Raw genomic sequence first — 110,972 nt, forward strand, 5'->3', positions numbered from 1 at the left:
TTGCTGAGATCAATGCGAGCTACGCGCGTCTCTGAGTGAAACACAGGGCGCTAACCCGCGGAAACGCGGGCGAAATTCGTCGGAGACGCCGAAACAGGGAAATCGAGATGGGTGGGTGGCGGACGGGAAGGGATTCGAACCCTCGAGACGGTTCCCCGCCTACACACTTTCCAGGCGTGCGCCTTCGACCACTCGGCCACCCGTCCGCCGGCGGGTTTATCCGTAAAGCGGGGCGGGATGCAAGGGGCTTTCCAGCGGGCAACTCTTGCCTCTGTCCGGCAGCATGCCTAACGTGGTCGCAGCCCACCACAAGCCTGAGTGGATCGCAAAGGACAGATGTCGATGAAGGATGCGCCACGGCTCGAAACTCCTCCCGCGCCGGCATCCCGCAGACGCGAACCGAGGCAGCTTACCAACGCGCTTCTGGGGATTATCGCCTTCGCGCTGGTATTGTTCCTTCTAGTCCAGGCCCGCTTCATCCTGATCTCACTCGCCATTGCGATCATCTTGTTTTCGCTGACTTCCGAGGCAATCAACGCGATCGCGCGACTACATATCGGGCCGGTTCGTATTCCGAACTGGCTGGCCTCGCTCGTCGCACTTTTGCTGATCGCGTCAGGACTGCTGACAGCGTCAGCCGTGCTGCTTGCACAGGCAAACGAGGTCGTCACCATGGTGCTGGCCTACGCTGGCCCCGCGCAGCGCGCCATAGCCGCGATGTTTGGCTGGATGGGCGAGGATGTCGAGGCCGCGGTGCTCGACTCCATCCAGCAGATCGAGGTTGCGGGCTACCTGAGCACACTGGCCAGCCAGGCCTCGAGCCTGCTTTCGGCGGCGGTTCTGATCACGCTTTTCGTGGGCTTCCTGTTCGCCGAGCGGATCTGGTTTCAGGCCAAACTGGAAAGCCTTCTGGGCGATCCAGCGCGGGCTCATAACGTTGCCGATATGGTCGGGCGCATCATGCGGCGCGTGAACCACTACCTGCTCGTCAAGGCGATGGTCTCGATCGTGACCAGCGTCATCGTGTACGGGGTATTCAAGGTCGGCGGCTTCGAGCTTGCATTGCCCGTCGCGGTGCTGACCTTCGCGCTCAATTTCATCCCCTCGATCGGCTCGATCATCGCTACCGGGATCGCGGGCCTCGCGGTTTACGTGCTGACGCAGGACGCCGCCGAGGCCTTGAGCGTCTTCGCCATCTGCGGACTGGTGCAATTCTTCATCGGCAATGTCATCGACCCGATGCTGATGGGCCGCGCGCTACGGCTTTCCTCCTTCGGCATCATCATCTCGCTCGCTTTCTGGGGCGCGATCTGGGGCCTGCCCGGCATGTTTCTGGCCGTGCCGATCATGGTGGCGCTGATGATCATCTGCACCCAATCGCCGACGCTGCGCCCGCTTGCGGTCATGCTCTCACGCGAGGGGCTTCCCGAAACCGAAGACTAAGCGGATCAGCGGCCTGCACCGTCGCCGCCGCCCCCATCACCACCATCGTCGGCACCGTCATTGTCGGACAGCGCGGCGGTGTCTTGAATGCCTTCCAGCGGCTCTGGCGCAGCCGGCGAAACAGGTTCCAAGGGTGCCTTGGGTTTCGCAGCATTCGCCGCCTCGGCGTCGGCGCGGCCAAGCAGCGCCTCAGGGTTACGCAGCCAGATGTCGCGCTGCGCGAAGGGAATCTCGATCCCTTCGGCGGCGAAACGCTCGGCGATCTGGTGGTTGATTTCCGAGAGCACGCGGATCTTGAAGTTGACGTCGGACAGGATCGTGCGGATCTCGAAGTTCAGGCTGTCGGCCCCAAAGCCGCTGAAAATCACGAAGGGCTCGGGCGACATCATCACCAGGGGCTGCGCCTGCGCAATTTCGAGCAAGATCTCGGAGACGCGACGGGTATCGGCCCCATAGGCCACGCCCACCGGCACGATCAAGCGCCCGGTCTTGTTGCCGCGGGTCCAGTTTGTCACCTGCCCCGAGACGAGATCGGCGTTCGGGACGATCACGTCGGTGCGGTCGAAGGTTTCGATGATCGTCGAACGCACCGAGATGGCTTTGACGACGCCCTGCTGACCGCCGACCTCGATCCAGTCCCCTTCGGAGACCGGGCGCTCGATCAGCAGGATGATGCCGGAAACGAAGTTCGACACGATGTTTTGCAGGCCAAAACCGATACCAACCGAGAGCGCACCGGCGACAATCGCAAGCGAGCTGAGGTCGATCCCCGCCGTGGCGACGGCGGCCATCCCGGCAAGGAATATCCCGACATAGCCAAGCCCCGAGACGATGGCATTCTGACCGCCCTTGTCGATGCTGGTCTTGGGCAGGATGCTGGTGCGCAAGGCGCGCTGCAGTATCCGGGTTGCTGCATAGCCGATCGAAAAGATGATCGCGAAGGTGATGAAGACCGAGGGTGATATCCGCACCCCGCCCAGATTGATCCCGTTGCGGAAAGTTACCCAGAGCTCAACCAGATCCTCGACCCGTGCACCCCAGAAAAGCGCCAGGATCGGCATCGAGAGCAGCACGAGCATGAAGCCCATCAAAACCGGCACAAGGCTGTCGCGCCCTTCATTGCCGCTATCGGTCAGCAGCACGTATAGCTCGGCCAGGAACTTCTGAAGCACCAGGATCAAGCCAATCAGCAACAGGGTCTCGACCATCGGCCAGACAATCGCGTTGGCGGCGTTCACATAGCCGATGCCCCCAAGAAGCGGGCCAACCACGCCGACCGCTAGCAGCAGGCTCCCCACAGCGCCCATGACCGAGGTCCGAAAGCTGCTTTCAGGGCTTCCCGCCGCCTCGTTCTTCACGTGAACGCGCAACAGCTGCCCTAGGCGGAACAGCAGCGCGCCGCCGAGGAGCAGAAGCGGAAACGCGAGGACAGCAAGGCCCGCATCGATATGTGCCGCAAGCAGGTTGACGGAATCGGAATCCCCCTGCGCCGTACGCATCGCGTTCTCGGCCTTGGCAACGACCCAATCGCCCAAGGGTGCCCAGATCGCCAGTACAAGCCCAAGGCTCAGCACGATCCGACGCACCTCGGGGCGCCGCTCGGGCGCAAAATGCAACGGTGCCTCGTACTTGGCACGCGAGGGGAATACGCGCCTGGCCAACCACGCGGCAAACAGCCCCATCAGCACGATGGAACCGATCACGCCCAGCAACTCGTCCCAAAGCCTGCCGGCGAGGCCGGTTTGCGATGCGGCTACAAGAAGCAGGCTGAAGCCGACCATGGGCACGAGAATATGCCCAACAGACGCCATTTCTTCGATGACATAGCGGGCCCGGATCGATGCCTTGCCCAACAGCCAGGCCGACAGATCATTCATCCAGCGCCTGCCCCGTGCCAGCAGCACCGAAGCAACCAGCACCAGCAGCGCGATCAAAGGCGCGCTTTCCGAGAACGTCCCGAACGATCCCTTCGCGGCGAACGTTTCTGCTGCCTCATCATATAGCTGCGCGCTGAGGGCAGCGACGATTTTCAGCCCGAAACCCCAGTTCACCGGGTTCAGTGGCGATGGCGAGAGCCGCAACAGCTTGTCTGTCGCGCGGGCGCGCAATTCATCATCGATTTCGCGGATGATACCATCCGCATGGGTCGCAGCTTCAACGGCGGCAAGGCCCGGCGCCTGCAACTTGGTCAAAGTATCGTGCAGTTCCGCCCGACGTTCGGCAATCGCAGTGTCTTCGGTTTCCCCATCCGCTGGCACCGGGCCAAGCGCGGCGATCTGTTCGCGCACCGTCTTGATTTCTGACGCATTCGCCCCCTGCGCGGCCAGGAACTGCTTGCGCCAATCGACCATGGCGACCCGCAACGCGGTCAGCCGCTGATCGTTCGCCGTGCCCTCGGCGACGATGTGCTGCGCCTCCTCGGCGGCTTTATCCCAGGTCTTGTAATCGGGCAGCTTCACATCCTGCGCAGCCAGCGGCAGCGCGACGAACATTGCCACAAGCCATATACGCAGAAAGCGAAGGATCATCCCTCAAAGACCTCCGGAACCTCTCGCCCCGCACCGTCGAGCCAGCTCGGAACCGGCAGGTTCTTGGCCTTGAGGAAATCGGGGTTGAACAGCTTGGACTGGTAGCGCGTACCGTAGTCGCACAGGACGGTCACGATGGTGTGCCCCGGTCCCATTTCGCGCGCCATGCGGATCGCGCCTGCAATGTTGATCCCCGACGAGCCGCCAAGGCAGAGTCCCTCGTCCGAGAGCAGGTCGAACACGATCGGCAGCGCCTCGGCATCGGGGACGTTGAAACTCATGTCCGGGGTGAAGCCTTCGAGGTTCGCGGTAACGCGGCCCTGCCCGATCCCTTCGGTAATCGAGGAGCCCTCGGATTTCAGCTCACCCTTGGTGTAGAAGTTGTGCAGCGCCGCGCCATCGGGATCGGCCAGCGCGATCTTCACGCCCTTGGGTTGCAGCGCCATGCCGACGCCCGCGAAGGTGCCGCCCGAGCCGACCGAGCAGACAAAGCCGTCTACGTTGCCGCCGGTCTGGTCCCAGATCTCGGGGCCGGTGGTTTCGACATGCGCCTGCCGGTTGGCCACGTTGTCGAACTGGTTGGCCCAGATCACGCCGTTCGGATCGGTCTTGGCCAGTTCCTCGGCCAGACGTCCCGAGTAGCGCACATAGTTGTTCGGATTCGCATAGGGCGCGGCCGGAACCTGCACCAGTTCTGCGCCTGCCAGACGCAGCATGTCTTTCTTTTCCTGGCTCTGCGTTTCGGGGATGACGATCACCGTGCGGAAACCCATCGATGCGCCCACGAGCGCAAGGCCGATGCCCGTGTTGCCCGCTGTGCCCTCGACAATCGTGCCGCCGGGCTTGAGCTGCCCGCGCGCGATCGCATCGCGGATGATGAACAGCGCGGCGCGGTCCTTGACCGACTGACCGGGGTTCATGAACTCGGCCTTGCCCAGAATCTCGCAGCCCGTCAGTTCCGAGGCTTTCTTGAGCCGGATCAGAGGCGTGTTGCCAACGGCCCCGGCCAGATCCTTGCAAATCCGCATGATGTCTCCCCTCGTGCTCTGACGTCTGTCGCCCAGACTTAGGCCGCATCCGCGCCCGCCTCAAGCCCCCAAGCAGGAAGTCACTTGGGGTCGGGGCAGCTTAGCCCTTGATCCCGGCCTCTGCGCGCAGGGCCGGACGCTGCCGCGCCAGCCATAGCGCCAGCACAAGTAGCGGGCCGTTATCGGCCTCGCCGGTCTCGACCAGATGCATCAATTCGTCGAACGAGATCAGGTGCGGGCGGATGTCTTCGCCCTCGGCCTCGACCCCGCCGGGGCGCCCTGCCCCGTCAGGCAGATCGGCAAGTCCGAGATAGCAGTAGAGATACTCGCTCTTGGCGCCCGGCGAAGGGTAAAAGCTTGGCGCCGCAATCAGGCGGCGTAGCGTGATCCCGGCCTCCTCCCCTGCCTCGCGCAGGGCGGCCTGTTCCGGGGTTTCGGTCGGATCGACCCGACCTGCGATGGGTTCGATCAGCCAGGGATTCGTGTCACCCCGCGCCATAGGCCCCACGCGGAACTGCTCGATCAGCAGCACGCGGTCGCGCAGCGGGTCGTAGGGCAAAACCACCGAGGCATCGCCCGAAACAAAGGCCGCGCGATCGAGTGTCCGGCTCATGCCGCCCGCGAAAAGGCTGTGCTGAAGGTCGTACTCTTCGACCGCGAAAAACCGCGCATAGGCGGGGGTAAGCTTGTAGATCGCCAGATCACTCGCGCCCACAGAGCGTCGCAGTTGGGCGGGTTTAACCCCGCGCGCCCGCAGGCGAGACGCTGCGCGCACAAGCATCATCGGATAGCGCGCCAAGGCACGTTCGGGGGTAATGTGGCCCATTCCCGCCATGAAGTCCTGCGCGGCCTCGGTGGCGATGTCCCCCCAGGTCGCTGTCCATGCCTCCTGATCCCACGCCGCGCCGGCCGACCAGTGCCCATCAGACAGATAAACCTGCGCCTCGCATTCCGTTCCCGTTGCATTGCGCACCGCGCGAATGACGGGGGCAAAACCGGCCTCGTAATAATTGAGGCGCTCGGCTTCGGAGGCACTGACGCTTACCAAAACACCGCGTGCGCTGCCTTCGCCTTCAACAAGGATTGGAAAGCCAAGATCATGCGCGCCGTCGCTTGCCATGTGGACGCGAAACCCCGCAAGGGTGGCGGGCTGCATCCGGGGCTCTCGCCCCATCACCGCACGCAAAAGCGGCACGTGGCATAACGTGCCGTAGAAAAAATACTGGATTTCCAAGTCGCTGCCCGAGGGTATTACCCCGCCCCTGTCGCCTCTGGGGCGCGGGCCAGCGATCAGGGCCAGCGACGCGCCGCGTATTCCGACAACATAGCGCTGACCATCCCGCCGATAAAGAGCAGCAAGATCACGTCAAGGCGCACAAGCGAGATCCCGATCGAGATTCCCTCGGCGATGACCCCGACGATGGCGTCGACCGGGCCGTCGTAACGCATCCGCAGCGCCTTGGTCATCATCTGCTGCGTCCCGAGGAAGAAGAGCACATAGAGCCCGAGGTAGAATGCCGCGCGTCCGCCCAGCCCGAAGACCTGAGGCCAGCCCTTGCCGCTCTGCATTCCCAGCACCCGCCAGCCGATGATGACACCGCCCGAAATCGCGAAAGGCAGCAGGCCAACGGTCCGCACCCCCGCCGGAAGCCAATTGAGGACCAAGGACACGAACAGGAACGCCAAGGCGCTCATCCCCAGCACCCCGACCAGCTTTGCTGCGGTCGGTAACTGCATCGTACTGTTACGCACTACTACTCGTTGCATCTAAGCGAATCCGAATTTGTCCCAAGATAAAGACAATCTGGGTTATCGCAGCGGAATGTGGCACAAATTTGGAGTTTATCCGCGCAATCCCTGATAGGCGGCTAGGGCTCGGGCGCGCCCCGCGTCCAGCGACACCAGCCGTTCGGGATAGACCGCATCGGGGGTCACCCGCCAACTCCGTGGAACGGCAGAGAAAAAATCGCGCGCGGGGTCGGGCGGGTTGCGCTGTCCCTCGGCCAGAAAGCGGTTCCGGTAGGAGCCTTCCGGGTCGAATTTTTCTGCCTGCCCCGCCGGATTGAAGATGCGAAAGTAGGGTGCAGCGTCGGGTCCCGAGCCCGCGACCCATTGCCAGCCCATCGCATTCGACGCCGGATCCCAGTCAATCAGGCACTCCTGAAACCAGCGCAAACCAACGCGCCAGTCGGTCAGCAGGTGCTTGGTCAGATATGAGGCCGCGATCATCCGCGCGCGATTATGCATAGTGCCGGTGGTGAACATCTCGCGCATGGCGGCATCGACGAAGGGCTCCCCGGTCATGCCCCGGCGCCAAGCCTCTGCATCCGCGTTGTCGCCGCGCCAGGGAAACGCATCCCATTCGGCGCGCCAGTTCGCGCGCGCCATCTCGGGGAAGTGGTAATAGAGATGCCAGGCGAATTCACGCCAGACCAATTCCTTGAGGAAGGTCTCGGCGCCGGGCGCGCCCTCGTACAGGCGCCGCCAGGCGGCATGCCAGATTGTGCGGGGGCTGATCTCGCCCAGCGTCAGGTTTTCGGACAGCCCCGAGGTGCCGGGCTTCGCCGGGAAATCGCGATCCTGCGCATAGCCGTCAAGGCGCTCGTCAAGGAACCGCGCCAGCCGCGCCAAAGCGCGCGCCTCACCGACCCGCGCGTACTTGCCGACGATCTGCGCACCCCGGTTCATGGCAGCCCCCAGATGCCAATCGGCCAACCGCTCGCTATGCGGCCACCGCGCCGGAGCCTCCAGCCGCTCGACCGCTGGCAGGACGGGCGCCAAGGCCCGCCCCTGCACCGCGCGCCAGAACGGAGAATACACCCGGTAAGGCCCGCCACCCTTAGTCTCAACCTCCCATGGCTCAAACAGCAGATGGCCGGGAAAGCTGCGCGCCAGATGCCCCTGCGCGCGCAGGGCGGACTTAACTGCGCTGTCGCGCAAGCGCGCCTCGGGGTCATAGAGGCGGGACCAGTGCACGCCCTCAGCGCCGGTTTCAGCAATCACGCTGCGCAGCACCTCAAGCGCCGGACCGCGCCGCAGGATCAGCCGTGACCCGAGGCCTTCCAGCGCGCGTGCGAAGGCCGCAAGCCCCTCCCCCAGGCGCCATTTCGGGGCCGCGCCAAGCGCTTCGGTTTGCGGATCAAGGATAAACAGCGGCACGATCGGGCGGCCCGCCGCAACGGCGGCCTGAAGTGCCGGATGGTCGTGCAGACGCAGATCGCGCCGGAACCAGATGATGAGCGGTGCCTTGTCCATGACGCCTCCTGCCCCCGCAACATATCGCGCGCCCACGCCTTTTCCAGCCGCCCTATCGGATGACTGCGTCTTGCAGGCGGCCGGAGCCACCCCTATATTGCCCTTGTTCGGGCTTGCCCGGGCTATGGACATAAACGCGCATGAAATAAGCGGATCGGACCCGGGGGCGGTACCCGGCGGCTCCACCAAACTTCCCTCGTTGGGGGCGAATGGGGCCGAAATAGGATCGACGAACGTCTAAAGATGTTTGCTTTGTCTCGGTGAGCTACCACCGTTATCGGTGCAAATTGTACAGTTGCCAACGACAACCGTGCTCCGGTCGCTCTTGCTGCGTAAGCAGTTCGGGTTACCGAAACTTAAGTCCTTACGCTTAGCCGCCTAAGGCGGGGCCCGCAGGAGCCTGGCAACAGAATCCTGCACCTTCCCCCCTCAAAGCCAGCGCCGATTAACGCGTCCTCAACCTTCCTGCCGCAGGATCGGTCGAAACAGAGCTGGAGGGTTTCGATGGACAAACTCGCATTCTTGCAAAACTGGTTCCAGCGCGTCTGGATCGACGGCGACCTCGACGCGATCGGCGAGTTCTTCACGCCCAACTCGCAGGCGGCCGGCGTCATGCAGGGCCTCGACCTGCGCCCGGAGGATTTCGAAGAGCTGATCCCAGCCCTGATGCGGATGATGTCCTCGCCTACGGTCACGATTCTACGCCACCTGGAGACCGAAGACTGGCTCTGGGCGCTCCTGGTAGTGCGCGCGAAGACGGCCGATACACTCGCGCCCATCGAGTTCACAGCGCAGGTCGCGATGCGTTTTGACGATGGCCGCATCGCCGAGGCATTCAACCATTTCGACCTGCTGAGCTTCTTCGAGCAGCTTGGCGTGCTGCCGCCCGAGGCGATGGCGCTTTTCCTCTCCGGTGAGTCGCTGGCCTGACATTGCGGGCCTTCCGATTTGAATAGTTCGGCCCCCCTTCCCTTGCGCGGCGAATCTCCTATGCTGAGCCAAACACCAAGGAAGGCCCGGATGACGCGCAGCATTGATTATGGCAACCTCATGCATCGCGCGATGCGCGGTCTGATCCAGGATGTCCTGACGGATATCGCCGAAAACGGGCTGCCCGGCGCGCATCACTTCTTCATCACCTTCAATACGCGTCACCCCGACGCCGAATTGGCCGACTGGCTGCATGATCGTTATCCTGAAGAGATGACCATCGTCATCCAGCACTGGTTCGACAATCTCGAGGTGGACGACGAAGGCTTTGGCATCACGCTGAATTTCGGCAATGCGCCAGAGCCGCTCTATGTCCCCTATGACGCGATCACCACCTTTGTGGACCCCTCCGTCGAGTTCGGTCTGCGCTTTGAGACGCAGGAATATGACGACGAGGATGAGGAAGACGAAGAGCCCGAGCCCCCGCAGGAGCGTGGCGATGCCGAGGTTGTAAGCCTCGACAAGTGGCGCAAATAGCGTAGTAATCCGCCCGAAGGTGACCCTGCGTCACTCAGCTAACGTGCGGTGCGAGTATGAACAATATTGCGCTTTTCCTCGGGCAGGCAATCCGCCGTCCGTCGCAGATCTCCGCAGTCGTTCCATCGTCCCGGCGTCTGGCGCGGGCGATGGTGCGATCACTGGGCGCTGACACCGGCCTCGTTGCCGAACTCGGCCCCGGAACCGGCAACATCACCCGCGAGATTCTGGCCCGCGGTGTTGCCCCTGCCGACCTGACGCTATTCGAACTGAACCCGGTCTTCTGCCATCGCCTCGCCGCGCAATTCCCCGGTGTCCGGATCGAGAATCGTCCGGCTCAGGACATGGCCGCCATCGGGGTCGAGAACCTCGGCGCCATCGTTTCCAGCCTGCCGCTGCTGTCGATGCCCGCCGCGCTGCAACACGCCATCCTGCGCGCCTGTCTGGCCGCGCTGGCCCCGCATGGCCGGATCATCCAGTTCACCTATGGCCCGCGCCCGCCGCTCGACCCGCAGGTCCAGCACGATCTGGGCCTAGCCGTTCATCGCGGCCCGCAGGTCTTGCTGAACATGCCGCCCGCGCGGGTCTATTCCTACACGCGCCACCAAGTTGGTATACCGCCGCATACTGATTGCAAAACAGCGTCAGGCACCTTATGACGCAGGGTGAAATTCATCGCAGCATTGGAACGGAGGCCCAGCCATGACCGCGACCCGCACCGAGACCGACAGCTTCGGCCCGCTCGAAGTCCCCGCCGACAAGTACTGGGGCGCCCAGACCCAACGCTCGATCATGAACTTCCCGATCGGCTGGGAACGTCAGCCGGTTCCGATCATCCGTGCGCTTGGCGTGATCAAGAAGGCCTGCGCGCTGGTTAACAAGGCCCAGGGCGACATGACCGCCGAGATCGCCGATGCGATCGCCGCCGCCGCGACCGAGGTGATCGAGGGCAAGTTCGACGACAACTTCCCGCTGGTGGTCTGGCAGACCGGCTCGGGCACCCAATCGAACATGAACGCCAACGAGGTGATCTCGAACCGCGCCATCGAAATGCTCGGCGGTGTCATGGCGTCGAAGAAGCCGGTGCACCCGAACGATCACTGCAACATGGGCCAGTCGTCGAACGACACTTTCCCGACCGCGATGCACGTCGCCATCGGCATGCAGGCGCGTGACGTGCTGCTGCCGGGCCTTGAAAAGCTGCACGCGGCCCTTGCCGCGAAGGCCGAGGAATTCAAGGACATCATCAAGATCGGCCGCACCCACACGCAGGACGCCACGCCGCTGACGCTCGGCCAAGAGTTCTCGGGCTACGCCAAGCAGGTCGAGCGCGGGATCGAGCGCGTGAAGATGTGCCTGCCCCATATCTACGAACTGGCGCAGGGCGGCACCGCCGTCGGCACCGGCCTCAACACCCGCGTTGGTTGGGATACCCGCGTCGCCGCCCAGATCGCCGAGATCACCGGCCTGCCCTTCGTCACCGCGCCGAACAAGTTCGAAGCGCTCGCCGCCCATGACGCGATGGTGATGTTCTCGGGCGCGCTCAAGACTGTGGCCGCCTCGCTCTTCAAGATCGCCAACGACCTGCGCCTTCTGGGTTCCGGCCCGCGCTCGGGTCTGGGCGAGCTGATCCTGCCGGAGAACGAGCCGGGCTCGTCGATCATGCCGGGCAAGGTCAACCCGACCCAGGCCGAGGCGCTGACCATGGTCTGCGCCCATGTCATGGGCAACGATGCCGCGGTCGGTTTCGCCGGCTCGCAGGGCCATTTCGAGTTGAACGTCTACAACCCGATGATGAGCTACAACGTGCTCCAGTCGATGCAGCTGCTGGGCGACTCGGCCTCGGCCTTCACCGACAACATGGTCGTGGGTACCCAGGCGAACACCGCCCGCATCGACAAGCTGATGAAAGAGTCGCTGATGCTGGTGACCGCGCTGGCGCCGACCATCGGCTACGATGCCGCGACCAAGGTCGCCAAGACCGCGCACAAGAACGGCACCACGCTGAAGGAAGAGGCCATCGCGCTTGGCTATGTGGACGCGGAAACCTTTGACCGCATCGTGCGCCCCGAGGACATGATCGGCCCGAAAGGCTGATTACGCCTGACCTGTTTCGAAAGGGCGGCCCCCGGGCCGCCCTTTTTCGTTGCGCGCCATCACTCGACGACCCGCAGTACCTCCCAGTAGTTCGAGCCAGAGACGACGTGCTCGCTCATCTTGCGGCCCCAGTCGGCGTGCATCTTGATCGAGTTGAGCTTGGCGAAGATGCCGTCCAACTCGGTCAGATCCTTCACGTGGATCTCGCTTTCAATCTCGGATTCGAAGGCGCCAACGGACCCCGTCAGAATCCGTTCCTGCGACACGTCGAGCCCGGTTTGTGGCCCGACTTGCTCCTGCCACTCTTTCAGCAGGTCGATCACGGTCTGTTTGTAACCAAATTTCGCTTTGACATGCCAACGCGCTACCATCATGAGAAGTCCCTCCCTTGATTGACTTGACCTCATGCCCGGCTGGCGTTCTTGTCGGTGTGAGAAATCCGCCCCGCGGTTATCCTACACCCGACACGCCTTTCCTGCGAGTCTGCGACCCAACCCAACCCGAGGCCACGCCCGTGACCGGCAAAATCGTCAATCTCAACACCGCCCGCAAACAGGCCGATCGCGCCAAGAAACGCGCACAGGCCGATGCCAATTCAGCGAAATTCGGACGCACCAAGGCACAGCGCAAGCTCGAAGAGAGCGAGGCCGACATGGCGCGCAACAAGCTTGAGCAGCACAGGCGCGACGAGGAATGAGCCGGCCGCGCAAACGCTCGCTGACGCTTGAGGGGCACCGCACCTCGGTCTCACTTGAGGATGAATTCTGGGCAGCCTTCCGCGAGATCGCCGAGGCCGAGGGCAAGGGGCTGAACGAACTGGCCGCCGAGATCGACACCGCGCGCGGGGTGGATACCGGGCTGGCGACGGCGATCCGCCTTTACGTTCTGCGCGTGCTGCGGGCTAGGCTTCCTCGGGCATAGCCGAGCGCACGGCGGCTTCGCAATGCGCGGCCAGCAGCTTGCGTGACGGGAAATCCGCCACATCGACGGGTTCGTGAAACACGACCTCGACCTCGCCCTGCCGGGGCGCCGCGAGGATCTTGAGCAGGTGCGGGCCGAAATCCATCTTGCCCCACCAGCCGTAAAACCGCGGGTCTTCGCCTTCCGGTGCGCGGTAGATCACGGTGACGGGCTGGATCTGCATGACCTTCTCGAGCCCGTGGCTGTAGAAGGCCGCAAACAGCGTGGGCTTGAAGGGCAGCACGCGACGCGCGTCGGTGGAGGTGCCCTCGGGGAAGAACAGCAGGTGGTGTCCCGCGCGAATGCGGTCCTCGAACAACTGCTGTTGCGCCTTGGCCTCGCGCGGATCGCGGCGGATGAAGACGGTGCCGGTTGCACGCGCGAGCCAGCCGATGCCGGGCCAGTTCGCCACCTCGGACTTCGCGACAAAATAGACCCTCTGACAGGCGTTGAGTGCGAAAATATCGAGCCAGGAGCCATGGTTGGCCACGACGGCCCCGATATGCTCCATCGGAGTGCCGCGCACACGGTAGCGGATACCCATGATCGGGAAGGCGCTGCGGCAGACGGTGGTCGTGATCGAAGGCGTCCAGGGCCGCGCCTCACGAAACAGCGGGCGCTCGATCAGCCGCACGAAAAGCAGCAGCATCAAGCCGCCGTAGGTCACCACCCCCAGAACGCTGCCGCGCAGCAGCGCGCGTAACCATCCGACCGGGCCAGTGCCCCGGGCCTCGGGCTCGGTCGCGTCATCCCAGGTGCTCACGTGCGGCCCTCGTGGCGACGGGTGTAGAAATCCAGATGCTTTTCGCTCATGGCCTTGGTGTCCATCAGCAAGAGGACGTCAGTCGTGTTGAATGGCGCGTCGATAAAGGCACCCTCGCCCACGAAGCCGCCAAGGCGCAGATAGGCACGGATCAGCGTCGGCATCGCAGCCATCGCGGCTTTGCGGTCCAGTTGATCCTCGGGCACGAGGTCCATCGGTTGGAAATGCTCCGCCCGCGCGCGCGGACGCAGCGCCTCGGGGGCAAGGTGATGGTAGTGCAGCCAGGCCAGCGGCATACGCAGGGGCTCCGGGTCGATACCGTGGAACGAGGCCACGCCGAACAGGATCTCGATCTCATTGGCCAGAACATAGTCGGCCAGCGCATTCCACAGCAGCAGCATCGAGGCCCCGCCGCGATAGTTCGGGTGCACGCAGGAGCGGCCAAGCTCCAGCAGCTTGCGGCCCGAGGCACGCAGCTTGCTCAGGTCATATTCGGCATCGCAATAGAACCGCCCGAACTGCTCGGCCCGATCCGACGGCAGCAGCCGATAGACGCCGACCACATGTTCGAGCGCGGCGGCATCGCGGCTCGGGTCCACGAGGATCAGGTGATCATAGACCTCGTCGAACTCATCCCGTTCCAGCCGGTTTTCATGGTCAACCAGCGGCCCGTCGCCGCCCAGTTCCTCGACGAACACCGAGTAGCGCAGCCTTTGCGCGGCCATCAGGTCTGACGGCTCCGTCGCAAGGCGGATCTGATAATGTGCGGATTCCGCGGCCATGCGTCCCTGCCCCAAAGCGTCTGCGAAGTTTTACGGCAGAGCCGCGCCGAAATGCAACGCCGCAGAGCGAACCAAACGCAGCGTCGCAGAAGACACACGCATCGGCTGTTTCCCGGCCCCTTCGGCGTTAACCCTTTGTCAACCCTGATCGGGCAAAACGAGCATCAACTGCACCCGACGCCCGTCGATAACCTGTTTGCCGGCATGTTCGAAATTGACCGTGATCCTGTCGCCGATGCGCGACTGTACCTGCCCGACGCCCCAGTCGGAAGCCAGCGGATTACGTACCAACATGCCCGGCTCGAGAAATTCGTTCATCCTGACCTCACTTTCGGAAAGAGCCATGCCGCTTGAGACATCCGCCCCCATGGCAGACCCGCAGACCGATCTTGTGGCTCTGGTCGGATCGCGACTCTGCCATGACCTTATCAGCCCTTTGGGGGCGATCGGCAACGGGGTGGAGCTGCTCGCCATGTCCGGCGCCCCGGCAAGCCCGGAAATGGAGCTGATCGCCGAAAGCGTACGCGCCGCGAACACGCGAATCCGGTTTTTTCGCATCGCCTTCGGCCAGGCCCTGCCCGAACAGCGCGTCAGCCAGCGTGAGATTCTGGCGATCCTCGACGACATGGCGCGCTCAGGCAGGATGCGCGTGCGATGGGAGATCGCCGGCGATTTGCCCCGGCAGGAGGTCAAGCTGGCCTTCCTGGCGATCCTGTGCCTCGAAACTGCCCTGCCGCGCGGCGGGGATGTCGTCATCACCCTGTCCGTGGACGGCTGGCGCGTTACGGCTCAGGGCCCCCAGATCCGAACCGAGCCGGGACTGTGGGCACAGCTTGCGGCAGATCCGGGCACCCTGCCCCCCGCCCAGGTGCAGTTCGCGCTCTTGCCGCGCGAGGCAAGACTGGCCGGGCGCACCCTGAGACATGAAATCGGCGACAGCCGCGCCGTGCTGTCGTTCTAGAAATGAAAAGCCCCGCCGAGGCGGGGCTTTGGATCACTTGCGGCAGGTGCCGTTCCCGGTGACGAGGTATTTGAACGAGGTCAGCTGCTCAGCCCCCACCGGCCCGCGCGCATGCAGCTTGCCGGTCGCGATGCCGATCTCGGCGCCCATGCCAAACTCGCCCCCATCAGCAAACTGGGTCGAGGCGTTGCGCATCAGGATCGCGGAATCGAGCCGCTGGAAGAAGCGCGCGGCGGCGGCATCATCCTCGGTCAGGATCGACTCGGTATGCTGCGAGCCGAAGCGGCGGATATGCGCGATCGCCCCATCCACCCCGTCGACGATCTTCGCCGCGCAGATCATGTCGAGGAACTCGTGCCCGAAATCGTCCGGGGCAGCCGCCACGGTACCGACGACGTTCAGCAGATCGCCCTCGGTGCGCACCTCGACCCCGGCCTTGACCAGATCCTCAACCAGAACCGCGCCGTGCTTGTCGTAGAAGGCGCGGTCGATCAGCAGGCATTCCATCGCGCCGCAGATCCCGGTGCGGCGGGTCTTGGCGTTCAGCACGACCGCGCGGGCCTTCTCAAGATCCGCAGCGCCATCGGCATAGACGTGGCAGATCCCTTCGAGATGCGCAAAGACCGGCACGCGCGCCTCGGCCTGCACGAGGCCTACGAGCCCCTTGCCCCCGCGCGGCACAATCACATCGATATGGGCCACGGCCTTGAGCATCTCGGCCACAGCCGCGCGGTCGCGCGTCGGCACCAGTTGGATTGCCGCCTCGGGCAGCCCGGCAGCCCGCAGCCCCTCGACCATGCAGGCATGGATCGCGCGCGAGGAATGGAAGCTTTCCGAGCCGCCACGCAGGATCACGGCATTGCCCGCCTTGAGGCAAAGCGCCCCGGCATCCGCCGTCACGTTCGGGCGCGATTCATAGATCACGCCGATGACGCCAAGCGGCGTGCGCACGCGCTGGATATGCAGCCCCGTCGGGCGATCCCATTCCGACAGGATCTGCCCCACCGGGTCGGCCTGCGCAGCAACGGCCCGCAGCCCATCGACGATCGACTTGATCCGGCCTTCGTCAAGCGCGAGGCGATCCATCATCGCCGGGCTGAGGCCCTTGTTCGCGCCAAAGGCCATGTCCTCGCCATTGGCGGCCATGATCTCGACCCGACGCGCCCAGACGGCATCGGCGGCGGCCATCAGCGCCGCCTCCTTCGCAGCCGATGGTGCGAAAGCCAGCTCGGCCGAGGCGGCGCGCGCGGCACCACCCAGTTGGTCGATCAGGGCTTTGGCATCAATCTGGTCCGTCATGGAGGGCTCCTCTATCTTCGCCCTCCGTATAGGCCCTTGGGCCCCTTGGCGGCAAGCGTTCAGCTTGTTCGGGTCTGGCGGATCACCTTGGCGGCCAACACAAGCCAGGGCGCGCCGTGCAGCAACAGGTCAAACCAGTCGAGCGGACGCGCCAGCGTGCCAGCGGCAAGCATCTTGAGCTTTTCCCAGACGTGCGGCTCGGGCGTAAAAGGCGCAAGGCCCAGCAGGAGCGCGAAAATCAATGCATGACCCAGCGAAATTCTATCAAGAAACGCTGCGAACATGGCCACCTTCATTCTGGGGAAGAAGTGGCGCGGTTGACGGGGCTCGAACCCGCGACCCCCGGCGTGACAGGCCGGTACTCTAACCAACTGAGCTACAACCGCGCATTTCACGGCCGGGGCGATCAGGAGATGGCGCGGTTGACGGGGCTCGAACCCGCGACCCCCGGCGTGACAGGCCGGTACTCTAACCAACTGAGCTACAACCGCAGCACCATCTCCCGGATCGCCATCCGGGCGTGGGGGGTGTATTACGCAGCCCCGCGCGCGCCGTCAAGCGGCACTGTGAGAAAAGTTTCGCAAAACCCGAACGCACCGCGACCATGGTCCGCGAGGGGTTGCGGCAAGCAGAACAAAACGACGCGTTTTCCGTATCTTGCGCCTATCGCGGGGGCGCCGGAATGAATTCGGCATCGTCGCCAGGCGGTAACTGGAACCGTCCGTGCGTCCAATCGCCCGCGCGCCAGGCCTCCTTGGCGGCCTCGATCCGGTCTTTCGACGAGGCCACGAAGTTCCACCAGATGTACCGTGGGCCTTCAAGCGTCGCACCACCAAGCAACAGGATTCGCGCGCCCGCCTCCCCTGCGCGCAGCGCGACCTGATCGCCGGGCCGAAAGATCAGCAGCCGCCCGGGCTCGAATCGTTGGCCCGCAACCTCGACCACGCCCGAAAGCACATAGACCGCGCGATCCTCGTGATTATCGGGCAAGGGCAGCGCGGCACGCGGCTCCAGCGCCGCATCCGCCATGAACATCTCCGAGGGCAGATCGAGCGGCGTGCGCGCGCCCCATGCATCGCCCAACACAAGACGCACCTTCTTCCCCTCAGCCTCCAGCAGCGGCTGTTCCGCGCTTGGAACATGGTCGAAGCTGGGCAGTCCATCTTCAAGCGCCTGCGGCAGCGCAACCCAGATCTGCACCCCCGAAAGTGTCTGGCCGCTCTCGCGCACCGGACCATCTGTCCGCTCTGAATGGGTAATGCCGTGGCCCGCGCTCATCCAGTTGACGGCGCCTGGAGTGATCCACTGATCCGAGCCAAGACTGTCGCGGTGATGCAACCGCCCGGCGAAAAGGTAGGTCACCGTCGCGAGACCGATGTGCGGATGCGGGCGCACGTCGATCCCCTGCCCGCTCAGGAACTCAACCGGCCCGAACTGGTCGAAGAAGATGAATGGACCGACCATCTGACGCTTGGCCGAGGGTAACGCGCGCCGCACCTCGAACCCGCCAAGATCGCGCGCGCGGGGAACGATAACAGTTTCGATCGCATCCACCGAGTCGCCGATCGGTATCCTGGGGTCGAGTAACGGGTTCCAGCTCATCTGCGCCTCCTGCTCCCAAATAGGATAGCGCGGAATGCCCACGCGCCAAATTCGCGACCACGAACAGCAACGGCGCGTGGATGCAGGGAAAGGGATAAGGTGGTGGGTGATGAGAGACTCGAACTCCCGACATCCTCGGTGTAAACGAGGCGCTCTACCAACTGAGCTAATCACCCGGCGCGGCACTTCTAGCCCGCACCGCCACGCCTGCGCAAGCCCCCTGACGAGGTTATCCAGCGCATTCTGAAAGGCCCCAGGAAGCTGCTCGGTGCGCATCCACAGATCGGCGAGCACGTGCTTGAGCCGCCGGCCCTTATCCTCATTGGCCTTCGTCGGACTTACCGCTGACGCGCCCATCATTCCGTCTTTGCGGCACCGCTTTGGCACGGCCAAATAGCCGGCCGCCTGATCGGACGCGCCCATGGTTCGGGCTTTGGCGAAGCCGTCTTTTCAGGTGTCCCGCGGAGCGCTTCGGAAAACGCGCCCAAAGTCTCCTTGGGTTGGCAGAGCGTTTCGTGCATAAATTCAGAAAGTAACCTGCGGTGGAATTTGCATGAACAATGTCTCGCGTAGCATCACGCATAGGCGAACGGAGCACGCTGTTTCCGTCGACGAGGTTGTTGACTATCGCAGCTTTGCTGAACCGCTTCTGCCGGTTGCGGAAGCTTCTGTTACCCAACTCCAGCCAGGGGCCAGCCCCTCGAACCTTGCGATCTTTTCATCCGACAAGGTGTCCGTTCTGGGCTTGACGCATCACGCGGCCTCGGTGGGCGTCGTGATCATCAATCCGGATTGTTATAGCTTCATGTGGTGGGATGGCCCCGAAGAATGCCGGATCAATGGCGAACTGGCGGAGCAGCAGGTTCTCTATGCTCAGGGGCATCAGGACGGCTTCCATGCGGCGGGCGGCATTCGCCGGACAACCGGGATCTCGGTGCGCCGAGATCATCTTGCCTCGACGCTCGCGGCGCTGAAAGGGGTTCACACTGAGGACATCCACCTCGACCGTTCCGCCCTCCGGCTAACGGCAGAGGGCGCGCGCAGATTCCGAAACGATATGGATGCGCTGATGAAATCCGCCATCCTGTCCGAGCAGGCGCTTGGGCCCGATGCGCCGAACGCGAGCATGAGCGACGCGTTCCTGAGCGTGCTGATCGACGCTTACATGAATGCAACGCCCGAAAAAGACCTCTACGCACGCAGCAGGGCACCCGAGCAGATCGTTCGAAAAGCCGAGGAACGCTATTACGAAGCGGAGGGGCGCCCGATCTCCCTTGCTGATCTTTGCGTCGCCGCAGGTGTCAGCCAGTCTGCGCTCTATCGTGCGTTTCATTCGGTATGCGACCTTGCGCCACTTGCCTACTTCCATAAACGGCGGCTGACCGATGCGCGGCGGCTGCTGCTCAAGGCCCCCCTAGATCGGGGGGCGGTCAAGAACGCAGCGCTTTCGGTTGGGCTGACTGAAATGGGGCGGTTTTCCCGCGATTACCGTCAGTTGTTCGTGGAGACGCCCTCGGCCACGTTAAGCAGGGACTGGCACTGAACTACGGGAAAGCTGCACCGAGCTGCAACGGCGAGCATGGATTCCTTCATGGCGGAATTCTGGAAAAATCTGCATACTGACTTTTGCAGACCCCATGGAGGGGAGTGATAGCATCGATACCACTAGGGCACGCAAGTGCTTGAACCAAACGGAGGATCGTATAGCGCAGTCCGGAACAGGGAACCGATGAAGGAGCACACCATGCGACCATGTTGCAGGGTGCAATTGTTGTCCGAAGTTGTGTACCTTTCTTGATCTGCAAATAGCCGCCCGTTCAGCAACACTTCCAAAGCCCGGATCGAACGCTTCCGATTTGACCAATTGGCGAAGGTCGCCTCCTACGGAAAATCGGTCTGGGAATGTGAAGCGACGGGGGTTTACGATGCAAACGAAGAGCCACAACCAGCGAGTAGAGAAATAGATGCAAAATCGTTTTATGAGCACGGCCATCTGCACGGTCACAGCAATTGCCACTATTTGCGCGCCCCAGGCTCAAGCACAGTCCGCAGAGAACGAGCCTAACGCCGTCCTGATCCGTGGCGCCAAGATTTTCACCGGATGCTCTCCGGACCTCATCGAGGGTCAGGACGTGTTCATCGCGGGCAACCTGATCTCGCGCATCGGCGCCGACATTGAGGCACCTGACTTCGCGACGGTCATCGAGGCGGACGGTCGCGTCCTTATGCCCGGCCTGATCGATGCACACTGGCATGGCGTTTTCGCCGAAGCGACGATCCTGAAGCTGTTCACCACCACCGAAGGCTACTGGAACCTGCTCGCCGCCCGGGCCAGCAGCAACGCGCTTCACCGGGGCTTCACCACGCTGCGCGACACCGCAGGCCCGATGTTCGATGTGGCCCGCGCCTTCGACGAAGGGCTTATCGATGGGCCTCGGATTTTCCCGTCGGGGCCGGCATTGTCGCAGACCTCCGGGCACCAGGATTTCCGCCTGACGCGCGAAGTGCCGCAGACGTCCAACAATCTGGACACGCTTGAAACCGGAGACATGTTCTACATCGCCGATGGTGTGGATGAGGTGCTCAAGCGCACGCGTGAGAACCTCATGCAGGGTGCGACCCAGATCAAGCTGATGGCTGGCGGCGGCGTCACCTCGTCCTATGACCCGCTCCATACGGTCCAGTACACGCAGGAAGAGCTCAAGGCCGCGGTTACGGCAGCCGCACATTGGGGCACCTATGTGCTGACCCACGCGATCACCGACGAGGCGGTGAACCACTCGCTGGACGCTGGCGTCAAGAGCATCGAGCACGGCCATACGTCCACGCGCGAAACGCTTCAGCGCATCAAGGATGAAGGGGCATGGCTCAGCATGCAGCCCTTCCTGAACGATGACAGCGCACCTGCCCTGAACGCGTTCCAGCAGGAAAAGTACGATTCCGTCGCCAACGGGACCGAGTTTGTCTACACCACGGGCAGGGAACTGGGCGTCAAATTCGCTTTTGGTACCGACATCCTGTTCGACCCGGAACTCGCCAAGAAGCAAGGCGCGATTCTGGCGAAGCTCGGAAAGTGGTTCACGCCCTATGAGGCGCTGAAAATGGCGACGTGCGACAACGCGGAACTGCTGAAGCTGTCGGGCCCGCTGACGCCCTATCCGCTTGGCCCGCTCGGCGTCGTGGAAGAGGGTGCCTATGCTGACCTTCTGCTGGTCGACGGCAATCCGCTGGAGAACCTGGACCTCGTTAGCGATCCGGTCGCAAACTTCGACCTGATCATGAAGGACGGCGTGATCTACAAGAACGAGATGTGATCGAAAACGGGTGTTCCGGCGCTAGCCGGGCACGCAAGATCCAATCCGGAAACACGAAAGAGGCGGACACATCGAGTTCGCCTCTTTCCATGATTTTTCTCCGCCGCGGGTGACAAAACCAAAGCGGGGCATATGGCCCCTCCCCGCCCGATCCGGTATTTGCCAGATCACTCCATTTTGCCGACATTAAACAAGACCACTCAGGGTGAACCATGCTCCTTAAGCGCATTGTCCGATCTCCGCTTGTGCATTTTTTTGTTCTCGGCGGCCTCGTGTTCGCGCTGTTTGCGGTAATGAACCCGGGCTCCGAAGCATCGGGGCCGCAGCCGGAAAAGATTGTCCTGAGCCCCGAGACCGCCAGCCTGCTCGTTAGCAGAATGGCCGATTCATTGGAGCGCCCCCCCACCTCGGACGATATCAGGTCAGCGATGGAAGCCTGGGCGATCGAGGAGGCACTGGTGCGCGAGGCGCGTGCGCTTGGGTTGGACCATGGCGACGAGGTCATCCGGAACCGGTTGCAGCAAAAGGTGCTTTATCTCGCCGAAGCCCCTGCTGCGGCTCAGGAACCTGACGAGGCCTCGCTTCAAGCCTTCTACGATGCGAACGCGGCGCGTTTCGAAGCCCCTGGGATTGTGAGCTTTCAGCATGTTCTCTTGTCCAGCAAGCTCGCGCGTGAAGAGATCGACGAAGCGCTCGCTCAATTGCGGAATGGCGCTGCGCCGGAATCCTTGGGGGCGGCGCAACTCATCCCACCGATTTTCGAGGAAATTCCGCTCTCTGCCGTGGACCGGGTGTTCGGGGCCGGATTCGCACAGCAGGTCGCGACCCTCCCCCAAGGGCAGTGGACCGGCCCGGTCTCTAGCGGCTTTGGCCCTCATCTGGTTTATCTTTACCAATATGCTCCGGGCGAACTGCCCGAGCTTGAGGCAGTGCGCGACAAGGTCGTGGCCGAATGGCGCGCAGAGCAGGTGCGCGCCGCCCGTGAGGCCTTCGTTGAAACGCTCCTCTCTCGTTACGAGATCGAGATGCCGGATGCGGACACGGTGACCCTGCAATGAGCTTCATCCGCCACGCCCTCCTGCTGCTGATCGTGATCCTTTGCCCGCTCCGGGCGGCCGCGCATGAACTGGACCCAGGCTATCTGGAACTCGCCGCGCTTGGCGAGGATCGCTGGCGCGTGACCTGGCGGACGCCAGACGTAGCCGGGACCCCGATGCCGATCTCCGTCAGCTTGCCGCTGGCCTGCGCACCGCGTGAGGGGCCCGCGCCGAAGTTTGATGGCAAAGGCTGGAGCACGACCTGGGTCGTTGCCTGCGAAGGCGGGCTTGCGGGCGAAACGATCCGGATCGACGGGCTGGAGCGCACCTCAACCGATACGCTGGTGCGCTACGAGATCGAACCGGGCACTGTTGAGGTGCGCCGACTGACCGCCACCGAACCGGCCTTCACCGTTGATGTTGTGCCCGGCGGACTGGGGATATTCACGAGTTACCTGGAGTTTGGCGTCGTCCATATCCTTGAAGGGATCGATCACCTCGTGTTCGTGTTTGCCCTGCTCCTGCTGACGGGCGGGACGCGCAAGCTGTTCTGGGCGGTGACGGCCTTCACGCTTGCCCATAGTATCACCCTTGCCGGATCGACATTCGGCTGGATTGCCCTTCCCTCCGCGCCGGTCGAAGTGGTGATCGCTCTGTCGATCGTATTTCTTGCCTACGAGATTTCCCTACCGTCGCAGCGCCGCGACGCCCTAACGGAGCGGTTTCCCGGCTTTGTCGCCTTTGGGTTCGGCCTGATCCACGGCCTTGGGTTCGCCGGGGCGCTTCGCGAGATCGGCATTCCGCAAGGAGATGTCCCGCTCGCCTTGCTGGCGTTCAATCTCGGCGTCGAAACCGGACAGCTGATCTTCATCGCGACCTTGCTCGTGGCCTGGTTCATGATCCGCCGCATATTCCCTGGCATCCTCGCGCATCTGGGACGCATGACGGCCATCGCGAGCTACGCGATCGGGACGACCTCGGCCTATTGGGTGGTTGATCGACTGTCGGGTTTCTGACCGGCTGCCAGCTTCGAGCGCCTCATTGTCCGCCTCAGATCGGGTCGGACCTCAATCAATGGCGCGGGACGCCGTCCGTGGCGGGTCGCTTCGCGGCTGATCGGGGGCGAGACAGGGCGAGAAGATCTTCCAGGAGATCAATCTCGTCGTCTTGCACGTTCGACCCGGCAACATGCTCTGAAGCGGCGCCCGGTGAAACGTCTGGTCGTCAAGAAAGACGAGGTTTGGTGCGCTGGCCGTTTCATCGATCGACGAAACGGCCAGTTCGATCCTGCAGGTCCGAGACCCGCCTTAGAAGTTGAGCACCTTGTAGCCGACCTGAACCGACCAATCGGCGGGTGCGTCACCCCCGAAAAGAATGCCGGGCTTCACGAAGATCTGGCTGTCACCACCAAAGGCCTTGCCGGTCAGCATACCCGCCGTGACTTGCAGGCTCCCGAAGGTTCTCTCGTTCTCCCAGTCGTGAATGATGGCCGGATCGAAGGTCAGATAGTACTTCGGATTTGCCAGTTTGGGGACGTAGTAGAAATCGACGGTCGTCGTGTTGACGTTGTCGCCGTTGTCATTGCCGCCCTCAAGGCCGAACGTCTGCACCCAGGCCGGAGCGAAGATCGAGCCATCGCTGAGGAACCAGGCGTAGAAGAGAGAGGTTTCCATGACGAACTGGCCGTAGCCACTGCTGTCGCTTTCAGCGGTATCAAGGAACAACTCGACGGTGTAGGCGGCGCCACTCGTGGCACTCAGGTGGAAAACGTCGATGAACGTGACGCTGAGATCGCCGAACTTCAGATCACCGTCCGACAGCAACGAGTTGCGGGAAAACGGCACGGTAAACCTGAACGCCTTGTCGCCGTCGCCGATCGGCTTCAGGTAGAACGCTTCGAGAAGACCGGTGTTCACATCGGAGTTAATCTCGCTGTACTGATACTGAATGCCTGCCTGTGTCGTCAGCAACGTCGGATTGGTGCCATTGTTGACTTCGGCGAGCTCGCGCTGGACGTCGCTGATACCCGCCCCATCTTGCGCGATAGCCGGCGCTGCGGCGATGGACGTCGCCAGAGCAAGCAGAGACGTACATAGACTCTTTCGAAACATTACTTAGTCCTCCAATGGTTCTCTTTATGATCGTTCCATCCGACGGGATGAGATCGAAGTTCGCTGCGGGATCGGCGACCAAACTGACAGTCTTCAGTGGGTCGCCATCGACGAGGATCAGGCCGGTATAGGTGCCTGTTGTCGGCTGACCCAAAAGACCTTGCTGATCGGTATGCCGGGGCCCCGCAAGTTCCAGAAGATCGACATTGTACGATGTCGCCAGCTTCAGCATGTTGCGGGGCTTGAATCAGTTTACCAGCTTTCTCGGAAGCGTGCCCGGCCCCTCGACGGAGGTGGGTTCTGCCCCGAAGGCGATCCTGACACCGGGTAGCTTGGCCAGATGCTGCGGATGCCGTCAACGCAACAAGGGATGTGATGAGACGCCTTGGAAGCAATTCTCAAACTCCGCCGAAATAGCGTGGCGCCCGCGTCCACCCAGAGCGCGAATGCTTTCGCAGCTTCTCAGGCAGTCCGCGCTGACTGCATGCCATTCTCGGGATGGCGTGGGCCAGCAAAGACATTCCCAAGCAGAACACGAATAAAGTCAGCATTTTCATATCTCTCTGACATTTGCGCCGTTCCCGGAGAGTCCGGCAATGTCTCCCAGCAGGGCTATCAAACGCGTACGCTATGATCCTCACAGCCTAAAGGCGTTTTTCGTGAGCATTCCAGATTTTGCTATGCAGATATTCTCAAAGATTAGCCGACCGGTGCATATTCCCATCAATGAGACGCCAAGTGACTGGCGGGCGGCTCCGTGCCGCGAATGGAGGCGTTTCGTTCAAGATCAAGCGGCCGTGTTCCAAATCGTCTGACGACGAACAGAATACGTTTCGCTGGCCCGAGAGGGCACGAATCTGGCTCGATCCACGTTCATCTGGCGGCGCCGTATCGCCCCCCTTGCGAATGATCGCAGGAGACGTGCGAGGCAATTGAAAAGGCTCGGCCTTTCGAGGCCCGTCGATAGCCAGCGCATTGCGCCCGATTTGGCGCCGGCGCGCCGACAACACCCACGATACCCATAAGACCATTAGCCGCGGCAACTGCCTTGCTCCATCGTGGTAGTGACTGGCAATCTTCTCCGAACGACAAGGGGCCTACGCTCGGCTCGGTGAAGCCTCTGCGCGACAAAAATCGAGGATATGCGGTGCACACCCATTCGCACTCCCCACCCTATGCGTCATCACCCGAGGAGCAGGCTCGCCTGCTCGGGACCGACGCTGGCACGGGTCTGGCCCCCGAAGACGCCGCGGAGCGACTGAGCACGCATGGGCCGAACGCCCTGCGCCGCCAGAAGCCAAAGAGCGTGGCCCTGATCCTTCGTCATCAGTTCGCAAGCGTGATCGTCTGGCTCTTGGCCGGAGCCGCCGCAATCTCGTTCCTGTGGCGCGACGTGGCCGAGGGCGTCGCGATCATCATCGTCTTGCTGATCAACGGCATCATCGGCTTTGTCACCGAACTGCGCGCCGCGCGCTCGATGGAAAAGCTGATCCAGTTGAGCCGACTGCACGCGCGGGTCCGTCGCGGGGGCAGAGAGCGCATGATCGACGCCTACGATCTTGTCCCCGGAGATATCGTGGTCCTGGAGCCAGGCGATGTTGTCCCGGCGGACCTGCGCCTTGCCGCGGTCTCGAGCCTTGAGGCGGACGAATCCGTTCTGACGGGTGAATCGCACGCGGTTGCGAAATCCATCGAGGCGGTCGGGTCAGATGCGGTGCTCGGGGATCGCTTCTGCATGGCCTATCAGGGCACGGCGATCACGAAGGGCACCGGCGAAGGGATCGTGATCGCGACGGGCATGGATACCGAGATCGGTCAGATCAGCGAGATGGTCCAGAGCGCCTCGGGCGAGGTCGCGCCGCTCGAACGGCGGCTGGACATGCTCGGGCGCAAGCTGGTCTGGCTGACGGTCTCGCTGGCCCTCCTGACCATTGGCGCGGGCATATTGCGCGGTTTCGATATCGCGACAATGATCCAAATCGGCGTCGCGCTGGCGGTGGCTGCGGTGCCCGAGGGGCTGCCCGTGGTCGCCACCCTCTCGCTTGCGCGCGGCTTGTGGCGCATGAGCGCGCGCAACGCGCTGATCCGGCAGCTTTCCTCGGTCGAGACCCTGGGCGCCACGACCGTCATCCTGACCGACAAGACCGGAACGCTGACCGAAAACCGCATGACGGTGGTAGGCTATCTTCTGGACGGTCTCGACGTGACGCTCGGCACGCAGGACGACACCGGCGCGTTCGAGATCGCCGACGAAAGGCTTGCCTGGGCGCTACGGGTCGGCGCGCTTTGCAATACCGCCGAGGCTGGCGACGGACCGAGTGACGAGCGCGCTGGCGACCCGATGGAACTGGCGCTGATCGCCGCCGCCCGCGATGCGGGTATCGACCGCGCCGACCTGCGGCGACGCTACCCGGAGCTGACCGAACATGCCTTCGATCCGGCGCGCAAGATGATGGCGATGGTTCTGGAAGACGGTCGGCACCATTTGGTTGCGGTAAAGGGTGCTGCGGAAGAGGTCATGGCGCTTTGCACGCGCGTTTTTACCGCCGAGGGGGCGGAGGTCGCGCTTGAGGATGCTGCAAGGCAGGACTGGCAGCGGCGCATTACAGGGGCGGCGCATCAGGGCCTGCGCCTGCTGGCGCTCGCCATGAAGCGCGTACCAGGTGCCGGGGTCGACCCTTACGGCGATCTGACGCTGATCGGCCTCGTATGCCTGCGCGACCCTATTCGCGCGGATGTGTCCGACGCCGTGCGGGCAAGCCGAACCGCAGGCGTGCGGGTCGTCATGGTGACCGGCGACCATGCCGACACCGCCCGCGCGATCGCAAGCGCTGCGGGGCTTGGCGATGGTGCGCTTGAGGTGATCGACGGGAGCGCGTTGCGCGGGATAGATCTGGACACGATGAGCGATGAGATGCGCGCCCGCATCCTGCGCGCCGATGTCTTTGCCCGCCTCGATCCGGCAACCAAGCTGACACTGGTTTCTGTCTATCAACGGGCAGGCCACGTCGTCGCGATGACCGGCGATGGTGTGAACGATGCCCCCGCGCTCAAGAAGGCCGATATCGGCATCGCTATGGGCCTTCGCGGAACCGAGGTGGCCAAGGAAGCCGCGCATATGATCCTGCGCGACGACGCGTTCTCAACCGTTATCGCAGCCATGCGACAGGGCCGCGTGATCTTCCAGAACATCCGCCAGTTCGTCATCTACCTGATGTCGTGCAACGTCAGCGAGGTGCTTGTGGTCGGGCTGGCCGTGGGCGGCGGGCTGCCGGTGCCCTTGCTGCCTTTGCAGATCCTTTATCTCAACCTGGTGACGGACATCTTTCCAGCCTTCGCGCTCGGACTTGGCGCAGGCAACGAACAGGTCATGTCGCAACCACCGCGTGACCCGAAGGAGCCGATCATCGCCCGCCCCCACTGGTGGCAGATTGCCGTTCTGGGCGGCTCCATCACGCTGGCGACGCTGCTTGCCTTTGGCCTTGCGCTCTTTGCTCTCGAGCTCGCGCCGGCACCCTCGGTCACGGTAGCTTTCGTTACCCTTGCGCTGGCTCAGATCTGGAACGTCTTCAATGTGCGCGACCCCAGCACCAACGCGTTGAACAATGCGGTGACACGCAACCCCTATGTCTGGGGCGCGATCGCCCTTTGCCTTGGCCTTGTCGCATTGGCGCTCTGGCAGCCGCTTCTCGCGGAGATCCTCCAGCTTGATCCGCCGGGCAAGGCGGGCTTGGGCCTCGCGGTCGCGATGAGCCTGGTTCCGCTTGTGATCGGTCAGATCTGGATCCGCTGGATGCCCGGGGCACGCCATCGGACGGGACGCGGGGGGCAATGACCCGGGGCGGCGCCACCGAGGAGCCGCCAGCCCGCGGGCCAGACGTCATGACCAGATCCAGGGCACGAGGATCAGCAGCAAGACGACGCATAGCAGCGTCAGCGGTATTCCCGCCCGGATGTAATCGCGAAAACGATAGCGCCCCGCGTCGTAGACCAGCAGGCAGGCCGGTTCGAGCGGTGAGATGAACGAAAGCGACGCGGACAAGGTGACGAGAATGGCAAGCATTCTCGGGTCGAGGTCAAGCCCCTCGGCCGCCGCAACAGCGACAGGGATCACGGTGAGCGCGGCCGCCGCATTCGACATCGGCTGCGTGAGCAGGATGGTAATGAGACTGAATCCCGCCATGGCTGCGGTCGGACCCAGAGGGGCGCCGACCGCCACGATGTAGTCCGCGAGAAAATCTGCGGCGCCGCTTCGTTCCATGGCCGCTCCAAAGCTCGACATGCCGGCAATCAGCACCAGCAGGCGCCACTCGATGAACCGATAGGCCTGACTCATGCTGATGACGCCGGCAAGCACGACAACCAGCACCGCCGAAAGGAAGGCAATCGAGAGCGGGACCAGCCCCAATGCGCCAAGCGTGACCGCCGCGACCATGGCGACCAGCGTCGTGATCCCGTCGCGTCGGGTCAGGGCAACCTTGTCCACCTCGCTCAGGGCGCGCAGATCAGGGTCGCCGTGCAGCGCGGCCAGATCGTCCTCGCTCGCCTGCAACAAGAACAGATCCCCCGCCCGCAGGCGAAGGTTCTCGATCCGCACCGGCACCGTTCTATCGCGCTGATAAACTGCCAGGACAATGCTGCGGTACCGATCAAAGAAACCGATCTGTTTCAGCGTCCGCCCCACCAACCCTGATTGCGGGGTTACCACAGCCTCGAACGTGACCGGCGCCACCGCCTCGCCATGACGGTCCGAGAAGTGGATATCGGGCTCAAGTGCGAAATCCTTCGATTTCCAGAGCTTCAGGAACCCGTCTTTCGACGCGCGCACGATCAGTTCGTCCCCTTCCCGCAGCTTTCTGGAGGGATGAGGTCCGAGGCGCTCGGAGCCTCGCACGATCGCCAGCAGATCTGCGTCGAGCGCCTCAAGATCGACATCATGCAGGGGCTTGCCGATCGCCGCAGACCCTTCGGGCAGACAAAGCGTGGTAAAGAAGTGCCGCGTGTCCTGCGCGGATCGCGTCTCGACCGCGCGATGCTCGGGGAACAGGTAGCTCCCGGGTCCCACGACCCAAAGCAGACCGGCAAGTGCGATCACCCCGCCAACGCCGGCGAACTCAAAGATCGAGAACGGCTCCAGCCCGAGGCGGGCGATCAGGCCACTGCTGGCAAGGTTCGCGGAGGTCCCGATCAGCGTGCACGCCCCGCCCAGCATCGAAGCATAGGCCAGCGGCATCAGAACACGGCTCGGGCTCACCTTTGCCTGACGCGCGGTCTCGACGGCCGCCGGCATCAGGATCGCCGTGGTGTTGGTATTGCTCAGAAAGGCGGAGCTACCCGCACAGACGCCAAGGATCGTCAGGATCGAGAGGCGCTGGTTCTGCCCGGCGACACGATGTGCGAGTTGCCCCAACCCATCCATCACCCCTGCCTTCACCACCGCGCCCGCCAGAACCATGATCGCGGCCAAGACGATGATGACCTCGTCGCCAAACCCTCCGAACGCCTCGGCGGGCGTCAAGATCCCGGTGCCCACCAATGCGACGATCAACAGCAGCGCGACAATATCGACCGAGAGCCACTCGGTCACGAACAAGACCATCGCCACTGCCAGCAGCCCAAGAACGATTGCAATCTCTGGGGTCATGATCCGATCCTCAGCCCTGCACCGCTCTGATGCAGTGTTGCGCGACGTCGTTCAGGGTGGCGGGCTGGTGACGCCCCGATTTGGTCAGCATGATCGGGTCCTTGTTGCCGTGCACGCCCCGTGTGGCCGTTCCTCGTTGTCCTATCTATGCCAAGCCTCCAGCTTTTCGGCTACATCCGCAAGCATCATGAACCCGTGCGGGTTCAGGCGTTCCACCCAAAGCCGAGCATTGAACGCCTTCACGATCCCATGCGGACACTTCGCGAAAGGCGGTGTCCGCCGCCCGCATTCGTTGACCGCGGGCGAGCACCGCCCTCAGCCCATCTCCACCAATCGTTTCAGCAGGTCTGAACGTTTCAGCATGCCGACGAACTGCTCACCGTCGAGCACAGGAAACAGGTGGAACGAATGGGTGAGGAACGCCTCGGCTGCGTCGGTGATATCGGTTGAGACCGGGAGGGTCATGAGGTTGGTGGTCATGAAATCCGCCACCGTGCCCGTCCACTCCTGATAGTAGCTCGCGTTCAGTGTTGGACGAAAGCAGTCCTTCTGGCTCAAGAGGCCCTTCAACGCGCCGCTGTCGTCGATCACCGCAGCCGCTGCGGCATTCTCTTGCACCAGTATCGCGACCGCGCGCCGGATCGGCATATCGGGCTGCAGGACGGGCATGTCCCAAACCACGAGCATGTGCAGGGTTTCGTGCAGGCTCATGTCCGATCCTCCTCTGCGCGGCGATGCGGGCAGCCTTCGCAGGCGACATCCTTGAGACATGCCATCCCGCCGCACGATCCCTTGATCGGCCCGCGCCCGAAGGCCATCCCGAGCGCGAGCCCCCCAACGGCCAGAAGAACGATGCCAAGCGCCAACAGTAGTGCCACGGTCATTCCCTCACATCATTTGGCGGTCGAAGCCGCCGATCGTTTCGACCCGGAGCCCCTCGCCCGTCTCGATCAGGAAAAGCGCTGCGATACCGTTCCGGCGGGCGATTTCCGGTCCGTTCACGCCCGCCGCAACCAGCGCGGTTGCCCATCCGTCCGCAGCCATGGCCGAAGGATCGAGCACCGAAACCGAGGCAGTGGCGCCTTCGGCGGGGCGCGCGGTCCGTGGGTCGATGATATGGCCGTAGCGATTCCCCGCCAAACCGTAGCTTTGCGCGCGCAAGCCCGAAGTCGCCACCGAAAGCCCCGACGGCAGGCGCAGCCCCGCGAAAGCGCCCTCTGAGCTCGGGCGTGGGTCCTCTATCGCAACGCGCCAGTCGCGCCCTTCCGGGTGGGCGCCCGCGCTTTTCAGTTCACCGCCGAGGTCGATCAGGAAATCCGGATGCCCCGACTCCAGAAGATGCGCCGCCATCAGGTCCAGCGCGTAGCCCTTGGCAATACCGCACAGATCCATGGTAAGTCCCGGATCGCGCTTGACCAGAACATCCTCCTCGGCGCTCAGCCCTTCCCAATTCCCGGTGCCCGAGCCCGAGATCCGACCGAAACCCCACCGCGCCACGAGCGGCCCGACCGTCGGATCGAAAGCGCCCGCACTGCTTCGCGCGATATCGAGAGCAGCCCGGGTCACACGCCCCACCCCGGGCGAAACCGCAGCTTCGCCGTGACCGGTATTGAAGCGCGAAATCTCGCTATCCGAGCGCCAGGGCGACATCTGGCGATCAACCTGGACAAGCAGTTGCTCAAGCCCTGCGCGAAGACCATCCCCAAAGGAGCCGCTCGGCAGGGTGACGCGCCAGTGACTGGCAAAAGCACGGCCCTCCAGCGTTTCGACGGGTCTCGCGCCGGTCAGAAGCGCCGGGCCCTGAGCCCGGGCAGTGCCGGTGCAAAGCGCAGCCCCGGCAAGTGCGATCAACTGGCGTCGGGTCGGGCGGATCAGCATGGCTTAACCTCCAAAATCGTCGTTGTGGATCGACTGCGGCTCGACGCCCAGTTTGGCGAGCGTATTCAGAACTGCCGAAATCATCACCGGCGGGCCACAAAGGTAGTATTCGCACTCTTCGGGCGCAGCATGGCGCGACAGGGCCGCCCGGACGGTATCGTGGATAAAGCCGGTCGCCCCCGTCCAGCGATCGCCGGGTGCGGGATCCGAGAGCGCCGGCGTCCATTCGAAACTCGGATGGCTCGCGGCTATGGTCTCGAACTCGTCCACGTAAAACAGATCCGCAGCAGAGCGCGCACCGTAGAAATACCGCATGGGCCGGTTGTGACCCAAGGCGATCTGCTCATGGATCATCGCCCGCAGCGGAGCCATCCCGACGCCACCTCCGATGAAGATCATCTCGCGATCAGAGGGTTCGACATGGAAATCGCCGAAGGGGCCAGAAGCCTCTACCAGATCGCCGGGCTTTCGTGAGAACAGCCAGGAGGAAACGATCCCTGGCGGTATGTCGTGCTCTTGCCCTGCGGGCGGAACGGCAAGCCGGATGTTGAAAACCGCATGACCGGCATCCTCGGGCCGGTTGGCGATGGAATAGGCGCGCGCCACCTTCTCGTTCGAAACCGAGCGCATCTGGGGCCAATCCGCGCGCCGCCAGATCTCGCGAAAGTCAGCCTCCAGGCTGATCTCGCTGAAGTCCAGATCGTAGGGCGGTGCAGTGAGTTGCAGAAACCCACCGGCTCGGAACGCAAAGGGCTGCCCTGCGGGCAATTTCAGGACCAGTTCGCGGATCAGCGGCGCCAACTGACGGTTTGAGACCACCGTGCACATGAAACCACTCGCCCCGAGAAACTCGTCCGGCACGCTCACCGAACACGGGCCGCGCAGCGCCGTCTGACAGGCCAGCCGCACATGCGCCTTGCGCTCCGCCGCCGAGAGGATGCCCTTCTCGGTGGTTTGCGGGGAGCCGGCGCCCTCGCCCTCGACAACTACTCGACAAAGCCCGCAGGTGCCCGATCCTCCGCACGCCGCCGGAATGCCGATCCCCGCGCCGTGCAAGACCCCCAAAAGGCGATCGCCCCTTGCCGCCACGATCCGCTCGGTTCCGTTCACCGTGACCGTCATCGCCTCGGCGGGGATCAACCGACGCCGGGTGGCCTGCAAAGCGAAAGCCAGCATCACGACCAGCACGACGACGATAAACGTTCCCAGAACGATCTCGGTCATGACGCCACCATCTGGGCGAAAGCCGCGAAGCCAAGCGACATCATACCCGCCAGAATGAAGGTGATGCCCAACCCGCGCAGGCCCTGCGGCAGATCGGCATAGCTCAACCGAGCGCGGATCGCGCTCAGCATGACGACCGCGACGGCGAAGCCAAAGCCTGCGCCGACCCCAAAAACGGCGGATTCAGCGAGATCATAATTGCGCTCGACCATGAACAGGCTCCCGCCGAGGATCGCGCATTGCACGGTCAGCAGCGGAAGGAACACGCCGAAAGAGGCGTAGATCACCGGAAAGAACCGGTCGAGCACCATTTCCAGCATCTGAACGGTCGCCGCGATCACCCCGATGAACGCGATCAGCCTCAGATAGGACAGGTCGGTCTGCGGCAGGCCCGCCCAGGCCCAGGCGCCAGGCGCAAGAACCGCCGTGTAGATCAGGTGATTGAGTGGCACCGTCACCCCCATCACCGCGACCATGGCGATGCCCAACCCCAAGGCCGAGCCAGTCTTGCGCGAAAGCGCGATGAAGGTGCACAGCCCAAGGAAGAGGGTCAGCGGCATGTTCTCGACAAAGGCCGCGCGCAGAAAAAGGGCCCACAGCTCGCTCATTGGGACGCCTCCGGGTCATCTGGCGACAGATACTCCCGCGCCTCGGCCTGATCAGGAAATACGCTTCGGATCGCCCAGACCAGCCCACCGAGAAGAAAGAAGGCGGACGGGGCCAGAAGCATCAGGTTCAGCGGCGTAAACCAACCGCCCTGATCGACAGTCGGCAACACCTGCCATCCGAGCAGCGAGCCCGCCCCGAACAGCTCTCGGATGGACCCGATCACTGTCAGCGCGAGCGAATAGCCCAACCCGTTGCCCAAGGCATCGACCATGGATCGCAGCGGCGGGTTGTGGCGCGAAAAGGATTCAGTCCGCCCCAGCACGAGGCAATTGGTGGTAATGAGGCTGACGAAGACCGAAAGCCTCTGGCTGATCTCGAACAGATAGGCTTGCAAGATCTGATCAATCACGATCACCAGCGACGCCACGATGACGATTTGAACGATGAGGCGGATCGAGTCGGGGATATGCCGCCGTATCACGCTGATCAGCCCCGCCGACATCACCAGAACGACCGTCAACGCCCCGGACATCGTCAGAGCGGTCTCCATCGAGGTCGTCACGGCCAGCGCCGAGCAGATACCGAGGATCTGAAGGGTCACCGGGTTCTGACGCAGAAGCGGTGAGAACAAGACGCTGCGCAGGCTCGCGGGTGCTGACATGGCTCAGAACTCTCCGCGCTGAATGGCGTCAATCAGGCGGCCATAACCGTCTGGCCCAAGCCAGAAACGCATGATGTGCGTAATCGCATTCGAGGTGCGCGTGGCGCCGGTGATCCCGTCGACCTCATGGGCGCTGCCCGCACTCCCTTTCGCGACTGCAAAGCGCACCGCGCCGCTGGCATCCGAGACCTGCTTGCCGGGGAACTGGCCAAGCCAAGCGGGTTCTTCGATGCGGCCGCCAAGGCCGGGGGTCTCGGATTGTTCTGTGATCGCGAGACCGGCGACCGTGTTCATATCGGCCCGCAATGCGACGATAGCGTTGATCGGAGCGTTGTAGCCCGCCCCGCTGACCGGCAGCAGTACGAGAGACAGATCACCCGAGGCGTCGCGCAGGAAATAGACCTGCGCATAATTCGGACGCCGCCCAAGCCCGGCAAGATCCTGCGCCGCACTCAGTTCGGTCCAGTGTGCCGGATCGTCGAGCGCCGCTGCAAGCGTCGCCGGCGTCACATCCGCAGCCGCGCCGCGATTCAGATCGACTACCACGGTCGAGAGCACCCCGCCGTCCTGCAAAAGCAGATCGGACATGCCCGGGACGCCCGAAATCAGCGCCTCAAGCCGCGCCGCCTGCTCGGCCGCCCGGTTTGCTGCCTGGATCGGGCGCAGGATCACTGTGGCACCGGTGACCATGAGCGTGCAGACGAGCGCAACCAGAAAGGCCATCGCCAGCGTCTTGGCCCGGCTCTCGTTGGGCAGGGCCAGAAGTCGGCGCCACGCTGTGATCGGGTTCAGATCAACCATGTCGTTTTCTCCTGCGCGCAGCCCATAGCGCGATTGCGGTCTCATCGAGAAGCGGGGCAGCAAGCGAGGCCAGAAGTGCCGCAGCGACGGCGATCTGCGTTGGCGCCGCCCCATGCCAGCCAGTGGCGAACAGAACGATCAGCCCCGCATAAAGCGCACCGTTCAGCCACCCGCCGACCCGGGTAGAGGCGCTCGCGACAGGGTCGGACACCAGCAGCGCCAGCACAATCGCGGCCGCGGGCAAGGCGGCAGCCACCGGCGCACCCGCAATGTACGCCAGCGCCATGACCGACAGCGCGCCCAGGATCAGGCGCGGGGACATGACCCCGAAGATCACCCCCATCGCCAAAGCCGGCAGTGCGGCCCAGGAGACGGGCAGCACGAAATCGGGCCAGTGCGCGGCGGGAAAACCAAACCCCAAGAACGCCAGGGTCACGGTTGCGGGGTTCAAGACGTTGCGCCCCCACCCTCCGAAAACCAGCTCGGCCATGACCGAACCAAAACTGATCCCGAGGACAAGCTGAAACAGGCTCAGATCATGCGGCGCAAGCATTGCGACCGCGATGCCCGTCAACGCCCCCGCGAAGGAGGGCTGCTGCGCACGGGCAAGCATGAAGATGATATGCCACCCCCCCGAGACGAACAGCGTAAAGACCAGTCGCCAGAACGCCCCCGCGCCGCCAAACCAGAGCCAGGCCAGCGTCATCGGCATCATTGCCATCAAGAGCATGAGCGCCACCAACTCGCGGTCCCAAAGACCCCGCCTCATGCTGTGCCCTCCTCTTGCGCGATACGGTCGAGCAGCGAACGAAGCTGGTTGGCGAGCCGAGGCCGCGCACCGGTCACATAATCGGCCAGCGCCAGATCCTCTTCGACGAGCGACAGGCCGCCAAGCTGCATGAAGGCCTCGGCATCGCCTGCGGCCAGCGCGCGCACCAGCGCGGCGGCAGGAAGAGCGGCACCGCCCATTGACGCTTCGAGCGCTGCTGTTGGAATGATTGGCGCGTTATGGGCTGCGCGCGCCAGCGCCGCGCCGAACCAGTGCCGCCTCTGGGGCGTCGCCCCGCGCTTCAGCACCGTCACCAGACGATCCCGCGGACCGAGCCAATGCGCCGGACGCCCGTCAAGAACAGAACCGCTCAGCACATCATGGGGCCCGGCTTGAAGATGGGGCTGCGTCAGGCCGCGCAGATCCGCCCCCGGCTGGCATCGCACAAGTCTGGCCCCGCGCAACGCGTCTCCCGTCAAGGCAACCAACCGCGTGGGGTGGAGATAGCCACTTGCCAGCAAGTGCCCCAGATCGGCCACGTCTTCGGCAGCAACGTCCCACACCGGCGCCCCGATCCGCGCCGGGAAATGGCGATGAAGCTGAAAGCCCGCCATCCCCTGGGGGTGGCGCGTACCCGCTTGCAGCCGCGTGACATTGGCAGGGATCGCGCCTTGATGGCGAAATGTATGCGCTTCGCAGAAATAGATCGGTGCGTCGGCAAGGCGTCGAAGTGCTCCAAGCCCTCGCTCCAGATCCTCTTCGCGGCCCGCGACGGCCAGATCTGGCCTCACCGCGCCCGGTCTGCTGTCTGCGGCCATGACGAAAATTGCGGCCGGGCTTTCGTTGGGGCCCGGAGCGCGACCGAAGGGTCGACTGCGAAAGGCCCGCCACAGGCCGCTCTCGTGCAAGAGCACACGCAGGGCGTCCGCCTCCCCCCCAAGCGCATCGGCCGTGCCGAACCGATACCTGTCTCCATCCGGGTCGTGAAACAGAACGAGCTGCGTGAGCCGACGTCCTGGCGCCAGATCAATCCGGGCAACTCGTCCAGCCATCGGGGCTACGATCGCGGCGCCGGGCGCTTGCCGCAACCGCATAAGCGGCTGCCCCTGAGCGACCCGCGCATTCTCCTCCACGAGTAGAGTGACACGCAGATCATCGCCATGCTCCGGCATCAGCGCAGCTTCGTCGGTGAGACAAACGGACGGATCGGCCTGTGCCTCGGACAGACCGAGTTGCGGCAAGATCAGCCCTGCAGAAAAGCGAGATCCGAACATCTCCACTCCGTCTTCAACGTCGCGCGCCAAGTCCGCTCGGGTCCGATCATTGCAGGAATCGTCCAGCCGGGATAGCATGGAAACGCGATTGCAGGCCCCCACATCGACAGAAGGTAACCTGGCATGGCTCTGGAACTTAAAGATTTTTTTAAGATATTCCTTTTTTCTGCGTTCGTCTCGGCCCTGCCTGCCCCTTCCTGGGCACAAGATGCAAACACCATCTCTTCGTCAGAGATCAACGCGATCGCGGAGGAACTCGAGCTCTTCGTGATGCCCAAATCCGGGCCGTTCCAACCCGATCAGATCAAGATCGAAAATCAGGTGGCGATTGGAAACTGGGCCCGGTCCGGTCATTCGGACGCATCGGCGGAAGCTTTCGCCCATTGGAACGACACCGGGAAAATCCCACCCGCATGTTCGGTCTGCCATTCGGGAACCGGCTTTCGCGCCTTCCACGGTCTGGATGGCGCGTCGCCGGGCGTGCCTGCGGATCCGGTTGCGACGGGAAGTGTCGTCGATTGCGCGACTTGCCACAATCCTGGCCTGGCACAGGTCCGCGAGATCCGCTTCCCGAGCGGGATCATGCACCCTGTCGCATCTACCGCAGAAACCTCCTGCATGACCTGCCATCAGGGGCGCGCGTCGGGCGCGCGGATCAGCGACGCAGTCGCCTCGCGCGAGGCGGATCAGCCCAGCGCAGACCTGAGCTTCATCAACCCGCATTATGCCGTCGCCGCCGCGACATGGCTCGGCGGTTATGCGGGCGGCGGCTATCACTACCCCGACCGCAGCTACTCGGGTCGCTTCTTTCACGCCCGCCCCGTCGCGACCTGCGTCTCCTGCCACGAACCGCATAACCTCAAGGTCGCTGAACAGACTTGCCTGACGTGCCATGAGGACGGGACGCCGGAGAACATCCGGCTCTCGCGCCAAAGCTTCGACGGTAGCGGCGATCTGACGAAGGGTATCAAGGCGGACATCCAGGCGAATGCCGCACGCTTGCACACCCTGATCATCGACTATGCCGCCGCTGTGGCCGGAACGCCCATGGTCTATGATGGCCACAAGCACCCCTATTTCTTTGCGGACGCAAATGGCGATGGGCGCGCGGACGAGATGGATGGCAAGAGCATTGCCTACAATGCATGGACCCCGCGCCTGCTCCAGGCGGCCTACAACTGGAAGTTCGTCACCTCTGACGCAGGCGCCTTCGCGCACAATCCGCATTACGCGCTTGAGCTGCTCTACGATTCCACCGAAGACCTCGCCAAAGCGCTCGGTCATGATTTCGCCTCGTGGAACCTCGCGAGGTGAGGCGCACTCAGTTCGCATGGTCTCAGCACCCGCTTGGGGCCACCCCGGTCTGAATGCTGTGAAGTTGTCCCCTACTCCGCTCTGGGACCGGGGCGCGACGTTGACGCCGGACGCACGATGCTGCTGTCCGGCTTAACCACGACAGGTTAGGCGCAGTTCTGTCTGGCCGTCTCTAGATCGCTGCTATTCGGGGGCCGCTGCGGCAGCTAACCGGCTCCAACCGTTCCGATCAATTGAATGCCCTGTCGTGGCGCGAGCGCAGGTTTCGCAGCGCGAACGCGATCAGAAACAGCCCGGTCAGGATCAGCACGATCGTCGGCGCTGGCGCCGCGTCAAGCCAGAAGGACGCATATGTCCCGGAGACTCCCGCGAATACGGCCACCGCCACAGAGACCAGCAGCATGGTGGAAAAACGCCGGGTCAGCAGGAAGGCAACGGCACCCGGAGCGATCAGGTAGGCAACTGACAAGATGATGCCCACCGACGAGAGCATCGACACGATCGTCGCGGAAAGGATCGCCAGCAAGCCGTAATGCATCAAGCCGACGGGCAGTCCGATCATCCGGGCCTGAACCGGGTCAAAGCTATGGGCTAGAAAATCACGCCACTTGATCCCCAGGATCAGGGCAACCCCGCCAGAGATCAGCCCGGCGGTCCAAAGCTCACCCGCGTCCACTCCGAGCATGTTGCCGAACAGTATGTGGTCAAGGTGGATCGAAGCCTCGATCTGCGTGTAGAGAACGATACCCGCGCCGAACATTCCCGAAAAGACGATCCCCATGACGGTATCTTGCTTGATCCGCGAATGATCCGTGATGAAGCCCGTGAAAAGCGCACAAAGAAGCCCCGCAAGAAACGCGCCAATTATCAAGGGTATCCCCGCGATATAGGCCAGCACGACACCGGGCAGAACTGCGTGGCTCGTGGCATCGCCCATCAGCGACCAGCCCTTCAGGACGAGGAAGGCACTCAGCATCGCCGCCGCGGGTGCGATCAGCACCACGATCAGCAGCGCGTTTTGCATGAAGGGAAACTGGAATGGCAGGAGCAGGTCACTCATTGCGCTATGCCCCTCACGGCGGCTTTCGCCCGCGCCCGCGCAGCCAGCAACCCGTGTTTGGGCGCAAAGACCAGCACGGCTGCAAAGAGCGCGGTCTGCAAGCAGACGATCACGCCGCCCGTTGCCCCGTCGAGAAAATAGCTGACATAGGCCCCGAGAGCCGAGGTGATTGATCCGATCGCCACCGACAGCATCAACAACCGCGGGAAGCGGTCAGTCAGCAGGTAGGCGGTGGCTCCGGGGGTAACGACCAGCGCGATCACCAAGAACGCGCCAACGGTCTGCATCGCCGCAACCGTGGATGCCGAGAGCAATGTGAAGAACACCAACCTCAGCGCAGTGACGTTCAGGCCGATCGAGCGGGCATGGGCCTCGTCGAAGAACACCGCCAGAAGATCGCGCCATTTTGCAAGCAGCACGACCAATGACACGCCGCCGATGATCGCTAGCTGCAACGTGTCGCCGGGCGTGATCGCAAGGATATTCCCCATGATGATCGTCTGGATCGACACCGCCATCGGGTTCAGTGACACCATGAAGAGCCCGAGGCCGAAAAACGCGCTGAAGATCAGACCGATCACCACATCCTCTTTCAGGCCGGACCTTTGGCGCAGGAAGAGCATCGACAACGCTGCAAGCCCCCCGGACAGGAAGGCGCCGAGCGCAAAGGGCAGTCCCAGCATGTAGGCCCCGGCCACGCCGGGCACCACGGAATGCGACAGCGCATCACCGATCAATGACCAGCCCTTTAGCATCAGATACGCCGACAGAAAGGCGCAGACCGCCCCAACCAGCGCCGAGACCCAGATCGCGTTAGTCATGTAAGCGTACTGGAATGGCTCCAGCCAAGTCATGAACTGCGCTCCTTCACGGTTCGGGCGCGATCGTCGTAGATCACCAACGGTCGCTCATCGTCAGTGAAGATGTCGAGCTTACGCGGGTCCTCATCCGCGTGCAGCCGCTGCCCCTCCAGCAGGAAGTGCCGCAGCACGCCCCCGAAGGCTTCCTTCAGGTTCTCAGGGGTGAAGACATCCACCGTGCGCCCGTGCGCCAGCACCGTTCCGCGCACCAAGACAACGTGGTCGCAGAACTCGGGGACGGATCCGAGGTTGTGCGTGGCGACCAGCATGACCCGCCCCTCTTCGCGCAGGTCACGCAGCAGGGCGATGATCTGCTCTTCGGTCTTCACGTCTACACCGGTGAACGGCTCATCCAGCAGGATGACCTGCGCATCCTGCGCAAGCGCCCGCGCGAGGAAGACGCGCTTTTTCTGCCCTCCCGACAACTCACCGATCTGACGGCGGCGCAACTCGCTTATGTTAACCCGTGCGAGTGCCGAGGCGACCGCCTCATGATCGACAGGGCGCGGGCGGCGCAGAAAGCCCAAATGACCGTACCGCCCCATCATCACCACGTCCTCGACCAGCACAGGGAAGGTCCAGTCGACCTCCTCGGCCTGCGGGACATAGGCGACGGCCTGACGCTTCATCATCGCGCGAACCGGCTCGCCAAGGATTTCGATCGTGCCCGCCGAGACCGGGACAAACCCCATGAGGGCCTTGAAGAGCGTCGACTTGCCCGCGCCATTCACCCCAACCAACGCCGCGATCGTTCCGCGCGGAATGGCGAAGCTGGCGTCGCGCAGCGCGATATGGCCATTGCGGTAGATAACCGTCACGCCATCGGCGCGGATGCCGTCGCCCGTCATTCCTTCAATCCTCTTACGATCGTTTCGGATGTGACCCGCAAAAGGTCCAGATAGGTCGGCACCGGACCATCGGGTTCAGAAATGCTGTCGACGTAGAGCACGCCGCCATATTCCGCCCCGGTCTCTCGCGCCACTTGCCGCGCCGGTTTGTCCGAAACCGTGCTTTCCGAGAACACCACGGGGATCTCGTGCGCGCGCACCGTGTCGATCACCGCCCTCACCTGCTGCGGCGTCCCCTGCGCATCGGCATTGATCGGCCAGAGGTACGCTTCCTGCAGGCCGAAATCGCGGGCCAGGTAGGAGAACGCCCCTTCGGATGTCACAAGCCAACGACGGTTGGGCGGCAGCGCCCGCGCGGCCTCGCGCAGCGGTCCGATGACCTCCGCGATCTGCAACTTGTAAGACTCGGCATTCGCCGCATAGGTCTCGGCATTGGCCGGGTCCGTCTCGCTGAGTGCATCACGGATATTGTCGATATAGACCTCGGCGGAATCGAGGGCCATCCAGGCATGCGGATTGGGCTTGTCCGCATAATCCCCACCAGAGATCGCTATCGGCACCACACCATCGGAGACTGTCGCGGCGGGAACGTCGCGCAGGTTAGAGAAGAACTGCTCGAACCAGCGTTCAAGGTTCAGCCCGTTCCACAAGATCAGGTCTGCGTCCTGCGCCTTGAGCAGGTCGCGCGGAGTGGGTGAATAGTCGTGAATCTCGGCGCCGGGCCTGGTAATCGAGACGACCTCGGCCGCATCGCCAGCCACATTCTGCGCCATATCCGCAATGACCGTGAAGGTCGTGACCACCTTGAGTTTGTCCTGCGCGCTCGCAGGTCCGGCAAGTGCCGTCAGTGACAGGCTCGCAATCAATCCAAGTACCGCACCTTTGCCGATCATTGCCGTCTCCTACTCCGGTTCGCCCCAAATGCATTTAGGAATGATTTGCAACTGTCAAGAGGAATGCAAATCATTTGCATCTGGCACTTGCATGCCTCCCACAAAATGCGCGAAAAAAAACCATGAACGAGATCGCCCGCCGAACCGAGAAACTCACCAACGCTCTGCGGAAAGCGGGGGTACGCATTACGCGCCAGAGGGCCGCGCTGCTGTCCGTTCTGGCGCAGGCTGAAGACCATCCCGAAGCGGTCGAGCTACAGCGCCGCGCAGAAGAGGTCGTGCCCGGCATCTCCCTTTCGACTGTCTACAGGACACTGACCGAACTGGAATCGCAGGGCGTCATACTGCGCCACCAGTTCGCAGGTGCGCCAGCACGGTTCGAGCACAGCGAGACAACCCACCACGATCATATGATCGACGTGGACACCGGCGAGGTGGTGGAATTTTCCAACGACAGAATTGAACGCCTTCAGGCCGAGATCGCAGAAGCGATGGGTTACGAGATCGTGCACCATCGGCTTGAACTCTATGTGCGCAGGAAAGGCGCGGCACTTACCGCAGAGTGACGCGCCGCGTTGCGAATTAAGGCCAATCTTCTGTGCATCGCCCCGAGTTTCTCAGGCGCCCTCTTTGCCAGTGCCGAGGCTAAGGGGCGATGATTGGCTTGGGGGACTGCGGTGTCTTCAAACGCGATGCGGTGGAGCAGGTGTCCGAACGGGGTCATGTGATCGAAGGCCGGTAACCACCATCCTGCAACACACCCAAGCCCGCATATCCGCGCGCGTGCGGGAGGCGCGGATGAAAGCATCCACGATCTGCGTCAGAGATATACGTCCAAAGCGGTCGCTTCGGGGATACCTGTTCAGATACTCGCGCTGCCTCCGGGTTGACGCCAGACCCAGGCCTCCATGCTTTGCGCGCACCCGACCGGTGATCGCGCAAGGCAGGCACCAACGGGCCGTCAAGTAACAACCAGCTATCTGGAAACGCCTTGAAGTGTCAGCGCTTTTACCGAGCCCCTCACCGGCACCGCCAAGGCTCTATTCGCCCGTAAGGTCCTTGAGCAACCCGACCGTTTCGCCAAGGTCGCCGCGCGACACCACATTGGCGAGGCCAACACGGTTTTCCCGGCCCACACCATCACCCGATGGATCGCTGGCATGCTTCCCTTGATCGAAGCCGTCAGCGATACTCTCGCGGGTGAGATCTCCTAGTGATGTGCCGTCATCAAGGCCACGCGGGTCTTGAGCGTAGACAGCGGTGGTCATCGCCGCAACGATGCCGCCAATAAGCAAGATACGCATTCCAAATCCTCCCCCATACCAAACTTAATGCCGCACAGGTCACCATAGATCTCGGGCAAAATCAGCGTTCCATGCTCCACCTACAATGGCCCGCTTCGGATGCCTGCCAGCCAGGCTCTCAAACAGAAGCGCCAACGGTCCGAGCCTCCCCTTGGGTTGACCCCGGGGGCGACGCAGCCAAGGGTGCGGCGACGGATGAGCCACGCTCTGTGGTCGATCCCCCGACCCCGAACGCGCGCGTTTCTCGGCGATGCGCAACCGCTTTGGGGTCGAGGCCACGCGCTATGAGACCATTCCGCGCCAACCAAACCACGTCGGCCGCGACCTGCGTCGGGTAGCGTCCGGAATGTCAGCCGAGCGAGCGACGCCACCGTTCAAACTCGCTGACCGAAGGTCTGCTGGATGGCTCGGCGGCAGAGATGTCGGCCAACGAGCCATTCGATCCTGAACCGCGCTTTCCAAACAGCGCTGTCAGCCTGTCAGCCTTCGCCGCGCGAGTACGCTGTGGACTGCGATAGCAACAGCGTAACAGCTGATGATAATCGCCATCACCAATGCGGTGCCACCCATCGCCAGCGCGGCCAAAAGCACTGGTGTTCCAGCAATGTTGCCCAGATTCCCCATCTGCGCCATCACACCGTTCGCCATAGCCTGATCGCCCGGCGTGACGTTGAGTTGCGGGATGGCGGCGAAGCTTGCCCCCTGCACCAGCCCTAGGGATCCGATGAGGGCGATACAAAGGGCCGGCGAGACCGGCAAGGCGATCAACAGCATCGCGACCAGCCCTCCGACAGCGAAGCCGATCTGAACGACGGTGACGGCGGGAAGGAAGCGCAGAAGGCCGACACCGAGCGTCATACTGATGGCAATTGAAGCCAACGGCATCGCACCAGCCACGAAAGCACGATCTGCCGCAGCAACACTTTGGGGTAGTACGGTCAGCAACGCGACAAATGTGAAGGTGTAGAACAGCCATCCGAAAGCAGGCGCGCTTATGCGAGGCGAAGCGTAGGCCGTCCAGTGCCTGTCAAGAATGTCACGCGCGCCTTTGGTCGCTCCGCCTGTGCCGCGCGCCTCCGAGGTCGCGCCATTATCACGCGGCAACAGCCAGAGCAGCAAAAGCCCGACCAGCGCTGTGATCACCCCGTGCGCGACAAACAAGCTACCCAGACCGTAGACCTGCACTAGTGGCAGCCCAATCCACGCGACCAGAGCAAAGGCGACGCCAAAGAAAGTACCCCATAGAGTCATGGCCCCGCCCCTCCAGGCAGGTGGCGCAAGCGTGCCGATCAATGTAGGGGCAGCGACCACAAGGCCGAGATGCGAGGCCCCCTCAAGCACGCGGGTCACGAGCAGAAGCGGCAATGGCGGCAGGGTGGCCTGGAACATTGACAGGAGCGCGCCCAGAGCCAGAGATGCGAGTAGCACTCTTCTTGCGCCGATCCGCGCCACCAGCAGACCCACGATCATTCCGAGGGCAATGCCAAGCAGGCTTATGGAAGACAAGGCGAGCCCAAGCAAAGAGTTGGAAGACGGGTAGGCTTGGCGAAGCTCGACAAAAGGCACCGCGATCTTCGCAAACTGCGCGGCCGCACAAAGCCCTGCTGCCCATAGCGCGACAATTAGAACCGCTGTTCGTGGGTTCAGGGCCACGGGCGTACTGGCATCCGGAGATGAACGAGCGGAGTGCGTTGATCGGCGCAAAGCGGGAATCTCTTAAGAAACGGAAAGAGGATATGTCCAGCACCCTAGCGTACGCATGCGCGCGCGGCCATCGCTACAAATGACGGCCGTTCGCCCCTTGCGCGGCCTAGGGCCGCGCGCAACCCGAAGCGGGCCACCCAAGCTCGACGTTTCACTAAGAGGTGCTGTCAGGCGAATGCAAACCCGTCTCGGTGCTCCAGCCTTGGCTATGTGTCAGGCGGCAAGAAGGCCGCGCCACTCAATAAGAGCTGCAGTACGGTTAGCCCTGAACAGGGATGGACTTGAGAGACCGCGGTCCTGGTTGGCGTGGTTGGAGGCGGAGGCGCGAACCGCTGCTAATTCCTGTAGCCTCCGACCCGCCGAAAACGGAGCATCGCCGTGAACAACCCCGATAGAATCTTCCCCAGACACCGCCGCTCCCCAAAAGGCGGCGTTCCTTTTCGGAAGTCATAGGTATGACCGAAAGCAGCGTGCAGGCGGCATCTGAAGCCGTCAGAGCGACATCAAGTAGGGGAACAATAGAGAGGGCAGAACCCAAACCCATCAAGCTATTCACTTAGCATCTATAACTTAGACGGGACCTATGGCGGGCCGAAGCGACGAAACTGAGAAGGACACCTACGCCCTAGCCCTACACACTGATTGATTTGTGCATTCCGTAACCTGTCGATGTCATGACAGTTTGAAGGCACGGGGGATCTAAAGGTTTTCCGGGGCATTTCGTTGGCGCGCGACGTGGGCAAACTTCTGGGCCGTCGAGAATGTGAACAAGACCAGTATCTTCCGAGCGAAGATGTATGCTGGAGCGTGATCAGAACTACTGCGGCAACGCGCACCAGTTGATGATTTCGGAGACAAGATCATCCAGTTCTTTTGGCTCCGGAGCACGGCGCAGGGCGCATCCGACATAGCAGTCATAGATGATATTGGCTCGCGTTGCGGCCACCACGGGGCTGTACCCCATGTCACCGAGCAGCGCCGTGACGTAAGCTACGCGCCGCCGGTCGATCCCCTCCACAGCAGCGCGTGGCAGGGGGTCGTTTTCCGCCCAGATGCGCATCCTCCGTTCGATACGCTCCACCCTGCCGAACGACAGATACAGCAGTTTCTCTAGGGCCGTCCTGGGGTCGCCCGGCATTTCCACCGCAAGAATGACTCGGTCCGTCGCCTGTTCCTTCCAGCGGTCGATCACCGCGGCATGGAAATCGGTCACATTGGAAAAATGGTGATAAAAACTGCCCCGCGTCACCCCCTGCGCCTTTGACAGAAGATCGGCTTTAAGTGCCTCGTGACCATGCGACGACAGCGCCTTAAGCCCAATTTCCACCCATTTCTCCGCCGTCAGACCAGATGATCGCCCCATACGCGCCCCCCGAACATACACTACTGTCTTTACCTTGCGCTGGAAATACCTTACAAAACATTCACTACTGTATGTTTGGATTTGCACATGCCTTTCGATCTTGCCGCCCTGTTCATTTGTACCGGCTTGACGCCTGTCGTGCTATTTCACCTCTACTGGGCGTCCGGCGGGCGCAAGGGGGCGGATCTGGTAATTCCGACACGCCCGAAAGACGGCACTAAACTGTTTGAGCCAAAACCTTTGGCGACCCTTTCCGTCGCCGCATTTCTGGTCGCGATGGGGCTACTGGCGGCGAGCAAATGGTTTGGCCAGCCGCTGGTGGTGTCCGCACAGGTCCTCTCGTGGTTACAGATGGGAGCCGGAGTGATCTTTAGCGCCCGCGCACTGGGCGACTTTCACCACATCGGCTTTTCGAAGCGGGTGCGCGGCACCCCGTTCGCCTGGTGGGACGATCGCCTATTCTCTCCATTCGTGCTGATGATCGGCATCGCCTTTTTCATTTTGGCATGGGAATAGCGCCTCATGGTCGTCCCCTTTGCTCTCTGGCGCAAAACCGATCTCGACTGTGCCGCAGCTCTGGCCGGTTTCCCCTTCCACTACGGCGATACACTTTCGATCCGATTGTCTTCGGAGGACACACGCACTCTTGCCGAGTTGATGGCAGCCCGGGGTACGGGCGATCTTGAGATGCATCTTGCGCGATTGCGTGATTTCGTCGTCAGGCCCTTCGGGTTGAAGCCGATCGGTTCGGTGGCCATGGCCCCTTTCGACCAGAGGCAGATGGTTTCCGGTCATGCTGTCTTCGGCGTGGATGACAAACATGTCGACTTTCGCCTGATCTACAGTCTCGAAGACGGCCCTGCGGGCCGGACCCTCCACGCAACATCACTGGTACAGATTCGGCATCCTCTGGGAGCTGTGTATCTCGCAACCATCCTACCGGGGCACTTCTTGATTGTCCGGCGGCAACTGCGCCGCATCGCGCGGGCTTTCCTGCATGAACCTCTCTCACAATAAGGGCGACAAAGAATGACTGACATCACATCCCGCATTTTGGCCTTGGCGCCGGGGCTGCAACTTGTTTCGCTGGCCACGGTCACGGATCAGGGGGAGGCCTGGGTCCGGTTCGTCGCAGGCCGGATGTTTCCCGATCTTTCGATATGGTTCAGCACCCACCTGAGTTCGCGCAAGATTGGCCAGATCAGGGCCAATCCCTCCGTACATGCCACGTTGGGCGCATCCGACTTTAGCGCGACTGAATGGTTGCAAGTACAGGGGAATGCACTCATTTCTACTGATCAGCAGGACCGCGACAAATTCTGGTTCGATGGGTTGCGTGCTTATATCTCAGGTGTGAACGACCCCGACTATGCCGTGGTCAAGATCATTCCCCGGCGCATTGAAATCGGCTCCATGACACAGGCTCCAGTCGTCTGGTCGGCCGAATAAGGCTCGGACATGAGCGCGGATGGCCGCTATCGAACACCAGCGCCGTACTCCAAAATCTATTAGACCTTGCTCACGACTTGGATAAATCAGTTCCGAAGAGTTGGACCACTATGCGTCCCTTTTGGGAAGCCAAGGCCAATCGAAATCTTAGTCGTGCGTGATTGGCGGAGGAGGTGGGATTCGAACCCACGGAGGGCTTTCACCCTCGTCGGTTTTCAAGACCGGTGCATTAAACCACTCTGCCACTCCTCCGACGCCCTTCGCGTAACGCCCTTCACGCGATTCTGAAAGACCCGGGCTTACCGTTTTCCGCTTGCGGTCGGTTGGGCCGCTTTTCATGCCCGCGCGGACGGGGTAAAGTCCGCTCCAGTTCAGGGACGCGCATGATGCGCGGCGCGAGGCGGCCACGAGAGCCGGGGCAGGGCTCTGACGGGCCGGAGATGAGACGCGGCAACAGCCGCGCAGGAAGGGGCATGATGCGCAAGGGATCGTTGTCGCGATACGTTCTGATGCTGGGAACGGCTGTGGCGTTGGCGGGGTGCCAGATGGGCACGGGCGCCGACCCCGAGGAGGCGCCCGCCGATGGCACGCCCCCCGAAGCCGCCGCCGTCCGAACGGTCGAGCGTGACGTCGAAGCGCCCAAGGTTTTCTCGGTCGAGGATCAGGGGCTGTGGGACGGACGCCCCTCGCTTGGGGGCGTTTGGGTTGCCCATGCCTCGGTGAAAGATCCCGAGCGCGTCGTGGTGCGCAACCTTTCCAACGGCAAATCGGTGAACTCCGCGTTGTTCCGGCGCGAGCGTGAGAATCCCGGCCCCAAGATCCAGGTCTCGTCTGATGCGGCGGCGGCACTCGGAATGCTGGCCGGGGCGCCTGCAAAGCTTTCCGTTGTGGCCCTGCGTCGCGAGGAGGTACCGGTTGAGCCTGCACCAACGGCCACCGCCACGCCCTCGGCCAAACCGGCGGCCGATGTGAAACCCGTGCCCAAGCCCGCCGCCGCGATCACCGCCACGGCCGCCGGGGCCATCGCGAAGGCCGAGGCAGACCCGAAAGCCAAGCCTGCCGAACCCGCGAAGGCGGCGACCCCGCCGAAACCGGCAGCACCCGCCAAGGCGACAACCGCAAAACCCGAGGCCGCAGCGACCGCTCAAGCCAAACCCGCGACCCCCGCTCCCGCCGCACCCGCAGGCAAGCTGCTGGTTCAGATCGGCACCTACAGCAGCGAAGCCAATGCGCAGCGCGCGGCAGGAGATCTGCTCAAGAAGGGCGTGAAAGACGTCGTCATCCGCAAGGAAGTCGGCGCGATCAAGACCGTATGGCGGGTCGTCGTCGGCCCGGTCGCCACGTCGGCCGAACGCGACAAGCTGCTGGCCCAGCTCAAGGGCTTCGGTTTCACCGACGCCTACGCCGTCTCGAAATAAGGAATACCAGCCCGATGCAACTGACCCGTCTTTTCACCGTCATCTGCCTTGCACTTCTGGCAGCCCTGCCCGCCCGCGCCTTCGAGACCCGCGCAACGGCCGCATGGGTCTATGACGTGACGACCAACACGGTGCTGCTTGAGAAGAACGCAGATATCCCGCTGCCACCGGCGTCGATGTCCAAGCTGATGACCGTGAACATGCTGTTCGAGGCCCTGCGCGACGGACGCGTGGCACTGGATACGAGCTTTGCCGTCTCGACCCGCGCCAAGCAGATGGGCGGCTCGACCATGTTCCTCAATGAGATGGACCGCCCGACGGTGGCCGAACTTCTGAAGGGCATCGTCATCAACTCGGGCAACGACGCTTGCGTGGTGGTGGCCGAGGGGTTGGCTGGTTCGGAAGACGCTTTCGCGCGCCAGATGGGCGAGCGTGCGCGCCAGTTGGGCATGAACAACTCGATGTTCGCCAATGCCTCGGGCTGGCCGCATCCGGGGCAGCGCATGTCGATGCGCGATCTGGGCGTTCTGTCCGTGCGGCTGATCTCGGAGTTTCCCGACTATTACCCACTGTTCTCGGAAACCTCCTATAACTACAAGGACCGCTCGCCTGCCAATGCCAACAACCGCAACCCGCTGCTCAAGATCGCGGCGGCGGACTGGCACGCGGACGGTCTCAAGACCGGGCACACCGAGGAGTCGGGCTATGGCCTTGCCGGCTCGGCCGTGATGGGTGATCGCCGCATCGTCTTCGTGATCACCGGCCTGACCTCGGAAACCGAGCGCGCCCAGGAGGCAGAGGCGATCGCCAACTGGGCGTTCCGCCAGTTCGTACTGAAAACACTGGCCAACAAGGGCAGCCGTCTGGCCGAAGCGCCCGTCTGGCTTGGCGCCGCCGACAAGGTCGGGCTGACCCCGGCCGAGGACCTGTCGCTGCTGATCCCCGCCGCCGCGCAGGACGCCATCAAGGCCGAGGCGGTCTTTACCGGCCCCGTCGCCGCGCCGATCGCGACGGGCGACCAGCTGGGCGAGCTGGTGCTGACGATCCCCGGCCTGAACGAGCCCAAGCGCGTGGCACTGGTCGCGGCCGAGGACGTGGCCGCGGGCGGATTCATGGTGCGCGTCAAGGCTGCGTTTGCGCGCCTCACCGCCAAGGCCATGCAGGCTGCGAACAGCTGAGGGCAGATGTTCATCACCTTCGAGGGCATCGACGGATCGGGAAAATCCACGCAGGCGCGCCTGCTGGCCGAAGCCCTGCGCGCCGATGGCTTCGATGTGGTGCTGACGCGTGAGCCGGGCGGATCGCCCGGCGCCGAGGAAATCCGCCGCCTCGTTCTGGAAGGCGACCCCGACCGCTGGTCCCCTGAGACCGAGATCCTTCTGTTCACCGCCGCCCGCCGCGACCATCTGGAGCGCACCATCGCCCCCGCACTGGCCGCCGGGCGCATCGTGATCTGCGACCGTTTCGCAGATTCGACCCGCATGTATCAGGGCCTCTCGCGCGGCGATCTGCGCGGGCTGGTGGATCAGCTGCACAGCCTGATGATCGGGCGCGAGCCCGACCTGACCTTCCTTGTGGATATCGACCCTGCCGTGGGCCTTGCGCGTGCCAAGGGCCGTCAGGGCACCGAGGAGCGGTTCGAAGACATGGGCCTTGCCATGCAGGAACGGATGCGCGCAGGCTTCCTGGCGCTGGCGCACGAGTTTGCCGAACGCTTCCGGCTGGTCAACGGCGCCCGCCCGACCGAGGAGGTCGCAGCCGAGATCCTCTCGCTCACCCGGGCGGCGCTGGCATGAGCAGCAAGACCGCCGACATCCCCGATCCGACGCAGGTCGAAGGTGCGATCCACCCGCGCGACACGCTGCACCTGATGGGACAAACGCGCGCCGAGGCCGATTTCCTCGACGCCTTCACCTCGGGGCGGATGCACCACGGCTGGATGCTGACCGGCCCGCGCGGCGTCGGTAAGGCGACGCTGGCGTGGCGCATCGCGCGCTTCCTGCTGACGCAGCCCACCGATGATGGCGGCGGCCTTTTCGGCGCACCCCCACCGCCCACCAACCTCGAAACCGACCCCGAGCACCCTGTCTGTCGCCGCATCCACGCGAGCTCGGAACCCGGTGTATTCCTGCTCAAACGCGGGCTGAACGCAACCGAAACGGCCCTGTCGCAGGACATCCGCGTCGATGAGGTGCGCAAGCTCAAAAGCTTCCTGCACCTGTCGGCAGCCGAGGGCGGGCGGCGCGTTGTCATCGTGGACAGCGCCGACGAGATGAACACGCAGGCCGCCAACGCGCTGCTCAAGCTGCTCGAAGAACCGCCGCCGCGCGTGACCTTCCTTCTGATCTCGCACCAGCCCGCGGGGCTTCTGCCGACGATCCGCTCGCGCTGCCGCGAGTTGAGGCTGGCTACGCTTGCACCTGAAGATATGGCCGCCGCCCTCGCCGCAGCAGGTGAGGCGGTCGAGGCCGACACCGCCGCCCTTGCCGCGCTTTCGGGCGGATCGGTGGGCGAGGCGATCCGGCTTTTGAACCTCGACGGCCTTGCGACCTACGAAAAGCTCGTGGCGCTGTTCGGCACCCTGCCCCGGCTTGACCGGGTGCGCGCGCTCGCGCTGGCCGACAGTATCACCGGCAAGCAGAACGAGCCGCGCTATGACCTGATGCTGGGGCTGATCGAGCTGTTCCTGGCCCGTCTTGCCCGCGCGGGCGTGGCCGGACCTCCACCCCTGGAGGGCGCGGCAGGCGAGGCGCAGGTGATCGCCCGCCTCAGCCCCGATGGCTACGCGGCGATGAAATGGGCGGCATTGCACCAGACCCTTGGCGCCCGCGCGCGCCATGGCAAGGGGGTCAACCTTGACCCTGCGGCGCTGGTCATGGATATGGTTCTTGAAATCACGGCGGCCTCCGCCTGAGCCGCCCAAAAAGGACCTGCCCGTGGCCGAGACCGAAACCCATCCGCCCGAAATCGTCGACAGCCACTGCCACCTCGATTTCCCTGATTTCGCCGAGGAACTGCCCGAGGTCATCGCCCGCGCCCGCGCGGCAGGTGTAACGCGCATGGTCACAATCTGTACGCGCCTGCGCAATGAACCCTCGGTTCGTGCCATCGCCGAGGCGCATGATGGCATCTATTACGCCGCAGGCACCCATCCGATGAGCGCGGCGGAAGAGCCCCTGGCCTCCGTCCAGGACCTCGTGGCTCTCGCCCGCCACCCCAAATTCGTGGGCATCGGCGAGACGGGCCTCGATTACCACTACACCGCCGACAGCGCCGAGGTGCAGAAGACCTCGCTACGCATCCATATCGAGGCTGCGCAGGAAACCGGCCTGCCGCTGATCATCCACGCCCGTGCCGCCGACGCTGATATGGAGGCGATTCTGGCCGAGGGGCTGAAATCGCGCCCCTATAGCTGCGTGATGCATTGCTACTCCTCGGGGCCGCGGCTGGCGCAGGCCTCGCTTGAGATGGGCTTTTACCTGTCGATGTCGGGCATCGCGACCTTCCCGAAATCGACCGAGGTGCGTGAGATCTTCGCCGCCGCCCCCCTCGACCGCATCCTCGTCGAGACTGACGCCCCCTACCTTGCCCCCCCGCCCCATCGCGGCCGCCGCAACGAGCCCGCCTATACCGCTCTGACGGCGAAAATCGGTGCGGATCTCTACGGCGTCAGCTATGCAGAATTCGCCGCCGCCACGTCGGCCAATTTCGACCGCCTGTTCTGGAAGGCCAAACGATGACCCGGATGCGTTTCACGATCCTCGGCTGCGGCTCGTCCGGCGGGGTGCCCCGCATCGGCGGGCACTGGGGCGAGTGCAACCCGGACAACCCGAGAAACCGCCGCACCCGCTGCTCGATGCTGGTCGAGCGCGTCTCGCCCCATGGCACGACCCGCGTGCTGATCGACACCTCGCCCGATCTGCGCGAGCAACTGCTGCGCGCAGGCGTGGGTGAGCTGGACGCCGTCGTCTACACCCACAGCCACGCAGACCATGTCCACGGGCTGGACGATCTGCGCCAGATCACCTTCAACATGCGCCGCCGCCTGCCGGTCTGGGCCGATAGCGACACGCAAGAGGCCCTTCTGAACCGCTTCGGCTACGCCTTCGTGCAGCCGCCGGATTCGAACTACCCGCCGATCTGCGACCTGCGCGCGATCCACGGCACCTTCGAGATCACCGGCGCCGGCGGCCCGATCGAGCTGCACCCCTTCCACGTCGAGCACGGCAATATCGACGCGCTCGGCTTCCGCATCGGCGACGTGGCCTACCTGCCTGACGTCAGCACCATCCCCGAGGAAGCCTGGTCGCATCTGAACGGCCTTGAGTGCTGGATCCTCGACGCGCTGCGCCGCACGCCGCATCCGACCCATGCGCATCTTGCCCGCGCGCTGGAATGGATCGAGCGTGTCAAACCGGCATCGGCGGTGCTGACCAACATGCATATCGACCTCGACTATGACGATGTCGCAGCTGAGACACCCGAACACATCCGCCCCGCCTTTGATGGGCTGGTGTTGGAGTTCGCCGCGCAATGAGCGCGCTGATCGACGTCATCCTGCCCGTCTTTCTCGTGCTCGGCTTCGGCTACGTCGTCTCGTGGCGCGGCCTCTTTTCCGACGCAGCGGTCGACGGGCTGATGCGCTTTGCGCAGAACTTTGCAGTGCCGGTGCTGCTCGCGCGCTCCATCGCCATGCTCGACCTGAGCACGAGCTATGACGCAGGGCTGATGATCTCGTTTTACGCCGGCGCGCTGACCTCATTTGCCATCGGGATCGCGGCGGCGCGGGTGATCTTCCGCCGCACCGGTCCGGATGCGGTCGCAATCGGCTTTTGCTGCCTTTTCTCGAACTCGCTCCTGCTCGGCATCCCGATCACCGAGCGCGCCTACGGCCCCGACGCGCTGGCGGGCAACTTCGCCATCATCTCAATCCACTCGCCCCTGCTGTACACCATTGGCATCGTCGCGATGGAGGCCGTGCGCTCCGCAGGAACGGGCGCGGGGCTGAGCCGCGTGGGCTTCAATGCACTGATGGGTGTGCTGCGCACCCCGCTCGTGATCGGCATCCTGTGCGGTTTCGCGATTCAGATCCTGCGGAAAACGACGGGGCAAGACCTTCCGGGGCCTGTCTGGGCGGCGATGAACATGATGGCCAACGCTGCCCTGCCCGCCGCCCTCTTCGGCCTTGGCGGCGTGCTGTTCCGTTATCGCCCCGAGGGCGATGGGCGCGCGATAGTCATGGTCTCAGCGCTCTCGCTGATCGTGCATCCGGGCATCGCCTATCTGCTTGGGCATTGGGTCTTTGCGCTCGATACGGCGGCGCTGCGCTCAGCGGTGATAACAGCGGCGATGGCCCCGGGAGTGAACGCCTATCTCTTCGCCAATATGTATGGCGCCGCGCGACGGGTCGCGGCCTCCTCGGTCCTGGTTGCAACGGCAGCTTCGATCCTGACGATCTGGGCCTGGCTCGCGATTCTTCCTTAAACGTTGGGGGCGCTGCCCCCTCGGGCCTGGCGGCCCTCACCCCCGGGATATTTGGACAAAGACGAACACAGGCACCGTTCCCCTTTCGGCTTTGCGCAAATATCCCGGGGGGGTGAATTTGCGAATAGCAAAGAGGGGGGCAGAGCCCCCCTTTTCGCATCGTTTGTCTCTGGTTGACTGCAGCTTACTGCGGGCTGACCCCGCGAAGCCGCTCCGAGCGCCGGCGCAGAAGCTCGACCGTCGTCAGCAACAGGATCGAGATCATCACCAGGATCGTCGCCACGGCGAGGATCGCGGGCGAGATCTGCTCACGGATGCCGTTCCACATCTGGCGCGGAATCGTCTGCTGGGTGTGGTCGGCGATGAAGAGAACAGCGACCACCTCGTCGAACGAGGTCACAAAGGCGAATAGCGCGCCCGACACCACACCCGGCATGATCAGCGGCATCACCACCTTGAAGAAAGCCGTGCGCGGGTTTGCCCCAAGGCTTGCGGCCGCACGCACCAGCGACTGGTCAAAGCCCGAGAGCGTGGCCGTTACCGTGATGATGACGAAGGGGATGCCAAGTGCCGCGTGCGCCAGGATGATCCCCAGGTACGAACCCGCTAGACGCGTCCATTCAAAATGGAAGCCCCCCTCAAAGCTCGGCACCGGCAGCTTCATCCAGGAGTAGAAGAAGAACATGCCCGTCGCCGAGATGATGATCGGCACGATCATCGGCGAGATAAGGACGGCCGTGATCTGCTTGCGGTAGGGCATCTCGGGCCGGGTCAGGCCCAGGGCGGCGATCGTGCCAAGCGCCGTCGACAGGATCGTCGCGAAGAAGCCGATGATGATCGAGTTCTTGGTCACCTGCATCCAGGTCGCGTTACCCCAGAAGTCCGACCAGAACGAGGCGCCGCGCTCGGCCTCGGGGTTCTGCATCCCGAAGGTCAGCAGGCTGTCATACCAGCGCATCGAGTACCCCTCGGGGTCGAGCGTCAGCATCTTCTCGGTGAAGGTGAAGTAGGGCTCGGCGTTGAAGCTGAGCGGGATCACGATCACGATCGGGGCGATCAGGAACAGGAAAATCAGTCCGCAGATCACCAGGTAGCTATAATGCCAGGCTTTCTCGAGCGGGCTTGCGTAGGTGGGAAGCGCCATATCTCTCTCCTCAGCCGAGCTTCATCTTGTCGATGCCAACCAGGCGATCGTAGATCCAGAAGAAGATCAGAACGATGGCCAGAAGCATTGCTGCCAGCGCCGCGGCGAGCGACCAGTTCAGCGACTTCTGCATGTGGAAGGCAATCATGTTGGAAATCATCTGCCCGTCGGCGCCACCGACAAGGGCGGGGGTGATGTAGTAGCCCATCGCGAGGATGAAGACCAACAGCCCCCCTGCGCCGATCCCCGGCAGGGTCTGAGGCAGATACACCCGACGGAACGCAGTCCACGAGGTTGCCCCGAGCGAGCGAGCGGCGCGCACATAGCTGGGCGGGATCGTTTTCATCACCGAGTAAAGCGGCAAGACCGTGAAAGGCAGCAGGATATGCGTCATCGCGACGATCGTGCCGGTCTGGTTATACATCATCTGTATTCGCCCGTTCTCGTCGATCAAGCCCGCCCAGACCAGCATGTCGTTCAGCACGCCCTGGCTTTGCAGCAGCACCATCCACGAGGTTGTGCGCACCAGCAGCGAGGTCCAGAACGGCAGCAGCACCAGGATCATCAGGAGCATCGCCTTGCGCATCGGCAGCACCGCCAGAAGATGCGCGATCGGGAAGCCGAGCAGCAGGCAAAGCGCGGTGATCTCGATCGACATCGAAAGCGTGCGCCAGAACAGCGTCTTGTAGATCGCCTGCCCTTCCGCCACCGGCACGATCGAGCCGCTCGAGTCGCGCGTCAGATCAAGAGCAGCAAGGTAGAAGTCGAAGGTGAAGGGCGATGAGGCCGAGCGCATGGCGCGCCAGATATTCGGATCATCCCACTTCTTCTCCTCGGCCAGAACCGCCTCCTTGAAGGGGGGCTCGAACTTGTCGGCCTTGCGCGCGGTCGAAGTGAACATCGAGCGCGTGCCCGAGACGTCGTAGTTGATACGCGTCCCTGCCGCGCCCGCGGTCTTGTCCTTCTTCATCAGCGCGAGGTCGGCGGCGAGCGCGGCATAGGCGCTTTCGTCAATCGCCGAGCCTTCGGGGTTGGCGTCGAACCATTCGGCCAGGTTCGGCGCAGCAGAACTGAAGGTGTCGTTATAGAACGACTGGTACAGCATCTGGCCGATCGGCACGATGAAGCTGATCATGATGAACAGAAAGAGCGGCGCAACGAGCAGGAAGGCGCGGCGGCGCCGCGTCGCGAGCGAGGCCGCAAGCGCCGCCTTCAGCGGCTTGCCATCGGCTGTGGTCAATAGGGCGGTTGCGTCGGTCATTCGGTTCCCTCTGGGAAAAATTCTACCAAACGCACCCAGATGGGCGCGCGATCAGGGATCTCTTACGAAGAAAAGGCGGGCGGCACCGCATCGGGTGCCGCCCTGCGCAGGATCAGTTGGCGAGCCAGGCGTTGAAGCGCTCGCTCAGTTCGACGTCGTGGTCAGCCCAGAAGGTCGGATCGGTCCAGATCGGGTTGGTCAGGTTGTCCGGGTTGGTGGGCATGTGCGGCGCCATCTCGGTCTTGCCGTCCTGATACATGCCGACGAGGGCCGAGGACGATTTGCGCGCCGGGCCGTACGAGATGTACTTGGCCTGGTCGGCAAGACGCTGGGTGTCGGTCGAGAAGGCCAGGAACTTCTTGGCATCTTCCAGGTGCGGCGCGCCCTTCGGAATGGCCCAGAGGTCATAGTCCATATAGGCGCCGTCCCAGATGATGTTGAACGGCTTGTTCTCGGCGATCATGGCGTTGAAGATACGGCCGTTGTAGCCGGTGGTCATGACAACTTCGCCATCGGCCAGCAGCTGCGGCGGCTGCGCGCCAGCTTCCCACCACACGACCGAGTCCTTGATCGTGTCGAGCTTGGCGAGGGCGCGTGCGACGCCTTCCTCGGTGCCGAGGACTTCATAGACTTCGCTGCCCGGAACGCCATCGGCGACCAGAGCCATCTCGAGCGAGCGCTTGGCGGCTTTCAGCAGGCCGCGCTTGCCCGGATACTTCTCGGTGTCGAAGAAGTCGGCCAGGGTGCTCGGCGGATTTTCCGGGAACTTCGAGGCGTCATAGGCGACGACCGTGGCCCAGACGATGTTCGCGACGGCACAGTCCTGGATAGCGCCCGGAACGAAGTCTTCGGTCGCCGGGGTGCCATCGGGCGCCGGGGGCAGCATCGCCGGGTCGATCTCTTCCAGCAGACCTTCGTCGCACAGACGGATCGCATCCGACAGCTCGATATCGGCGAGGTCGATCGAGACGTTGCCGGCCTCAACCTGCGCCTTGAGCGGCGTTGCCGGGTTGTCGGCATCGATCGAGTTCACCTTGACGCCGGTCATCTCGGTGAAGGGCTTGTGGTAAGCCTCCACCTGGCTGACGGTGTAGGCGCCACCCCAGGACACCACGTTGAGCTCTTGCGCGCTGGCAGCGAAGCCAGTCGCGATCAAGGCCGTGGTCAGCATCATTGCTTTCTTCATTGGTAACTCCCGTGTTGATTTTATGTACTTTTTTTCACGTTGGCCGCGCAGGCGCGGCAAGGAGGCGGGTTTTCCCGCCTTCCCGACTTACATAGGTTCAAGGGCGCGGGCGTCCTGCGGATGCCAACCGATCTTGATCTTCTCGCTCGGACGCAGCTTGGTCTGACCCAGCGTATTGCGCGATTTCATCACGAAATCCTCGGTGCCCGCGACCCGCATGCGCGTGCGGAAGATGTCACCCATATAGATGACCTCAAGCACTTCTGCGTCAACCATATGCGCCCCCGGGGGCATCATATCGGCCTTGAACTCGACCCGCTCGGGGCGGATCGAAACCAGGGTTTCCTGCCCCACGCTGCGCACGTTCACGGGCGTCGCGTCGATCAGTTCGCCCGTCGCAAGACGCACGGTGCAGCTATCGCCATCCAGCGTCTCGACCGTGCCCGGCAGCTTGTTGTTCTCGCCGATGAACTGGGCCACGAACGAGTTCTGCGGACGTTCGTAAAGCTCATCGGGCGGAGCCAGTTGCTGGATGCGGCCATCGTTGAACACGGCGACGCGGTCCGACATGGTCAGCGCCTCGCCCTGGTCGTGGGTCACATAGACGACGGTGATGCCGAGCGTCTCATGCAGGTGCTTGATCTCGAACTGCATATGCTCGCGCAGCTGCTTGTCGAGCGCGCCGAGCGGTTCGTCCATGAGCACGAGCTCGGGGTCGAACACGAGCGCGCGGGCCAGCGCGATCCGCTGTTGCTGGCCGCCCGAAAGCTGCGCAGGACGGCGGTTGGCAAATTTGCCCATCTGCACCATGTCGAGCGCGCGCATGACCTTGGCCTCGCGCTCGGATTTGCCCATGCCCCGTACTTCGAGCGGAAAGGCGAGGTTCTCGCCAACCGTCATGTGCGGGAAAAGCGCATAGTTCTGGAACACCATCCCGATGCCCCGCTTGTGCGGCGGCATGTCGTTGATGTTCTTACCCGCAAGGCGGATCTCACCATGTGTCGCAGTTTCGAAGCCGGCAAGCATCATCAGGCAAGTCGTCTTGCCCGAGCCGGAGGGGCCGAGCATCGTCAGAAACTCGCCCTTGCCAATCGAAAGGTTCAGGTCTTTGACGACAAGCGTTTCGCCGTCATAGCTCTTCTGGACATGGTCGAATACGACGAATCCATCGTCGGTGGCAGCAGTGTTCAAATTCGGGCTCCCCGTCGGTTTTTTTGGTTCGTTAGCTCCCGTGCACCGAACTAAAGCAAGGGAATTTCAGGAATTCAACCCGCAATTCCATTCTGGCTCGTCAGTCTTTCCGCCCCCTCCGTTTCGGTCACAAAACCGTCAAAAAGCGTCGCCTTGCGCGCAGGCGGCGACCAGATTGCTCATGCTGCAAGAGCAAAATGCTCTACCGGGGGGAGTGCGAATAACGCTACGTCACGCAACCCAGGCGCGAGCGAATTGACGCAAGGAACCCCTAGAGCCGCGAATCACCTGTCGATTCGAGATGGAATGCTGTCCGGAACGTGCGAAAAGCGATGCCGCCAGAGCCAAAAAAGCATAGCCCGGACCGAGGTCCGGGCTATCGCGGCTTTCAGCCAATGGTGCGGTCGAGAAGACTCGAACTTCCACGGGAGTTACCCCACAGCGACCTCAACGCTGCGCGTCTACCAATTCCGCCACGACCGCACTGTCTTGGCTGGTGTGGCGGCGTATTAGCCGAGGCTTTCGCCGATGAAAAGCGGATTTTTCGCTCCTGATCGAAATTCTTTCCGGCTTAGAGCGCGCGCCTCGCAGGCACAGGCTTCGGGCGTAATTGCCTTGAGCGCGCGCGGCTCTTCCCCTAACTCGGAAGAGCTGACACCGGAGGCGCAGATGGTCGAGTGGATCCGTTCCGACACCCCCGTTCCCTATGAAGAGGCTCTGGCCTTCATGGAGGCGCGCGTGGCCGCGATTGCCGCAGGCACGGCGGACGAGGCGATCTGGCTGCTCGAACACCCGCCGCTCTATACAGCAGGCACCTCGGCCCGACGCGAAGATCTGGTCGATCCCGACCGCTTTCCCGTCCATGAGGCCGGCCGCGGCGGGCAATACACCTATCATGGCCCCGGCCAGCGCATCGTTTACGTCATGCTTGACCTCAACCGGCGCGGGCGCGACGTGCGCTGCTTCGTGCGCCAGCTCGAACGCTGGGTTATCGACACCCTGGCCGAGTTCAACGTGACCGGCGAAATCCGCGACGGGCGCGTGGGTGTCTGGGTCGCCCGCCCCGAGAAGGGTAGCGGCGCCGACGGCCACCCCGCCGAAGACAAGATCGCCGCCATCGGCGTCAAACTGCGCCGCTGGGTCAGCTTTCACGGCATCTCGATCAACGTCGAACCCGACCTGAACCATTTCGCCGGAATCATCCCTTGCGGCATCCGCGATCACGGTGTCACCAGCCTTGTCGATCTGGGGCTTCCGGTGACCATGGAGGATCTGGACGCGGCGCTGGAGCGCAGCTTCGGACCGGTCTTCGACGATGGTCGGACGCCGGACCGCTGCGAATGACGGAAATGTTGCTGACGCGACCTTTTGCCCCGTGGTAAGAGGGGGCAGCGCCCTTTAAGCGGCGTAACCGCCCTCCCGGCATCGCCGGGCCGAGATCAGTTATTAAGGAAGATGCGATGAAGATCAGCCTTTACGCCACCCTCGCCGCTATGGCCCTTGCCACCCCCTCCTTCGCCGGTGACGCAGCCGTCGGTGAGAAGACCTTTGCCAAGTGCAAGTCCTGCCACATGATCGTTGCGCCCGATGGGACCGAGATCGTCAAAGGCGGCAAGGTTGGCCCGAACCTCTACGGCATCGTCGGCCGCGCGGCCGCCTCGGTCGAAGGGTTCAAGTACGGCGACGGCCTCACGAAAGCAGCCGAGAACGGCCTGGTGTGGGATGAGGCGCTGATCGCAGAATATGTCGTCGATCCGACCAAGTTCATCGACACCCACGGCGGCGAAGGCAAGTCGAAGATGACCTTCAAGCTGGCCAAGGGCGGCGAAGACGTCGCGGCCTATCTGGCCTCGGTCGCACAGTAATTTCCTGCCCCGCAGGAACAGGCCCGGTCGGAGCAACCTCCGGCCGGGCCTTTCTTTTTCCGCTCGCCGCAGTGCCGCGACATTTTTTCGCAGTTTGCGCGCTTCTGTGATTGCTGCGCGACAATTTGCCCATTACCCTGCGCCGAAGCGGCCCGTGAACGGGAGATATCGGGCTGCGCGAAAAGGGAGATCAGTATGGCGGACGCAGCCGTTCACGGCCACGGCGACCATGACACTCGTGGGTTCTTCACCCGCTGGTTCATGTCGACCAATCACAAGGATATCGGGATTCTCTATCTCTTCACCGCAGGGGTCGTCGGCCTCATTTCGGTGATCTTCACCGTATACATGCGGATGGAGTTGATGGATCCGGGCGTGCAATACATGTGTGCCGAGGGCGCACGCTTCATCGCGTCGGATGCGGAATGCACCCCGAACGGGCATCTGTGGAACGTGATGATCACCTATCACGGCGTGCTGATGATGTTCTTCGTCGTCATCCCGGCACTGTTCGGAGGTTTCGGCAACTATTTCATGCCCCTGCACATCGGTGCGCCGGACATGGCCTTCCCGCGCCTCAACAACCTCAGCTACTGGCTTTACGTTGTGGGCGTCGCGCTCGGCGTGGCCTCGCTGCTGGCGCCGGGTGGCAACGGACAGTCGGGCTCGGGCGTCGGCTGGGTGCTTTACCCGCCGCTTTCGACCAATGAGGCCGGTTATTCGATGGACCTCGCGATTTTCGCGGTCCACGTTTCGGGCGCCTCGTCGATCCTGGGTGCGATCAACATGATCACCACCTTCCTGAACATGCGTGCCCCCGGCATGACGATGCACAAGGTGCCGCTGTTCGGCTGGTCGATCTTCGTGACCTCGTGGCTGATCCTGCTGTCGCTGCCGGTTCTGGCAGGCGCGATCACCATGCTGCTGATGGACCGCAACTTCGGCACGACCTTCTTCCACCCGGAAGGCGGCGGTGACCCGATCCTGTATCAGCACATCCTGTGGTTCTTCGGCCACCCCGAGGTCTATATCATCATCCTGCCGGGCTTCGGCATCATCAGCCACGTCATCGCCACCTTCGCGCGCAAGCCGATCTTCGGCTACCTGCCGATGGTCTATGCGATGGTCGCGATCGGGGTTCTGGGCTTCGTCGTCTGGGCGCACCACATGTACACCGTGGGCATGTCGCTGCAGCAGCAGAGCTACTTCATGCTGGCCACGATGGTCATCGCGGTGCCCACGGGCGTCAAGGTCTTCTCCTGGATTGCAACGATGTGGGGCGGCTCGATCGAGTTCAAGACGCCGATGCTCTGGGCTTTCGGCTTCCTGTTCCTGTTCACCGTGGGCGGCGTGACCGGCGTGGTGCTCAGCCAGGCGCCGCTCGACCGCGTCTATCACGACACCTACTACGTCGTGGCGCACTTCCACTACGTGATGTCGCTGGGTGCGGTCTTCGCGATCTTCGCCGGTGTCTATTTCTGGATCGGCAAGATGTCGGGCCGTCAGTATCCGGAATGGGCGGGCAAGCTGCACTTCTGGATGATGTTCATCGGTTCGAACCTCATCTTCTTCCCACAGCACTTCCTGGGCCGTCAGGGGATGCCGCGCCGCTACATCGACTACCCGGAGGCCTTCGCCTACTGGAACAAGATCTCGTCGATCGGCGCCTTCATCTCGTTCGCCTCGTTCCTGTTCTTCATCGGTATCGTGTTCTACACCCTCACCCGCGGTGCGCGTGTGACCGAGAAAAACTACTGGAACGAATACGCGGACACGCTGGAATGGACCCTGCCCTCGCCGCCGCCCGAGCATACGTTCGAGCAACTCCCGAAGCGTGAGGACTGGGATCACTCGCACGCCCACTAAGGCGCTTACAGATTGATGAATGGCCCCGGAGCGATCCGGGGCCGTTTGCATTCAGCCCCTTGGCAATGCCCGATGCGCAACCAGCGCAAGCACCGCCCAGATCACGATGCGCAGGCTCATCGCGCCCACCGTACGCATCTCATAGGCACCACCCCCAGCGATGTGGAGTGCCAGCGCCGCACCCACGGCGAGGCTTGCAAGCACGATCGCCGCCGAGAGCGGCCGGGCAAAGCGCCGTGCGGCCCACATTCCCCAGCCCGCCGCCAGATAGGCAAAGCCCGCGAGGAAGTTGAACCACAGCACGAAGGGCACAACCGCCCCCATGTCCTTGCCACCAAACAGCGCACCCCAGCCCGAGAACAGCGTTAACGCGCCAAACGCCAACGCCACTGCGCCAGCCACTTTCAGCCCTGTCGATCTCACCATCGGAAACCCTCCTCCGCTATCGAAAGGATAGCGGCAAGTGCCCCTTCACACGATGCGGCATGGACGCCCGCCAAGGCTTGCGCCCTGCCCCCCTGCGCCCTTAGGCTGCTCTGGCGCGAACGAGGGAGGCGATGCCCTACAGGTGGTCCGAAGACGAGGCCGGCACGGTCAGGCTGCGGCTCTGGCCCTATCGGTCGCTGCCCAGACGCGGCTTCGTTGCCTTCATCGGCGTGACCGCCGGATTCCTTGCCGTGCCGCTTCTGGCCGTTCTCGGCTCAAAGATCCTCTGGGCTCTGCTACCCTTCCTGCTGGCCACGATCTGGGCGATCTGGTTCGCGCTGTCACGCTCTTACCGCTCGGGCGAGGTGCTCGAAGAGCTGACGCTGTCCGCTGAACGCATCACGCTGACCCATCGCGCGCCAAGAAGCGATCCGCTTATCTGGGAGACGAACGCCTATTGGGTTCAGCCGATGCTGCATCCGACCGGTGGGCGCGTGCCCGATTACCTTACCCTGCGCGGCGGACCGCGCGAGGTCGAGATCGGCGCCTTCCTGACCCCCGAGGAGCGCCGCGCGCTGTTTCGGGAACTCCTGCAACATCTGGCCGAACATCGCCGCTCGGACCCCGGCGCGCAGGCATGAAAAAGGGGGCCGAAGCCCCCTTCGTCTATAGCTATTCCCGTGCAAGCACTCAGCCGAGCTTGTCCTTGACCATCGGCCCCACCGCGCCGAAATCCATCTGACCGGTGTATTTCGCCTTCAGTTCGCCCATCACCCGACCCATGTCGCGGATCGAGCTGGCACCGACCTTGGCGATGGCTTTGTCGATGGCTTCCGAGACTTCCTCGGCGCTCAATTGGCGCGGCAGGAATTCCTCGATGACGCGGGCTTCGCCGATTTCCTTTTCGGCCAGTTCAAGCCGCCCGCCCTCTTCGAAGGCGCGTGCGGATTCCTGGCGCTGCTTGACCATCTTGCCCAGGATCGCCAGCACCTCTGCGTCGCCGACCGAGCCCCCGTCGCCGGTCCCGCGCAACGCGATCTCGCGATCCTTGATGGCCGCATTGATCAGGCGCAGCGTCGAAAGCCGCTCCTGCTCTTTCATCTTCATCGCATCCTTGAGCGCCGTGGCAATTCGCTCGCGCATGTCCATGGGGTCGTCCTCGTTTCAGAACCAAGAGCGCCAGAATAACCGTAAGCGCGGCCGGGTGCAATCTTGCTAACTTATTGATTTTATTGCGCAACAGTAATAACCCTTACCCCCTTGACCCCGACGCCCTCCCCCCGTAGGTTCCAGCAGATTTTGCCCCGGGGAGTCGCACCATGCCTGCAAGCCACCAGTCATCGGAAAAGCCCACCGCGCTGATCGCGCTGGCAGACGGGCAGCTGTTCTACGGCAAGGGTTTCGGTGCCGAGGGCGAGACGGTAGCCGAACTGGTGTTCAACACCGCCATGACCGGCTACCAAGAGATCATGACCGATCCGTCCTACGCCGGTCAGGTCGTCACCTTCACCTTCCCGCATGTCGGCAACGTCGGCGTGAACCCCGAGGATGACGAGACGACGGATCCGGTCGCCGCCGGTCTCGTGGTCAAATGGGACCCGACCGAGCCGTCGAACTGGCGCGCCTCGGAAAACCTCGTCCACTGGCTGGTCAAACGCGGCCGGATCGGCGTGGGTGGCATCGACACCCGCCGCCTGACCCGCGCAATCCGCCAGCAAGGCGCGCCGCATGTGGCGCTGGCCCACAACCCCGATGGCGAGTTCGACATCGAGGCGCTGGTCAAGAAAGCGCGCGAGTGGAAGGGCCTCGTCGGCCTCGATTTGGCCAAGGAAGTCACCTGCGCGCAGAGCTATCGTTGGGATGAGATGCTTTGGGCCTGGCCCGATGGTTATTCCAAACGCAGCGAGCCGGGCCTGAAGGTCGTGGCTATCGACTACGGCGCCAAGCGCAACATCCTGCGCTGCCTCGCCTCGGCGGGCTGCGATGTGACCGTTCTGCCCGCGACGGCGACGGCGGAAGATGTGCTCGCACTCAATCCCGACGGCGTGTTTCTGTCGAATGGCCCGGGCGACCCGGCCGCGACCGGCACCTATGCCGTGCCGATGATCAAAGGTGTGCTGGAGAAAGACCTGCCGGTCTTCGGTATCTGCCTTGGTCACCAGATGCTGGCCCTGGCGCTTGGCGCCAAGACCATCAAGATGAACCACGGCCACCACGGCGCAAACCACCCGGTGAAAGACCTCACCACCGGCAAGGTCGAGATCACCTCGATGAACCATGGCTTCGCCGTCGATGCGCAGACCCTGCCCGAAGGCGTGACCGAAACACATGTCTCGCTCTTCGACGGGTCGAACTGCGGCATCGCGATGAAGGATCGCCCGGTGTTCTCGGTGCAGTATCACCCCGAGGCCAGCCCCGGCCCGCAGGACAGCTACTACCTGTTCGACCGCTTCGCCGAGGCCATGCGCGCCCGCCGCAGCGCCTGATTGAATATATTCCACAAAAGCCCCCTTCGGCCTGCGCCGGAGGGGGCTTTTGTTTTGGATTAACGACTTATTAACCCTCTTTGGGAATGCTCGCCTCAGGCCCCCGCGCGGCCCCCTATGGATGGCATGACCTCTGTGACACAACTTCCGGTTGCTCTCGCTTCAGAACAGGCCATTCGGCCGATAGCCCCGATCGAGGCGCGCCCCTCCCTAAGTCAGATCTTGATGGAACGTGGGGCTGTTCAGCCGCTTGCGCTACTGCGTGCCCTCGAGATCTGCAAGCGGCAGAATCTGCCGCTTGGCGAGGCGCTTCTGGCGCATGGCTGGGTCACCGAGGCGCAGCTGATCGCCGCACAGGCCGAGCTATTCGGCCTGTCGATCGTCGATCTTGCCGCGCAACCCCCGGACCCGCGCCTGATCGACACCATCGGGGCCGCGCGCTGCCTGAAAGAACGCATCGTGCCGTGGCGGCGCATCGCGGGCGTCACGCTTGTCGCAACCGCGCACCCTGAGGGATTCGGACGGACCGCCGAGGGCCTCCCGGACACGCTTGGCCCCTGCCAGATGGTGCTTGCCGCACCCAGCACACTGGAAACGGCCATATTCGCCTGCCGTCGCACCGCACTGATCCGCCGGGCCGAGACCTGCGTGGCGCCGCACGAAAGCTGCCGTACCCTTGCCGGAGACCACGTGAGCCGAGCAGCCCTGGGCGCAGTTGTCGCACTGGCGATCGGCCTGTGGTTGATGCCATCGATCGTCTATGCGGCGCTCTTCGGTTGGGCGATCTTGACACTGATCGCGACCGTGGGCCTCAAGCTGGTAGCCTGGCTGGCCGAGATGCGGGCTCCCGAACGGCCAACCCCGCCCCCCGTGCCAGCCAACAGCCTGCCGACAATCTCTGTCATGGTGCCGCTCTTTCATGAAACCGATATCGCACCACGCCTGATTGCCCGGCTTGAACGGCTCGACTACCCGCGCGAGCGGCTCGACATCGTTCTGGTCGTGGAAGAGGCCGACCGGATGACGCAGGCCGCGTTGACCCGCACAGAACTGCCGCGCTGGATGCGCCTCGTCATCGTGCCCGAGGGCCCCATCAAGACCAAGCCCCGCGCCCTGAACTATGCACTGCCGCTGTGCCGAGGCTCGATCATCGGGGTCTATGACGCCGAGGACATGCCCGACCCGGCGCAGCTGCGCATTGTGGCGGCGTATTTCGCCGGTGCCGATCCGACGCTGGCTTGCCTTCAGGGGATGCTCGATTACTACAATCCGCGCACCAACTGGCTGTCGCGCTGTTTCACCATCGAATACGCGGCTTGGTTCCGCGCCATGCTGCCCGGCCTCGGGCGGCTCGGGCTGGTGATCCCGCTTGGCGGGACCACGCTGTTCTTTCGCCGCGAAATTCTGGAAGAACTCGGTGGGTGGGATGCACATAACGTGACCGAAGACGCGGACCTTGGGCTGCGTCTGGCGCGGCATGGCTACCGCACCGAGGTCATCCCCACCGTGACGCATGAAGAGGCGAACTGCCGCGCCCTGCCCTGGATCCGGCAGCGCTCACGCTGGCTCAAGGGTTATGCGATGACCTGGGCCGTGCATATGCGCAACCCTGTGCGCCTTTGGCGCGAACTGGGGGCGAAGCGGTTCATCGGGATCCAGATCCTGATGCTGGGCGGGTTGTCGCAATATCTGCTGGCGCCGCTGCTCTGGAGCTTCTGGTTGATGCCGTTTGGCATCTGGCACCCGGTCGAGGCGCTGATGAGCCCGGCGATGATCCGCGCCCTCTTCGTCACCTTCACCGTGACCGAGATCATCCATATCGTCGTCGGGATCTGGGCGCTGCGCGGGCACGGCCATCGGTTCCTGATCCCCTGGGTGCCGATGCTACACTTCTATTTCCCGCTCGGTGCTCTGGCGGGCTGGAAGGCGATCTACGAAGTCGTCGCCAAGCCGTTCTACTGGGACAAGACGGCCCACGGGCTTTACGACGCGCCGCAGGCCTCGCCGGGCAAGGCGCGCAGACTCAGTTGCGCCGCTGTCGTCCGCTTGCCGCGTCGAGCTTGAGCCGCGTCTCGAATGCCTTTGAGATATGCGCCCGCAGCGCCGTCGCAGCGCCATCTTCGTCGCCATTGCGAATTGCGTCCACAATCGCCTGATGCTCGGCCAGCGCTGTCGCACCGCGCCCCTCGGCCGCAAGCGACGTCGTGGCAACCAGCGCCATCGTGCGATGCACGAGGTCAAGCTGCTGCACCAGATACCGGTTGTGAGAGGCCAGGTGGATCTGTTTGTGGAACCGCTTGTTGGCCCGCGACAAAGCCACCGGATCACCGATATGCTTGCGGTCTTCTTCGACCATGTCCTGAAGCACGCGCACCTCTTCGGGGGCCGCGTGCTTGGCGGCCAGCCGTGCGGCCAGCGCTTCCAGTTCGGCACGCACCACGTACAGCTCGGCAAGCTGGTTGTGATCAAGCGAGGCCACGATCAGCGAGCGCCCGTCACGCGCCAGCATCGATTGCGTTTCAAGGCGTTGAAGCGCCTCTCGCACGGGGGTGCGGGATACGCCGAAGCGCTCGGCGAGTTCCGATTCCACCAGCCGATCGCCCGGCCGGTACACTCCTGCATCGATCGCTTCGAGGATCAGCGTGTAAGCATCTTTCTGCATTGGTCTTTCCTTGCCCCGAGGCGCCGAACATTATGCGCGCGCTCAGGCGGTGGCAAGACGCCAATAAGTTGCGGTGCCGATTGCACTTGCACGGGCGTAGGGCTAGCCTGCCGCCATGCCCGCACAAGATTTCGCCCATGTGACCGATTGGGTCTTCGATCTCGACAACACGCTCTACCCGCCCGAAGCGCAGCTTTTCGCGCAAATCGAAGTGCGGATGACCGATTATGTCATGCGCGCTCTCGGGGTTGACCGCCCAGAGGCTGATCGGTTGCGCAGGCACTACTGGCAGCTTTACGGCACGACGCTGGCGGGCCTCATGCACGAACACGACGTTGATCCCGCCCCCTACCTGACGGATGTGCATGATATCTCGCTCGATCACCTGACGCCGGATCTCGCACTGCGCGACGCGATCACAGCCCTGCCGGGGCGCAAGATCGTCTATACCAACGGCTGCGCACCCTATGCCGAGCGTGTATTGGCCGCGCGCGGTCTGTCGGGCCTGTTCGATGGCATCTATGGGGTCGAGCATGCCGACTTCCACCCCAAGCCGCAGCAGCGTGCCTTTGAGACCGTTTTTGCCAAGGCGGGAATCACACCGGCGCGCGCCGCGATGTTCGAAGACGACCCGCGCAACCTCACCGCGCCGTATGCGATGGGTATGCGCACGGTGCACGTGGCCCCCGCTCCGGCCCGCGAACCGCACATCCAGCATCACACTCCGGACTTGCCGCGCTTTCTCGCTGCGCTGCGGCATATCTGAGGTCTATTTTTCTGCACCTGCGACAAGATGGCGCGGTTACGCGCGCGCGCATGCTCGCTAGAAGACCCGTGCTGTCAGGGAGACAGCCCTTGGGAGACTTTGCCATGACCACGACCACCGCAGAGATTGCGCACGCCACCGAAGAGAACAAGCAGATCAAAGCATCGACGATGTATCTGCTCGCGCTGCTGGTCCTCGTGATCACGGGCGCCATGACTGCGGTTTTCGGCCTGGGCGGCCTGATCCTGACCGCCGTCGTTGCAAGCTGGGCCATCCTTGCTTTCCTCGTTCTGCTGACCGCGGGCGGCTGATCGCCTCCCTCGCCTCTGGCCTTCCGCCGCGCCGCCGCTAGAATGCGCGCAAACGGAGGATGCCCATGCCCGAACAAGCGATCCAGACCGATGTACTGATTTCCGGGGGCGGCGTAGCGGGCCTGACCGCGGCCGCTGCCTTCGGTGCGGCCGGTTTCACCACGATCTGCGTGGACCCGACCCCCCCGGTCACGACCGAGACCGACCCCGGCGCGGACCTGCGCACCACGGCCTTCCTGCATCCCTCGCGCAAAGTCCTCGAAAGCTCGGGGCTGTGGGAGCGGCTGGCCCCCTTTGCGGCCCCCCTCCAGATCATGCGGATCATCGACGCTGGCGGCGCGGAACCCGAAGCCCGACTGACCCGCGATTTCGATGCCTCCGACATCTCAGACGAACCCTTCGGCTGGAACCTGCCGAACTGGCTGCTGCGCCGCGAGATGGTGGCGCGCCTTGCCGAACTGCCGCTGGTGGATTTCCGCCCCGGCGTAGCGACCACGGGCCTAGTCACCCGCGAAACCGGGGCCGAGGTAAGCCTGTCGGATGGAACCCGCGTCACCGCACGGCTGGTCGTCGCCGCCGACGGGCGCAACTCGTTCATCCGCGAGGCCGCCGGCATCCCGGTCAAGACCACGCGCTATGGTCAAAAGGCGCTTGCCTTTGCGGTCACGCACCCGATCCCGCACAACAACGTCTCGACCGAGATCCACCGGTCCGGTGGCCCCTTCACGCTCGTCCCCCTGCCCGACCGCGACGGCAGCCCTTCCTCGGCCATCGTCTGGATGGAGCGCGGTGCCGAGGCTGAACGCCTCGCCGCCCTGCCCGAAGCCGAGTTTGAGGCTGCGATGAACGCCCGCTCGACCGGCATCCTCGGCCCGCTCACCTTGGTCACCCGCCGCTCGGTCTGGCCGATGATGACGCAGATCGCGTCGAGTTTCACAGCGCAGCGTGTGGCGCTCATCGCCGAGGCCGCCCATGTCATCCCGCCGATCGGTGCGCAGGGGTTGAACATGTCGCTCGCCGATCTGACCTGCCTGCTTGATCTATGCGAGAAAGACCCCGCCCATATCGGCGAGCCTGCCATGCTAGCCGCCTATAACCGCCGCCGCTGGCCCGAGGTTAAGGCGCGCGAGATCGGGATCGACTTGCTGAACCGCGCCTCGATGGTTGAGTCCCGCCCGCTGCGCGACCTGCGCGCTGCCGCCCTTGGCGCACTCTACAGCCTGAAACCTGTTCGCAAGACATTGATGCGCGCGGGTCTGGGCGTGCGCTGAACAGGCCAAGCGGCCTGGGCGCGTAGTGGCGTCGACTCTCGGCTCGCGCATCCGAAGGCCAAAGGCAAAGCCTGAAATCAAAGCTTTATGCCTGAAGAGCCCGCACAACGGAGATCACCCCAATGGTCCGGGCCGGCGCTCCTCGGACAGCACGACGTTGGCCTCGACCTGCCCCACGCCCGGAAGGGTCATCACACGGCGGCGCAACACGCGCTCGAAATCCGCGATGTCGCGTGCGCGCACTTTGAGCCGGTAATCGAACAGGCCCAGAACGTGCTGCACCACCTGCACCTCGGGGATGGCGGTAGCGGCGCGCTCGAAATCCTCAAGGCTGACGCGCCCCTTGGTCGCCAGCTTGATCCCGAGGAATACCGTCACCCCAAAGCCAAGCGCCTCCGGGTCGATCAACAGCCGTCGCCCCGCCAGAATGCCCGCATCCTGAAGCCGCTTGATGCGCCGCCAGCAGGCCGGCTGCGACAGGCCCAATTGTCGCCCCAAGGCACCAGCGCTGATCGTGGCATCAGCAGACAAAGTCCGCAGGATCGCCCGGTCGGTATCGTCGAGCGCAATCATAGCGGCAACTCCGGGCTGTCCTTGATCGTCGAAATCAGCATCAGCGCATCGGTGTCGGCGATATGCGGCAAGGTCAAGATGCGGGTGCGGTAGATCTCTTGGTAATGCGGCATGTCGCGGGCGATGACGTTCAGGCGCACATCGGTCTGACCAAGGAAGGTCTGGATTTCCAGAACCTCGGGCACCTCGCGCGCGGCGGTGATGAACTCGTCAAAAGCGCGCGGATGCGTCTTGTCGAGGGTGAAGCGCAGGCTCACCTCGACCTCCCACCCAAGGGCGCGCCAGTCGATCACGGCCTGCTCGCCCAGGATCACGCCGCCCTCGCGCATCTTCTCGACCCGGCGCCAGCAGGTGGCGGCGGTCACGCCCGCACGCTCGGCCAGCTCGGCCATGGCCAGACCGGGATCGGCCAGCATCTGCCGCAGAATGCGCCGATCAGTGTCATCTACATGCATGAATTTTTCACCTATAGCGCCGATTACGCATGGTTTTTATCGCCAAAAGGAAAAACTAGCAAATATTGAACGCTGTTTTGACGAAGAATCTCTATTCTGTCGCCATCAACCAATGGAGGACCGCCATGCGCGTGTACTATGATCGCGATTGCGATGTGAACCTGATCAAGGACAAGAAAGTCGCCATTCTGGGCTACGGCTCGCAGGGCCACGCCCATGCGCTGAACCTGCGCGACTCGGGCGCCAAGAACGTCGCCATCGCGCTGCGCGAAGGCTCGGCCTCGGCCAAGAAATGCGAAGCCGAGGGCCTGACCGTCATGGGTATCGCCGAAGCCGCCGCCTGGTGTGACGTGATCATGTTCACCATGCCCGACGAACTTCAGGCCGAGACCTACAAGAAATACGTCCACGACAACCTGCGTGAAGGCTCGGCGATCGCTTTCGCCCACGGCCTGAACGTGCACTTCGGCCTGATCGAGCCGAAGCCGGGCATCGACGTCATCATGATGGCTCCGAAAGGCCCGGGCCACACCGTGCGCGGCGAGTACACCAAGGGCGGCGGCGTGCCCTGCCTGTTCGCGGTCCACAACGACGCGACCGGCAAGGCGCAGGACATCGCTCTGTCCTACTGCTCGGCCATCGGTGGCGGCCGCTCGGGCATCATCGAGACCAACTTCCGCCAGGAATGCGAAACCGACCTGTTCGGCGAGCAGGCCGTGCTGTGCGGTGGTCTGGTCGAGCTGATCCGCATGGGCTTCGAAACCCTCGTGGAAGCTGGCTACGAGCCGGAAATGGCCTATTTCGAGTGCCTGCACGAAGTGAAGCTGATCGTGGACCTGATCTACGAAGGCGGCATCGCGAACATGAACTACTCGATCTCGAACACCGCCGAGTATGGCGAGTATGTCTCGGGCCCGCGCATTCTGCCCTACGAGCAGACCAAGAAAGCCATGAAGGACGTCCTGACCGACATCCAGACCGGCAAGTTCGTGCGTGACTTCATGCAGGAAAACGCCGTCGGCCAGCCCTTCTTCAAGGCCACCCGCCGCATCAACGACGAGCACCAGATCGAGCAGGTCGGTGCCAAGCTGCGCGCCATGATGCCCTGGATCTCCAAGGGCAAGATGGTCGACAAGGCCCGCAACTAAGCTGCGATCATTCGCAATACCGGGGGCGCCTTGCGGGGCGCCCCTTTTCTTTCTAGGGTCGCCGCCAAAGGAGACACCCGATGGACATGCCGCAAAAAGAGCTCGACGCGATTGCCGCCGAACGCGCGAAAATCTTTACGCCGAAATGGTTTGCGCGACTGCTTTCAGGTCGCCTCAGCCCCGGCGACACGTTCTGGCTGGGCAATTACGGCATACTGCTTTGGGTCGTGCCCGCGCTAGTGATGCTGGCAATGCTCATTGCGATCGCTGCCCCGGGAAACCTGGACAAGCTGGTTGTTGTAGGTTGCGCGGTGATCGGCTTCTATCGGCTGGCCATCCTGCGCGCCCAACTGAGAACGAACCGCGCCACGCCCGGCCCGAAAGGCTGGCGCCGGGCGGGTGTGGTCTGGACGCTGCTTGAGGCGGCAGGGCTGCTGCTGATCGCTGGCGTGTTCATCTTCGGGCGCTGATCAGCGCGCCGTCGCCGCCTCGACCGCTGCCACAATCCCGTCCACCGCCTGCGTCAGGACCGCCTCATCCTCGCATTCCGCCATGACGCGGATCAGCGGCTCGGTGCCGGACTTGCGGATCAGCAAGCGGCCCTTGCCAGCCAGATTGACCTCAGCTTCCGCTATCACTTTTCGAACATTCTCTGTGCTCAGAGGCTCCTGTCCGGCCTGATACCGCACATTCTTCAACAACTGCGGAACCGTCTCGAATTGCCGCACCAGTTCCGAGGCGCGCAACCCCGTTTCCGCCATCGCGGCGAGGAACTGCAGCCCCGCCATCAGCCCGTCGCCCGTGGTGGCATAGTCGGTCATCACGATATGACCTGACTGCTCGCCGCCAAGGTTGAAGCCACCCTCGCGCATCCGCTCGACCACGTAGCGATCGCCGACCTTGGTGCGTTCAAGCCGCAAGCCGCGACCATCAAGGAAGCGTTCAAGCCCGAGGTTCGACATTACCGTCGCCACCAGTGTGCCGCCCCGCAACTGGCCGGCATCGGCCCAACGGCTGGCAAAGAGCGCCATGATCTGATCGCCGTCCGCCACACGCCCGGTCTCGTCCAGGATCATCACCCGATCCGCATCACCATCGAGCGCGATGCCCAAATCGGCGCCATGGGCGACAACGGCCTCGGCCGCGGTCTGAGTGTAGGTTGAGCCGCATTTGTCGTTAATATTGGTCCCGTTGGGGCTGACGCCGACAGGGATCACCTCACAGCCAAGCTCCCACAGCACCTCGGGCGCGGCCTTGTAAGCAGCGCCATTCGCGCAATCGACGACAACCTTGAGGCCGCTCAGCCGTCCGCGCGCCGGGAAAGTCGTCTTGGCATATTCGACATAGCGCCCAAGCCCGTCATCGATGCGCTTGGCGCGCCCGATATTCATGGGCTGTGCAAGGCGGATCTCGCCCGCGACGATGGCCTCGATCTCTGCCTCGGCCTCATCCGACAGCTTGAACCCGTCCGGCCCGAAGAACTTGATGCCGTTGTCCTTGGCCGGGTTGTGGCTGGCCGAGATCATGATGCCCAGATCGGCACGCATCGAGCGGGTCAGGTAGCCCACCGCCGGCGTCGGCACCGGGCCGAGCAGCAGCACGTTCATCCCCGTCGAGGTCAGCCCCGCCGTCAGCGCGTTTTCCAGCATGTAGCCCGACAGGCGCGTGTCCTTGCCGATCACCACGCGATGCCGGTCCGAACTGTCCTGACGGAAGTAACGCCCCGCCGCCGCGCCAAGACGCAGGGCCATCTCGGCGGTCATCGGCCAGCTATTGGCCTCGCCGCGCACGCCATCGGTGCCGAAAAGCTTTCTGCTCATTCCTCGTAACCCTCTGTTATGGCGCGCCAGAGCCGCAGCCCCTGCGCGATTTCGGCCACATCGTGCACGCGGTGGATCTGCGCGCCCTGCCCCAGCCCCATCAGCGTGACCGCCAGGGTTCCGGGTGCGCGGGCATCGGCCGCATCGGCCCCGCCAATCGTGCCAATGAAGCGTTTGCGCGACACCCCGAGCAGGATCGGGCAGCCGAGCGCGTGGAACAGGCTCAACCCGCGCAAGAGCGTCAGATTGTGCTGGAGCGTCTTGCCAAAGCCGATGCCGGGATCGACCACGATCCGGTCGCGCAGAATGCCGCTGGCCTCGGCCAACTCAATGCGCTCTTCGAGGTAGTCATAGACGTCGAGCAGCACATCACCATAGCTCGGGTCGTCCTGCATGGTTTCGGGCAGGCCCTGGGCATGCATCAGGCAGATCGGCAGGCCGGTGATCGCGGCCAGTTCCGCCATAGCCGGGTCAAACTCCATCGCCGAGACGTCATTGAGCATATCCGCCCCGGCCTCAACCGCCGCATCGCCCACCATCGCCTTGCGGGTGTCGATGGAAATCGGGGCCGAGAAACCTTCATCGCGCAGCGCCGCGATGATCGGCGCCGTGCGCTCAATCTCCTCGTCCTCGGGCACTTCCTGTGCGCCGGGTCGGGTGGATTCGCCGCCGATGTCGAGAATATCCGCGCCTGCCGCGATCAGCGCCTCGGCACGTTCCAGCGCGACGTCGAATTCGTCGAACTGCCCACCGTCCGAAAAGCTGTCAGGCGTCAGGTTCAAGATGCCCATGATCTTGGGGCTTTCCATGCCCAGACCCGCAACGGGGGCGCGGCGCGAGGTCAGGCGCTCGGCCACGTCAAAGGGCAGATGCGCGGCGGGAATGATCTCGCGCGCGCCACCACGGGCGATCTGCTCGACCTCGGTGAACCAGCCCCAGCCGCCGGCAAGGGTCAGCGCCTCATCGGGGCGCGCGGCATCGGTCTGAACAAGCGGACGATAATAGAGCTTTTCCATGCGCCCCTTTGAGCGCAAGCGCCCGGCCTTGGCAAGGCTCAGAGCGCCTTGCGCAGCACCGGCACGCGGCTTCCTGCCGGAACTGAAACATCCCCGTGAAGCTCCAGCCGCTCGGCGGCCATCTGCTCGGCCAGCCACAGCGACAGCGCCACCGCGTCACGCGCCGAGCCCTTCGGGCCATCCACGGCATCGAGCACGATCTTCGAGGGCGCCCAGACCACCATCTGGCCATGTTTCATCGCCCAGTCTATCTCGGTCCGGGTCGCGACGACGACACAGCGCGGATCGCGCGCGGCCAGCACCCAGGCGTTCTGTTCGATCGCCAGCAGGTCGATACGGCGCTGCGTCGGGCGTTGGCCAGTCTCGGGCAGCGCCAGATCGGGCAGACCGACCGTCAGGATCACCGGCGCACCGCCCGCCTGAAGCGCGTCGAGCCGCGCACCCAGATCCTCGGCCGCAATCGCCGCATTCGACAGGTAGGCCACAACGGGATGCAGCGCCTCTGCACCGTGCTCGTCGCTTGTCTGCACCGGCAGGCCGACGCGCGAGCGCACGATCTCGACGCCAAGCGCGCCGGGGCCGCGATCGAGCTTTTCGATCCGCACGAAGACGCGCATTGACTGGTGTTCGGCCAGAATACGTTCGGCCACGCGCTCGGCCAGCGTTTCCAAGAGGTTAAGACGTTCTTCGGCCAGCTCCGAGGCAATCGCCTCGGTGATCCGGTCGTAGGACAGGATGCGGTCGACATCATCCTCAAGCGGCGTCGGCGCGGCGCGCACCTCGACCACGACGTTGAAGCGAAGACGCTGCGTGTGGCCGCGTTCCTGCTGGAACGCCCCGATATCGGCGCTGACGATATGGTCGCGCAGGCTGATGCGGTCGCGCGGATCCGCCGTCGCCGAGGCCAGCGCCCGCTCCTCGGGATGGGCAAAGGCAAGGGAAATATCGCTGGTCACTGGGCGCTCCGTTCCGTTCGGCGGGACTATAGAAAAAGGGTGGGCCAAGGCCCACCCCGAAACGTCACGCCAGCGGCTGTTCGCGACCTCAGTTCGAGGCGGTCCGCAGCGGCGCGCGGTAGAAGATATGCGCCCCGATCCGCGCGGTCTTGACGAAACGCTTGGACCAGGAGGGGCGCACGGCGGGCGTGTGGAAGTAGGTCGCGCCATCCGTCAGATCGCGGGGCGCGCCATCCAGCATCGCCCGGGCGATCTTTTCGATGGAGGCGTAGACAGCGGCGTTGCGGATCGCGTCCGACTTGCCATCACAGACCCAGCTGAACTGGCATCCCCGGCTGTTGCCCTGATGGACTACGCCGCAAACCGTCTTGGGAAACTTCGGATCGTCTACGCGGTTAAGGATAACCTCGGCTACGGCCACCTGCCCGTCGACGCCCTCGCCGCGAGCCTCATGGTAGACAGCCTTGGCAAGGCATTGGAATTGCTCACCCCCGGTCGCGGCGGGCTGGGTTTGCAGCCACTCCGCGGTGATCTGCGACGGCGCGTCTTTGGCGCCCTTCGCACGAGGGGTCGTGGTGAGCGCGGTTATGCGACTCGCCGAGAGTGCGCCCAGACCCGAGCGCTCCTGCACCAGCATCGAAACCAGCCCCTGGGCCGGCATCCCCGAGGGATCATTCGACTGGCTTACCGTAACTTCGGCACGCAAGCCTCCGGCAAGGGCCAGGAGGACAACAGCGCCCCCCGTCCAGCTTTTCAGCACTGACATGTTTATCTTCCGATAAGGACAATCGCCCCGGCCGAAGCCGCGACGGGCACGCGTTAGCCCTTACGGGTAGAGATGTCTACCCGTTGATTAGAAAATAATCGGCCAGCGCCACAAAAGTGGCGGATTCTTGCCTATAGGGGGAGGTGATTCGCTTTCACGAACCATGTCCAACAGATACCCACAAGATTTTGTGAACGCCAGTGGTTTCGGAGGGTTTTTCTACAATCAGAAACCGTCTCTGCTCTTCGGTGCGAGCAGCGCGAAATGCGCCGCCGCCAGCCGGGCAACCGGCACCCGGAAGGGCGAGCAGGACACATAGTCGAAGCCCGCCGCCCGGCAGAAGGCGATCGATTCAGGGTTGCCGCCATGCTCGCCACAGACCGAGATGGTGATCTCCGGACTGGAGGAGCGGCCGCGCCCGGCCCCGATAAGCAACAGCTCCCCCACACCCTCGACGTCGAGAATGTGGAACGGATCCTCGGCATAGACGCCCTGATTGACATAGGTGGACATGAAGCGCCCCGCGTCATCGCGCGAGAGACCATAGGTCATCTGCGTCAAGTCGTTGGTGCCGAAGGAGAGGAAATGCGCGTGCTCGGCGATCTCACCGGCGCGCAGGGCGGCGCGCGGCGTTTCCACCATGACGCCAAGGCGATAGGTGAACTCAGCCTTCATCTCCATCTTGACGGCAGAGGCGACAGCATCGATCCGGGCCTTGACGATCTCGACCTCGCGCGCGGCGGAAACCAGCGGGATCATCACCTCGGGCACAACCGGGGCACCCCGGCGACTGGCTTCGACCGTTGCCTCGAAGATCGCGCGGGCCTGCATGTCGTAGATCTCGGGAACGGTCACACCCAGGCGAACGCCGCGCATCCCCAGCATTGGGTTGAACTCGCTCAGCGCTTCCACGCGGCGGGTCACTTCGGAGAGCGGACGATCCAGCGCCTCGGCCAATTCGCGCATCCCCTCGCGGTCATGCGGCAGGAATTCATGCAGCGGCGGGTCGAACAGACGAATGCAGACCGGCAGGCCCGCCATGATATCGAACAGAGCCGTGAAATCGGCGCGCTGCATGGGCAGCAACCGCTCCAAGGCCACACGCCGGTCATTGGCGGTATCCGCAAAGATCATCTCGCGCATCACCGTCAGACGGTCTTCGTCGAAGAACATATGCTCGGTCCGCGCAAGGCCGATCCCCTCAGCCTCGAACATGCGGGCGGTGCGGGCATCGTCAGGCGTATCGGCATTGGCGCGCACGCCGATATCACGCACGTTGTCGGCCCAGTGCAGCAGGGTGCGGAACCCGTCGTCCAGCGCGGGCTCAAGCATCTCTGCTGCGCCGACCAGAACCTCGCCGTTGGTGCCGTCGATGGTAATCACCTCTCCCTCGCGGAAGATGCGCCCGGCAGGGCCACGGAAGACACGTTCGCGCGGGTTGATCTGAATATCGGCACAGCCAACGATACAGGGCAGCCCGAGGCCACGCGCGATCACCGCCGCGTGCGAGGTCATACCCCCCCGCTCGGTCAGCACCGCGACCGAGGCGTGCATCCCGCGGATGTCTTCAGGCACGGTCTCGCGGCGCACAAGGATACAGGGCTCGTCCCGCGCAGCCGAAGCCTGCGCGGCAGCGGCGGTAAACACGATCTTGCCGGTCGCGGCACCCGGAGAGGCACCAATCCCGCGCGCGATCCGGTCGCGCGGGGCGCGCGGATCGACCTGATAGTGCAGCAACTCCGACAGCGCCCGCGGCTCGACGCGCAGCAGCGCATCCTCGCGCGAGATCACACCATCTTCGGCCAGCGCCACCGCAATCTTGACCGCCGCGCGCGAGGAGCGTTGCACCCGCACAGCGTCAATGATCGAGACCGCACCGCCCTCGACGGCGAATTCCAGTTGCATCTCCTCGCGAAGACGCTCGCGGCAGGCATTGCCGTATCGCTTGAGATCCTCGAACACCTCGGGCGAGGCTTCCTCCAGCGAGGCCCCGCGCGGGTCGCGGGTCAGATAAAGCGTCTCGACAGCGGCCTTGCGGCCCTGGCTCTGGCCCCTGAAGCGGCCGGTGATGCGCGGCCCGCCGGTGACGGAATCCACGAATTGCATGGTCCCCGAGCCTGACAGCCCCGGACCGATCCCAAGCGCCATCTCCTGCACGACCAACCCCAGAACGGCATCGACCGGCGCGCCCTTGGCCTGGCGCAGAAGCCGCGCGGTGGTGCCTTCCCAGGCGCGGGCCATCGAGCGCAGCACCTCGCCCATCTGGCGCGCGGGGTCTTGCGGGAAGGGCTCGTCCATCTCGGCCTCATAGGCGGCCAGCGCCCGCGACAACGCGTCCGGACCCGGATCATCGTGGAACATGTCGGGATCGAGTCGCGCCACGTGGGTCGCGTAATTCTGCACAAAGCGCAGATAGAGCGCATCGGCCGCCTCGCGCCCATGGCTCTCGATCAGGTCCTTCTGCACAAGGTCGTTCATCCCGACGTTCAGCACCGTCCCCGGCCCGCCCCATTCGGGGTTCTCGGGGCTGGAGCGCACTGAAACCAGAAAATTCGGCCCGAAGGACGCGGCAATGGCTCGGGTGTCGGGCATCTGCCCCGAGGCGATGGCGCGCACGGTTTCGCAAGGAAGCGCAATGGTGCGCGGCACCGGCAGATCAAGCCGGATCAGGCGCTGAAGGCACTTTGCGCGCCAGCCGTGGCGCGCAACCATAACGTCCGCACCCGGCGAAAGCTCGACAAAGTCTTCAAGTTCTTCATGTTTCTGCATTGCAGCGCGCCCCTAAACCCCGTGCAGAATAGGCGGAAATCCGCCCCACGCAAGTACGACAATCGGATGACGGGCAAAGGCGGCGTTCCGGCCGTTGCCGCAAGGGCACGGCCGGAGCGAAAGGCTTAACCCTCGATACGGGTCAGATCAGCCACGCTCAGGCAAATCTGCCGGATGCGCGAGAGCAGATTGAGCCGGTTGCGGCGCACGATCTCATTGTCCGAGTTGATCTGCACGGCTTCGAAAAACGCGTCGATCGGGGCGCGCAGGGCGGCCATGGCGCCCATGGCGGCGCCGAATTCCTCGGCCTGCATCGCGGGGCCAATGGCGGCCTCGGCGGCGTCGAGCGCGGCGAACAGCGCGCGTTCCTCATCGCTTTCGGCGAATTTGGCGTCGGCGCCGAAGCTGTATTCAACCCCGTCCTTGGCCTCGGCCTGAGACAGGATATTGTTGGCGCGCTTGAAGCCCTGGATCAGGTTGCCGCCATCCTCGGTCTTGAGGAAGGCCGAGAGTGCCTCGGCCCGCTTGACGACCAGCGTCAGGTCATCCGAGCCGGGCATCGCCAGCACCGCGTCGATCACGTCGTGGCGAATGCCCTCGTCGCGCAGGTGGACCTTGAGACGGTCGTGGAAGAAGGAGAGGAGGTCGTTGGTGTCTGCATAGCTATCGGCTCGCGCGCCGACCAATTCTGCCGCAAAGGAGAACGGCGACGGACGCGAGTTGAGAGCAATACGCAGCCCATTCGCCAACACCAGCCGGATCACCCCAAGCGCCGCGCGGCGCAGGGCGAAGGGGTCTTTCGAGCCCGTGGGCTTCTCGTCGATGGTCCAGAAGCCGGTCAGCGTGTCGATCTTGTCGGCCAGCGCCACGGCCACTGTCACCGGCTCGCTCGGGACCTCGTCCGACGGGCCAAGCGGCGAATAGTGGCCCTTGCAGGCCGCCGCGACGGCCTCGGGCAGGCCCGCCGCGCGGGCGTAGTAGCTGCCCATAAGCCCCTGAAGTTCCGGGAATTCCCCCACCATGGCCGAGCGCAGGTCGGCCTTGGCCACCCGCGCCGCCTCGGCCGCGAGATCGGGCGAGGCGCCGACCAGCGGCGCGATCTCGCGCGCCAGCGCCTCGATGCGCTCGATCCGCGCGGCCTGGCTGCCCAGCTTGTTGTGGAAGGTCACGTTGGCAAGGCCCGCGCCCATGCCCTCCAGCCCCTCGGTCTTGACGATGCGCAGATCGTGTTCCCAGAAGAACTTGGCATCCGACAGACGCGCCGAGAGCACCTTGAGGTTGCCCTTGAGGATCGTCGCGCCATGATCGGCGGTTTCGCGGTTGGCGACGGTGACGAAGCCCTCGATCCGGCCGGTCTTGGGGTTCTTCACCGAGAAGAATTTCTGATGTTCCTTCATCGAGGTTTGCAGCACCTCGGGCGGCAGCGCCAGGAACTCATCGGCAATGTCGCCCAACAGTGCGACGGGCCACTCGACGAGGCCCGCAACCTCGGCCAGCAGGCCCGCATCCTCGACCAGCTCAAGCCCGCGCGCGAAGGCGAGTGTCTTGGCCTCGTGCCAGATCATCTCTTCACGCTCGGCGCTGTCGAGGACGACCTTGGCGGCTTTCAGCTTGGCGGCGTAATCGTCAAAGCTCGACACGGCGAAGCGGCCCGGCGCCATGAAGCGGTGCCCTTCGGTGGTGTTGCCCGACACGATACCATCCACGTCGAGCGGCACAACCTCGGCCCCGGCCTCGCTGGTCAGAATGCACAGGATCGAGTGCAGCGGGCGCACCCAGCGCAGGCTGCCCGCGCCCCAGCGCATCGACTTCGGCCAGGGGAAGTTGCGGATCGTCTTTTCCAGCACCTCGGCCACGATCTCGGGCGCGGCGCGGCCGGGCTTTTCGACGACGGCGAAATAGACCTGCCCCTTCTTGTCGTCGCGCACTTCAAGCTGTTCAAGCGTCAGCCCGGTCGAGCGCAGGAAGCCCTCGATGGCCTTTTCCGGCGCGCTGATCGCGGGGCCCTTGCGTTCCTCGCGCAGGGTGGGGCTTTCGAGGCTGAGCCCCTCGATCGCCAGACACAGACGGCGCGGGGTTGAGAGCGCCTCGGCATGGGCGTAATGCAGCCCGGCCTCGACCAGCCCGTCGGTGACCAGCTTCTTCAGGTCCTCGCGGGCCTTTTTCTGCATCCGGGCGGGGATTTCCTCGGAGAAGAGTTCAATCAGAAGATCAGCCATGTCACTTCTCCGCTTCGTCGTTCAGCTGATGCCAGGCATAGGCGCGGCCATCGGGATAGATTGCAACGACCCGGTCAACGCCGGGCTTGATGTCATGCTCAGAGAGGAAGGCGACCGCGGCGCCCGCCTCAAGATCGGCACCGATGCGCGCGGCATCGAAGCAGCCGAACCAGCCGGGCGCGTTGAGCGGCGTGGCCGCCTCATAGACCTCGAAGGTCTCGGTCAGCAGCGCCAGCGACAGCGGCGTGCGGAAACAACTGCGGAACCGCAGGGGCGAGCTGTCGGCGTCGATCCCCTCGAAACCCTCGGCCAGGATCGGCTCGGGCTGGCCGGTCACGACCGAAGTCAGCCGGATCTCGGCTGCGGGCGCGGTGGCCTCCAGCTTGTCGTAAAAGCCGTAAACCTGGAGATACCAGACCGCGGCCCCCGTGATCAGCGCACTCAGCACGATCGCTCCCCCGACCAGCTTGCCATTCACGCCGTCACCTCGGCGGTCCAGCCGCCGGCCTCGGTCTGCACGAAGGCATCGGCGCATTTCTTGGCCAGCGCGCGGACGCGGCCAATATAGGCCTGCCGTTCGGTGACCGAGATCACGCCCCGCGCGTCGAGCAGGTTGAAGAGGTGGCTGGCCTTGATGCACTGGTCATAGGCCGGGTGCGCCATGACGATGCGCTTGCCCGAGTTCGGATCGGCGGCCTCGAAGGCCAGCAGGTGCTCGCACTCGGCCTCGGCATCCTCGAAATGGCGCAGCAGCATCTCGGTCGTGGCGCCGTCGAAATTGTGGCGGCTGTATTCTTCCTCGGTCTGGCGGAAGATGTCGCCATAGCTCAGCGGGATCGGCGCTTCGGGCGCGTTGAAAGGCATGTCCATGACGTGATCGATGCCCAGAACATACATGGCAAGGCGCTCAAGCCCGTAGGTCAGCTCGCCCGAGACCGGCTTGCAGTCATGGCCGCCGACCTGCTGAAAATAGGTGAACTGCGACACTTCCATGCCGTCGCACCAGACCTCCCAGCCAAGGCCCCAGGCGCCGAGGGTCGGAGATTCCCAGTCATCCTCGACAAAGCGGATATCGTGCAGATCAAGGTCGATGCCGATGGCTTCGAGCGAGCCCAGATACAGTTCCTGCAGGTTCGGCGGGCTCGGTTTGATCAGCACCTGGTATTGATAATAGTGCTGCAGGCGGTTCGGGTTCTCGCCATAGCGCCCGTCGGTCGGGCGGCGCGAGGGCTGAACATAGGCCGCAGCCCAAGGGCGCGAGCCAAGCGCGCGCAGCGTGGTGGCCGGGTGGAACGTGCCCGCGCCCACTTCCATGTCGTAGGGCTGCAAGACCGCGCAGCCTTTCGACGCCCAATAGTTCATAAGGCGCAGGATGATTTCCTGGAACGAACGGGGGGCTGCGGGTTTCGTCATGGCTCACCTTTTGCTGAAAGCGCCCTCTCTCTAGGCAAGGGGCGCGCGGGGGTCAACGGGGGCAAGGGGGCGCGTGGCCACACTGCGGGCAAAAAGCTTCGCTTTGGGGGTGACGCGGGCGCAAGAGTTGCTAACTTGCCCGCATAAAGGCGAAGGCCAGAAAGAGGTTTTGAGGCATGAGATTGGTGCGCAGGTCGGTTTCGGTAGTGGTGGCGGCAAGTCTGACCGGGATGGTCTGGACCGGAACCGGATGGGCGGAGCCCGCCTGGGTCCAGATCGAGGCGCGCCCCACGCTCGACCAGGCGCAAGAGCGCGCGCGCGATTGGTCCACGATCCTGCCTGCGGTCTCGGGTTTTGCGATGTCCACCGGCTGGTATGCCATCGCCCTTGGTCCCTATGCCGATGAGGCCGAGGCCGATTCGCAACTGCGCGTTCTGCGCGGCGAGCGGATGATCCCGCCTGACAGCTATGTCTCGAACGGCAGCCGCTTCCGCGAGCAGTTCTGGCCCACGGGCGCGGCCCCTGCCCCGGTGGCAGAACCCGCTGCGCCCGTCGCGGTCGAACCTGCCCCCGTTGAGTCTCCCGCAGCCGAGGCGCCCGCTGCCGAGACACCGGCCCCAGTTGAAACACTGGCCGAGTCCCGCAGGCTCGAGGCTGCGCTGAGTGCCGCGACGCGGATGGAAATTCAATCCGCGCTGCAATGGCAGGGCTTCTACAGTTCGACCATCGACGGCGCTTTTGGCCGGGGCACCCGCGCCTCGATCGGCGCTTGGCAGCAGGCCAATGGTTACGAGGCGACCGGCGTGCTGGCCTCGGCGCAGCAGGCGCAACTTCTGGGCACCGTGGCTGCGGAGCGCGCGGCCCTTGGCCTGACTGCCATCGACGAAGCCGAAGCCGGGATCGCCATCGAATTGCCGCTGGGGCTGATCGAGTTTGACCATTACGACGCGCCCTTCGTGCATTACCGCGCCAAGGACGGCTCGGGCGTGACCGTGCTGCTGATCTCGCAGCAGGGCGATCAGAACAGCCTGTTCGGCCTTTACGACGCGATGCAGACGCTCGAAATCGTGCCCATGGTGGGGGAGCGCAAGCGCGAACGCGCCTCCTTCCTGCTGACCGGGCAGAACGAGCGCATCCACTCCTACACGCAGGTCGGGCTTTCGGGCGGCCTGATCAAAGGCTTCACGCTGGTCTATCCTGCCGATCAGGCGGACCGCATGGCGCGCGTGCTTGAGGCGATGAAGGCAAGCTTCCGGCCGAAGGGCAAGAAGGCGCTAGATGCGACCCTTGGCAAGCCTCTGGCGGTGGAGCGCTCGGCGCTGATGGCGGGTCTGGACCAGCGCCACCCGGAATTCGCCCGTTCGGGCTTCTTCATCGCGGCCGATGGGGCCGTGCTGACCGCTGCCGCCGGGTTGCAGGCCTGCGGGAGGATCACGGTCGAGGATCATCTGGCCGATCTGGCCTATGCCGATGAGGCGCTTGGGCTGGCCGTGTTGCGGCCGCAAAAGCCGCTGGCCCCGGCAGCCGTCGCCGCCTTCCAGCCTGCCGAGCCGCGCCCCGGCGGAGAAATCGCCGTGGCAGGCTTTTCCTACCCCGAGGCGCTCTCGGCCCCGGTGCTCAGCTTCGGCACGCTGTCCGATGTAAGCGGCCTTTCCGGCGAGGCCAGCCGCGCGCGTCTAGCGGTGCGCACGCTGGCAGGGGATGCGGGTGGCCCGGTTCTGGATACGACCGGCGCGGTCGTGGGGATGCTGCTGCCCGCCGAGGCCACGCCCGACAAGCTGCTGCCCGAGGATCTGGCACAGGCCCTGCGCAGCTTCGACATCGTCGCGCGGCTGACCGAGAACGGCTACGCCCCCGCCGCTTCGGAACCCTCGGGTTCCATCGCGGCCGAGGATATCGCGGCACTCGCGCAGGACATGACCGTCCGCGTCGCCTGCTGGAAGTGACCCCTGCCGGGGGGGGGCCGCGCGCCCCTCAGGCCCGCCAGAAGCGCGGCAGCAGCAGCACGAAGACCGACATCAGCTCCAGCCGCCCAAGGAACATGCCGATCGACATCAGCCATTTGGCGGATTCGGGGAAGGCGTTGATGGCGCCATTGCCCGACACCTCCGGCCCCCAGGCCGGCCCCACATTGGCGATAGCGGTCCAGGCCGCGGTCATGGCCGTCTTGGCCTCCAGACCGGTCAGCGATAGCCCCACGATCAGCAGGCCGAAGGTCAGAATGAACAGCGAAAAGAACGCGATGACCGAGTTCACGATCTCGTCCTCGACCGGCCTGCCCGAATAATTCACGCGCGCCACGCGATGCGGGCTGTGCAACCGCCGGATCTGGGTCTTGATGGCCTCGAACAGGATCAGGTAGCGGAATACCTTGACCGAACAGCCCGTCGAGGACGTGCAGCCCCCGATCAGCCCGGTGATGATCAGCACGACAAAGGCCAGATGCCCCCATTTCGTGATGTCCTCCGAGGCATAGCCCGTCCCGGTGAAAATCGAGACGACGTTGAACGTCACCTCGCGCAGGGTAGGCCAGAACTCGGCCTCGTGTCGGAACAACCGGTAAAGCACGATCACCGCGATGGCATAAGCATGCCAGCGCAGGAAGGCGCGCACCTGCGGATCGCGCCAGAGCGGCGCGACATTTCCCTGCGCCATCTGGACAAAACGGATGAACGGCATGGCGGCCAGCAGCATGAAGACCGAGGCCGCATATTCCGGCGCCCCGGTATAGACCGCAAAGCTGGCATCGTAATTCGAGAATCCGCCGGTCGATACCGTGGTCAGCGCGTGCACCGCCGCATCGAAGGTCGTCATTCCAAGCGCGCCATAGACCAGCGCGCAGGCCAGCGTCAGCCCGACGTAGATGCGGATCAGCGCGCGCGAGATATCCATGGCGCGCGGCAGGATCTTGCCCAAGGTGTCAAAGCCTTCCGAGCGGAAGAACTGCATCCCGCCGACCTTCATCACCGGCAGGAAAATCATCGCCACGATGATGATCCCCAGACCGCCCAGCCATTGCAGGATGCCCCGCCACAGGTTCGCGCCTGCGGGCAGCGCATCCAGTTCGGGGATCGCCGTGGTGCCGGTGGTCGTCAGGCCCGACATCGCCTCGAAATAGGCGTCGGTGAAACTCAGCCCCGGCGCGCCGATCATGAAGGGCAAGGCGCCAAAGGCTGGTAGGATCGCCCAGACGGTCGCGGTCATCAGGAAACTTTGCGGAATAGTCAGCATCTGGCGCATTCCGCTGGCCGAGGCCATCGCCAGCAGCCCTCCGGCTGTTGCGCTGATGATCGCGGCCTCGACGAAGGCGCGCCAGTGCTCGTCCCCCGACATGTAATCGACCAGCGCCGGAATCAGCATCGCCAACCCCAGAACCGCTGCAAGCAATCCGATGATGTAGCCCACGGGGCGCAAATCTATCATGCGCCTTGCTTGCCCGTGTGGTCGGCGCACTGTCAATAGCGCCGGGCGTGTCGCAATAGCGCGGGTTACGTCGTTCATGGTCTATTCACCTCCCCCACGCGGCGGTAAACTTTGCAAAACGGCGGAAATTGGTCAGTTAATTTGCTCAATTTCGCAATTTTTTCTTGCGCTGCACCGCAGCAGGGCTAGGGTTTGCGCCATCAAGACGGGGGAGAACTGCCATGTTCCGTAAGATTCTGGTCGCCAACCGGGGCGAAATTGCCATCCGCGTGCTGCGTGCCGCGAACGAGCTGGGCAAGAAGACCGTCGCGGTCTATGCCGAGGAAGACAAGCTCAGCCTGCACCGCTTCAAGGCGGACGAGGCCTATCGCATCGGCGAAGGCCTCAGCCCGGTCGGCGCCTACCTCAGCATCCCCGAGATCATCCGGGTCGCCAGGGAATCGGGTGCGGATGCGATCCACCCCGGCTACGGCCTGCTGTCCGAGAACCCCGATTTCGTCGAGGCCTGCGCCAAGGCGGGCATCACCTTCATCGGCCCCAAGGCCGAAACCATGCGCGCCCTTGGCGACAAGGCCTCGGCGCGGCGCGTGGCGATCGCGGCGGGCGTACCGGTCATCCCCGCGACCGAGGTTCTGGGCAACGATTTCGACGCGATCAAGGCGGAAGCCGCCGAGATCGGCTATCCGCTGATGCTCAAGGCCAGCTGGGGCGGCGGCGGTCGCGGCATGCGCCCGATCCTCGGCCCCGATGAGCTGATCGAAAAGGTCCGAGAAGGCCGCCGCGAGGCCGAGGCCGCCTTTGGCAACGGCGAGGGCTATCTGGAGAAGATGATCCTGCGCGCGCGCCACGTCGAGGTGCAGCTTCTGGGCGACACGCATGGCGATCTCTATCACCTCTATGAGCGCGACTGCACCGTGCAGCGCCGCAACCAGAAAGTCGTCGAGCGCGCGCCCGCCCCCTATCTGAGCGCCGAACAGCGCGCCGAAGTCTGCGAGCTTGCGCTCAAGATCGGCCGCGCGGTCGGCTATCAGAACGCAGGCACCGTCGAATTCCTGATGGATATGGACAGCCAGCAGTTCTACTTCATTGAGGTGAACCCGCGTGTTCAGGTCGAGCATACCGTGACCGAGCAGGTCACCGGCATCGACATCGTGCAGGCGCAGATCAAGATCGCAGAGGGCGCGACGCTGGCCGCAGCGACCGGCGTGCCCGCACAGGCCGACGTGCGCCTCAACGGCCATGCGCTCCAGTGCCGCGTGACGACCGAAGACCCGCAAAACAACTTCATCCCGGACTATGGCCGCCTGACGGCCTATCGCTCGGCCACCGGCATGGGTATCCGCCTCGATGGCGGCACCGCCTATGCGGGGGGCGTTATCACGCGCTACTATGACTCGCTTCTGGTCAAGGTCACCGCCTGGGCGCAGACGCCCGAGCAGACGATCACCCGCATGGACCGCGCCCTGCGTGAATTCCGCATCCGGGGCGTCTCGACCAATATCGACTTCGTCATCAACCTGCTCAAGCATCCGACCTTCCTGGACATGAGCTACACGACGAAGTTCATCGACACGACGCCGGACCTCTTCCAGTTCAAGAAGCGCCGGGACCGGGCGACCAAGATCCTGACCTATATCGCCGACATCTCTGTCAACGGTCACCCTGAGACCGCAGGCCGCCCGAAACCCGCAGCCGAGGCCAAACCGCCGCGCCTGCCCGAGTTGAAAGGCCCCGTGCAACCCGGCACCCGCGATCTGCTGGACGCTCAGGGGCCGAAGGCCGTGGCCGACTGGATGAAGGCGCAAAAGAAGCTGCTGCTGACCGACACCACGATGCGCGACGGGCATCAGTCGCTGCTGGCCACCCGGATGCGCTCGATCGACATGATCAAGGCCGCGCCCGCCTATGCGGCGAATCTGGGCGACCTCTTCTCGGTCGAGTGCTGGGGCGGGGCGACCTTCGACGTGGCCTACCGCTTCTTGCAGGAATGCCCCTGGCAGCGCCTGCGCGACATCCGCGCCGCCATGCCGAACATCATGACCCAGATGCTGCTGCGCGCCTCGAACGGCGTGGGCTACACGAACTACCCCGATAACGTGGTGCAGTTCTTCGTGCGTCAGGCCGCGATCACCGGGGTTGACGTGTTCCGCGTCTTCGACAGCCTGAACTGGGTCGAGAACATGCGCGTCGCCATGGATGCCGTGGTCGAGGCCGAGAAGGTCTGCGAAGGCACGATCTGCTACACCGGCGACATCCTGAACCCCGACCGCGCGAAGTACGACCTGAAATACTATGTCGGCATGGCCAAGGAGCTTGAGGCCGCGGGCGCCCATGTTCTGGGCCTGAAAGACATGGCAGGCCTGCTCAAGCCCGCCGCCGCGCGGGCGCTGATCAAGGCGCTGAAGGATGAGGTCGATCTACCGATCCACTTCCACACCCATGACACCTCGGGTATCGCGGGGGCGACGATCCTTGCGGCGGCCGATGCGGGCGTGGATGCGGTCGACGCGGCGATGGACGCCTTCTCGGGCGGCACCTCGCAGCCCTGCCTTGGCTCGATCGTCGAGGCGCTCGCACATACCGAGCGCGACACCGGCCTCGACATCGACGCGATCCGCCGGATGTCGAACTACTGGGAAGGCGTGCGCCACCAGTATACGGCGTTTGAAAGCGGGCTCGAGGCCCCGGCCTCCGAGGTCTACCTGCACGAGATGCCCGGCGGCCAGTTCACCAACCTCAAGGCGCAGGCGCGTAGCCTCGGGCTTGAGGAACGCTGGCACGAGGTGGCGCAGGCCTATGCCGACGCCAACCAGATCTTTGGCGACATCGTCAAGGTTACGCCGTCCTCGAAAGTCGTGGGCGACATGGCGCTGATGATGGTGGCGCAGGGCCTGTCCAAGGCCGACGTGCTCGACCCCGCCAAGGACGTGGCCTTCCCCGACTCGGTCGTGGACATGCTGCGCGGCAACCTGGGCCAACCGCCCGGCGGCTGGCCCGAGGGCATCACCCGCAAGGTGCTGAAGGACGAGACCCCCTCGACCGAGCGCCCGGGCAGGCACCTGCCCGCCGTGGATCTTGAGGAAACCCGCGCCAAGCTTTCGGCCGAGTTGAATGGCTTTAACGTCGATGACGAGGATCTGGCGGGCTACCTGATGTATCCCAAGGTCTTCCTCGACTACATGGGCCGCCATCGCCAGTACGGCCCGGTGCGCACCCTGCCGACCCCGGTCTTTTTCTATGGGATGGAGCAGGGCCACGAAATCTCGGCCGAGATCGACCCCGGCAAAACGCTCGAAATCCGCTACCAGACCATGAGCGAGACCGACGAGGCGGGCGAGGTGAAGGTCTTCTTCGAACTCAACGGCCAGCCGCGCGCGGTGCGCGTGCCGAACCGGGCTGTCAAGGCCCAGACCAAGGCGCGCCCCAAGGCCGAGGCCGGCAACGCCAACCACCTCGGCGCGCCGATGCCCGGCTCGGTCGCAAGCGTGGCGGTTACGCTTGGCCAGAAGGTCCATGCGGGCGATCTGCTGCTGACCATCGAGGCGATGAAGATGGAGACCGGCATCCACGCCGACCGGACGGCGGTGGTGAAAGCCCTGCACGTCACCCCCGGCGCGCAGATCGACGCCAAGGATCTGCTGATCGAACTGGAATGACCCCGACGGCCCGCCCAACGGCGGGCCGTTTCCTTTCCGCGAGGCCCCATGATCACACCGCTTTACGCCCTGCCCCTTACGGCGCTGTTCATCGTGCTTTCCGCGCGGGTCATCAATTACCGCAAGGCACAGCGAATCTCTCTGGGCGACGGCGATGACCCCGAGCTGCGAGGGCGCGTGCGGGCGCATGGAAATTGCGCCGAATTCGCGCCGATGGGGCTTGTTCTGCTGCTGATGGCCGAGCTTGCGCAGGCCCCTGCCCCGGCGCTGCATTTCGCGGGCACAGCCCTGCTGACGGGTCGCGTGCTGCACGCATGGGCCATCGGCTGGCGCGGCCCCTTCGCCGCGCGGGTCGCCGGGATGGTGCTGACCTTCCTGTCGCTTGCCGCCGCGGCGCTTGCCGCGGTTCTGGCCTGATCCCCGTGCGGACCGGACGGGAAAGTTTTTTCACGGGTCGCGCGAATTTTCCTCTTGCAGGCCCCCGCTCTATCCCCTAAATCCGCCTCCACCGAACCGGTAGCGCGGGCGTAGCTCAGGGGTAGAGCATAACCTTGCCAAGGTTAGGGTCGTGAGTTCGAATCTCATCGCCCGCTCCAGTTCGGACAGTACCCAAGGACGCGGGCGTAGCTCAGGGGTAGAGCATAACCTTGCCAAGGTTAGGGTCGTGAGTTCGAATCTCATCGCCCGCTCCATTACAAAAAGCCTCCCTTCGGGGAGGTTTTTTGTTGTTCTGCAGGTGGTTAGGCCAGCCCATGCACCAGCCACAGCCCAAGCAGGGCGATGCAGAGCACCGCGCCGAAATCGAACCCCAGCCGCAAGCGCAGCCCGCGATCGGGGATCAGAACGCCCGCCTGCCGCGCCCGGCGCAGCACGGGTTTCGTGGTAAGGACCGCGCCAGAGGCCAGCACGAACAGCGCGACCTTGGCAGCCAGCAGCCCCAGCCCTGCCGCATCGTCCGGCATCCGCCCAAGCCAGCCCGCCATCGCCACCCCGCTTGCCAGGATCACCAGCGCCGAGAGGCCCGAGACCTTGTCGAGCACCACCAGCCGCGCCAGCCCCGCCCCCTCGATCCGCGGCGCGCGCAAGAGCAGGTTCTTGGCCCCCGAGGCCAGTATACAGCCCGCAAACCCCGCCAGATGCGCCGCTTTTATCCAGAGAATATCCATCGCCGCCCCAATATCTGAACTATACGGTTCAGATTGCTCGAGTGATGCGCGCCGTGCAATAGCCGCTTAACGCTTAACAAGCCTGCGCGCGCGGCCTATAAGGCCCCGTAACCCCTTGGGAAGGACGACGATGCGGACCGCCACCATCACCCGGAAAACCGCCGAAACCGAGATTTCGGTCGAGATCAATCTCGACGGCACCGGCAGCTACGACAACCAGACGGGCGTTGGTTTCTTCGATCACATGCTGGACCAACTGGCCCGGCACTCACTGATCGACATGGTGATCCGCGCCAAGGGCGATCTGCATATCGACGACCACCACACGGTCGAGGACACCGGCATCGCGCTTGGCCAGGCCCTGGTCAAAGCGCTTGGCGACAAGAAGGGCATCCGCCGCTATGGCCACTTCGCCCTGGCGATGGACGACACGCAGGTGCAATGCGCGCTCGATCTGTCGGCGCGCCCCTACCTCGTGTGGAATTGCGACATGCCCACGCCCAAGATCGGGACTTTCGACACCGAACTGGTGCGCGAGTTCTTCCAGGCGCTCTCGACCAATGGCGGCATCACGCTGCATATCGATCGCGTGCACGGCTTCAACAGCCACCACATCGCCGAGGCGGCCTTCAAGTCGGTCGCCCGCGCACTGCGCATGGCCGTCGAGCTCGATCCTCGCACCGCTGGCATCCTGCCCTCGACCAAAGGGGCGCTTTGATGCTCACCGCGCTGGTCGATTACGACTCGGGCAACCTGCACTCGGCCCAGAAGGCGTTCGAGCGGATGGCGCATGAGGCCGGTCACGGCACCATCGTCGTGACATCGGAGCCTGACGTCGTCGCCAAGGCCGACCGGATCGTGCTGCCGGGCGACGGTGCCTTTCCGGCCTGCCGCCGCGCGCTTGATCGGTTCACCGGCCTTTTCGAGGCGATCGAAGAGGGCGTCTACCAGCAGGGCAAGCCCTTCATGGGCATCTGCATCGGCATGCAGATGATGGCCACGCGCGGGCTGGAGTTCGAGCCGACCGAAGGCTTTGGCTGGATCCCTGGCGAGGTGCGCCATATCGAACCCGCCGATGCCGCGCTGAAAGTGCCGCATATGGGCTGGAACGATCTGGTGATCGACCGCCCGCACCCGGTGCTTGAGGGCGTGCAAACCGGCGATCACGCCTATTTCGTGCACAGCTTCCACTTCGTGGTGGAGCGGCCCGAACACCTGCTGGCGCACGCCGACTATGCCGGCCCGATCACCGCCATCGTGGGGCGCGACAATATGGTGGGCACCCAGTTCCACCCCGAAAAATCGCAGGCCGTCGGTTTGCGGATCATCTCGAACTTCCTGAACTGGAAACCGTAAGCAAAGGGCGCCCGAAGGCGCCCTTTTCACTTACTTGATCCGCGTCCAGTTCTGCTTGGCGCAGAACAACCCGCCAGCCACGCAGCCCGCCAGCTTCATCGCATCGCCATTGAGCGCGATCTTGCCCAGATAGGTCTTGCCGTTCGACGGCCGCCAGACCTGCCCCTGGTAAGCGCCCTCGCCCTTCGGCGTCATGTCGATCACGATGGCCTTGCCGAGGTTGGGCGAGGCATATTCCCCCTCGGTCTTGAAGGTGCGCACGATGGTGCCGCAGTAATTCTCCCCGCAGGGGGCGATCTTCACATGGGCGAATGCGCCGTCATCGGGCTGGGTCTGCCACAGCCCCTCGATCGGGTCGGCGAAAGCGGTGCCTGCGGCCAGCGCAAGTGCCGCCGCAAGAAGAGTGGTTTTCATGGTGTCTCCTCCAAAACTCCGCGCGCAGGAGGGCATGGGCGTCGATTCACGGCAAGAATGACGTGGCGTTGCACCGCCGCGCCTTGCCCGAAGGGAAATCGCGTGGCAAGAGGCCCGCAAGACGAAGGAGATACCGATGATCCTCTACCCCGCGATCGACCTCAAGGACGGCCAATGCGTGCGACTGCTGCATGGCGAGATGGACAAGGCCACCGTGTTCGGCGACGACCCGGCCGCGCAGGCCGCGAAATTCGAGGCCGCAGGCTGCGAATGGGTGCATCTGGTAGATCTGAACGGCGCTTTCGCCGGTGAACCGGTCAATGCCACCGCGGTCGAGGCGATCCTGGCGCGCATCAAGGTGCCCGCCCAGCTTGGCGGCGGCATCCGCGACATGGCGACGATCGAGCGCTGGCTCGACAAGGGCCTTGCCCGCGTGATCCTGGGCACCGTCGCGGTCGAAAACCCCGCCCTCGTGCGCGAGGCCGCACGCGCCTTCCCGAACCGGGTCGCCGTGGGCATCGACGCCCGCAACGGCCGCGTGGCGACGAAAGGCTGGGCCGAGGAGACCGACGTGATGGTCACGGATCTCGCGCGCAGTTTTGAGGACGCGGGCGTGGCCGCGATCATCTACACCGACATCATGCGCGACGGCGCGATGACCGGCCCGAATATCGAGGCGACCGAGGCGCTGGCCCGCGCCGTCTCGATCCCGGTGATCGCCTCGGGCGGCGTGTCGTCGCTGCCCGACCTGATCGCCCTGCGCGACACCGGCGTAATCGCGGGCGCGATCTCAGGGCGCGCGATTTATGACGGGGCACTGGACCTGACTCAGGCGCTTGCAGCGCTGAAAGCCTGACGCCCTAGCGGCGCGGGCCTGTCAGGCGCATCTCGGCTCACGCTTCGACCAGCGGCTGGGGCCACGGGCACGCTGCGCGACATGGCGCAGCGCATACAGACTACGGAGGTGCCCCACCGCGATTGACCCGAGAATGATCGCCAAGAACCGGGCGATAAATGCGGTTGGGACGACGTGGGCGGCGAGGGTCTTGCCGCTGGCAACGCGGTATTAACCTGTCTCTCCTCGGATCGTCGCTGTGCGATCGTGCCCGTGTAAACGGATGACAAGCCGACAGGAAACCGTGCAGGGCACTGGCGGAGACGGGCCGAATGTCTGGTTAGAAAGCTTCTTCGGCAGCTACCGGGTCAGCCGCCCGGCCGAGGACCACATACGCTCGCTCGTCAAGGCGAAGGGCACCATGTGGAACACAAGTCGCTGTAAGAACGCCCGCATCAACGAACTTCTGTTCAAGGAGCGGGCCGAATTGGATGACGGGCAGTGCCGCGAGATGTATCACGAGGTGTAGGACATCGTAAGCGAGGACGGCAGCACGGTCATCCCGGTCTTTCGGCGGCTAGATCGACGTGACCAAGGACAAGATCGGCCACGACGAAGTGGTGTTGAACCGCTTCCTTGGCGGATGGAAGGCAGCGAAAGGTTGGTGGGTGGTATGAGAATTGCGGCAATCGGAAGCGGTATCATCGGCGGAGGCTGGATCGCGCGCTTCATTCTTTCGGGGCATGGCGTCACCGTCCATGACCCCCACCCCGAGGCCGCACGTATCCTTGGCGAGGTCATAGCCAATGCCACGCGGGCATGGGAACGGCTTTTTCAGGCGCCGCTGCCCACTCCGGGCCGCGTGATCTGGGCAGCCTCGGTCGCAGAGGCGGTGGCGGACGCGGACTACGTGCAGGAAAGCGTGCCCGAGCGGCTCGACCTCAAGCACCGGATCATCGCCGAGATCGAGGCGACGGCCCCGGCCACGGCGATCATCAGTTCCTCGACCTCGTGCTTCAAACCCTCGGAACTGCGCCAAGGCGCGCGCCATCCCGCGCGTATCCTCGTCGCGCATCCGTTCGATCCGGTCTATCTGCTGCCTGCGGTCGAGATCATCGGCGGCGGGGCCACGGCGGAGCGGGCCTGCGCGCTTCTGACCTCGGTCGGGATGCAGCCCGTGCAGAGCAACACCGATATTGGCGACCGGCTGCTTGAGGCGGTCTGGCGCGAAGCGCTGTGGTTGATCAAGGACGGCATAGCCACCACTCAGGAGATCGACGATCTCATCCGTTTCGGCTTTGGCCTTCGTTGGGCGCAGATGGGCCTCTTCGAAACCTGCCGTATCGCCGGGGGCGAGGCCGGGATGCACCGTTTTCTGGGCCAGATCGTCGCGGCGCAGAGAGAGCCCCGGACCAAGCTGACGGACGCGCCCGATCTGGATAACGCTCTGATCGACCGCATCGCCGCGCAATCCGACGCGCAGTCGGGCGCGCATTCGAGCCGCGAGCTGGAACGTATCCGCGACGACAACCTCGTGGGCATCCTCCAGGCGCTCAAGGCGACCGACTGGGGCGCAGGCCAGACCGTGCGCGAGATGGAGAACGCCTTCTACGCCCGTGAAGGCGTCGCGGCGACCGGCTACCCTTTGCGCATCTACGATGTAACCGTTCCAGGCGGGTGGGTCGATTATAACGGACACATGACCGAGTTCCGCTACCTTCAGGTTTGCGGCGACGCCACGGACGCGTTCCTGATCCATATCGGGCTGGATGCCGGTTACCGCGCCAAGGGCTGCTCGGCCTATACAGTCGAGACGCATATCCGCCACATCGCCGAGGTAAAGGCCGGCGAGCGGCTGAGTGTCGAGACCCGGCTGCTTGGCCACGACGCCAAGCGCTTCCGGCTGCACCATGCGCTCCTGCGCGAAGATGGCAGCATCGCCGCAACGGGCGAGCATATGCTGCTGCATGTCGATACCGCCGCCTCTCGCGCGACTCCGATGGGTGAGGCGCTGATCGCCGCGCTCGACGCCGTCGCCGCGCAGGAGGGTGAGGCGCATCCCCCCCACGCGGGCGCCGGCATCCGTTCGGTCGGTAAAACACCGTTGGCGACATGAACGACGCCGAGATGAGCCAGCACCACGCCTCGGCCAGATGATCGTCGCCCGGCTCAGCATCGGGGCGTTCACGCTCTAGGTGTTCTCGGTGCCAATCTTCTGACCCGTCAGGCGACCCTGGCCCGCAAGCCCGAGCTGATCGTCTTCGGCGTGTCGCCAACCACGCAGGATGATAACCCGCCGATCAGGTTCTGGCCTCGAGGTATTTGGGCCAAGAAGAAGGGGGGGTGGCGGTTTGAGGTGCTTCCCACGGGCGCGTTCAGGGCTTATGTAGGCGCCAAAGGAGCCCGCCCATGCTGAAGACCCGGATCATTCCCTGCCTCGACGTGGCCGATGGGCGCGTGGTGAAAGGCGTCAATTTCGTCAATCTGATCGACGCGGGCGACCCGGTTGAGGCCGCGAAGGCCTATGACGCGGCGGGGGCCGACGAGCTGTGTTTTCTGGACATTCACGCGACCCATGAAAATCGCGGTACGATGTTTGACCTGGTCACGCGCACGGCCGAGCAGTGTTTCATGCCGCTGACCGTGGGCGGTGGGGTACGCACACAGCAGGATGTGCGCGCGCTTTTGCTGGCGGGGGCCGACAAGGTCTCGTTCAACTCGGCGGCCGTCGCGAACCCCGATGTGGTCGCCGAGGCGGCCGATCGTTTTGGCAGCCAGTGTATCGTGGTGGCGATCGACGCCAAGACCGTCGAGCCGGGCCGGTGGGAGATTTTCACCCATGGCGGGCGCAAGCCCACGGGCATCGACGCGGTCGAGTTCGCACGTCTTGTGGAATCGAAGGGTGCGGGCGAGATCCTGCTGACCTCGATGGACCGGGACGGCACACGGGCGGGCTTCAACCTGCCCCTGACCCGCGCGATTTCGGATGCGGTCAATATTCCGGTCATCGCCTCGGGCGGGGTTGGCAACCTTGACCACCTTGTTGAGGGCGTGACCAAGGGCGGCGCCTCGGCGGTGCTTGCGGCCTCGATCTTCCATTTCGGCGAATACACGATCCGGCAGGCCAAGGAACACATGGCCGCCGCCGGTATTCCCGTCCGCCTCTGACAGGAGCCGATCATGCACACGCTCGACCAACTCGCCGCGACCGTTGCCTCGCGCAAGGGGGCGGACCCGGACAGCAGCTGGACCGCGAAGCTCTTCGCCAAGGGTCCCGAGAAATGCGCCGAGAAATTCGGCGAGGAGGCCATCGAGGCGATCATCGCAGCCGCCAAGAACGACCGCGAGAACCTGGTCTATGAGGCCGCCGACGTGCTTTATCACCTCGTGGTCATGCTGGCCGCGCGGGATGTGAGCCTGAACGAGGTTCTGGCCGAGCTTGAGCGGCGCGAGGGCACCTCGGGCATTGCCGAGAAGGCCGCGCGCGGCTGAGAGGTTGCATCCGCCGCCCTGCCCGGCAATGTTGGGCCAAACGGAGGCGGAGATGAGCGACACACCCAAAGGATACTGGATCGGCCATGTCACGGTCGATGATCCGCAGGCCTATCAGGCCTACCGCGAGGCCAATGCCGTGGCTTTCGCGAAATACGGGGCGCGGTTTCTGGTGCGCGGCGGTGCGCAAGAAGTCGTCGAGGGCGATCAGCGCCCGCGCTCGGTGGTGATCGAGTTCCCCTCGCTTGAGGCCGCGCGGGCCTGCTACCTCAGCCCAGAATACCAGCGCGCGCTGGCGCTGCGCACGCCGGTCTCGGTCGCCGATCTGAGCATTGTCGAGGGCTATCTTGGGTAAGACGAAGGGCTACTGGGTGGCCCATGTCACCGTGTCCGATCCGGCGGGTTACGCCGCCTACCGTGCCATGGCCGCCCCCACGATCGCCGCGCAGGATGGGCGCATTCTGGCGCTTGGCGGGGCGCAGCAGACCGTCGCCGGGCAGATGCGACCGCATACCGTCATCGTCGAGTTCCCCGATCTGGCCGCCGCGCGGGCCTGCTATTTCGGCGCGGCCTATCAGGCCACCATTGCCGCGCGCGACGCCTCGGCCGAAGTCGATCTGAGCATCATCGAAGGCCACACGATTGCCTGAGCCCGCTTGCCCCCGGCACCGGAGGCGTTAGATTGGGCACATGTTGAAATCGCTCTTCGGCCTTCTGGCCAATCCTCGCCCCGAACCCACCGACAGCGACGATGTCGAACTGGCTTTGGCCGCGCTTCTGGTGCGGCTTGCGCGTTCGGACGGGCTGTATGAGGAAAGCGAGCAGGCCCATATCGACCGGCTGCTGATCGCGCGCAACGGCATCGGCCCGTTTGAGGCCACCGCCCTGCGCCGCCGCGCCGAGGCGCTTGAGGACGAAGCCGCCGATACCGTGCGCTTTACCCGCGCCCTGAAGGACGGCATCGCCCATGACGACCGCATGAGCGTGATCGAGGCGCTGTGGGAAGTGGCGATGGCCGATGGCGCGCGCGGGGCCGAGGAAGACTCGCTCATTCGGCTTGCCGCAAACCTTCTTGGGATCAATGACCGCGATTCGGCACTGGCCCGACAGCGCGTGATCGCACGGCTCGATGATTGATGATGCCCTTGGTCATTTTGACCAGGCAAGGCTGGACTTTTGATCAATACCCTCACGTCACCCATCATTGTGCCGTTGCAATCGCACAAGAAATCGCGCCAACTTGATCAAACGGACAAAGAGAATCCCATAGTGACCAACAACGCGCCCGTCATCGAGATCCGCGATCTCCATAAAAGCTATGGCCAGCTCGAGGTGCTGAAAGGCGTCTCCATCCACGCCGAAAAGGGCCAGGTCATTTCCCTCATCGGCTCTTCCGGGTCAGGAAAATCGACGCTTCTGCGTTGCTGCAACCTGCTTGAGGACAGCCAGAGCGGCGAGATCCTGTTCGAGGGCGAGGCGGTGAAATGGACGGGCGAGGGCCTGCGTCGCCACCCGGCCGATCGCGCGCAAGTCACGCGCTTTCGCACCAACCTCGCAATGGTGTTCCAGCAGTTCAACCTCTGGTCCCACATGAGCGTTCTGCAAAATGTGATGGAGGCCCCCGTTACCGTCCTCGGGCGTCCCGCAGACGAGGTCGAGGTGCTGGCGCGCAGCCTGCTCGACAAGGTAGGCATTGGTGACAAGGCGGACAACTGGCCCGCGCAGCTTTCGGGCGGTCAGCAGCAACGCGCAGCCATCGCGCGCGCGCTCTGCATGCAGCCCGAAGCGCTCTTGTTCGACGAGCCGACCTCGGCGCTCGACCCGGAATTGCAGCAAGAAGTGGTCAAGGTGATCAAGGACCTCGCGGCAGAGCACCGCACCATGATCCTTGTGACCCATGACATGCGGCTGGCCGCCGATGTGTCCGATCACGTCGTCTTCCTGCACCAGGGCCGCATCGAAGAGGAAGGCCCGCCCGCCGCCCTCTTCGGCGCGCCGAAATCAGAACGCCTGCAACAATTCCTGTCGGCCACCGCGCCGGCCTGAAACCAACAAAACAAACTCAACAGTGGAGTCTTGACTATGAAGAAGCTGATCCTGACGGCCGCCGCGCTGGCGCTCAGCACCGGATTTGCGATGGCCGATACCGTGCGCATGGGTACCGAGGGCGCCTACCCTCCCTACAACTTCATCAACGACAAGGGTGAGGTTGACGGGTTCGAGCGGGAACTGGGCGATCTGCTGTGCGAAAAGGCCGGCCTGACCTGCGAGTGGGTGACGAACGAGTGGGACTCGATCATCCCCAACCTGCTCTCGGGCAACTATGACACCATCATCGCCGGCATGAGCATCACCGACGAGCGGATGGAGACCATCGACTTTACCCAGAACTACATCCCGCCGGCGGCCTCGGCCTATGCGGCGCTGTCGGCCGATGCCGATCTGTCGGGCGTGGTCGCGGCACAGGTGGGCACCATCCAGGCCGATTACGTCGCCAAGTCGGGCGCGACGCTGCTTGAATTCGCCACCCTCGACGACACCGTCGCCGCCGTGAAGAACGGCGAGGCCGACGCGGTCTTCGCCGACAAGGACGCGCTGGCGCCCTTCGTGGGCAGCGACATGTCCTGGGCGGGTGACGACGTTCCGCTTGGCGGCGGCGTGGGCATCGGTATGCGCAAGTCGGATGCCGAGCTGAAGGGCAAGTTCGACGCCGTCATCACCGAGATGAAGGCCGATGGTTCGCTCAACGCCATGATCAAGAAGTGGTTCGGCGACGAAGCCACCGTGTTCTGAGAGTGACGGGCGGGCGGCCCTCGCGCCGCCTGCCCGGTTCCCGCCATGTTTGAAAGCTGCGCTGATCCATCTCAACTCGAGGGACTGAACTGGTTCCTGTGCTACCTGACCTCGGGCAAGCACATGCTGTTCTATACCTCGTTCCTTGTCGTCATGGCCCTGATGGTCATCACGGCTCCGATCGCGCTCATGTTCGGATTTGGCGGGGCGCTGGCTGCGCGCAGCCACGTGGCGCCGCTGCGCTGGCTCGGCAAGGGCTATACCGCCATGGTGCGCGGCGTGCCCGATATCATCTTCTTCCTCTTCGTGCCGGTTGCGATGGACCAGGGGCTCGAATACCTGCGCAACCTGTACAAATGCCCGCCCACGGACGCACCGATCTGGGCCAATAACGAATTCAACGTCTGCGCCGCGGCCAAGCTGCCGCTTTCGACCAGCCCGCAGTTCTGGCACGAGGCCTATGGCTTCGCCCTTGCGGTCATCGCCTTCTCGATCGTGTTCGGCGCCTTTGCCGCCAACGTGCTGTACGGCGCAATGAACGCCGTGCCCCGCGCGCAGCTGGAAACCGCCGAGGCCTATGGCATGTCGCCCAAGCAGGTGCGCCGGCGCATCCTGATCCCGCAGATGTGGACCTATGCGCTGCCCGGCCTGTCGAACCTGTGGTTGATCCTGATCAAGGCCACGCCATTGCTGTTCCTGCTGGGCGTGGAGGACATCGTCTATTGGGCGCGGGAACTGGGCTCGACCAAATCCGCGATCTACGACTATCCGCACCCGGACTGGCGCGTGTGGTATTTCCTCGTGCTGCTGTTCTACTACCTCGGCATGACCCGGATTTCCGAGATCTACCTCGGACGTCTGTCGGCGCGGCTGTCGCGCGGGCAGGCCACGATGGCCGGTGAAGCGATGCGAAAGGCGGGCGCATGAGCTGCGTTGACATCATCGCCGACTACGGCCTGCGCTCGCTCGGGATCGGGGAACGCCTTCTGCCGCGCTCGGATTTCACGCTGTGCCACCAGTTCACGCTGATCGGTTCGGGGTTGATCTGGAACCTCTATTTCGGCGTTCTCGCGCTTGCCTTCGGCTTCTTCATGGCCACCGGCCTCGCACTGGCCAAGGCGGCCGAGAACCCGCTGCTGCGCAAACCGGCCGAGTGGTTCATCTTCGTCTTCCGCGGCTCGCCGCTCTTCATCCAGTTCTTCCTGGCTTATGAGGCGCTGGTGCTGCTGCCGAAGGCCGGGATCGATGTTTTCGGCATCACCATCCACACCGCCTGGACCACCAAGGCCTGGGCGGGCGCGCTGTTCGTGCTGTTCCTCAACACCTCCGCCTATGCCGCAGAGATCTTCTACGGTGCGTTGCGCTCGGTCCCGAAGGGCGACCTTGAGGCCGCCGACGCCTATGGCTTCACCGGCTGGAAAAAGTTCCGCAAGGTTGTCTGGCCAACCATGCTGCGGCTCGCCTGGCCGGCCTATACAAACGAGGCGATCTTCCTCTTCCATGCCACGACGCTGGTCTATTTCTCGGGCTTCCCGGCGTTCCAGCAGCGCGGCGATGCGCTTTATTACGCGAAGTTCTTCGCGGACAAGACCTTCAACCCATTCATCCCCTACCCGATCGCGGCCTTCTATTTCGTCTGTCTGACGCTGGCCCTGATCGCGGTATTCGGGGTGATCAACCGCCGCCTGAACCGGCATCTTCCGGGTGCGAGCCGCCCCAAACTGAAGGTCAGGCCGCAAATCATCAGGTGAGGAAATGGACTGGCTGAGAGAGCACCCCGAGGTTCGCACCATTCGCGTGGCTGCGGCTGATCTCAACGGGGTCGCGCGGGGTAAGCGCATACCCGCTCGTTTTGCAGACAAGGTGTTCACCGAGGGCACACGCTTTCCCTTTTCGGTGATGAACCTCGACATTTGGGGCGAGGACATCGAGGAAAGCCCGCTGGTTTTCGAGACCGGCGACTGCGACGGCCTTCTGATGCCCACCGAGCGTGGCTTCATGCCGATGCCCTGGCTTGAGGCGCCGACCGCGCTCTTGCCGATCTGGATGTTCCACATGGATGGCCGCCCCTATGACGGCGACCCTCGGCAGGTCCTGGCGCGCGTGATGGATCGCTACAAGGCACTTGGCCTGACCCCGGTTGTGGCAACCGAACTGGAGTTCTTCCTGATCGACGACTCGGGCAAGACGCTGCGCGTGCCACCCTCGCCCCGCTCGGGCAAGCGCCGCACCGGCGGCGAGATCCTGAGCCTGCGGGCGCTCGACGCCTTCGACAACTACTTCACCGCGCTTTACGACGCCTGCGAGGCGATGGACATCCCGGCTGACACAGCGATATCCGAGGCCGGGCCGGGCCAGTTCGAGATCAACATGATGCATTCGAACGACGCGCTGAAGGCAGCCGACGATGCGTGGCTGTTCAAGATGCTGGTCAAGGGGCTGGCGCGCAGCCACGGCTTTGCCGCCTCGTTCATGGCCAAGCCCTATGACCTGTGGTCGGGTAACGGAATGCACATGCATTTCTCGATCCTCGACAAGGCGGGCAAGAACATCTTCAACGACGGCTCCGACAAGGGCTCGGACGCGCTGCGCCACGCGGTGGCGGGTTGCCTGGCCGCCCTGCCCGGCTCGACCCTGATCTTCGCGCCGCATGAAAACAGCTATGACCGGCTGGTGCCCAATGCCCATGCGCCCACCGGCATCGGTTGGGCCTATGAAAACCGCACCGCGGCGGTGCGTATCCCCGCCTCGGGGCCCGCCGCGCGGCGGATCGAGCACCGCGTGGCCGGGGGCGACGTGAACCCTTACCTGATGATCGCTGCCGTCCTGGGCGCCGCGCTGATCGGGATCGAGGACAAGATGACCCCGAGTGATCCGATTGCGGGCAACGCCTATGAGCAGGATCTGCCGCAACTGCCCGCGACCTGGAACCTCGCCATCGAGACCTTCGCGAACTGCGACTACATCAAGCGCATCTTCCCGCAGGAACTGGTCGCGAACTTCCTGATGACCAAGCGGCAGGAGGTCCACTACATGGCCGAACTGTCGGACGAAGAGCAGACCGAGCTCTACCTCGATACGGTCTGACGAACGATCCTCCGGGCCGCCAGTGTCGGGCGGCCCGCTTACTCGACCGTATGCGGCACCACGACCAGACAGGCATCGCGGTCGCGCAACAACTCGGGCGTCACGCACCAATGCGTTGCGACGCGCTCGGGCGTCAGCGCACCCTCGGGCGTGTCGTGGCAGATCAACCGCCCCTCGCCCAGCACCATGACCCGGTCGCAAAACCGCGCAGCCAGCGTCAGGTCGTGCAGCGCCGCGATCACAGCAGTGCCGCTTTGCCGCGCATGGGTGCGCAACGCGGCCAGCGCGCTAAGCTGGTGATGCAGGTCCAGCGCCGAGGTGGGCTCATCAAGCGCCAGAAGCTGCGGATTGCGAAACAGCCGCTGCACCAGAAGAACACGCTGCTGCTGCCCGCCGGAAAGCGTGTTCATCCCGCGCGCGGCCAGTTCGGCCAGCCCGAAACGCCCAAGGATATCGCGTGCCTGCGCGATCATCGCGGGCGGGACGCTCCAACCCAACCCTTCGCGCCGCCCCAGCAAGACGCAATCGAGCACCGACAGATTGGCCCGCACCGTGAAGCTTTGCGGCAAAAAGCCCACTGCGGCGCGATCGAGCACACGGCCCGCGCGACGCAGGATCGCACGCTCGGGCGATAGCCCGGCGATGGCGCGCAGCAGCGTCGATTTACCCGCGCCATTCGGCCCGACGATGCCGGTCAGAGATCCGGCAGGCAGGCGCAATTCCATCGGTTGCAGAACCAGGCTACGGCCACGCCGCAGCGCCGGAAGGGTGATTTCGAACATCAGTTCCCCCTATGGGTCAGGATGACGGCGGCCAGCATCGGAATGCCCGCCACGGCAGTCACGATCCCGACCGGTATCGCCGCGCCCGAGGACAAGAGCTTGGACACCACAGAGGCCGAGACCAGGATCAGCGCCCCGGTCAGCGCCGCGAAGGGCAGCGCGAAGCGGTGATCCTCGCCCACCATCGCGCGGGCCACATGCGGCGCGATCAGCCCGACAAAACCGATCGTGCCGGTGAATGACACCGCCGCTGCCGTCAGCGCCGCGGTGATCAGGAAGACCCGGCGGCGCAGCGCGTCGGTATCGAGCCCGAGGCTTTCGGCATTTGCCTCGCCCATGCGCAGGGTCGTCAGCGCCCAGGTCTCGCGCGCGATCAGCGGCAGGCAGAGGGCAACGATCACCCCCGCCGTCTTGACCGCCGTCCAGTTCGCTTTGAGCAACGAGCCGAACAGCCAGAAGACGATCTGCTGCAAGACCTCGGGCGAGGCCATGAACTGCACCAGAGATTGTAGCGACTGGAAGAAGAACAGAACCGCGATGCCCGCCAGCACCAGAACCTCGGGCTGGCTGCCTTTGAGACGCGCCACCAGCCACACAAGCGCGGTCGCGCTGAGGGTCGCGACGAAGGCGCAGAGGGGTGTCAGTAGCCAAGTCGGCACCGGCACGATCAGCGCCGAGCCGAACATGATCGCAAGCGCCGCGCCAAAGCCCGCCGCCGCCGAGAACCCCAGAGTGAAGGGCGAGGCCAGCGGGTTGGCGAGGATCGTCTGCATCATCAGCCCCGCCAGCCCAAGAGCACCGCCCACGATCAGTGCCATCACCGTCTGCGGCAGACGGATCTGAAACAGGATCGCCGCAGCCGCCCGGTCGGCGCCCTGCGGTCCGGCCAGAAAGGTCTGCCACAGCGCCCCCGGCGACATCGCCGAGGGGCCGGTCATCAGATCAGCCAGCACCAACCCGACCAGCAGAAGCAGGGCGGCGCCTACCGCCGCCCCACGCCGCGCAGACCGCGCCCGCCACGCCCGAACCGAAGTGTCGAGCCGGTCCTGCACGCTCATTTCAGCTGCGTCACGAACAGCCCGTCCGCCATGACGGGCATCCACTTGGCATAGTAGTCGCTCAGCTCAGCCGCCGGATCGACATCGGCGAAGGCCTCGGGATAAAGCGCCTTGGCGATCGCGCGGGCATAGACGAAATCCGACAGCGTGCGGTTGCCGCCATGGTAGATGCCATAGACCTGCTTGCTACGCACCGCGGGCAGATCGGCCCAACCCGCGCGCGCGGCATAGGCGGCCATCTTCGGCTGCGCGGCCTCATCCGTAGCGCCGAAGCCCAAGAGCACCGCTTCGGGCTTGTTGAGCCATTCCGACCCCGCGAGCAGGATCACATCGGGCTGCTCGGCAATGACATATTCGGGCGAAAGCGGCCCCCAGTTCTCGATCTGGCCCTTGGCAATATTGGCGCCGCCGACAAGGTCGATCACACCGGCCCACATCCCCTTGCCGTAGCTGTTGCCCACCTCGCCAGGGCCCTTCTGCGCCAGTTCGACATAGATCTTCTTGTTCGACGGCCCCGCCTTGGCGATGCGCGCGGCGGTGTCCTCGGTCTTGGCCTGATACATCTGCGCCAATTCCTCGGCGCGCTCGGGTTGGCCCATCACAGCGCCCAGAACCCGCGTGGACATCAGGTGCCGCTCCAGCGTCTGAGCGTTGTAATCGAGCGCGATCACCTTGATACCCGCATCCTCGATCTGCTTCACGCCCGGCTCGCCCAGAGACGCCGTCTGCCAGCTTGCCAGAAGCGCCACATCGGGCTTCGAGGCAATCAGCGCCTCGGCCGAGAAGCTGTTGTCATCGGTGCTGCCGAAATCGGGCAGGGTTTCAAGCGCTGGAAAGGCTGCGGTGTAGCGTTGCCACTGGCCGGGGCGCCAATCGGCCCAGGGCGCGCGCGAGAACGAAACGATCTTGGCGGCGCCCTCGGCACCGGTCACGGCCAGGTAATCCTCGTAGTAGAAGCCAAGCGCCACGCGCTCGGGGACACGTTCAAGGATGACAGTACGTCCGTCCAGATCGGTCACGGTGATTTCAGCCATGGCGGGGGCCGTGGACATGAGCAGCGCCGACAGCGCCGCGAGTTTAGCGAGTTTCATTTTGATATCCTTGGGTTGATCGCGGCACCGCAGGCATGGCGGCACCGATATGCGCAATGAGCGAGCCGCAAGACGGCGCTCACGAGAACACGCCCGGCCATAGCGGCGGTTCAGCGGATCAAGCCAGAGGGGGGGCGCGGGGCTGCGCGGGGCGCCATTCGGCCACGACGATAGGCCGGGACACCGCCAGATCAGGAACGAAGGGCGCGAAACTCGCAGGGCTATGCGCCGCAAGCGCGGCATCCTGCACGGCCGCCAGCGCGAGCGTCACCGCAAGGCATTTCGATACTTCGTGGTTCTCGTCGGGAAGCGGCGCCTGATCGCTGACAGAACCGTCGGCGCGCATCCAGATGTCGCGCGGCCCTTCGGGCGTACACAGCACCAGCCGGGTCGAGTCGGCATCGGCCACCCGCATCATCCCCTGCGGGACGATCCCCGAAAGGAACAGCGACAGCAGCAGGACCATCGGCACCAGCCGCGCAAACAGCGCGCGCACCGCAAACCCGCGCAGCTTGCGGGAGGCGGTGGGCCGAGGGTGATGCGCCTGTGCCAATGCCATGTGACCTTCCTGCCGCATAGGGTTACGCAGGAAGGCCCCGCGCCTCAAGCCTCTTGGACCGCCCTGCGGCGCTCCGACGCGGCCCGCCCGGTCAGCATCTCTTCGCTCAGATGAAAATATTTGATCAAATTATTCAGCAAGCCCCCTTGCCGCATGGGATCGGCCCCGCTAGGCTTTGCCCATCCAAGCAATGAGACGACAATGCTGATCGGCATCCTGCAAACCGGCCAATCCCCCGATGTTCTTCGGGACGCGTCGGGCGACTACCCCGACATGTTCGCGCGCCTTCTGGCGGATCGCGGCCTGACCTTCCGCACCTATCACGTCGAGAACATGGAGTTCCCGGCCGATATCCACGAATGCGAGGGCTGGCTGATTACCGGCTCGCGCCACGGTGCCTATGAAGATCATCCCTTCATCGCGCCGCTTGAAAACTTCATCCGCAAGCTCGTCGCAGCCAAGGTGCCGCTGGTAGGCATCTGCTTTGGCCATCAGATCATCGCGCAGGCGATGGGTGGCAAGGTTGAGCGGTTCGAGGGCGGTTGGGCCGTGGGCCCGCAGGATTACGACTTCGGCGGCGAGAAGATCACGCTGAACGCCTGGCACCGCGACCAAGTAACCGAGCGCCCCGAGGGGGCCGAGGTCGCCGGCTGCAACGAGTTTTGCGAGAACGCCGCGCTGGTCTATGGCGATACCGCCTTTACCGTGCAGGCCCACCCGGAGTTTCCCGACAGCTTCGTCGATGGCCTGATGCATGCGCGCGGCAAGGGCCTCGTGCCCGATCCGCTGATGGAAGCTGCGCGCGCGCGTCTCAACCAGCCCAATCAATCCGCAACCATTGCTGACCGGATCGCGGATTTCTTCCACAAGCCGCGGGGCTGATCATGTATCGCCTGCCCGCCTTCGCCGAGACCGACCCCGAGCAGCTGAGCGCGCTGATCGCGCAGGCGCCGCTGGGGCTGCTGATCTCCTCGGGTCCGGCGGGCGTGATGGCGAACCCGATCCCCTTCCTGATCGAAGAACGCGCGGGCGGCCACGTCCTGCGCGCCCATCTGGCGCGGGCCAATCCGCAACTGGCGGAACTGGCTGCGGCCCCTCAGGTTCTGGTCGTGTTCCAGGCGGGCAACAGCTATGTCACGCCCTCGTGGTATCCCTCCAAGGCCGAGGCCGGAAAGGTCGTGCCGACCTGGAACTACGCCATGGTGCAGGTGCGCGGACAGGCGCGGCTCGATACCAGTACCGAATTCCTGCGCAACCAACTGGACGCCCTGACCGACCAGCAGGAAGGCGTGCGCGCGGACCCTTGGGCGGTTTCTGATGCGCCCGAGAGTTTCGTCGCCGCGCAGATGCGCGGGATTGTCGGGCTCGAGATCCTCGTCGAAACGATGGAAGGCAAGCTCAAGCTGTCGCAAAACCGGCCCGCCCAGGACCGCGTCGGCGTCCGCGCGGGCATGATGGCCGAGGGCGACCCGCTCGCCCGCCTGATGCCAGACCCTGGTGCGTGAAGCTCACCCTTCACGCAAACCATTGGAAAGTTATGAAAATGTCTTCGAACACCGACAACTGGCTCGATCAAATTCCGCAAGCTGCCCGTGACTATGTCGCCGGGCGCCGCCTCGATGAGGTTGAATGCATCGTCGCCGACGTCGCGGGCGTTGCCCGTGGCAAGGCCATGCCCGCCTCGAAATTCCAGTTTCAGGATCGCTTCTTCCTGCCGAACTCGATCTTCCTACAGACCATCACCGGCGAATGGGCCGAGAACCCGATCGGCGCCTTCACCGAGCCGGACATGATCCTGACCCCGGATTATTCGACCGCGACAGCCGCCCCCTGGACCGCCGACGTCACGCTTCAGGTGATCCATGACGTGAACGACCAGCAGGGCAACCCGGTTCCGATCGCGCCGCGCAACGTGCTCAAGCATATCGTCAGCCTCTACGAGGCCGAGGGCTGGAAGCCGATCGTCGCGCCCGAGATGGAGTTCTTCCTTGTTGCGCGCAACCTCGACCCGAACCAGCCGATTATTCCGCCGATGGGTCGCTCGGGGCGGCGCGCGGCTGGCAAGCAGGCCTATTCGATGTCGGCTGTGGACGAATACGGCAAGGTGATCGACGACATCTACGACTTCGCCGAGATGCAGGGCTTCGAGATCGACGGCATCTTGCAGGAAGGCGGCGCGGGCCAGATCGAAATCAACCTCGCCCATGGCGACCCGGTCGCGCTGGCCGACCAGATCTTTTTCTTCAAGCGTCTGATCCGCGAGGCCGCGCTGCGCCACGATTGCTTCGCCACCTTCATGGCCAAGCCGATCGAGGGCGAGCCCGGCTCGGCCATGCATATCCACCAGTCGATCATCAGCACCAAGACCGGCGAGAATATCTTCTCGGAAGCCGATGGCGGCGAGAGCGAAGAGTTCCTCTATGCCATCGCGGGGCTGCAAAACCACCTGCCGGCGGTGATCGCGCTGCTGGCGCCCTATGTGAACA

At 64.0% G+C, this 110,972-nt stretch carries 111 protein-coding genes, 8 tRNA genes and 1 other RNA gene (1 of these 120 running past the window's edge); 60 read left to right on the forward strand and 60 right to left on the reverse strand.

The window, feature by feature from the left end:
- Positions 1-116 precede the first annotated feature (116 nt).
- A tRNA-Ser gene (locus tag N3C64_RS03230) sits at positions 117-206 on the reverse strand.
- A gap of 136 nt (positions 207-342) precedes the next feature.
- Here N3C64_RS03230 and N3C64_RS03235 point away from each other — a divergent pair.
- A complete protein-coding gene (locus tag N3C64_RS03235; RefSeq protein WP_311201863.1) occupies positions 343-1,443 on the forward strand; it encodes an AI-2E family transporter in 1,101 nt (366 codons plus the stop codon).
- A 5-nt stretch (positions 1,444-1,448) separates the two neighbouring features.
- Here N3C64_RS03235 and N3C64_RS03240 read toward each other — a convergent pair whose 3' ends face one another.
- The 5 genes from N3C64_RS03240 to N3C64_RS03265 form a co-directional block, all read right to left on the reverse strand.
- Positions 1,449-3,971 carry a DUF3772 domain-containing protein gene (locus N3C64_RS03240; RefSeq protein ID WP_260011830.1) on the reverse strand — a complete coding sequence of 841 codons (2,523 nt, stop codon included), beginning with the start codon at positions 3,969-3,971 and terminating at the stop codon, positions 1,449-1,451.
- Positions 3,968-4,999, reverse strand: a complete 1,032-nt coding sequence (locus N3C64_RS03245; RefSeq protein ID WP_260011833.1) for a cysteine synthase A — start codon at positions 4,997-4,999, stop codon at positions 3,968-3,970. The genes N3C64_RS03240 and N3C64_RS03245 overlap by 4 nt, the downstream gene beginning before the upstream one ends.
- Positions 5,000-5,099: 100 nt before the next feature.
- The gene (locus N3C64_RS15245; RefSeq protein WP_311201864.1) at positions 5,100-6,233 is read right to left on the reverse strand and encodes an NUDIX domain-containing protein; all 1,134 of its coding nucleotides are present in this window, start codon (positions 6,231-6,233) and stop codon (positions 5,100-5,102) included.
- Between the two features lie 56 nt (positions 6,234-6,289).
- The gene (locus tag N3C64_RS03260) at positions 6,290-6,766 is read right to left on the reverse strand and encodes a TrgA family protein (RefSeq protein ID WP_218631299.1); all 477 of its coding nucleotides are present in this window, start codon (positions 6,764-6,766) and stop codon (positions 6,290-6,292) included.
- 75 nt (positions 6,767-6,841) lie between these two features.
- Positions 6,842-8,254, reverse strand: a complete 1,413-nt coding sequence (locus tag N3C64_RS03265; RefSeq protein ID WP_260011840.1) for a cryptochrome/photolyase family protein — start codon at positions 8,252-8,254, stop codon at positions 6,842-6,844.
- 66 nt (positions 8,255-8,320) lie between these two features.
- Between N3C64_RS03265 and ssrA the strand changes: the two genes are divergently transcribed.
- From ssrA to fumC, 5 genes are all read left to right on the forward strand, one after another.
- Positions 8,321-8,675, forward strand: a transfer-messenger RNA (tmRNA) gene (ssrA, locus tag N3C64_RS03270).
- Positions 8,676-8,758: 83 nt separating this feature from the next.
- Entirely contained in the window at positions 8,759-9,184 is a 426-nt protein-coding gene (locus N3C64_RS03275; RefSeq protein ID WP_260011842.1) for a nuclear transport factor 2 family protein, read from the forward strand.
- 90 nt (positions 9,185-9,274) lie between these two features.
- Complete coding sequence (locus N3C64_RS03280) at positions 9,275-9,721, forward strand: SspB family protein (protein WP_218631302.1); 447 nt, start codon at positions 9,275-9,277, stop codon at positions 9,719-9,721.
- A 56-nt stretch (positions 9,722-9,777) separates the two neighbouring features.
- The gene (locus N3C64_RS03285) at positions 9,778-10,380 is read left to right on the forward strand and encodes a class I SAM-dependent methyltransferase (RefSeq protein WP_218631303.1); all 603 of its coding nucleotides are present in this window, start codon (positions 9,778-9,780) and stop codon (positions 10,378-10,380) included.
- 43 nt (positions 10,381-10,423) lie between these two features.
- On the forward strand, positions 10,424-11,818 hold the full coding sequence (gene fumC / locus N3C64_RS03290; protein ID WP_218631304.1) for a class II fumarate hydratase: 1,395 nt from the start codon (positions 10,424-10,426) through the stop codon (positions 11,816-11,818).
- 59 nt (positions 11,819-11,877) lie between these two features.
- Here fumC and N3C64_RS03295 read toward each other — a convergent pair whose 3' ends face one another.
- Positions 11,878-12,192, reverse strand: coding sequence for a hypothetical protein (locus N3C64_RS03295; RefSeq protein WP_260011848.1), 315 nt, complete (start codon positions 12,190-12,192; stop codon positions 11,878-11,880).
- Positions 12,193-12,332: 140 nt separating this feature from the next.
- On the opposite strand from N3C64_RS03295, the gene N3C64_RS03300 reads away from it, so the two are divergent.
- A complete protein-coding gene (locus N3C64_RS03300; RefSeq protein ID WP_218631306.1) occupies positions 12,333-12,515 on the forward strand; it encodes a DUF4169 family protein in 183 nt (60 codons plus the stop codon).
- Positions 12,512-12,739 (forward strand): ribbon-helix-helix domain-containing protein, encoded by a 228-nt coding sequence (locus N3C64_RS03305; protein ID WP_218631307.1) that lies wholly within the window; start codon positions 12,512-12,514, stop codon positions 12,737-12,739. Before N3C64_RS03300 ends, N3C64_RS03305 begins: the two co-directional genes overlap by 4 nt.
- Here the strand turns inward: N3C64_RS03305 and olsA are convergent.
- The 3 genes from olsA to N3C64_RS03320 form a co-directional block, all read right to left on the reverse strand.
- Positions 12,720-13,541 (reverse strand): lyso-ornithine lipid O-acyltransferase, encoded by an 822-nt coding sequence (olsA, locus tag N3C64_RS03310; protein ID WP_260011852.1) that lies wholly within the window; start codon positions 13,539-13,541, stop codon positions 12,720-12,722. The two genes, N3C64_RS03305 and olsA, sit on opposite strands and share 20 nt — an antisense overlap.
- Complete coding sequence (olsB, locus tag N3C64_RS03315; RefSeq protein WP_260011854.1) at positions 13,538-14,323, reverse strand: L-ornithine N(alpha)-acyltransferase; 786 nt, start codon at positions 14,321-14,323, stop codon at positions 13,538-13,540. Before olsB ends, olsA begins: the two co-directional genes overlap by 4 nt.
- 138 nt (positions 14,324-14,461) lie before the next feature.
- Complete coding sequence (locus N3C64_RS03320) at positions 14,462-14,641, reverse strand: DUF3553 domain-containing protein (RefSeq protein ID WP_218631309.1); 180 nt, start codon at positions 14,639-14,641, stop codon at positions 14,462-14,464.
- 49 nt (positions 14,642-14,690) lie between these two features.
- Here N3C64_RS03320 and N3C64_RS03325 point away from each other — a divergent pair, with 49 nt between their 5' ends.
- A complete protein-coding gene (locus N3C64_RS03325; protein ID WP_260011856.1) occupies positions 14,691-15,284 on the forward strand; it encodes a histidine phosphotransferase family protein in 594 nt (197 codons plus the stop codon).
- 33 nt (positions 15,285-15,317) lie between these two features.
- Here the strand turns inward: N3C64_RS03325 and N3C64_RS03330 are convergent, their stop codons facing one another.
- The 6 genes from N3C64_RS03330 to N3C64_RS03355 form a co-directional block, all read right to left on the reverse strand.
- Positions 15,318-16,583, reverse strand: coding sequence for a glutamate-5-semialdehyde dehydrogenase (locus N3C64_RS03330; protein WP_260011858.1), 1,266 nt, complete (start codon positions 16,581-16,583; stop codon positions 15,318-15,320).
- Positions 16,584-16,642: 59 nt separating this feature from the next.
- Positions 16,643-16,825, reverse strand: a complete 183-nt coding sequence (locus tag N3C64_RS03335) for an RND transporter (RefSeq protein WP_260011860.1) — start codon at positions 16,823-16,825, stop codon at positions 16,643-16,645.
- Positions 16,826-16,892: 67 nt separating this feature from the next.
- Positions 16,893-16,969 (reverse strand) — tRNA-Asp (locus N3C64_RS03340).
- A gap of 28 nt (positions 16,970-16,997) precedes the next feature.
- A tRNA-Asp gene (locus N3C64_RS03345) sits at positions 16,998-17,074 on the reverse strand.
- A 172-nt stretch (positions 17,075-17,246) separates the two neighbouring features.
- Positions 17,247-18,185, reverse strand: a complete 939-nt coding sequence (locus N3C64_RS03350) for a pirin family protein (RefSeq protein WP_260011862.1) — start codon at positions 18,183-18,185, stop codon at positions 17,247-17,249.
- A 100-nt stretch (positions 18,186-18,285) separates the two neighbouring features.
- A tRNA-Val gene (locus N3C64_RS03355) sits at positions 18,286-18,361 on the reverse strand.
- Between the two features lie 377 nt (positions 18,362-18,738).
- On the opposite strand from N3C64_RS03355, the gene N3C64_RS03360 reads away from it, so the two are divergent.
- The 4 genes from N3C64_RS03360 (at position 18,739) to N3C64_RS03375 (ending at position 23,552) form a co-directional block, all read left to right on the forward strand.
- Positions 18,739-19,728, forward strand: a complete 990-nt coding sequence (locus N3C64_RS03360) for a helix-turn-helix transcriptional regulator (RefSeq protein WP_260011864.1) — start codon at positions 18,739-18,741, stop codon at positions 19,726-19,728.
- Positions 19,729-20,164: 436 nt separating this feature from the next.
- Complete coding sequence (locus N3C64_RS03365) at positions 20,165-21,499, forward strand: metal-dependent hydrolase family protein (RefSeq protein ID WP_218631460.1); 1,335 nt, start codon at positions 20,165-20,167, stop codon at positions 21,497-21,499.
- Between the two features lie 212 nt (positions 21,500-21,711).
- On the forward strand, positions 21,712-22,557 hold the full coding sequence (locus N3C64_RS03370; protein ID WP_260011868.1) for a peptidylprolyl isomerase: 846 nt from the start codon (positions 21,712-21,714) through the stop codon (positions 22,555-22,557).
- Complete coding sequence (locus N3C64_RS03375; RefSeq protein ID WP_260011871.1) at positions 22,554-23,552, forward strand: HupE/UreJ family protein; 999 nt, start codon at positions 22,554-22,556, stop codon at positions 23,550-23,552. The genes N3C64_RS03370 and N3C64_RS03375 overlap by 4 nt, the downstream gene beginning before the upstream one ends.
- A gap of 291 nt (positions 23,553-23,843) precedes the next feature.
- Here the strand turns inward: N3C64_RS03375 and N3C64_RS03380 are convergent, their stop codons facing one another.
- Positions 23,844-24,647 (reverse strand): hypothetical protein, encoded by an 804-nt coding sequence (locus N3C64_RS03380; protein ID WP_218631463.1) that lies wholly within the window; start codon positions 24,645-24,647, stop codon positions 23,844-23,846.
- Between the two features lie 1,147 nt (positions 24,648-25,794).
- On the opposite strand from N3C64_RS03380, the gene N3C64_RS03385 reads away from it, so the two are divergent.
- The gene (locus N3C64_RS03385) at positions 25,795-28,482 is read left to right on the forward strand and encodes a cation-translocating P-type ATPase (RefSeq protein WP_260011875.1); all 2,688 of its coding nucleotides are present in this window, start codon (positions 25,795-25,797) and stop codon (positions 28,480-28,482) included.
- A gap of 45 nt (positions 28,483-28,527) precedes the next feature.
- Here N3C64_RS03385 and N3C64_RS03390 read toward each other — a convergent pair whose 3' ends face one another.
- From N3C64_RS03390 to N3C64_RS03435, 10 genes are all read right to left on the reverse strand, one after another.
- Positions 28,528-30,291, reverse strand: a complete 1,764-nt coding sequence (locus tag N3C64_RS03390; protein WP_260011877.1) for an SLC13 family permease — start codon at positions 30,289-30,291, stop codon at positions 28,528-28,530.
- A gap of 315 nt (positions 30,292-30,606) precedes the next feature.
- Positions 30,607-31,002, reverse strand: a complete 396-nt coding sequence (locus N3C64_RS03395) for a CBS domain-containing protein (RefSeq protein WP_260011886.1) — start codon at positions 31,000-31,002, stop codon at positions 30,607-30,609.
- Complete coding sequence (locus N3C64_RS03400) at positions 30,999-31,175, reverse strand: (Na+)-NQR maturation NqrM (protein ID WP_260011889.1); 177 nt, start codon at positions 31,173-31,175, stop codon at positions 30,999-31,001. Before N3C64_RS03400 ends, N3C64_RS03395 begins: the two co-directional genes overlap by 4 nt.
- Before the next feature lie 4 nt (positions 31,176-31,179).
- Entirely contained in the window at positions 31,180-32,169 is a 990-nt protein-coding gene (locus N3C64_RS03405; protein WP_260011891.1) for an FAD:protein FMN transferase, read from the reverse strand.
- 3 nt (positions 32,170-32,172) lie between these two features.
- On the reverse strand, positions 32,173-33,393 hold the full coding sequence (gene nqrF / locus N3C64_RS03410) for an NADH:ubiquinone reductase (Na(+)-transporting) subunit F (RefSeq protein ID WP_260011894.1): 1,221 nt from the start codon (positions 33,391-33,393) through the stop codon (positions 32,173-32,175).
- A complete protein-coding gene (gene nqrE / locus N3C64_RS03415) occupies positions 33,390-34,001 on the reverse strand; it encodes an NADH:ubiquinone reductase (Na(+)-transporting) subunit E (protein WP_260011896.1) in 612 nt (203 codons plus the stop codon). The genes nqrF and nqrE overlap by 4 nt, the downstream gene beginning before the upstream one ends.
- Entirely contained in the window at positions 33,998-34,663 is a 666-nt protein-coding gene (locus N3C64_RS03420) for an NADH:ubiquinone reductase (Na(+)-transporting) subunit D (RefSeq protein WP_260011898.1), read from the reverse strand. The genes nqrE and N3C64_RS03420 overlap by 4 nt, the downstream gene beginning before the upstream one ends.
- Before the next feature lie 3 nt (positions 34,664-34,666).
- Positions 34,667-35,464 carry an FMN-binding protein gene (locus N3C64_RS03425; protein WP_260011900.1) on the reverse strand — a complete coding sequence of 266 codons (798 nt, stop codon included), beginning with the start codon at positions 35,462-35,464 and terminating at the stop codon, positions 34,667-34,669.
- Complete coding sequence (locus N3C64_RS03430) at positions 35,457-36,233, reverse strand: RnfABCDGE type electron transport complex subunit D (RefSeq protein ID WP_260011902.1); 777 nt, start codon at positions 36,231-36,233, stop codon at positions 35,457-35,459. Before N3C64_RS03430 ends, N3C64_RS03425 begins: the two co-directional genes overlap by 8 nt.
- Positions 36,230-37,507, reverse strand: a complete 1,278-nt coding sequence (locus N3C64_RS03435) for a Na(+)-translocating NADH-quinone reductase subunit A (protein ID WP_260011904.1) — start codon at positions 37,505-37,507, stop codon at positions 36,230-36,232. Before N3C64_RS03435 ends, N3C64_RS03430 begins: the two co-directional genes overlap by 4 nt.
- 270 nt (positions 37,508-37,777) lie before the next feature.
- Here N3C64_RS03435 and N3C64_RS03440 point away from each other — a divergent pair, with 270 nt between their 5' ends.
- Positions 37,778-38,821 (forward strand): cytochrome c3 family protein, encoded by a 1,044-nt coding sequence (locus tag N3C64_RS03440; RefSeq protein ID WP_260011906.1) that lies wholly within the window; start codon positions 37,778-37,780, stop codon positions 38,819-38,821.
- A gap of 229 nt (positions 38,822-39,050) precedes the next feature.
- Here the strand turns inward: N3C64_RS03440 and N3C64_RS03445 are convergent, their stop codons facing one another.
- From N3C64_RS03445 to N3C64_RS03460, 4 genes are read right to left on the reverse strand one after another with little or no spacing between them, the layout of a single operon-like run.
- Positions 39,051-39,881 (reverse strand): metal ABC transporter permease, encoded by an 831-nt coding sequence (locus N3C64_RS03445; protein WP_218631474.1) that lies wholly within the window; start codon positions 39,879-39,881, stop codon positions 39,051-39,053.
- Positions 39,878-40,735, reverse strand: coding sequence for a metal ABC transporter permease (locus tag N3C64_RS03450; RefSeq protein WP_218631475.1), 858 nt, complete (start codon positions 40,733-40,735; stop codon positions 39,878-39,880). Before N3C64_RS03450 ends, N3C64_RS03445 begins: the two co-directional genes overlap by 4 nt.
- Positions 40,732-41,589 carry a manganese/iron ABC transporter ATP-binding protein gene (locus tag N3C64_RS03455; RefSeq protein WP_260011910.1) on the reverse strand — a complete coding sequence of 286 codons (858 nt, stop codon included), beginning with the start codon at positions 41,587-41,589 and terminating at the stop codon, positions 40,732-40,734. Before N3C64_RS03455 ends, N3C64_RS03450 begins: the two co-directional genes overlap by 4 nt.
- Entirely contained in the window at positions 41,586-42,482 is an 897-nt protein-coding gene (locus N3C64_RS03460) for a metal ABC transporter substrate-binding protein (RefSeq protein WP_218631477.1), read from the reverse strand. Before N3C64_RS03460 ends, N3C64_RS03455 begins: the two co-directional genes overlap by 4 nt.
- A gap of 122 nt (positions 42,483-42,604) precedes the next feature.
- Here N3C64_RS03460 and N3C64_RS03465 point away from each other — a divergent pair, with 122 nt between their 5' ends.
- Positions 42,605-43,048 (forward strand): Fur family transcriptional regulator, encoded by a 444-nt coding sequence (locus N3C64_RS03465; protein ID WP_218631478.1) that lies wholly within the window; start codon positions 42,605-42,607, stop codon positions 43,046-43,048.
- Between the two features lie 474 nt (positions 43,049-43,522).
- Here N3C64_RS03465 and N3C64_RS03470 read toward each other — a convergent pair whose 3' ends face one another.
- The 3 genes from N3C64_RS03470 to N3C64_RS03480 all read right to left on the reverse strand — a co-directional run bounded on the left by N3C64_RS03470 (position 43,523) and on the right by N3C64_RS03480 (position 46,817).
- Positions 43,523-43,786, reverse strand: a complete 264-nt coding sequence (locus tag N3C64_RS03470; RefSeq protein WP_260011914.1) for a hypothetical protein — start codon at positions 43,784-43,786, stop codon at positions 43,523-43,525.
- Between the two features lie 471 nt (positions 43,787-44,257).
- A complete protein-coding gene (locus tag N3C64_RS03475) occupies positions 44,258-45,439 on the reverse strand; it encodes an MFS transporter (protein ID WP_260011917.1) in 1,182 nt (393 codons plus the stop codon).
- Positions 45,440-46,307: 868 nt separating this feature from the next.
- On the reverse strand, positions 46,308-46,817 hold the full coding sequence (locus tag N3C64_RS03480; protein ID WP_260011919.1) for a TetR/AcrR family transcriptional regulator: 510 nt from the start codon (positions 46,815-46,817) through the stop codon (positions 46,308-46,310).
- Between the two features lie 123 nt (positions 46,818-46,940).
- Here N3C64_RS03480 and N3C64_RS03485 point away from each other — a divergent pair, with 123 nt between their 5' ends.
- From N3C64_RS03485 to N3C64_RS03495, 3 genes are read left to right on the forward strand one after another with little or no spacing between them, the layout of a single operon-like run.
- On the forward strand, positions 46,941-47,369 hold the full coding sequence (locus N3C64_RS03485; RefSeq protein ID WP_260011920.1) for a DUF3995 domain-containing protein: 429 nt from the start codon (positions 46,941-46,943) through the stop codon (positions 47,367-47,369).
- A 6-nt stretch (positions 47,370-47,375) separates the two neighbouring features.
- Positions 47,376-47,870: a DUF2867 domain-containing protein gene (locus N3C64_RS03490; protein WP_260011922.1), complete on the forward strand. Its 495-nt coding sequence runs from the start codon at positions 47,376-47,378 to the stop codon at positions 47,868-47,870.
- 12 nt (positions 47,871-47,882) lie between these two features.
- Entirely contained in the window at positions 47,883-48,302 is a 420-nt protein-coding gene (locus N3C64_RS03495; RefSeq protein WP_260011923.1) for a pyridoxamine 5'-phosphate oxidase family protein, read from the forward strand.
- A 162-nt stretch (positions 48,303-48,464) separates the two neighbouring features.
- Here the strand turns inward: N3C64_RS03495 and N3C64_RS03500 are convergent.
- A tRNA-Ser gene (locus N3C64_RS03500) sits at positions 48,465-48,554 on the reverse strand.
- 257 nt (positions 48,555-48,811) lie between these two features.
- Between N3C64_RS03500 and N3C64_RS03505 the strand changes: the two genes are divergently transcribed.
- From N3C64_RS03505 to N3C64_RS03535, 7 genes are read left to right on the forward strand one after another with little or no spacing between them, the layout of a single operon-like run.
- Positions 48,812-49,720 carry an SPOR domain-containing protein gene (locus tag N3C64_RS03505; RefSeq protein ID WP_260011930.1) on the forward strand — a complete coding sequence of 303 codons (909 nt, stop codon included), beginning with the start codon at positions 48,812-48,814 and terminating at the stop codon, positions 49,718-49,720.
- A gap of 14 nt (positions 49,721-49,734) precedes the next feature.
- Positions 49,735-50,898, forward strand: a complete 1,164-nt coding sequence (locus N3C64_RS03510) for a D-alanyl-D-alanine carboxypeptidase family protein (RefSeq protein WP_260011943.1) — start codon at positions 49,735-49,737, stop codon at positions 50,896-50,898.
- Between the two features lie 6 nt (positions 50,899-50,904).
- On the forward strand, positions 50,905-51,516 hold the full coding sequence (gene tmk / locus N3C64_RS03515) for a dTMP kinase (protein ID WP_260011944.1): 612 nt from the start codon (positions 50,905-50,907) through the stop codon (positions 51,514-51,516).
- Positions 51,513-52,634, forward strand: a complete 1,122-nt coding sequence (locus N3C64_RS03520; RefSeq protein WP_260011947.1) for a DNA polymerase III subunit delta' — start codon at positions 51,513-51,515, stop codon at positions 52,632-52,634. Before tmk ends, N3C64_RS03520 begins: the two co-directional genes overlap by 4 nt.
- Positions 52,635-52,656: 22 nt before the next feature.
- Entirely contained in the window at positions 52,657-53,460 is an 804-nt protein-coding gene (locus N3C64_RS03525) for a TatD family hydrolase (protein ID WP_260011948.1), read from the forward strand.
- Positions 53,457-54,257: an MBL fold metallo-hydrolase gene (locus tag N3C64_RS03530; protein ID WP_260011949.1), complete on the forward strand. Its 801-nt coding sequence runs from the start codon at positions 53,457-53,459 to the stop codon at positions 54,255-54,257. The genes N3C64_RS03525 and N3C64_RS03530 overlap by 4 nt, the downstream gene beginning before the upstream one ends.
- Positions 54,254-55,204, forward strand: coding sequence for an AEC family transporter (locus N3C64_RS03535; RefSeq protein WP_260011950.1), 951 nt, complete (start codon positions 54,254-54,256; stop codon positions 55,202-55,204). The genes N3C64_RS03530 and N3C64_RS03535 overlap by 4 nt, the downstream gene beginning before the upstream one ends.
- Positions 55,205-55,388: 184 nt before the next feature.
- Here the strand turns inward: N3C64_RS03535 and N3C64_RS03540 are convergent, their stop codons facing one another.
- The 5 genes from N3C64_RS03540 to N3C64_RS03560 form a co-directional block, all read right to left on the reverse strand.
- Positions 55,389-56,348, reverse strand: a complete 960-nt coding sequence (locus N3C64_RS03540; protein WP_218628423.1) for an ABC transporter permease — start codon at positions 56,346-56,348, stop codon at positions 55,389-55,391.
- Between the two features lie 10 nt (positions 56,349-56,358).
- Positions 56,359-57,609, reverse strand: a complete 1,251-nt coding sequence (locus N3C64_RS03545; RefSeq protein ID WP_218628424.1) for an ABC transporter permease — start codon at positions 57,607-57,609, stop codon at positions 56,359-56,361.
- Positions 57,610-57,721: 112 nt separating this feature from the next.
- On the reverse strand, positions 57,722-58,795 hold the full coding sequence (locus N3C64_RS03550) for an ABC transporter substrate-binding protein (RefSeq protein WP_218628425.1): 1,074 nt from the start codon (positions 58,793-58,795) through the stop codon (positions 57,722-57,724).
- An 87-nt stretch (positions 58,796-58,882) separates the two neighbouring features.
- The gene (locus tag N3C64_RS03555) at positions 58,883-59,986 is read right to left on the reverse strand and encodes an ABC transporter ATP-binding protein (protein ID WP_218628426.1); all 1,104 of its coding nucleotides are present in this window, start codon (positions 59,984-59,986) and stop codon (positions 58,883-58,885) included.
- Positions 59,987-60,382: 396 nt separating this feature from the next.
- Positions 60,383-60,469 (reverse strand) — tRNA-Leu (locus tag N3C64_RS03560).
- Positions 60,470-60,637: 168 nt separating this feature from the next.
- Here N3C64_RS03560 and lipB point away from each other — a divergent pair.
- The 3 genes from lipB to ctaD all read left to right on the forward strand — a co-directional run bounded on the left by lipB (position 60,638) and on the right by ctaD (position 63,717).
- Complete coding sequence (gene lipB, locus N3C64_RS03565) at positions 60,638-61,330, forward strand: lipoyl(octanoyl) transferase LipB (RefSeq protein WP_375546100.1); 693 nt, start codon at positions 60,638-60,640, stop codon at positions 61,328-61,330.
- 116 nt (positions 61,331-61,446) lie between these two features.
- On the forward strand, positions 61,447-61,851 hold the full coding sequence (locus tag N3C64_RS03570) for a c-type cytochrome (protein WP_218628428.1): 405 nt from the start codon (positions 61,447-61,449) through the stop codon (positions 61,849-61,851).
- Positions 61,852-62,046: 195 nt separating this feature from the next.
- Positions 62,047-63,717 carry a cytochrome c oxidase subunit I gene (ctaD, locus tag N3C64_RS03575; RefSeq protein WP_218628429.1) on the forward strand — a complete coding sequence of 557 codons (1,671 nt, stop codon included), beginning with the start codon at positions 62,047-62,049 and terminating at the stop codon, positions 63,715-63,717.
- Positions 63,718-63,768: 51 nt separating this feature from the next.
- On the opposite strand, the gene N3C64_RS03580 is transcribed toward ctaD, so the two are convergent.
- On the reverse strand, positions 63,769-64,143 hold the full coding sequence (locus N3C64_RS03580) for a hypothetical protein (RefSeq protein ID WP_260011959.1): 375 nt from the start codon (positions 64,141-64,143) through the stop codon (positions 63,769-63,771).
- A 131-nt stretch (positions 64,144-64,274) separates the two neighbouring features.
- Between N3C64_RS03580 and N3C64_RS03585 the strand changes: the two genes are divergently transcribed.
- Positions 64,275-64,784 (forward strand): DUF2244 domain-containing protein, encoded by a 510-nt coding sequence (locus tag N3C64_RS03585; RefSeq protein ID WP_260011962.1) that lies wholly within the window; start codon positions 64,275-64,277, stop codon positions 64,782-64,784.
- Positions 64,785-64,833: 49 nt separating this feature from the next.
- On the opposite strand, the gene N3C64_RS03590 is transcribed toward N3C64_RS03585, so the two are convergent.
- Positions 64,834-65,292 (reverse strand): GatB/YqeY domain-containing protein, encoded by a 459-nt coding sequence (locus N3C64_RS03590; RefSeq protein ID WP_260011965.1) that lies wholly within the window; start codon positions 65,290-65,292, stop codon positions 64,834-64,836.
- A 170-nt stretch (positions 65,293-65,462) separates the two neighbouring features.
- Here N3C64_RS03590 and carA point away from each other — a divergent pair, with 170 nt between their 5' ends.
- Positions 65,463-66,629, forward strand: coding sequence for a glutamine-hydrolyzing carbamoyl-phosphate synthase small subunit (carA, locus tag N3C64_RS03595; protein WP_260011967.1), 1,167 nt, complete (start codon positions 65,463-65,465; stop codon positions 66,627-66,629).
- Positions 66,630-66,854: 225 nt separating this feature from the next.
- Positions 66,855-68,693 carry a glycosyltransferase gene (locus tag N3C64_RS03600; protein ID WP_260011970.1) on the forward strand — a complete coding sequence of 613 codons (1,839 nt, stop codon included), beginning with the start codon at positions 66,855-66,857 and terminating at the stop codon, positions 68,691-68,693.
- Here N3C64_RS03600 and N3C64_RS03605 read toward each other — a convergent pair.
- Positions 68,653-69,291 (reverse strand): GntR family transcriptional regulator, encoded by a 639-nt coding sequence (locus N3C64_RS03605; protein WP_218628435.1) that lies wholly within the window; start codon positions 69,289-69,291, stop codon positions 68,653-68,655. The two genes, N3C64_RS03600 and N3C64_RS03605, sit on opposite strands and share 41 nt — an antisense overlap.
- A 115-nt stretch (positions 69,292-69,406) precedes the next feature.
- On the opposite strand from N3C64_RS03605, the gene N3C64_RS03610 reads away from it, so the two are divergent.
- The 3 genes from N3C64_RS03610 (at position 69,407) to N3C64_RS03620 (ending at position 71,639) form a co-directional block, all read left to right on the forward strand.
- Complete coding sequence (locus N3C64_RS03610; protein WP_260011973.1) at positions 69,407-70,057, forward strand: pyrimidine 5'-nucleotidase; 651 nt, start codon at positions 69,407-69,409, stop codon at positions 70,055-70,057.
- 104 nt (positions 70,058-70,161) lie between these two features.
- The gene (locus tag N3C64_RS03615) at positions 70,162-70,368 is read left to right on the forward strand and encodes a hypothetical protein (RefSeq protein WP_218628437.1); all 207 of its coding nucleotides are present in this window, start codon (positions 70,162-70,164) and stop codon (positions 70,366-70,368) included.
- Positions 70,369-70,433: 65 nt separating this feature from the next.
- Positions 70,434-71,639 (forward strand): UbiH/UbiF family hydroxylase, encoded by a 1,206-nt coding sequence (locus N3C64_RS03620; protein ID WP_260011977.1) that lies wholly within the window; start codon positions 70,434-70,436, stop codon positions 71,637-71,639.
- 114 nt (positions 71,640-71,753) lie between these two features.
- On the opposite strand, the gene N3C64_RS03625 is transcribed toward N3C64_RS03620, so the two are convergent.
- Both N3C64_RS03625 and N3C64_RS03630 read right to left on the reverse strand, forming a co-directional pair.
- Positions 71,754-72,212, reverse strand: a complete 459-nt coding sequence (locus tag N3C64_RS03625) for an Lrp/AsnC family transcriptional regulator (protein ID WP_260011979.1) — start codon at positions 72,210-72,212, stop codon at positions 71,754-71,756.
- Positions 72,209-72,667, reverse strand: a complete 459-nt coding sequence (locus N3C64_RS03630; RefSeq protein ID WP_260011981.1) for an Lrp/AsnC family transcriptional regulator — start codon at positions 72,665-72,667, stop codon at positions 72,209-72,211. The genes N3C64_RS03625 and N3C64_RS03630 overlap by 4 nt, the downstream gene beginning before the upstream one ends.
- Before the next feature lie 125 nt (positions 72,668-72,792).
- On the opposite strand from N3C64_RS03630, the gene ilvC reads away from it, so the two are divergent.
- Positions 72,793-73,815, forward strand: coding sequence for a ketol-acid reductoisomerase (gene ilvC / locus N3C64_RS03635; protein ID WP_218628441.1), 1,023 nt, complete (start codon positions 72,793-72,795; stop codon positions 73,813-73,815).
- Positions 73,816-73,895: 80 nt separating this feature from the next.
- Complete coding sequence (locus N3C64_RS03640; protein WP_260011984.1) at positions 73,896-74,285, forward strand: hypothetical protein; 390 nt, start codon at positions 73,896-73,898, stop codon at positions 74,283-74,285.
- Here the strand turns inward: N3C64_RS03640 and glmM are convergent, their stop codons facing one another.
- From glmM to N3C64_RS03680, 8 genes are all read right to left on the reverse strand, one after another.
- Positions 74,286-75,635 (reverse strand): phosphoglucosamine mutase, encoded by a 1,350-nt coding sequence (gene glmM / locus N3C64_RS03645; protein WP_260011988.1) that lies wholly within the window; start codon positions 75,633-75,635, stop codon positions 74,286-74,288.
- Positions 75,632-76,651 (reverse strand): dihydropteroate synthase, encoded by a 1,020-nt coding sequence (gene folP / locus N3C64_RS03650; protein WP_260011991.1) that lies wholly within the window; start codon positions 76,649-76,651, stop codon positions 75,632-75,634. The genes glmM and folP overlap by 4 nt, the downstream gene beginning before the upstream one ends.
- Before the next feature lie 38 nt (positions 76,652-76,689).
- A complete protein-coding gene (locus N3C64_RS03655) occupies positions 76,690-77,607 on the reverse strand; it encodes a dihydroneopterin aldolase (RefSeq protein ID WP_260011994.1) in 918 nt (305 codons plus the stop codon).
- A gap of 88 nt (positions 77,608-77,695) precedes the next feature.
- Positions 77,696-78,373 carry a cell wall hydrolase gene (locus tag N3C64_RS03660; protein ID WP_260011997.1) on the reverse strand — a complete coding sequence of 226 codons (678 nt, stop codon included), beginning with the start codon at positions 78,371-78,373 and terminating at the stop codon, positions 77,696-77,698.
- Between the two features lie 225 nt (positions 78,374-78,598).
- Positions 78,599-81,142 carry a putative PEP-binding protein gene (locus N3C64_RS03665; RefSeq protein ID WP_218628447.1) on the reverse strand — a complete coding sequence of 848 codons (2,544 nt, stop codon included), beginning with the start codon at positions 81,140-81,142 and terminating at the stop codon, positions 78,599-78,601.
- Between the two features lie 125 nt (positions 81,143-81,267).
- Positions 81,268-83,361, reverse strand: coding sequence for a glycine--tRNA ligase subunit beta (gene glyS, locus N3C64_RS03670; RefSeq protein ID WP_260012001.1), 2,094 nt, complete (start codon positions 83,359-83,361; stop codon positions 81,268-81,270).
- Between the two features lies 1 nt (position 83,362).
- The gene (locus N3C64_RS03675; RefSeq protein ID WP_218628449.1) at positions 83,363-83,839 is read right to left on the reverse strand and encodes a DUF6446 family protein; all 477 of its coding nucleotides are present in this window, start codon (positions 83,837-83,839) and stop codon (positions 83,363-83,365) included.
- Positions 83,836-84,774 carry a glycine--tRNA ligase subunit alpha gene (locus tag N3C64_RS03680; protein ID WP_260012019.1) on the reverse strand — a complete coding sequence of 313 codons (939 nt, stop codon included), beginning with the start codon at positions 84,772-84,774 and terminating at the stop codon, positions 83,836-83,838. The genes N3C64_RS03675 and N3C64_RS03680 overlap by 4 nt, the downstream gene beginning before the upstream one ends.
- A 176-nt stretch (positions 84,775-84,950) precedes the next feature.
- On the opposite strand from N3C64_RS03680, the gene N3C64_RS03685 reads away from it, so the two are divergent.
- Positions 84,951-86,720 carry a serine protease gene (locus N3C64_RS03685; protein WP_260012022.1) on the forward strand — a complete coding sequence of 590 codons (1,770 nt, stop codon included), beginning with the start codon at positions 84,951-84,953 and terminating at the stop codon, positions 86,718-86,720.
- 28 nt (positions 86,721-86,748) lie between these two features.
- Here N3C64_RS03685 and N3C64_RS03690 read toward each other — a convergent pair whose 3' ends face one another.
- On the reverse strand, positions 86,749-88,197 hold the full coding sequence (locus tag N3C64_RS03690) for a TrkH family potassium uptake protein (protein ID WP_218628452.1): 1,449 nt from the start codon (positions 88,195-88,197) through the stop codon (positions 86,749-86,751).
- Between the two features lie 221 nt (positions 88,198-88,418).
- Here N3C64_RS03690 and N3C64_RS03695 point away from each other — a divergent pair, with 221 nt between their 5' ends.
- The 4 genes from N3C64_RS03695 (at position 88,419) to N3C64_RS03710 (ending at position 92,545) form a co-directional block, all read left to right on the forward strand.
- Entirely contained in the window at positions 88,419-91,853 is a 3,435-nt protein-coding gene (locus tag N3C64_RS03695; protein WP_260012034.1) for a pyruvate carboxylase, read from the forward strand.
- A 48-nt stretch (positions 91,854-91,901) separates the two neighbouring features.
- The gene (locus N3C64_RS03700; RefSeq protein ID WP_218628454.1) at positions 91,902-92,270 is read left to right on the forward strand and encodes an MAPEG family protein; all 369 of its coding nucleotides are present in this window, start codon (positions 91,902-91,904) and stop codon (positions 92,268-92,270) included.
- 104 nt (positions 92,271-92,374) lie between these two features.
- A tRNA-Gly gene (locus N3C64_RS03705) sits at positions 92,375-92,449 on the forward strand.
- 21 nt (positions 92,450-92,470) lie between these two features.
- Positions 92,471-92,545 (forward strand) — tRNA-Gly (locus N3C64_RS03710).
- Positions 92,546-92,593: 48 nt separating this feature from the next.
- Here the strand turns inward: N3C64_RS03710 and N3C64_RS03715 are convergent.
- The gene (locus N3C64_RS03715) at positions 92,594-93,019 is read right to left on the reverse strand and encodes a DUF2214 family protein (RefSeq protein WP_260012047.1); all 426 of its coding nucleotides are present in this window, start codon (positions 93,017-93,019) and stop codon (positions 92,594-92,596) included.
- Positions 93,020-93,149: 130 nt separating this feature from the next.
- On the opposite strand from N3C64_RS03715, the gene hisB reads away from it, so the two are divergent.
- Complete coding sequence (gene hisB, locus N3C64_RS03720) at positions 93,150-93,737, forward strand: imidazoleglycerol-phosphate dehydratase HisB (protein ID WP_260012049.1); 588 nt, start codon at positions 93,150-93,152, stop codon at positions 93,735-93,737.
- Positions 93,737-94,375, forward strand: a complete 639-nt coding sequence (gene hisH, locus N3C64_RS03725) for an imidazole glycerol phosphate synthase subunit HisH (protein WP_260012051.1) — start codon at positions 93,737-93,739, stop codon at positions 94,373-94,375. The genes hisB and hisH overlap by 1 nt, the downstream gene beginning before the upstream one ends.
- Positions 94,376-94,405: 30 nt before the next feature.
- Here the strand turns inward: hisH and N3C64_RS03730 are convergent, their stop codons facing one another.
- Positions 94,406-94,789: a DUF2147 domain-containing protein gene (locus tag N3C64_RS03730; RefSeq protein WP_260012054.1), complete on the reverse strand. Its 384-nt coding sequence runs from the start codon at positions 94,787-94,789 to the stop codon at positions 94,406-94,408.
- Between the two features lie 136 nt (positions 94,790-94,925).
- Between N3C64_RS03730 and hisA the strand changes: the two genes are divergently transcribed.
- The 13 genes from hisA to N3C64_RS03795 all read left to right on the forward strand — a co-directional run bounded on the left by hisA (position 94,926) and on the right by N3C64_RS03795 (position 104,996).
- Positions 94,926-95,645, forward strand: coding sequence for a 1-(5-phosphoribosyl)-5-[(5-phosphoribosylamino)methylideneamino]imidazole-4-carboxamide isomerase (hisA, locus tag N3C64_RS03735; RefSeq protein ID WP_260012056.1), 720 nt, complete (start codon positions 94,926-94,928; stop codon positions 95,643-95,645).
- A 262-nt stretch (positions 95,646-95,907) separates the two neighbouring features.
- Positions 95,908-96,153 carry a hypothetical protein gene (locus N3C64_RS03740; RefSeq protein WP_260012058.1) on the forward strand — a complete coding sequence of 82 codons (246 nt, stop codon included), beginning with the start codon at positions 95,908-95,910 and terminating at the stop codon, positions 96,151-96,153.
- A 144-nt stretch (positions 96,154-96,297) separates the two neighbouring features.
- The gene (locus N3C64_RS03745; protein ID WP_260012061.1) at positions 96,298-97,740 is read left to right on the forward strand and encodes a carnitine 3-dehydrogenase; all 1,443 of its coding nucleotides are present in this window, start codon (positions 96,298-96,300) and stop codon (positions 97,738-97,740) included.
- 293 nt (positions 97,741-98,033) lie between these two features.
- Positions 98,034-98,792, forward strand: a complete 759-nt coding sequence (gene hisF, locus N3C64_RS03750) for an imidazole glycerol phosphate synthase subunit HisF (protein ID WP_233675678.1) — start codon at positions 98,034-98,036, stop codon at positions 98,790-98,792.
- 12 nt (positions 98,793-98,804) lie between these two features.
- On the forward strand, positions 98,805-99,116 hold the full coding sequence (locus tag N3C64_RS03755) for a phosphoribosyl-ATP diphosphatase (protein WP_218628460.1): 312 nt from the start codon (positions 98,805-98,807) through the stop codon (positions 99,114-99,116).
- Positions 99,117-99,168: 52 nt separating this feature from the next.
- Positions 99,169-99,471 (forward strand): DUF1330 domain-containing protein, encoded by a 303-nt coding sequence (locus tag N3C64_RS03760; protein WP_260012064.1) that lies wholly within the window; start codon positions 99,169-99,171, stop codon positions 99,469-99,471.
- Positions 99,464-99,766: a DUF1330 domain-containing protein gene (locus N3C64_RS03765; RefSeq protein ID WP_260012065.1), complete on the forward strand. Its 303-nt coding sequence runs from the start codon at positions 99,464-99,466 to the stop codon at positions 99,764-99,766. Before N3C64_RS03760 ends, N3C64_RS03765 begins: the two co-directional genes overlap by 8 nt.
- 40 nt (positions 99,767-99,806) lie before the next feature.
- Positions 99,807-100,253, forward strand: a complete 447-nt coding sequence (locus tag N3C64_RS03770; RefSeq protein ID WP_260012067.1) for a tellurite resistance TerB family protein — start codon at positions 99,807-99,809, stop codon at positions 100,251-100,253.
- A 132-nt stretch (positions 100,254-100,385) separates the two neighbouring features.
- Positions 100,386-101,162 carry an ABC transporter ATP-binding protein gene (locus tag N3C64_RS03775; protein ID WP_218628464.1) on the forward strand — a complete coding sequence of 259 codons (777 nt, stop codon included), beginning with the start codon at positions 100,386-100,388 and terminating at the stop codon, positions 101,160-101,162.
- Positions 101,163-101,198: 36 nt separating this feature from the next.
- The gene (locus N3C64_RS03780) at positions 101,199-101,909 is read left to right on the forward strand and encodes a transporter substrate-binding domain-containing protein (protein WP_260012070.1); all 711 of its coding nucleotides are present in this window, start codon (positions 101,199-101,201) and stop codon (positions 101,907-101,909) included.
- 45 nt (positions 101,910-101,954) lie between these two features.
- Positions 101,955-102,836: an ABC transporter permease gene (locus tag N3C64_RS03785; RefSeq protein WP_218628466.1), complete on the forward strand. Its 882-nt coding sequence runs from the start codon at positions 101,955-101,957 to the stop codon at positions 102,834-102,836.
- Positions 102,833-103,660 carry an ABC transporter permease gene (locus tag N3C64_RS03790; RefSeq protein WP_218628467.1) on the forward strand — a complete coding sequence of 276 codons (828 nt, stop codon included), beginning with the start codon at positions 102,833-102,835 and terminating at the stop codon, positions 103,658-103,660. The genes N3C64_RS03785 and N3C64_RS03790 overlap by 4 nt, the downstream gene beginning before the upstream one ends.
- Positions 103,661-103,664: 4 nt before the next feature.
- Positions 103,665-104,996, forward strand: a complete 1,332-nt coding sequence (locus tag N3C64_RS03795) for a glutamine synthetase family protein (protein ID WP_260012072.1) — start codon at positions 103,665-103,667, stop codon at positions 104,994-104,996.
- Positions 104,997-105,034: 38 nt separating this feature from the next.
- On the opposite strand, the gene N3C64_RS03800 is transcribed toward N3C64_RS03795, so the two are convergent.
- From N3C64_RS03800 to N3C64_RS03815, 4 genes are all read right to left on the reverse strand, one after another.
- The gene (locus N3C64_RS03800) at positions 105,035-105,778 is read right to left on the reverse strand and encodes an ABC transporter ATP-binding protein (RefSeq protein WP_260012073.1); all 744 of its coding nucleotides are present in this window, start codon (positions 105,776-105,778) and stop codon (positions 105,035-105,037) included.
- Positions 105,778-106,836, reverse strand: coding sequence for a FecCD family ABC transporter permease (locus tag N3C64_RS03805; protein WP_260012076.1), 1,059 nt, complete (start codon positions 106,834-106,836; stop codon positions 105,778-105,780). Before N3C64_RS03805 ends, N3C64_RS03800 begins: the two co-directional genes overlap by 1 nt.
- Complete coding sequence (locus N3C64_RS03810) at positions 106,833-107,927, reverse strand: ABC transporter substrate-binding protein (protein ID WP_260012083.1); 1,095 nt, start codon at positions 107,925-107,927, stop codon at positions 106,833-106,835. The genes N3C64_RS03805 and N3C64_RS03810 overlap by 4 nt, the downstream gene beginning before the upstream one ends.
- Positions 107,928-108,045: 118 nt before the next feature.
- Positions 108,046-108,486 (reverse strand): hypothetical protein, encoded by a 441-nt coding sequence (locus tag N3C64_RS03815; protein ID WP_260012085.1) that lies wholly within the window; start codon positions 108,484-108,486, stop codon positions 108,046-108,048.
- 201 nt (positions 108,487-108,687) lie between these two features.
- Between N3C64_RS03815 and N3C64_RS03820 the strand changes: the two genes are divergently transcribed.
- The 3 genes in view from N3C64_RS03820 to N3C64_RS03830 are tightly spaced (at most 38 nt apart) and all read left to right on the forward strand, a layout consistent with a single transcriptional unit that may run on beyond the window.
- Positions 108,688-109,368 carry a type 1 glutamine amidotransferase gene (locus tag N3C64_RS03820; RefSeq protein ID WP_260013071.1) on the forward strand — a complete coding sequence of 227 codons (681 nt, stop codon included), beginning with the start codon at positions 108,688-108,690 and terminating at the stop codon, positions 109,366-109,368.
- Between the two features lie 2 nt (positions 109,369-109,370).
- Complete coding sequence (locus N3C64_RS03825; protein WP_260012086.1) at positions 109,371-109,991, forward strand: FMN-binding negative transcriptional regulator; 621 nt, start codon at positions 109,371-109,373, stop codon at positions 109,989-109,991.
- A gap of 38 nt (positions 109,992-110,029) precedes the next feature.
- Positions 110,030-110,972 carry the 5' portion of a glutamine synthetase family protein gene (locus N3C64_RS03830; protein ID WP_218628475.1) on the forward strand. Its footprint extends 425 nt past the window's final position, so the window shows 943 of its 1,368 coding nt (coding positions 1-943); its start codon is at positions 110,030-110,032; its stop codon lies off the right edge, out of view.

This window comes from Sedimentimonas flavescens (genome assembly GCF_025154035.1).
In the GTDB taxonomy this organism is placed as follows: Bacteria; Pseudomonadota; Alphaproteobacteria; order Rhodobacterales; family Rhodobacteraceae; genus Rhodobacter; species Rhodobacter flavescens.

What these genes read in the sequence shown, in the direction of transcription:
- N3C64_RS03380 (WP_218631463.1), bottom strand. Translation starts at nt 24,647, where the DNA reads ATGTTTCGAAAGAGTCTATGTACGTCTCTGCTTGCTCTGGCGACGTCC.
- N3C64_RS03370 (WP_260011868.1), top strand. Translation starts at nt 21,712, where the DNA reads ATGCTCCTTAAGCGCATTGTCCGATCTCCGCTTGTGCATTTTTTTGTT.
- N3C64_RS03640 (WP_260011984.1), top strand. Translation starts at nt 73,896, where the DNA reads ATGGACATGCCGCAAAAAGAGCTCGACGCGATTGCCGCCGAACGCGCG.
- N3C64_RS03465 (WP_218631478.1), top strand. Translation starts at nt 42,605, where the DNA reads ATGAACGAGATCGCCCGCCGAACCGAGAAACTCACCAACGCTCTGCGG.
- N3C64_RS03240 (WP_260011830.1), bottom strand. Translation starts at nt 3,971, where the DNA reads ATGATCCTTCGCTTTCTGCGTATATGGCTTGTGGCAATGTTCGTCGCG.
- N3C64_RS03770 (WP_260012067.1), top strand. Translation starts at nt 99,807, where the DNA reads ATGTTGAAATCGCTCTTCGGCCTTCTGGCCAATCCTCGCCCCGAACCC.
- N3C64_RS03285 (WP_218631303.1), top strand. Translation starts at nt 9,778, where the DNA reads ATGAACAATATTGCGCTTTTCCTCGGGCAGGCAATCCGCCGTCCGTCG.
- hisH (WP_260012051.1), top strand. Translation starts at nt 93,737, where the DNA reads ATGCTCACCGCGCTGGTCGATTACGACTCGGGCAACCTGCACTCGGCC.
- N3C64_RS03660 (WP_260011997.1), bottom strand. Translation starts at nt 78,373, where the DNA reads ATGTCAGTGCTGAAAAGCTGGACGGGGGGCGCTGTTGTCCTCCTGGCC.
- N3C64_RS03600 (WP_260011970.1), top strand. Translation starts at nt 66,855, where the DNA reads ATGGAACGTGGGGCTGTTCAGCCGCTTGCGCTACTGCGTGCCCTCGAG.
- N3C64_RS03330 (WP_260011858.1), bottom strand. Translation starts at nt 16,583, where the DNA reads ATGACGGACCAGATTGATGCCAAAGCCCTGATCGACCAACTGGGTGGT.
- N3C64_RS03455 (WP_260011910.1), bottom strand. Translation starts at nt 41,589, where the DNA reads ATGACGGGCGACGGCATCCGCGCCGATGGCGTGACGGTTATCTACCGC.
- N3C64_RS03485 (WP_260011920.1), top strand. Translation starts at nt 46,941, where the DNA reads ATGCCTTTCGATCTTGCCGCCCTGTTCATTTGTACCGGCTTGACGCCT.
- N3C64_RS03780 (WP_260012070.1), top strand. Translation starts at nt 101,199, where the DNA reads ATGAAGAAGCTGATCCTGACGGCCGCCGCGCTGGCGCTCAGCACCGGA.
- N3C64_RS03325 (WP_260011856.1), top strand. Translation starts at nt 14,691, where the DNA reads ATGGCAGACCCGCAGACCGATCTTGTGGCTCTGGTCGGATCGCGACTC.
- N3C64_RS03615 (WP_218628437.1), top strand. Translation starts at nt 70,162, where the DNA reads ATGACCACGACCACCGCAGAGATTGCGCACGCCACCGAAGAGAACAAG.
- N3C64_RS03590 (WP_260011965.1), bottom strand. Translation starts at nt 65,292, where the DNA reads ATGGACATGCGCGAGCGAATTGCCACGGCGCTCAAGGATGCGATGAAG.
- N3C64_RS03510 (WP_260011943.1), top strand. Translation starts at nt 49,735, where the DNA reads ATGCAACTGACCCGTCTTTTCACCGTCATCTGCCTTGCACTTCTGGCA.
- N3C64_RS03745 (WP_260012061.1), top strand. Translation starts at nt 96,298, where the DNA reads ATGAGAATTGCGGCAATCGGAAGCGGTATCATCGGCGGAGGCTGGATC.
- glyS (WP_260012001.1), bottom strand. Translation starts at nt 83,361, where the DNA reads ATGGCTGATCTTCTGATTGAACTCTTCTCCGAGGAAATCCCCGCCCGG.
- N3C64_RS03235 (WP_311201863.1), top strand. Translation starts at nt 343, where the DNA reads ATGAAGGATGCGCCACGGCTCGAAACTCCTCCCGCGCCGGCATCCCGC.
- N3C64_RS03530 (WP_260011949.1), top strand. Translation starts at nt 53,457, where the DNA reads ATGACCCGGATGCGTTTCACGATCCTCGGCTGCGGCTCGTCCGGCGGG.
- ctaD (WP_218628429.1), top strand. Translation starts at nt 62,047, where the DNA reads ATGGCGGACGCAGCCGTTCACGGCCACGGCGACCATGACACTCGTGGG.
- N3C64_RS03450 (WP_218631475.1), bottom strand. Translation starts at nt 40,735, where the DNA reads ATGACTTGGCTGGAGCCATTCCAGTACGCTTACATGACTAACGCGATC.
- N3C64_RS03280 (WP_218631302.1), top strand. Translation starts at nt 9,275, where the DNA reads ATGACGCGCAGCATTGATTATGGCAACCTCATGCATCGCGCGATGCGC.
- N3C64_RS03425 (WP_260011900.1), bottom strand. Translation starts at nt 35,464, where the DNA reads ATGGTTGATCTGAACCCGATCACAGCGTGGCGCCGACTTCTGGCCCTG.
- N3C64_RS03260 (WP_218631299.1), bottom strand. Translation starts at nt 6,766, where the DNA reads ATGCAACGAGTAGTAGTGCGTAACAGTACGATGCAGTTACCGACCGCA.
- N3C64_RS03470 (WP_260011914.1), bottom strand. Translation starts at nt 43,786, where the DNA reads ATGCGTATCTTGCTTATTGGCGGCATCGTTGCGGCGATGACCACCGCT.
- nqrF (WP_260011894.1), bottom strand. Translation starts at nt 33,393, where the DNA reads ATGACCGAGATCGTTCTGGGAACGTTTATCGTCGTCGTGCTGGTCGTG.
- N3C64_RS03535 (WP_260011950.1), top strand. Translation starts at nt 54,254, where the DNA reads ATGAGCGCGCTGATCGACGTCATCCTGCCCGTCTTTCTCGTGCTCGGC.
- N3C64_RS03610 (WP_260011973.1), top strand. Translation starts at nt 69,407, where the DNA reads ATGCCCGCACAAGATTTCGCCCATGTGACCGATTGGGTCTTCGATCTC.
- N3C64_RS03265 (WP_260011840.1), bottom strand. Translation starts at nt 8,254, where the DNA reads ATGGACAAGGCACCGCTCATCATCTGGTTCCGGCGCGATCTGCGTCTG.
- N3C64_RS03440 (WP_260011906.1), top strand. Translation starts at nt 37,778, where the DNA reads ATGCCCAAATCCGGGCCGTTCCAACCCGATCAGATCAAGATCGAAAAT.
- N3C64_RS03795 (WP_260012072.1), top strand. Translation starts at nt 103,665, where the DNA reads ATGGACTGGCTGAGAGAGCACCCCGAGGTTCGCACCATTCGCGTGGCT.
- N3C64_RS03495 (WP_260011923.1), top strand. Translation starts at nt 47,883, where the DNA reads ATGACTGACATCACATCCCGCATTTTGGCCTTGGCGCCGGGGCTGCAA.
- carA (WP_260011967.1), top strand. Translation starts at nt 65,463, where the DNA reads ATGCCTGCAAGCCACCAGTCATCGGAAAAGCCCACCGCGCTGATCGCG.
- N3C64_RS03680 (WP_260012019.1), bottom strand. Translation starts at nt 84,774, where the DNA reads ATGACGAAACCCGCAGCCCCCCGTTCGTTCCAGGAAATCATCCTGCGC.
- N3C64_RS03715 (WP_260012047.1), bottom strand. Translation starts at nt 93,019, where the DNA reads ATGGATATTCTCTGGATAAAAGCGGCGCATCTGGCGGGGTTTGCGGGC.
- N3C64_RS03815 (WP_260012085.1), bottom strand. Translation starts at nt 108,486, where the DNA reads ATGGCATTGGCACAGGCGCATCACCCTCGGCCCACCGCCTCCCGCAAG.
- fumC (WP_218631304.1), top strand. Translation starts at nt 10,424, where the DNA reads ATGACCGCGACCCGCACCGAGACCGACAGCTTCGGCCCGCTCGAAGTC.
- olsB (WP_260011854.1), bottom strand. Translation starts at nt 14,323, where the DNA reads ATGGCCGCGGAATCCGCACATTATCAGATCCGCCTTGCGACGGAGCCG.
- N3C64_RS03785 (WP_218628466.1), top strand. Translation starts at nt 101,955, where the DNA reads ATGTTTGAAAGCTGCGCTGATCCATCTCAACTCGAGGGACTGAACTGG.
- hisA (WP_260012056.1), top strand. Translation starts at nt 94,926, where the DNA reads ATGATCCTCTACCCCGCGATCGACCTCAAGGACGGCCAATGCGTGCGA.
- N3C64_RS03810 (WP_260012083.1), bottom strand. Translation starts at nt 107,927, where the DNA reads ATGAAACTCGCTAAACTCGCGGCGCTGTCGGCGCTGCTCATGTCCACG.
- N3C64_RS03550 (WP_218628425.1), bottom strand. Translation starts at nt 58,795, where the DNA reads ATGAAGAAAGCAATGATGCTGACCACGGCCTTGATCGCGACTGGCTTC.
- N3C64_RS03350 (WP_260011862.1), bottom strand. Translation starts at nt 18,185, where the DNA reads ATGAGCTGGAACCCGTTACTCGACCCCAGGATACCGATCGGCGACTCG.
- N3C64_RS03685 (WP_260012022.1), top strand. Translation starts at nt 84,951, where the DNA reads ATGAGATTGGTGCGCAGGTCGGTTTCGGTAGTGGTGGCGGCAAGTCTG.
- N3C64_RS03620 (WP_260011977.1), top strand. Translation starts at nt 70,434, where the DNA reads ATGCCCGAACAAGCGATCCAGACCGATGTACTGATTTCCGGGGGCGGC.
- hisF (WP_233675678.1), top strand. Translation starts at nt 98,034, where the DNA reads ATGCTGAAGACCCGGATCATTCCCTGCCTCGACGTGGCCGATGGGCGC.
- N3C64_RS03275 (WP_260011842.1), top strand. Translation starts at nt 8,759, where the DNA reads ATGGACAAACTCGCATTCTTGCAAAACTGGTTCCAGCGCGTCTGGATC.
- N3C64_RS03375 (WP_260011871.1), top strand. Translation starts at nt 22,554, where the DNA reads ATGAGCTTCATCCGCCACGCCCTCCTGCTGCTGATCGTGATCCTTTGC.
- N3C64_RS03805 (WP_260012076.1), bottom strand. Translation starts at nt 106,836, where the DNA reads ATGAGCGTGCAGGACCGGCTCGACACTTCGGTTCGGGCGTGGCGGGCG.
- N3C64_RS03365 (WP_218631460.1), top strand. Translation starts at nt 20,165, where the DNA reads ATGAGCACGGCCATCTGCACGGTCACAGCAATTGCCACTATTTGCGCG.
- N3C64_RS03520 (WP_260011947.1), top strand. Translation starts at nt 51,513, where the DNA reads ATGAGCAGCAAGACCGCCGACATCCCCGATCCGACGCAGGTCGAAGGT.
- N3C64_RS03820 (WP_260013071.1), top strand. Translation starts at nt 108,688, where the DNA reads ATGCTGATCGGCATCCTGCAAACCGGCCAATCCCCCGATGTTCTTCGG.
- N3C64_RS03730 (WP_260012054.1), bottom strand. Translation starts at nt 94,789, where the DNA reads ATGAAAACCACTCTTCTTGCGGCGGCACTTGCGCTGGCCGCAGGCACC.
- glmM (WP_260011988.1), bottom strand. Translation starts at nt 75,635, where the DNA reads ATGAGCAGAAAGCTTTTCGGCACCGATGGCGTGCGCGGCGAGGCCAAT.
- N3C64_RS03625 (WP_260011979.1), bottom strand. Translation starts at nt 72,212, where the DNA reads ATGATTGCGCTCGACGATACCGACCGGGCGATCCTGCGGACTTTGTCT.
- N3C64_RS03305 (WP_218631307.1), top strand. Translation starts at nt 12,512, where the DNA reads ATGAGCCGGCCGCGCAAACGCTCGCTGACGCTTGAGGGGCACCGCACC.
- N3C64_RS03395 (WP_260011886.1), bottom strand. Translation starts at nt 31,002, where the DNA reads ATGAGCCTGCACGAAACCCTGCACATGCTCGTGGTTTGGGACATGCCC.
- N3C64_RS03295 (WP_260011848.1), bottom strand. Translation starts at nt 12,192, where the DNA reads ATGATGGTAGCGCGTTGGCATGTCAAAGCGAAATTTGGTTACAAACAG.
- N3C64_RS03430 (WP_260011902.1), bottom strand. Translation starts at nt 36,233, where the DNA reads ATGAGGCGGGGTCTTTGGGACCGCGAGTTGGTGGCGCTCATGCTCTTG.
- N3C64_RS03420 (WP_260011898.1), bottom strand. Translation starts at nt 34,663, where the DNA reads ATGTCAGCACCCGCGAGCCTGCGCAGCGTCTTGTTCTCACCGCTTCTG.
- N3C64_RS03360 (WP_260011864.1), top strand. Translation starts at nt 18,739, where the DNA reads ATGAACAATGTCTCGCGTAGCATCACGCATAGGCGAACGGAGCACGCT.
- N3C64_RS03690 (WP_218628452.1), bottom strand. Translation starts at nt 88,197, where the DNA reads ATGATAGATTTGCGCCCCGTGGGCTACATCATCGGATTGCTTGCAGCG.
- N3C64_RS03630 (WP_260011981.1), bottom strand. Translation starts at nt 72,667, where the DNA reads ATGCATGTAGATGACACTGATCGGCGCATTCTGCGGCAGATGCTGGCC.
- N3C64_RS03320 (WP_218631309.1), bottom strand. Translation starts at nt 14,641, where the DNA reads ATGAACGAATTTCTCGAGCCGGGCATGTTGGTACGTAATCCGCTGGCT.
- N3C64_RS03665 (WP_218628447.1), bottom strand. Translation starts at nt 81,142, where the DNA reads ATGCAGAAACATGAAGAACTTGAAGACTTTGTCGAGCTTTCGCCGGGT.
- N3C64_RS03545 (WP_218628424.1), bottom strand. Translation starts at nt 57,609, where the DNA reads ATGACCGACGCAACCGCCCTATTGACCACAGCCGATGGCAAGCCGCTG.
- N3C64_RS03435 (WP_260011904.1), bottom strand. Translation starts at nt 37,507, where the DNA reads ATGTTCGGATCTCGCTTTTCTGCAGGGCTGATCTTGCCGCAACTCGGT.
- ilvC (WP_218628441.1), top strand. Translation starts at nt 72,793, where the DNA reads ATGCGCGTGTACTATGATCGCGATTGCGATGTGAACCTGATCAAGGAC.
- N3C64_RS03755 (WP_218628460.1), top strand. Translation starts at nt 98,805, where the DNA reads ATGCACACGCTCGACCAACTCGCCGCGACCGTTGCCTCGCGCAAGGGG.
- N3C64_RS03585 (WP_260011962.1), top strand. Translation starts at nt 64,275, where the DNA reads ATGCCCTACAGGTGGTCCGAAGACGAGGCCGGCACGGTCAGGCTGCGG.
- N3C64_RS03390 (WP_260011877.1), bottom strand. Translation starts at nt 30,291, where the DNA reads ATGACCCCAGAGATTGCAATCGTTCTTGGGCTGCTGGCAGTGGCGATG.
- N3C64_RS03505 (WP_260011930.1), top strand. Translation starts at nt 48,812, where the DNA reads ATGCTGGGAACGGCTGTGGCGTTGGCGGGGTGCCAGATGGGCACGGGC.
- hisB (WP_260012049.1), top strand. Translation starts at nt 93,150, where the DNA reads ATGCGGACCGCCACCATCACCCGGAAAACCGCCGAAACCGAGATTTCG.
- N3C64_RS03800 (WP_260012073.1), bottom strand. Translation starts at nt 105,778, where the DNA reads ATGTTCGAAATCACCCTTCCGGCGCTGCGGCGTGGCCGTAGCCTGGTT.
- N3C64_RS03400 (WP_260011889.1), bottom strand. Translation starts at nt 31,175, where the DNA reads ATGACCGTGGCACTACTGTTGGCGCTTGGCATCGTTCTTCTGGCCGTT.
- folP (WP_260011991.1), bottom strand. Translation starts at nt 76,651, where the DNA reads ATGGAAAAGCTCTATTATCGTCCGCTTGTTCAGACCGATGCCGCGCGC.
- N3C64_RS03445 (WP_218631474.1), bottom strand. Translation starts at nt 39,881, where the DNA reads ATGAGTGACCTGCTCCTGCCATTCCAGTTTCCCTTCATGCAAAACGCG.
- N3C64_RS03570 (WP_218628428.1), top strand. Translation starts at nt 61,447, where the DNA reads ATGAAGATCAGCCTTTACGCCACCCTCGCCGCTATGGCCCTTGCCACC.
- N3C64_RS03460 (WP_218631477.1), bottom strand. Translation starts at nt 42,482, where the DNA reads ATGATCGGCAAAGGTGCGGTACTTGGATTGATTGCGAGCCTGTCACTG.
- N3C64_RS03245 (WP_260011833.1), bottom strand. Translation starts at nt 4,999, where the DNA reads ATGCGGATTTGCAAGGATCTGGCCGGGGCCGTTGGCAACACGCCTCTG.
- N3C64_RS03740 (WP_260012058.1), top strand. Translation starts at nt 95,908, where the DNA reads ATGACAAGCCGACAGGAAACCGTGCAGGGCACTGGCGGAGACGGGCCG.
- N3C64_RS03790 (WP_218628467.1), top strand. Translation starts at nt 102,833, where the DNA reads ATGAGCTGCGTTGACATCATCGCCGACTACGGCCTGCGCTCGCTCGGG.
- N3C64_RS03405 (WP_260011891.1), bottom strand. Translation starts at nt 32,169, where the DNA reads ATGCTGATCCGCCCGACCCGACGCCAGTTGATCGCACTTGCCGGGGCT.
- N3C64_RS03540 (WP_218628423.1), bottom strand. Translation starts at nt 56,348, where the DNA reads ATGGCGCTTCCCACCTACGCAAGCCCGCTCGAGAAAGCCTGGCATTAT.
- N3C64_RS03490 (WP_260011922.1), top strand. Translation starts at nt 47,376, where the DNA reads ATGGTCGTCCCCTTTGCTCTCTGGCGCAAAACCGATCTCGACTGTGCC.
- N3C64_RS03760 (WP_260012064.1), top strand. Translation starts at nt 99,169, where the DNA reads ATGAGCGACACACCCAAAGGATACTGGATCGGCCATGTCACGGTCGAT.
- N3C64_RS03700 (WP_218628454.1), top strand. Translation starts at nt 91,902, where the DNA reads ATGATCACACCGCTTTACGCCCTGCCCCTTACGGCGCTGTTCATCGTG.
- N3C64_RS03605 (WP_218628435.1), bottom strand. Translation starts at nt 69,291, where the DNA reads ATGCAGAAAGATGCTTACACGCTGATCCTCGAAGCGATCGATGCAGGA.
- N3C64_RS03825 (WP_260012086.1), top strand. Translation starts at nt 109,371, where the DNA reads ATGTATCGCCTGCCCGCCTTCGCCGAGACCGACCCCGAGCAGCTGAGC.
- N3C64_RS03580 (WP_260011959.1), bottom strand. Translation starts at nt 64,143, where the DNA reads ATGGTGAGATCGACAGGGCTGAAAGTGGCTGGCGCAGTGGCGTTGGCG.
- N3C64_RS03695 (WP_260012034.1), top strand. Translation starts at nt 88,419, where the DNA reads ATGTTCCGTAAGATTCTGGTCGCCAACCGGGGCGAAATTGCCATCCGC.
- tmk (WP_260011944.1), top strand. Translation starts at nt 50,905, where the DNA reads ATGTTCATCACCTTCGAGGGCATCGACGGATCGGGAAAATCCACGCAG.
- nqrE (WP_260011896.1), bottom strand. Translation starts at nt 34,001, where the DNA reads ATGAGCGAGCTGTGGGCCCTTTTTCTGCGCGCGGCCTTTGTCGAGAAC.